We start from the raw sequence: 88,676 nt of genomic DNA on the forward strand, positions 1-88,676 counted from the left end.
CGCGGTAGGTGTAGGGAATGTCCAGCTCGGCGCAGGCGCGAATAACCTCAATGACCTGATTCTGGTTGTGCAGGCGAAGCACTATCTTAGGGATCAGGCGATAGAAGCTGGCATCGGTGCCGTAGGCGAGGCGCTTGGCTTCATCTGTGATGATCTGCTCGGCATTAAGTAGGGTGCCAAGCTGCTGGATCAGCTGCTGATAGTTGTCCGTCATAGTTGCCCTTGCTCGTAGACGAAAAGTGAAAAAGTCTGATGCTTTTATTTATGAATCATGAAGATACTTTGAGTGTAGCGCGTAACAGCAAACAGACTTTGCTCTTGATCTCAGCTTTCGGTGCTCAGCGGCATTTCTGTTAACAGGGTGTGAACCCTATCGCTTTCCTTATTATCAGAAGAGAAAAACCATAAATTTGTGATCTGAATCTATACTTGAGTGTAACTGACTCTGGTCACCTGCAGAAATTTACCTGACAGCCTCCAACCCAAGGGATTGAGCATGAACTGGTATTTGTACGCACTCAGAAAGTACGCGGTTTTCTCAGGTCGCGCGCAGCGACAGGAGTACTGGTATTTCTTTTTGATTAACCTGGTCGTTACTCTGGCGCTGGGCATAGCAGATAATCTTCTCAATACTCCGGGTGCGGGCGAGGGGACAGGCTTACTGGGCGGTGTGTATTCGCTGGCAGTACTGATTCCTTCTGTCGCGGTAGGGGTTCGGCGCTTGCATGACATCGGCAAATCAGGCTGGTGGATGTTACTGAGCCTGATCCCGGTCTTGGGCTTCGTCATTCTGCTCTTTTTCTTTGCCAGAGCGGGCCAGCCCGGCCCGAATGAATACGGCAATAACCCAAAAGAAGAGAACGGAATGGGCCATATGGCGATGTAAGCAGCAGCCGGACATGCCTGGTAACACTCTGTGGGTTACCCTGACGCAGTTTCGTGGTATTTTCCTGTGGCTGATCTGAAACCTAAGTCAGCGCATCAGATTATCACGGGTCAGGGTACGAGACAGACGGGCAATCATGCAGTATTTTTTCCGACGACAATTCTTAGCACACTGGGCGTTACTGTTAACGGTCTGGGTGGTGTTTGTGTGTCTGTCGAAAAACACGGCTCTGCTGGCGCTCTGTCCGAATCAACCTGTTGAGGTCGTGCAAATCTTCTCTGCCAGTGAACTGGCTGAGCCTGAAGCCTCGGCAGATTCCTCTGAGTGTGATTTGTCGGAACAACTACTACAGGTGAAATATCAGCAGCTTGATACTCTCTTCCTGATCCCCATTCTGCTACTGACACTGTTGCTTGCTGGCTTGTTAGGCGCTGGCTGTCTCTCTCCGCCTCCGTCTCGTGAGCCTAAAGTCCCTAAAAGGCGCATTCATCTGACACTTTGTATTTTCCGGGAATAACACACATAGCATCTGGCGTGATGCCAAAAAATCTGTGTGTTTATTACTTAGGAAAGACAATGCAAAAAAATTTACGATTGACCATCAAATGGCTGACAAGCAGCGGGTTATGGCTGTGCCTGTTATTTATGTCTGTGGCCCAGGCATCAGTCGTCAGCACGGGCTGGCTGAGTGACCCCAATCATCCGCCGGTTGAAACACGCTTTGTGTTAACCGGACAGACAGATGCTGTCAATGGCACAGTGGCCGGTTACCTGGAAGTGCGCTTGCAACAGGGCTGGAAAACCTACTGGCGATCGCCCGGCGAAGGGGGCGTGGCACCCAGTATGAACTGGCAGGATTCGGCGAATATTGCCGAACTGGACTGGCAGTGGCCTGTACCGCAAAGGTATGACGTACTCGGTGTGGAAACCATAGGCTATGCTGAGGATGTTATTTTTCCGATGACCATCAAGGTGGAGGATTTTTCTCAGCCTGTGATTCTGCTGGCCACTCTCAGCCTGTCTTCGTGCTCGACGGTTTGTGTGATCACCGATTATCCGATCGATTTGTCCTTTATTCCCTCAGAGCTGACGCCTTCAGAGACTGACATGCGCCGCTATGCACAAGCGTTAAGCACTGTGCCGCAAGCCTCTTCGCTGGCTGAGATCAAGTCAGCGATCTGGGATGCAGAGCAAAGCAAACTGCAGGTAGTTTTGAGCAACGAACAGGGCTGGGTCAAACCTGATCTGTTTATTGATGGTGATTCCGACGCCGTTAAAGACAGCCATTTCTCACGTCCGGACATCAGTATTGAGGGGGAAACCCTGACGGCGCAGATAAGCGTGTTGAGCTGGTTCGGTCAGCCGGATCTCGCCCAGCAAGCGCTCACGGTCACAGTGACAGACGATGCGGTGTTGTCTGAACACAGCCTACAGGTGCAAAGCGGTATCGTTACCGGTCAGGCAGGTCATAGCCTACTGGTCATGTTCGGTCTGGCGCTGCTGGGCGGACTGATCCTCAATATCATGCCGTGCGTGCTGCCGGTGCTGGGCATGAAACTCTCTACCGTGCTGACGGCCGAGAAGCAGGAAAAGCAACAGATCCGACTGCAGTTTCTGGCCTCAGCCGGCGGGATCATCAGCGCATTCTGGCTGATTGCACTGGCACTGGTGGCGCTGAAGCTGTCCGGACAGGCTATCGGCTGGGGGATACAGTTCCAGAGCGGGGCCTTTCTTGCCGTGATGGTACTGGTGACCTTCATGTTTGGTGCCAATATGCTGGGGCTGTTCACCATCAGCCTGCCATCGGGCATCAGTACCTGGCTGGGCACCAAAGGTGGCAAAGGCTATGCCGGGCATTATGCGCAAGGTATGTTTGCCACCTTTCTTGCCACGCCCTGTTCTGCGCCGTTTCTCGGTACGGCGGTCGCCTTCGCTCTGGCGGGCAGTATCGGCAATCTGGCCGTGATCTTTACCGGCCTGGGGCTGGGGATGGCACTGCCCTGGATAGCTATCGCATTGTTCCCGTTTATGGTGCGATGGTTACCTAAGCCGGGTGTCTGGATGGGCAAAATGAAAGTCCTGTTCGGGATAATGATGCTGGCGACAACGCTATGGCTGCTGACTCTGCTGGCCCCACACTGGCCGATCTGGTCGCTGTGGTTGGCAGGTATTGCGGGTGTGAGCCTGATTATGTGGCGCTCCGTTAAAGTGTTTGGCGGCAAGCCTGTGGGTGTGCTGGGCAGCGTGTTTCTGCTGTTCAGCGCTGTTGCCCTGCTTGCAGCCAGTCTGACGGCTGAAAAGTGGGCGACACCTTTGCCGCCGGAGCCAAGCTGGCAGCCGCTGATTGCTGCTGATATCAGTAAGCAGGTTGCGCAGGGAAAAACCGTGTTCGTGGATGTGACCGCAGACTGGTGTATCACCTGTAAAGCCAACAAGGTTCGCGTACTGCTGCAGCAGCCAGTTTACGACGCGATTCAGCAACCCGGTCTGGTGCGTATGCAGGGAGACTGGACAATTCCTAATGATGCAGTGACCGCCTATTTACAGGCCAATGGTCGGTTCGGCGTACCATTTAATATCGTCTACGGCCCGGGTGCTCCTCAGGGTATTGCGTTACCTGTAATTTACACCAGCGAGGATGTAATGCTTGCTATTCAACAGGCTCAGGGAGGATAAGCCAATGAGTGAAGAGCATAAAAGGCACGCGGGGAAGTGGAAAAAGTGGCTGAGAGAAATCCTCTTTTTTACTGTGCTGCTGACTGTGGTTTCAGTGGGGGTCGATCTCTGGCGAAGTCAGTCCGTACCGGATGACGCACCTTTTACCCTGAAAACGCTCGACATACAGGGTGAGCCGGTTGATATTGCCGCGCTCAGTAAAGAGCAGCCTGTGATAGTGTATTTCTGGGCAACCTGGTGCGGCGTGTGCCGTTTTGTCACCCCGAGTGTTAATTGGCTGAGTCAGTATTATCCAACGATCGGGATTTCTCTGTCGTCCGGTTCTGATCAAAAACTGCAGCAGTATTTTGCCAGTAAAGGGCTGGATTTTCAGAATGTTAATGACGAAAAAAATGTGCTGGGTCGTGAATGGGGTGTGGCGTTTACGCCGACTGTGTTTATCGTCCGTGATGGTAAGGTTGCCTTTATCACCAGTGGCATCACCACACCGCCGGGCTTGCTGGCAAGGCTCTGGCTGAGCTGAGGATCTGGTTAAGCTGAAGCTGATTGATCGTAAAGCCTGTCTGCCTCATCGGCGGGCAGGCTTTATGCTATCGGGACAGATCCTGCCGACGGCTGAGATCTCTGGCTAAAATCAGCGCCAGCCCGATGATCTGCAGAAATAGCGCGAGGTTTCTTAAACCGGAGATGTGCGCCATCAGGCGGGTGTGCTTATCGGCCAGTGAGAGATTATCGATAAAGAGCTGATTGATCTTTTCTCTGAGCAGTTCCTGTTCGGTATTGAAGGCAGCCATGAGTCCTGTCAGCTTGTCTGTTGCCAGACCGGCGAATGTCGCATTGTGTAATGGTGCCAGTTGATCTTGTATTTCCTGCTGAACCGGGGTGGGAAGTGGCGCGCCGCTTAGCTCACTGAGCGACACTAGGTTCAGCACTAACTCCCGCTTTCGTTCTATCCCTTCAATCTGCTGCCAGGTCAGGCTGATGAGCTTTTCATTATTGTATTGCTGCTGAATGAGCTGGTTGGCATCAACCGTGGCACCGTCGATATAAAAGTTGGTCATCAATGCCGAGACGATATTGAGCAGCAGCCCTGTAGCGACAAGTATCCAGGTAGGAACCGACCATCTGCGCATCAGTTGAATTCCGTAACAGCACTCTCTTTAGTATGACCAGGCTGGCGCGGTATTTGTTGCAACGGTAAGAATGCACGAGAAAAGGGCGTAGTAGCCGTGCTGCATGATTGACTTTTCTTGTCACAGGTATCATTTTTTTAATAGAGGAGTCCATCAGTATTGACCTTCCCCTAAGGGAAAGCTTTAGGGTGTAGGCGTTCAGATATTCATAGGCTGGTTATGCGTCGGAAATCACGTCGGACAATCTGGTTAACCTTATTGACTTCACTGGTACTGGTTGTATCGAGTGTGGTCAATAGCACGCCTTTAATGACCTTCAGTATGATAAGTGACAGCATGGTAATGGCTGAACATCACTGTGCTGGTATGTCTCACACGGCTGACAATGAGCACTCAGAACACAGCGCGCAGATGCCACCCGGTTGCGATCATGATATGACCATGGCTCACGCCTGTTGTACCGCCACTTGCAGTACAGCTTTTGTGCTGCCCGTCCAGCATCAGCCTTTTCCTCTTAAGAGCCAGTTAGCTTTGAGACCAGCAGAGAGCGTTGTTTCTGTGGTTTACACTTCCCAGTCCCTTTACCGTCCTCCCATCGCCTGAATCCATTCTTCGTAAGTTGTCTCACCGTAACTGACGGTGAGTATCGTTTTTCTGCCGCTTTCCGGCAGCAAACAGAATGGATGTTATGGTGAAAAAACATATGCATGCTTTGGCGCTGAGTCTCAGTGCCGCCTGGCTGTACCCGGCATGGCAGTTTCCTGTCTGGGCAGCAGAGACGCTGGCCGTCTCCGCCCACAAGGAAGCTCAGCCAGCATCGTTACAAACCTTGATCGCGCTGGCTGTACGCAATGACGCCAGTCAGGCGCAGCTCGCTGCGCAGTCCAGTGCGTTACGTGAAACGGCCGTCGCCAGTGCCACTCAAATGGATCCCAAACTGAAAGTCGGTGTCGGCGGCTTGCCTGTGGACAGCTTTCAGTTTGATGACGATCCCATGACCAATATTTCAGTCGGGCTGATGCAGCAGTTCGAGCGCGGAGACACGCTTGAGCTGCAGGCCAGAAAAGTGCGTCAGCAAGCGGAAGGCGTGGACTGGCAAATTCAGGCCCGGCAAAGGGAGGTCGCCAACAGTATTACCCAGCTGTGGCTTGAATTGGGCTATCAGCAATATGCTGAACGCGTGTTAAGGGAAAATCAGCGCCTGATGTCGGAAATGGCCGGTTTTATCCAGACCAATTACGCGATTGGCAAAAGTGAAAGCCAGGACCTGCTTCAGGCCCAGCTTCAGGTGAGTCGGCTGGACGATAAACTTCAGGCCAACCGGCAGAGCCAGCGTAAATTGATGTCGCAGATGTCTGAATGGCTGGGGGCAGACTGGTTGTCGGCGAATGCTTCACTGGCTGCCGGTTATCAACTTGACAGGGCAGCGCTGGACGCTGTGCTGAAGTCGCACAATGGCACGAGTCAGTTTTACACTTTGCTGGCTCAGCACCCCATGGTGGCAATGACTGAAGCGGCGATTTCAGCCAGTCAGACTCAGGCAGATATCGCTGGCGAAGCTTACAAGCCTCAGTTTGCCGTGGAAGTCATGTACGGCTACCGGCAGGCCAATAATATGCGAGGCGAACCGGCTTCAGATCTGCTCAGTGCTTATCTGACGGTGGATCTTCCGCTGTTTACGGACAACCGGCAGGACAGAAACCGCGCTGCTGCGCATTATCAGGTTGGCGCAGCCAAATCTCAGAAAGACCTGCTCCTGGCTCAGCTGAACGCCAGGGTGAATGCCTTGCTGGCCGACAGACAGAGCCAGGCAGAGCGGCTGGAACGTTATCAGAACAGCTTGTTGCCGCAGGCGAAAGAAAGGACCAAAGCCGTGGAACGCGGCTATCAGAATAACACCGCGCAGTTCAGTGATGTGATCAATGCGGCCAGCGATGAACTGGCACTTGAACTGGAGTTGGCACGTTTGACGGCCGATTTCAGCCAGACCAGCAGTACGCTGGCATTTTTGCTGGGTGGTCAAGCCTTGCAAACTCTCGCCCCATCACTGACAGACCAAGGAAAATAAGAATGAAAACAATAACAATTACTGTGCTGGCGCTGCTGATTGGAAGCGCAATCGGCTATGTGGGCAGTCAATACCTCAGCAGCCAGGCTCTGTCAGCCAATAACAGCGACTCATCAGCGGATACACCCAAAGCCCCGCTGTACTGGGTGGCACCTATGGACCCCAACTACCGGCGAGATCAGCCGGGAAAGTCGCCGATGGGGATGGATTTGATCCCGGTTTATGAAGAAGACCAAGGCGGTTCTAAGACTAAACCGGGCACGGTACGTATTGATCCGGCGGTGGAAAACAACCTTGGCGTGAAAACGGCTGCGGTGTCTGTCCAGCCACTGTCGCCCAGAATTGAAACCGTCGGGTATGTCGCTTTTGATGAAAGGCACTTGTGGCAAACCAACGTGCGTGTCAGCGGCTGGGTGGAGAACCTTTACATCAATGCGGTTGGTGAGCAGGTGAAGCAAGGAGATGTACTCTTCACCCTGTATTCACCGGAACTGGTCAAAGCCCAGGAAGAGCTATTGAATGCATACCGCACTAAACGTGATGGCCTGATTAAAGGCGCCTATGAGCGCTTGGTGTCGCTGGGAGTTGATAAGGCACAAATTCAGGCCATCGCCAGAAGTGGCAAAGCGGTACAAACAGTGAAAGTGAAGGCCCCGGCAGACGGGGTGATCGCCAGCCTGAATGTCCGTGAAGGGGCGTATCTGTCACCGGCGCAGTCGGTGATTAGCGCAGGGCCCTTGAATACTGTCTGGGTCGATGCCGAGGTGTTTGAACGCCAGGCGCATTGGATAAAAACAGGCAGTAAAGCCACCATGACGCTGGATGCCCTGCCGGGCAAAGCGTGGCAGGGGCGTGTGGATTATGTCTATCCCATTCTTGACCCAGCCACCCGTACTCTGCGGATGCGGCTGAATTTCAACAATGCAGCGGGCGAACTCAAACCCAATATGTTTGCCAACATCGTGCTGGAGCCCGAGACAGACAAAGCGGTGATGACGATTCCGGCCTCTGCGGTGATTCGCTCCGGCGGTATGACGCGCGTGGTGTTGTCAGAAGGTGAGGGGAAATATCGCTCTGCCCGGATAGAAGTGGGCCGCCAGGCGGCAGAACAGATTGAAGTTCTGCAAGGATTAAGCCTGCAAGACCGCGTCGTGACCTCTGCACATTTCTTGCTGGACTCAGAATCCAGTCAGTCGGCAGATCTGGCACGCATCAACGGTGTTGAACCTGAACAAGCCACAGTCTGGGCAACCGGTGAAATTACCGAGGTGATGGCCGATCACAAGATGCTGACGATAAACCATCAGCCTGTACCGGAATGGGACTGGCCGGGCATGGTGATGAATTTCACTCTGGCTGACAGCCTGGAAATGGCACCACTGAAGACGGGACAGACACTGGATTTCGAAATTACCAAACTAGAATCCGGCCAGTATCAGGTGGTGGATTATAAGGTGCAGGAGCAGCCTGCTGCCCGGGAAATCTGGGTAAAAGGTGATATTACAATGCTGATGGCGGATTTCGGGATGATCACTCTGTCACATTCAGCGGTGCCTGAATGGCAATGGCAGCCGGGCGAAATGAACTTTACCGTCGATGACAGTATCGATCTGTCTGCGTTTACAGAAGGACAAACCGTCCGCTTTCTGATTGTCCGCAACGGCAGTGAGTACAGCCTGAAACAACTGAATGCGGCCGGAGGTGAGCAATGATAGCTGCCATTATTCGCTGGTCACTCCACAACCGTTTTCTGGTGCTGATAGCGGCCCTGTTCCTGACATTGGCGGGCCTGTACAGCGTTAAAAATACCCCGGTCGATGCACTGCCGGATTTATCCGATGTACAGGTGATCATCAAAACCAGCTACCCGGGACAGGCACCGCAAGTGGTGGAAGATCAGGTGACGTATCCGCTGACCACCGCCATGCTGGCAGTGCCGGGTGCCGATACGGTCCGTGGCTATTCCTTCTTTGGCGACTCGTACGTGTATATCATTTTCAACGATGATACCGACATGTACTGGGCGCGTTCCCGGGTACTGGAATACCTCAGCCAGGTTGCGCCCAAGCTGCCGGCGAACGCGAAACCGACCCTGGGTCCGGATGCGACCGGCGTTGGCTGGGTATACAGTTATGTGCTGCAGGATAAAACCGGCCAGCATGATCTGGCTGAGCTGCGCAGTCTGCAGGACTGGTTTCTCAAGTATGAACTGCAAACCGTTAATGGGGTGTCGGAAGTGGCCACAGTCGGTGGCATGGTGAAGCAGTATCAGGTGCAGATAGATCCAGCCAAGCTGCGCGCTTATGATTTAACGCTCCAGCAGGTTAACAACGCCATTCAGCGTGGTAATCAGGAAGTTGGCGCATCGGTTATCGAAGTGGCCGAAGCCGAGCACATGGTCAGAACAACCGGCTACCTGACCGGCGTTGACGATCTGAAAGCGTTGCCACTGAAAACCACAGCCAAAGGCACCCCCTTGCTGCTGGGAGATATCGCCGATATCAACATTGGCCCGCAAATGCGACGCGGCATTTCCGAGCTGAACGGCGAAGGTGAAGCGGTAGGCGGTGTGATTGTGATGCGCTATGGCGAGAACGCCAGTCAGGTAATTGAGGCGGTGAAAGCCAAACTGGCAGCACTGCAGCGCAGCTTGCCGGACGGTGTCGAGATAGTGCCCACTTATGACCGTTCAACCCTGATTAACGCTGCGGTTGAGAATCTGTGGCAGAAACTGGCGGAAGAGTTCATCGTGGTGGCGATTGTTTGCGCCATCTTCCTATTCCACATCCGCTCCTCACTGGTGATAGCTATCAGTTTGCCGGTCGGTATTTTAGCGGCCTTTGTCGTCATGCACTGGCAGGGGATCAATGCCAATATCATGTCGCTCGGCGGGATTGCGATTGCCATCGGGGCGATGGTCGATGGCGCGATTGTGATGATTGAAAATGTGCACAAGCACATCGAACGCACACCGCTAACGGATCAGAACCGCTGGCAGGTGATCGGCAAAGCGGCAGAAGAAGTCGGTGCGCCTTTGTTTTTCTCGTTGCTGATCATCACCCTGAGCTTCGTGCCTGTGTTTGCGCTGGAAGGTCAGGAAGGCAAGATGTTCTCGCCGCTGGCTTACACCAAAACCTATGCCATGGCCGCAGCTGCCGGACTGGCGATCACGCTGGTTCCGGTGCTTATGGGCTACTTTATTCGCGGCAAGGTGTTGCCTGAGCACAAAAACCCGGCCAACCGCGGGCTGGTGGCCCTGTACCGGCCGTTGCTGAATCTCAGTCTGGCTTATCCTAAAGCCGTGATTGTAGTGGCACTGGCGCTGCTGGCATCGGCTTACTACCCGGCCGCCAGAATGGGCAGTGAGTTCATTCCGCCGCTGGACGAGGGCGATCTGATGTACATGCCAACCACCTATCCTGGCATTTCAGTTGGCAAGGCGCGTGAGCTGCTGCAGCAAACCAACAAGCTGATCAAAACCGTGCCGGAAGTGGAAACCGTGTGGGGCAAGATTGGCCGGGCAGAAACCGCAACCGATCCCGCGCCGCTGACCATGATAGAAACCGTGATTCAGCTCAAACCGCGCGATCAGTGGCGCGAGGGCGTGACGACAGAATCGCTGCGTAAAACTTTCGACGATCTGGTGCAGTTTCCCGGCCTGACCAATGCCTGGGTGATGCCGATAAAAACCCGCATCGATATGCTGGCAACGGGTATCAAAACCCCGATAGGGATCAAAATTGCGGGGCCGGATCTGAAAACAATAGAAACCATCGGCGCGCAGATTGAGCCTATCCTCAACGCGATAGCGGGCACGGCTTCTGTCTATGCCGAGCGGGTTGCCGGCGGGCGCTATGTCACCATTGATATCAAGCGCCGCCAGGCTGCGCGTTACGGATTGAACATCCAGGACGTTCAGCAGGTGATTGCCTCTGCAATTGGCGGTGTGAACGTTGGTGAAACCATTGAAGGGCTGGAGCGTTATCCGATCAATGTCCGCTACCCGCAGGACTATCGGGATTCCGTGGTGAAACTGCAGAACCTGCCACTGGTCACGCCTAACGGCGCCCGGATTGCCCTCGCCGATGTGGCCGATATTCGCTACGAAGACGGGCCGCCGATGATCAAAACAGAAAATGCCCGTCCCAACGGCTGGGTGTTTGTGGATATTGAAGATCGTGACCTGGGCTCTTACGTTGCCGAAGCCAGAGAGATTGTGGCCCGCGAACTGTCGCTGCCAGCCGGTTATTCACTGACCTGGTCCGGGCAGTATGAATATATGGAACGGGCTAAGGCAAAACTCAGTGTGGTTACGCCTGTTACGCTGATGATCATTATGCTGCTGCTGTATTTCAGCTTCCGGCGGGTAGGGGAAGTGCTGGTCATTATGGCCACCCTGCCGCTGGCAATGGTGGGTGGCGTCTGGCTGATGTATCTCCTGCAATACAACTTCTCGATTGCGGTAGGCGTCGGGTTTATCGCATTGGCAGGCGTGGCGGTCGAGATTGGCGTGATCATGCTGGTGTACCTCAATCAGGCCTGGCACTGGCGCAAATTACAGGCAGAAGAACAGCAGAATCACCTGCAGCCACAGGATCTGACCGATGCTATCCGGGAAGGGGCCGGGCTGCGTGTCCGCCCTGTGATGATGACAGTTTTAACAGTCATCATCGGCTTGATTCCCATTATGTACGGCTCAGGCACAGGATCGGAAGTCATGCAGCGTATTGCCGCACCTATGATTGGCGGCATGGCGTCAGCCTTGCTTCTCACCTTGCTGGTGCTGCCCGCCATTTTCAAGCTGTGGAAGCAGCGCGAAGTTGCATCAAACCGTTAACTATCTTTGCCTTTCTCCTGCCCGGCGGGAGAAGGGCACAAAGGTAAACACATCAGAATAATTTTGCTGAACACAAAGGAAATACAGATGAAAAAAACAGTACTCGCCCTTATCATGATACTGGCCACGACGCCTGTCCTTGCGGATGAGATGGGCCACGGTTCAATGGACCACGGCTCGATGGATCATTCGAAAATGGATCACAGTAAAATGGATCATTCAGGGATGAAAATGGATGGCATGAACATGGAAGACATGTCTGCTGTCGGTATGCCCGCAAAAGGCGCCAAACCCGACAAAGTGGTTCACGTTATTCTCTCCGATGACATGAAGATCCGCTTCAAGAAAGACGTGCAGATCGAAGCCAACGATGTCGTGCAGTTTGTCGTAATGAACACAGGCAAGATCGACCATGAGTTCTCCATCGGCTCAATGGAAGAACAACTCAAACACCGGGAAATGATGCGCAACATGACAACCGGCCATGATCACGACAGCGGCTCAACCGTGACGGTAAAACCGGGTAAAGCCAAAACCCTGCTCTGGCACTTCCACGGTGAACCAGAGGTTGAGCTCGCCTGCAACATCCCCGGCCACGCCGAAGCCGGTATGGTGAAGAGCATCATGGTGCAGTAATCCAGCCCCATCAACAGCTTACACTTCACCTACTCAAGGAGGCACCGCCTCCTTTTTTCTCGCCGTAGAACTTGCCCTAATGCACAGATATGCAACTCAAAACACATTAAAGCTGTGAAATAGCAGCCATATCTGAATATCATATAAAAGCGTCAAATTTCCATCATGCGATTCACTTCAATGTGAAGGGCGGTAGCGTGTCTGGTTAAGAACAGATCTGAGACGATAGAATATCGCTTTATTATTTCGAATCACTTGTCACTGATTAACGATACAACGAACATGAATGATGAAATCATATGTGAATCAGTTACATAGAAATTGATGCAAAAGCGAGATATACGACATCATATGGTAATCTCAGGTAATTTGTTTAATATCAGATACTTATATATAGATCTGTATGAAGAAATATACGACATGATGTCGTTGAATAAAATGTTATTTTTTAATTTACAAATAAATAAAAGGTTGTTTTATATGGAGCCAGCGGTTGGAAGAGATTGGGCAGGTAAGCTTGTTATTCATGGGGAGACTATCGAATCATTCAATATTGTACCAAACTCATTCTCTGATATGGTATCAATGATTGACACAGACTCTGTTACAGTCCAGTTATTTGATATAGTTAGTCGTATGTATCTAAAGAATACAAACGTTAAGTTGTCGGTTAAGAACTTACACAAAGACGACGCATTCTTATTGGTTTTTGGTGGTTGGATTCCTTGTTCTTTCATAAAGAACCAAACAATATTATTAGCAGATAGAAATGTTGTAAGTCAGATCGTTAGCCGTTATGTAAATGGCAAAAAGAAAAAAAATAAGCCCGATGATTCGTTCGATAGCATTTTTTTAAACAATAAGGTTATCGTGGATATAACGGCTTTTGTTATTGAGGGAAACGAAAACAAAACCCCTGATAATGCAATGATTGATGAACAAGTTGAACGTGTTACTAAATCATTGAAAGCAGCCCTACCTAAGTTAAATATTGCTCAGTATCCGAACGGTAATGAGTACTACTACCCGTTTCGGGATATGTTAGCTGACACAATCCAGAAAAGAATGAGTTTTCTTCAAAAAGTGGCGCCAAAGTTGAATAAGCAGTTCACCGAAAACTCTAGGGAAGCCGCGGTAAAGTTTGTGTTTAGCTCTGCGGAAGAAGTTAAACTAGTAAAAAGTGATCTAGCTGTAGTATTGGCTTTATTAAGAGTTACCATGAATGGTAAAAAAACCGCAGCACAACGAGTTCTTAAGGACTCTCAAGTATACACAGATGTAGACTCCTATAATGCAGTATGTGACTTGACTGCGATTGAACTTATGATAAGCCTGCATAAATTCCATACAGAGAATGGCAGTGCTTTTAATACAGCATTCATTACTATGGATAAAGGCTTGGCACTTTATTCTTCGCTTTTTTCAAACACGAAAATAGCTAGTGGTTCTGCTGATAATCTTGATGTGAGTGCGCGTATTACTACAGAAGTCTTTGGGGATGACCCAGAGATAGCGAAAATGTATAAAGAATGGTTTTCAGGAAAACTTTAGCATACAAATCAAAATCAAATCAAAATCAAACAAATAAGGATACGTGTCGCGCAGCCGACACTTCTATACGGGTGTTGAACAAGCCCGGACAGCTTTATTAAGTAAATTGTTCAATTGGCATTCGGTGGGGAGAATTACAAGGACAGACACATTAAAGGGGAACGTGATGACGTTGTTGTTTCTTCATGTGTCTGTCCAAATGTTTTTCTATGTGAGGCTCCACAGGCTTTCATGCCGATGATTGCAGGCAGGATATTGGAAAACGTCTCAAGGACTTTTGACCGCGTTATTGTTTTGTGGATCAACACCTTGCCTCGGTGATCTTCTCTGTAGATACTGAAGCTATGTTTGGTTAAATCGATGCCATAGACAGATTGTGACATGGTGACCTCCGGTAATTTCGTAGTCAGACTTACCTAGTGTGGCAGAGCCTGATGAGGGGGAGTCCATGTCATTCGTTATGTTCTTATTAAATAATGTGAAGCTCTAGACAACTTATTGTGTACCCTCTGAAATTGATTCTTATTTTTGATCTCAAGCGATATATCGCTCCAATAAATGTGTAATACTATAGTTGCATATAGCGTTATATGCGACTGACTATGAGGTATAAATGGAAATTTACAAAGACATTGATAATGATTCAGGTGTTCGAGGCTACGAAATTGGAGCTGATTATATAACGGTTTGGTTTGATGGTACTGCACGACCATATACTTATAGCTATGCCAGTGCAGGAAGTGGTCACGTTGATTCAATGAAAAAGTTAGCAGCTTCAGGTGATGGGCTAAATGCGTACATCAACCGCAATGTTAAGTTCAAATATGTACGCTAGATTTTGAAAGCACGAACATAGCAAAGTATTTAAGAGTGATTCCCAACGCTTGGAAATTCTTATTCCATCGTTGGGTTTCGTGTTTACGGTGGTATGGTTTAGGTTTGGCGGTAGCGTTGCTCACACCTTGATGCGGCGTTAACAGTATTGAGGGGTTTTCGTGGCTGATTACATAAATAAAAATATTCTTAGTCAGGCGTATATTCACGTTGAGCCAACGGGAATTGAGACTGAAGAACAGCTTGAAGCGTTCAAAGAAAGCCTAAGAGCTTTTACGTTAAGTCGTACAGAGTTCTTCTTATCTGAAGGACTTGATATAAATATTGAGTTTGAAGAAGGGTCGATTAAAGCGCGAGTAACGGTTATTGGTACATTAATGCTTCTACTACAAGGCATTAGCTCATACAAAGATTTTAGAGAAGGTCTTCAGTTGCTCTATTCGGATGCGAAGTGGTTGTCAGATGCAATCATATCGGAGTCTTTGTATCAAACCAAAGCAAAACACCATGATGTAATTCGGGTTGAAGCTAGGACTGGAATAATTGGCTCTGTTCATAAGGTATTGAATCAGCTAGAAAGAATTAAAAGTGGCGCAAAAGGCGTTATGCTTGCTTCCGATATTGTTGAAAAAATTGATGATGTTCAAGTTGAGCTATCAAAGTTAATGGACAATATCTGTGACTTAGATGATCGCAACTTAGTCGCTAAAGAGTGCAAATATTTGGTTCAAGAATTACCAGAGATACCAGTGCCTCCGAAAGATAAAACCAATAGCAATCATGCTATCAATGAATATCGACGCAAAAAGTCTACACTTAGCTCCTCTATAGATATTCATGTAATTGTTGAGGAGTAAGGTGAAAGCATACTGTTAACAAACATGATTTTTGCTGTCGGTTGTAGTGCGTTCCTCCGCTTGCGGTATGGCGGCCATTCTCCTTGTTCTGTTCGCCTTTCGGCGGTGATATGGACGTATTGAATTACAAGGACAGACAAGCTAAAGAGGAATTTTATGAAGTTTTTCTTCATTTGTCTGTCCAAATGTTTTTCTCTGTGAGGTCTCACGGGCTTCCATGTCGATGATTGCAGGTGGGATGTTGGCAAAAGTCGAGAGGACTTTCGATCGTGTTATTGTTTTGTGGGTCAACACCTTGCCTTGCTGAACCTCACCGTGGATACTGAAGCTATGTTTGGCTAAATCAATGCCATAGACAGATTGTGACATGGTGGCCTCCGGTGATTTCGTATTCAGACTTACCTCAGTGTGGCAAAGCCTGATGAGAAGAGGGAGTCCATGTCATTCGTTAGGTTTCAACAGGAAGTCATTATGAATCAAGATTTTTATACAATAGCAATTAGTGTGATAAGTTTATCAGTTGCTATTTTTGCTCTTTATCTGAACTACCGAAACCATAACATTAGTCGGAAATCTTATTTAGTAAACCGAGAACTAATTCGGAATGGAAGTTTACACCTAGATTTTGTTAAAGCAACCCAACTGGAAGATCGTTATGTGGTTCATTTGGTCATTTTTAATCCTTCCGAAATTGGGTTGCTTCTTCACAGTCTTACTGTCTTTGAAATCGTAGAAAATAGAAGCTGGATAAATGAGCTTTTAAATAAATGTGAATGGCGAGAGTTGTCTGACGCAAAATGGTGGCCAACAAAGAACTTAGATGACTTAAATATAAAGACGAGATCTGATGAATATAAAAACGTTTATGTGGAAAGTAATAGAGATATATATGTTTCAATTCCTGGTTTCATGCCAAGGTCTAAGCATAAGTTCGAAATCATGACAAACCTAGGTGAATACGCACATATTGGAAGCGTTGATTCAATTAGAAGCTATTTCTCGCATTGTTTTCAGCAGTTTTGGCATGAAAAATGAACCTTAATTACAGGGACAGTCACCTCAAAGAACTGCTTATGGAAATTGTCTGACACGCATAGAACAATGCTGAGAGAACGACCGGATTTGAAGCGCGACATTCACTCAGCCAAGAATGTCTGTCAACTAAAAATAGTCATCAAATCAGGGCTATAAAAATATTGTGACGTGGTGGCCTATAAGAATACCGTAATCAGGCTGATCAAGTTCGGAAAAGCATGATGAGGGGACATGTTATTTGTTATGTATTTTAGAGCCTTATCACGCACTTATATATTTTCTACCTCATAATGTATTAAGTTGGATTAACGTTGGTTTGTGATAATAAGGAGTATGTATGAGAAAAAAAAGATGGGTTCTGTTATCTGGTCTATTGGCTAGCTTTAGCTTACAAGCTGCAAGTTTAGATAGCCTGAAGAGTGTTCCAGCGAGTCAGTATGACTTTGGTAAGTTACAGCTCGAATTGTCTGCTTATTTATTTACCGACAAGCTGAAAGACGAAAGAATAAACGGAACAAGTTTTAAAGTCGAAAAATTTGAAGTTGAAGAATCTGATAATAAGCTTCTTTTGGTAAGTAATTTAGTAGGAAAAACAAAAGACATCAGTGAGTCGCAGTGTAATACACTTCTTGTTGGTTTAACTAAGAATTATTTTTTCTCTAATCTGCCGAAAAAAATATGGCCAGATTTACCTGAAAAGGAATACGTTGGGCTGTCCGAAGAGGTGAAGTTATCGATCAAACTTATCTCAAAGGAAAACTCAGAATTCTTTGTTCAGTGTTAGGATGTTTACAATAAACGATTATGGCGTTAAGAGCTAAATCATTCTGATTGTTAATGTCATGAGATGCCATCGCATAGCATCGAATTCAGGGTGATAAGCATCTTTCTGAGGCAAGTGATGAGATCGAGTGGCATATATGAAAAAGTTTCAAGGGCTTCGTCTGCATGGTTTTTTGTGAGTATCCGGTTATTTCGTTATCAAGGATACCAAATGTGGCAAAGCTTGATGTGGGGAGTCCATGTCATTCGTTAAGTACTTATTAAAATTGGTAGGCTTATCAGAATTACAAGGACAGTCACGTCAAAGAACGCCCCAAAGCCCAGGCGAAATAGTCTCGTTACCTTGTTGAGCCTCGGGCGGGCATTGTCTACAATGACGCACTTTGTACATACATCAGGTCATGAACATGAGCGACACTAACGATAAACCAGCTTTACCCGATCATCTTGCCGGTAACCCTCGCAGCCCACACTATGTGGCGGAGTGTTTTGAACACCATATCGGCATTCGTCTGAATGGCAAAGAGCGTACTGATGTTGAAGAATATTGCATCAGTGAGGGTTGGGTCAAAATCCCTTCACCGAAAGCAAAAGATCGTTTTGGTCAGCCAATGCTGATCAAACTGAAAGGCGAAGTAGAAGCTTTCTATAAATAAGTGGTTTTTTACTGCTTATAATCCAACACATAGAGTGAGAGAATTGCTGGCTCTATGTGTTGGTTCAACTGTCTATATAAACATATCGGCAGCTTTCATATCCCCATGCTCGTTATTTATACTTGTTACTAAATGTTTGGCGTTTATTGCAGTTTAAACGTTTACGTCATTGATGAGTTATAAAATGTGCTTATTCATCCCTGATTGTGGCGCTATATAAAAGGAGGTGATTTTGAACCAGGAAGGTCTTAAGCTCGAGCAATTACCACTTCAAAAAGAACTCATTCATTCGGCATGTACCGCTTTTTATCCTGATGAAAATATCATTGCAGCTGTATTGCTGGGCTCACTTGCAGCCGGTACAGGTGACCGTGTTTCGGATGCAGACATTATCGTTTTCACCCAAAAAGACTGTCATAACTCTGTTCGTTCATGTTTTTCAGATTTTGAATCAGAAAAAGACATCTTTTATTGTCTCGATGGATTTCATAACGAGAATGCTTATTTCAAGAAGCACATATTCAATGATCTGACAAGTGCTGAGATTCATTGTTTAGATTTAAGTGAACCCTTTTATATATCCAAACCGTTTAACGTGCTATTCGATAAGAAGGGTATCGTAGAAAGCCGGTTAACCGACGAAAAATCTCCTAAGCATGATGATTTTCCAGTGTATACCAACGGTGATAAAGGCTTAATCTGGGAGTTGTTTGATTGCATCAAGTGGCTCAGTCGTGACAATCATGAGTTGGCAAAATCGTACCTTAAGAAGTTATCAGAAAAACTGTGACTGTTTGTATGGCAAGGGATTGTGCCATGAAATGTCAAAGGCCGTTGTGTTTTCATCTTATATGACACCATATCCAGGTAGCATGATTCACATCCCTTCGGCAGGTGTTATTGTGTTCTTAAAATCATGGAGACTTGTGACTTGTGATATTCCCAAAAGCGTTAACTATTGGTGACAAAATAGGCTTCTTTTCACCGTCTTCACCCGCAACAGTATTCGCACCCAATCGATTTTCAAGAGCGAAAGCCTACCTGGAAGGTCAAGGGTTTGAGCTGGTTGAAGGAGCCTTGACAGGATGTTCAGACTCATATCGCTCTGGATCAATTCAGGCCAGGGCTGAAGAGTTCAATCAGCTTATCCGAGATCCAAGCATTCGATGCATTATGTCGACCATTGGCGGTAATAACAGTAATTCATTATTGCCATATATTGATTACAAGGCTCTGAGAAAAGATCCAAAAATCATTGTTGGTTATTCCGATGTGACTGCACTTTTACTTGGTATTTATGCACAAACGGGTCTTGTCACTTTTTATGGACCCGCTTTAGTGGCATCGTTTGGTGAGTTTCCGCCTTTAGTTGATGACACTTTTCAGTCATTTCTGGATATATTGAGTTCAGAGAAAAGTGAATATCAATATGTCATGCCTGAACGCTGGACAGACGTTAAACTGGATTGGGAAACACAAAATACGGCAAAGCCTGTTTTTAGCAACGAATGGACATTTCTTGGGGGCGGAAAAATCACCGGGCGTATTATTGGCGGTAATCTGAATACCATGGCAGGTATTTGGGGAAGCCATTATATGCCAGAAATACACTCAGGTGACATACTGCTGATTGAGGACTCATTAAAAGGAATAGAAACTGTTGAACGCTCGTTTGCTCACTTAAAGGCTTGTGGCGTCTTTGACAAGGTTGGAGCGATAGTGCTTGGTAAGCATGAGCTTTTTGATGACAAAGGAACAAATTGTTCGCCATTAGACGTCTTGCTTGAAGTTCTTAATGGTCAGAACATGCCAATATTATATGGCTTTGACAGTTGTCATACCCATCCCATGCTGGTGACACCTTTAGGTGTGCAAGCCAGCATTGACTTTGATAATCAGATTTTTCAGCTGGAAAGCCAGTGGTTAGCCGGGAAATAAGCAATGATTCAGAGAGCTCGTTACCAGGACAGACACACTATACGTAGTTAGGACAATTGATGATTAAGAGGAAATATGAAATTTCTTAGTCCGGATCAGTATCAAAAAGCCTGTCATGAGCGGTTTGATTATTATCTGAATCAAATACGGAGGCTGTTGCCAGCAGCAAGAGTCGAGCATGTGGGAGCGTCATCTGTTCCAGGTGTTATTTCAAAAGGTGATCTTGATATCTTGATCGGCGTTGATGCGCACGAGCTGGAAGCTTCTGCGCGTATTTTGCTCACCTTGGGGTTCCAAGAAAAGAAAAACACACTGAGAACAGCTGAACTATGCATGCTTGAGTCAACAAGCGAAGATGTGGCTTTTCAGGTGGTAGCGATAGGTTTAGAGCTCGAGTGCTTTGTGGATTTTCGTGACAGGTTACGCGCATCTCCAGATTTAGTGGTTCAGTACAATGAGTTAAAGAAATCGTGCGAGGGTTTGTCACACGACGAGTACCGTGAAAAGAAGTCGACGTTTATTGAGCACGTTTTAGCGCAGGTATAGCAAGAGATAATAAGGACAGTCATGATAGTTACAAGGACAGTCACGCATAAGTCAGAGCCAGACAGACCTGTACCAGATTCAAAAATTCGCTTTCATATTCTTTTTATAAAGACTGATTTACAGCATGCTGGAATACAAAGTCAGATTTTATGTCTTTTACATGATTTCCAGGCGAGCAGCAGCATACGAATGTATCGCTGTTGAGGATCTGTTTGCTGTGAATGGGTTAAGGGAGCTGTACACCGGTTCGGCGCTGCCGGTTCAATTTCGGCAAAACAGCTTGAATTGACGAGGTGGTGCCAATGAGGGGGCCTGTTGCTATCTTGGTGCAGATATTCAACCATGAAGCTGTATTAAAACCGAGCCGTTCAAGGATGGGATGCTGGGTTGAGCGGATATGGTGATGTTTTCCTTCTCTGATTTGCCGTCCGGTCCACTCAACCAGTTCAATATAATCGAACAGGTGAAAAGGCAGTCCTTCTGGCATATTGCTGCGCGGATTGCCCGCGAAGGGAAAAAGATTGGGCGCCGTTGCTTCGTTTTTTTGAAGCGATTTAATGCGCGCTTTAACGGAAGTGTAGGCGGAGGTTTCCGGTGTCTCCGCGATACCGGCCCGGATCGGGTTTAAATCGACGTACGCCATGGCGGCAGCTAAAGCATTGTCATCCAGCAATGCCTGGCTTTTGAAGCGGCCTTCCCAAAAATGGCCAGTGCAGTCGTCTTCCTGATTGGCTTTGCTGGCAATGTACTGATTGAGCAGGCGCATGAACCAGCTGATGGAACAAAGCCGCTCGCGCCAGGTTTTGATGAGGGTTAAGCAAGCAGACTGTTCGGCCTCGGATAAGGCCTCGTGCTTCAAAAACCGCTGAATCAGCGCAGGGGCGCGATGTAAGGTGAGCCAGCGCTCTATAACTTCATGGTTCGAGAGGCGGTGGGCCTGCTCCTTGTTGATATGCAGAACGACATGGTAGTGATTGCTCATAATGGCGTAGGCGCAAACATCCACACAAAAGACACTGGCAATCCGTTTCAATCGCTTCTCAACCCATCCCCGCCGGTGTTCATAGCTGGTCTGGGTCAGTTCATCGTAGCCGCAAAGAAAGGAGCGGCGAACACAGCGGGAAACACAATGGTAGTAGGGCGTAGCTTCTATACTGATAAGTTGGCTGCGTGCTGTCGTCATTGGGAGTCACAATAATTGAACTGGATAAACATACAGTATACGTCTGTGCTGGCCGGAAAAAGGAGCAAATCACGAAGTGGGGATCTGGGTCAGAATCTCATGAAATTGATGAAGTTGTTTTTTTCTTCAGCTGTCTGTCCTTGTAGAACTGATGTCTGTCCTGGTAGATCTGTGATCGGTTCTCACCGCCATTTAATGTCGCTCAGACGGGTGTTGATTGCCCTTTGTTGCCTTTTCTCCCCCAGCCAGAGCTACACGGAAGAGCTGAAATTACAGAGTCTTAGTATTCGCGCCCGTGTTTCAGAGCAGACATTACTTGGGGATGATGCGCCGGAGGATTTTGAGGTGTATGACGTGGCGGCGAACTTCAGCTTACCATGGCAAGATTATTCCACTTCAGGTTGGGGAATGGGCACGCGCTTGATGGTGAGTGCCGGAATGCTGCAGGCGACCGGGGGAAATGCTTTTGTTGTCTCTGCTATCCCCGAATTGACCCTGGGCAGTGAAAACGGCAGGTTTACGCTGGATTTAGGAGCCGGTGGGGCACTATTCAGTAAGTATCGCTTTGGAATGCAAGATTATGGCGGGCCTTTCCAGTTTGCCCTGACTTTTGGCGTTGGTGTGCCGCTGTTTAACAATCTGGGGTTAGGCTATCGTTTTCTTCATTATTCCGATGCTGGTGTGAATGGATCTGATACAACAGGGGCTGATTTCCACATGATTGAAATGAGCTATCGGTTTTGATTGCTTGGGATTACAGGGACAGACATGTTATACGGTGCTAACAAGGACAGGCACATTAAACAGGCTGAGTGATTCATTTGTTGTGTCTGTCCGCGTATTTGCATTATTCCGATGCTGGTGTGAATGGATCTGATACAACAGGGGCTGATTTCCACATGATTGAATTGAGCTATCGGTTTTGATTGCTTGCGGGATTACAGGGACAGACATGTTATACGGTGCTAACAAGGACAGGCACGTTAAACAGGCTGAGTGATTCATTTGTTGTGTCTGTCCGCGTATTTGTATATGCAGGACTATATTCAGGGAGCGGTGAGAGCGCATGAAGACAATTGGACTGATAGGCGGAATGAGTTGGGAAAGTACGATCGGGTACTATCGGAAAATTAACCAAGGTGTAAAAAATACGTTGGGTGGTCTCCACTCAGCTAAAATCCTTCTTCATAGTGTTGATTTTGCTCCTATTGAAAAATTACAGCACAGTGGCAACTGGACAGGTGCGGCTGAGATACTGGTTGATGCGGCAAAAAGTGTAGAATCTGCGGGGGCCGACTTCGTGTTGATCTGCACGAATACCATGCATAAAGTTGCCCCAGAGGTAGAGCAGAGCATCAGGATTCCCCTGCTTCATATTGCTGATGCCACTGGTGAAGAGCTCGTAAAAGACGGGATCAGCAAGGTGGGTCTATTAGGCACCGCTTTTACAATGGAGCAATCTTTCTATAAAGATCGTTTGTCGGAAAAGTACGGTCTTGAGGTTGTCATACCCAGCGAAAAAGATCGAAAGCTGGTTCATGACATCATTTATAACGAACTTTGCCTGGGTAATATTAATGCGACATCTCGTCATGAGTATATTCGTATAGTCAATGAATTAGAGCTGGCTGGTGTTGATGCTGTTATTTTGGGGTGCACTGAAATAGGCATGTTAATCTCTCAGGAGCATTCTGGTATCCCTCTGTACGACACGACGGCCATCCATGCCGCCAAAGCCGTGGAGTGGGCTATGTCGTGAAGTGCTGCAAACCGCCAGCTTCAGACGGCTCAGAGGAAACCGAACAGCGCGAGAGAGACGAATGAAATCACCTGTAACAAGCCAAGCGGTACAAAGCAATATAGAGAATCTGTATCGCAACGAGGCCCGTAAAGTGTATGCGAGCTTAATTCGTTTGCTGGGTGACTTTAATCTCGCAGAAGAGGCTTTGCACGATGCGTTCAGCACGGCGTTAACTCAGTGGCCGAAAGAGGGGATTCCTGATAACCCCAGCGCCTGGCTGGTGTCTGTCGGACGCTTCAAAGCCATCGATCATCTGCGCCGGCAAAAACGGCAAGTCGAGATTGTCTCAGAGCTGTTCGATGCTCCCAATGATGCATCCTTTATCCGTACTGACACTGAAAGTCCATTCGAATTCGATGATCAGGTGATTGAAGACGATCAGCTGCGGTTGATCTTTACCTGCTGTCATCCGGCCATTGACGCCAAAGTGCAGGTGGCGCTGACGCTGAGGGAAGTGTGTGGTTTGACTACTGAAGAAATTGCCAGCGCCTTTCTGACGTCGCCATCCACCATGGCCCAGCGCATTGTGCGGGGTAAGGCAAAAATCCGCGAAGCGAACATTCCCTTTCAACTGCCTTCAAAAACTGAGTTGCCGGACAGAATTGAATCTGTGTTGTCTGTCATCTATCTGGTCTATAACGAAGGCTACTCTGCGTCGGCGGGGGAGCGTGTCACACGTTCCGAGCTGACGGCGGAAGCCATTCGTTTGGCGCGTTTAGTGAGATCCTTGCTGCCCGATGCTGAAGTGTCTGGCCTGCTGGCGCTCATGCTGCTCAATGAATCCCGCCGAGGCGCCCGAACGGATCAGCAAGGCGATATTGTATTGCTGGAAGATCAGGATCGCAGGTTGTGGGATGCCGTTCTGATACAAGAGGGGATTGCCTTAGTACAGAGTGCTCTGGAAACCAGAAATATTGGCCATTACACATTACAGGCCGCGATTGCGGCGGTTCACGCCCAGGCGGCGGATATGGCCAGCACGGATTGGGTCCAGATAGTGTCACTTTATACCCTGCTCCTTCAAGTAGCACCCTCGCCAGTCATTGAGCTTAATCGGGCTGTCGCCGTGGCGATGCGAGATGGTCCGCAGGCAGGGATCGAGATCGTTGAAAATCTGCTTGAACAAAAAGTCCTCCAAACCTATCACCTCACCTATGCGACCTATGGCGAATTGCTCAGCCGTGCCGGTCGGGTGCAAGAAGCTATCTCTGCATTTGAGCACGCTCTGAGCCTGGTTCAGCAAGCCCCGGAACAGCGTATTCTCAGACGAAAGCTGGCACTGCTGACAACACCTTAAATAGTTACCTGTCAAAAGATCAAAAAATTTTCATCGGTTGTCGATTTGCTAAAGCTTCACTCGACTATTGTGTAGAGAGCAAAAAGAAGCCGCTCTTAAATCAACCTGAATACACAGACAGGAGAAGCACAATGAAAGTCATGGTAATTGTGAAAGCCAGTGAAAGTTCGGAAGCCGGCAAGATGCCAACCCAGGAATTGTTACTGGCCATGGGCGAGTTCAACGAAACTCTGGTGAAAGCCGGTGTCATGGCATCGGGCGACGGTTTAAAACCCAGCAGTGAAGGCATTCGCGTACGTTTTAAGGGCAGTGAGCGTACCGTGACCAAAGGGCCATTTGCCGAAACCAATGAGTTAGTGGCCGGTTATTGGGTCTGGAACGTCAGCTCAATGGACGAAGCCGTTGAATGGGTTAAAAAATGTCCCAACCCGATGGAAGAAGCGTCCGACATTGAAATTCGCCCTTTTTATGAAATGGACGATTTTGCTGAGATCGACAGCGACGGATCGGCTCGTGCACAAGAAACTCAGTTAAGGCAAACACTTGCGATGCAACAAGCGCAATCACACTGCTATCTGTTTTTCTCTGGCTGCTGTGATGAGGCGCTGCAATATTACCAGAAACACCTCGGCGCCAGTGTGGTCATGCTATTTCGGTTCAATGAAAGCCCGGATCCTGTGCCCGAGGGTATGTTACCTCCCGGCTTTGAAAACAAGGTGATGCACTGCGAATTTACGGTCGGAAACATGACACTTTTTGCCTCTGACGGCTGTGGTGACGAGGGGCCGTTTACCGGGTTCAATCTGGCATTAACGATTGACTCCGAAGCGGAAGCGCGTCGTGTATTTGATGCACTGGCAGACGGTGGTTCGGTTCGTATGCCGCTGGATAAAACCTTCTGGTCACCTTTATATGGCCAGGTAACGGATAAGTTTGGCATGGGCTGGATGGTGATGTTACCAGGCGACGACAGCCAGCAGTAGCAGGCTTCTGAAATCAGACAGGAGTATCAGGGTGATGAAATATGTAGCTTTGGTCTACTACGACGAATCAGTAATGAAAACGCTGACGCAAGATGAGTGGGATGCGCTCAACCGTGAGTGTATCGATTGCGGTGAATCCCTGCGGTCGCGTGACTATATGATCGGAGGCGAGGCGCTGCTGTCTGTCCAGACGGCAACCACGTTACGAGTTCGAAATGGCAAGGTGGACATTACGGACGGCCCGTTTGCTGAAACCAAAGAACAGCTGGCAGGTTTCTACCTGTTGGATGTCAGGGATCTGAATGAAGCGATTCAGATGGCCAGTAAGATCCCGCCTGCACGCTACGGCAGCGTAGAAATTCGTCCGGTACGCGAGTTGCAGGGCGAAAATAACGTGAGTTATCAAGACGCAGAGGTGCGTAACGCACCATAGGCAGAGGAGAAAGATCATGAGTTATGTTGATGGCTTTGTTTGCGCTGTGCCAACAGACAAACGAGAAGAATACCGACAACATGCCGCAGAGGCCGCACAGGTCTTTAAAAAATACGGCGCCGAGCGTGTGGTCGAAACCTGGGGCGATGATATACCAGATGGCGAAGTCACGTCTTTTCCTATGGCAGTTAAATGTAAAGACAGTGAGACAGTGGTGTTTTCATGGATCCAATGGCCTTCAAAAGCGGCACGAGACGAAGGCATGGCTCTGTTTATGAAAGATCCTATCTGTGATCAGAATCTGAACCACATGCCGTTTGATGGTAAGCGCCTTATTTATGGCGGGTTCGAAACTATTGTAGATTGCTAGAGACTGTAGAAACGCGGTGCTGACATGCACCGCTCAGTCTGGTTAACCACAAGGAAAAACGCATGATTGTTGTTGCCCGGTTTTCGTTTCCCCATGAAGCGCATATTGCGAAAGCCAGCCTTGAGGCTGCCGGTATCCATAGCCATCTGGCTGACGAGCATACAGTGAATGTGCAGTGGCTGTATTCCAATGCGATGGGTGGCGTACGTCTGATGGTCGCGAAACAACAGGCTGAACAAGCTCGTGATATTTTGAGCTGCGACTTCTCACAAGCTGTTGAGTCTCAAGCTGTCGAGGACAGTCATATCTTCACCGGGGAAGCGGATGCCTGTCCGCGTTGTGGTAGTCATGATTTACTGCCGTACACAAAGGGAAAGCGACCCGCTTTTGTCGTTTTCCTTTTACTGGGCTTTCCCTTGTTTTTTTACCGCCATGGCTATCGATGCAAAGCTTGTGACGAGTTCACTGAAAAGCTTTGAGCCAGCGGCAGAGTGCCTTGTTATAAAGAGTGTTTATTCTCCTACTCATTAATACTACGCCGGTGACAAGCTGCACATTGCGAACAGCAATTAATCGCTGCATCTGGTGTCTGTCCTGATAGTTTCACTCAGCCTGAACCAAACGACACTCAAAAGGCTTTGTCGATGGAGCCTGGTTAATCTTCAGTCCCGATAAAGTGATACAAAGTCCTCTGGGTGAGGCGTTAGTTATTTCTAGCTGCCCACCATGCATTTCAGCGACTTGCTTAACGATGGCTAAACCAAGACCAAAGCCTTGTTTAGAGCGATCAAGGCGCACCTTTCTTTCAAGCATAGACTCAAGATCCTGGTCGCAAACGCCGCTACCTTGGTCGGTAACAGACAGTGACAGGCTGTCATTGCCAGATGTCAGCTTTAATACAATTTCGCCTTCTCCCTGGTGTGATTTACCGTATTTAAGAGCGTTCTCTATAAGGTTAAGTAAAGCACTTTCTAATAGAGCCTCGTCTATTCGACAAACTGCTGACTCTATCTTTGTTTCAAAGGCAATTGCTTGACCTTGGCTGAATACCATTGGGGCATACTTCTCACAGAAATTTCGACAAAACTCGACGAGATCTAAGCATGACCAATATTTATTAGAAACAGTGCTATTCTGCGCTTTAACATAATGCAGCATCTGTTCGGTCAACCGGGTCATTAATGTGATATTACGGTCAACGTCATTCAATTTTTCGATTTGAAAATCGCGGCGATACATGGCGAGCTGCATTTTCATTTCTGCTAAAGGAGTGCGTAGCTGATGCGATAGGTCGGAATTAAAATTATGACTGATCTTAATGCTGCGCTGCAGTCGTGCCATTAAATTATTTAGTGATCGGACTAAAGCTTCGACCTCTGGTGGAACATCGGTTTCAATAGGATCGAGATTGGCCTCTGACCGCATCCTGATCTCTTTCTGTAACCTGCTCAGTGGATGAAGCCCTTTCTGAACAATAAAGGCCACGAGAATCAGTGTCCCGATACATATCAGTACAGCAGCAAAAGCTATCTGTTTCCGGAGCCCGGATATTGTGGTATGTCTGCCCTGATTGGATTCTGCCACAACGATGAGTGCGTCACCGAGAGGTGTTTTGGATGTATATTGAACCGCCCGAAGTTCTGTGCCAGCGTAAATGGTATGATAAAACACGGTAGGATAACCTTTCTTATCTGCCAGCGATAAGCCATCGAAACCTGCTAACAGATCTCCGTTTGGCGCTACGATCCGATAAAAAATTTTCTCACTATGTGTATCGCTTAAAGTATCTATGGAGAAATAATCCATATCGATTTTAAGCTTATCGTCTTTTACATAAAGTTTATCATCAAGATTTTTACTGACGGCGATCATCATGTTGTCGTACAGACGTTCCGTCTTATCTTTCAACACCCAGGTGCTTATAAAAAAAATAAGCCCTGTAAATATGATAAGCGCGCTGGTTATAGCGAGATACAATCGTTGTGACAGAGAATGAAAGTTAATCACGGGATGGCTTCTCCAACATATAGCCGAGTCCTCTAACGGTACGGATATTCAGGTCGGGAGAGAATTTTTTTCTAAGTCGTGATATGTATGTCTCAATAGCCGTTTCGCTCAACTCCTCATCAAAAGAGGATATGCGTTGTACGATTTTCGGCTTACTTACCACTCGCTCGACATTCGATAACAGACATTCGAGCACGGATACTTCACGGCGATGTAGTACAACTTCATTGCCGTAAAAAGTCACAGCCTTATTGATCACATCAAATGTCAACGCGCCATGTTCGATAGTGTTACTCACTCTTGATGAAGCGCGGCGCAGGAGTGCATGGACGCGCGCAACGACCTCCTCTGGTTCAAAGGGCTTACAAAGATAGTCATCCGCGCCTTCATTCAATCCTAGGATTCGCTCATCAAGAGCTGCACGAGCGGAGATTATCAGTACAGGAAGGTTGCTTTTTTTCTGACGTAAGCTGCGCAAAATTTGCAGCCCTTCACAGTCTGGAAGCCCTAAATCGAGCAAAAGCAGATCAAATTTTTGGGTTAGGATTACATGAGAAGCTTGTTCTCCCGAATGAAAAACATCAACCACAAAACCTTGTTCTACAAGTAAATTATGTAATCCTTCAGCGATAACGACGCTGTCTTCAACGATTAGTATCCGCATGAGCTACTTCAAATTTCTGATTTAAAAGCGCATATCTGCCACATGTGCAAGGTTGGTGACAGTATGTGAGGTTAGAGTTTCAGATGTAAACAAGAGGTTAACATCAATATAACTATTTCTAAGGAAGGGTAAAATGAATACTCTCAACAAGGTAATCCTAAAGCTTTCAGCTGTGACAGGGCTAACACTCTCTATTTTACTTCCGCAAATCGCACTTGCTGACAATTATCCAAAGAAACCCGTGAACTTTGTCGTGGGTTTTGGTGTTGGTGGGAGTGCCGATCGCATGGCACGTACCATGTCCAGCTTTCTCGCCGAAGAGTTAGGCCAACCGGTTAAAGTGATCAACAAGAAAGGTGCCGGCACTCAGCTTGCTGCAAACTATGTGTTGAATCGTCCAGATGATGGCTACACCGTTTTCGCGTCGACTTTTTCTCCCTATCTACCCAACACAATTCTGAAAGGTAACGCGAGCTACACAATTAATGACTTTTCATATATGAACTTTCAGTGGTTTGATTTCGAGCTTATTGCGGTAAACAAAGATACGCCGTATCAGGATCTATCCAGCTTACTTACAGCAATCAAAGAGAACCCCAAATCAGTGAAAGCTGCTGTAGTACAAGGCTCTGGAGGACACCTGATGGCCAAATTGTTACTGGAGAAAAACGGCATTCCTCAAGAAAACCTCAACCTTGTGACCTTCAACAGTGGTGGTCAAGCGCGCTCTGCTGTGGCTGGTGGCCAGGTAGACTTTATCGTTATTAGTGCTCAAGGCAGTGAAGGTATTCGCGAGTTCTTGCGCCCGGTTGCTGTTGTTCGTGATAAGCCAAGTGACCGTTGGGATGCGCCGACAGTAAATGAAGCTCTGAAACCGCTTGGAATTGAGGTGCCAGTATTGACCGGATCGATGCGTGGCTTTGCCGTCACAAATGAGTTCAAGAACAAATATCCAGAGCGCTACAAACAGTTAGCACAAGCATTCGAAAGCACGCTGGCACGAAAAGATGTTCAAACGTTATTGAAGTCAAACGACATCGGTGGAGTCTGGGTTGGTCCAGAACGTTCGACAAGTATGATGGTTGAGAACTACGAAACCTTTAAAACCTACAAGTATTTACTCGATTAATCTATTTAACATCATCTACTGGTTAGTGCCAAGCTAACCAGTCTTTTTCACTGGAGGCTATGTGAGATTGTTAAGTCAACGCTCTGCCGACTTCGTTGTAGTCATCGTATTGGCTCTGTTTGTATGCTGGTACTCATGGGATGCTTACCAAGCATCTTCAACGGCGGAAAATCTAATTCTAATTACGCCTATTACGTTAATTTCCTTGATACTTTGCATTCTGGAACTTACACGCCAACGGCTTGATAATAAAAAACAATGCAAGCCGGAACCCGGAAGTAATAGTCATGACGATTTGAAATCGGTACTGCCTATCATAGGTCTCTTTGCCGTTTATGTTCTGTCGCTGGAAACGATAGGGTTTGATATTGCAACGACGCTGTTTGTTGGCTGCTTTTTGTTGATTCAAAAAGAACGCCGCCTTGTATGGATTATTGGCTATAGCGTTGTTTTCGGGTTACTGATGTCAACATTTTTCGCTCAAATGTTGCCATATCCTATGCCAATGACCTTGCTACACACTGACTACTAGGAGAACGAGATGCTTGATTTTTCTGCTATTTCAGCGGGTAGTGAATTATTATTTACGTCCGTTGGCCCGTGGCTGTATGTTTTTCCGGGTATTATTATTGGCCTCATATTTGGTGCCATTCCGGGGCTACAGATTTCGATGGCGATGGCCATCTTTTTACCTGCAACACTGTATATGAGTTTCCTGGAAGCCATGCTTTTCCTCACGGCTATATTCACGGGTGGCTCATTTGGCAGTGGTATCCCCGCTATCCTCATGAACATTCCCGGTACCTCATCAGCCATTGCGACAGCATTTGATGGTTATCCGATGGCTAGAAAAGGAGAGCATAACAAGGCACTGGGAGTCGCTTTAGGTGCATCATGTTTTGGAGTGCTATTTGGTTACCTTATTCTATTTATGTTGATAGAACCCATCTCCGGGATGGTACTCAAACTTGGACCTTCAGAAATGTTTTTCGTCATCTTGTGGGGAATGACGCTGATTGCCAGCTTAAAAGGTGATTTTATTCTGAAGGGCTTGTTGTCCGGTATGGTTGGCCTGCTTATAGGTACCATTGGCTTTAGTGAAGTCGGGGTAGCACGCGGCACATTAGGTAATGAATATCTGCTTGATGGCGTCCCTGTAATACCTGCCATGATGGGAATGTTCGCAGCATCTGAACTCTTTAAGTTAGTCAATACCCAATACCTGATAGCGGATGAATCGGCGCGCAAGGTGAGTATTCGTCAAATCTTAAGTGGTTTCAAGCACGCATTCAGGCATCCTAAAGTCATGCTACGTGGTAGCTTGATTGGCGTATTTGTCGGAGCAGTGCCGGGGGTTGGCTCTTCGGTCTCAAATCTACTCTCTTATGTAGAAACCAAACGTCATGATAAGGATCCGGAAAGCTACGGGCAAGGTAATCCAAAAGGTGTGGTCGCAGCGGAATCTGCGAATTCAACTTCTGAAGCTGGCTCGATGGCAACACTCTTGGCATTAGGTATTCCTGGGGGAGGAGCAACAGCAGTTATGCTTGCGGCTTTCGCGATGCACAATATTACTGGTGGTCCTCAGTTTATCCGTGAAGAAACCGATATTGTATACGCCATTATTATTGCTAATTTCGGCCAAGTGTTGCTATTGGTCGCTTTGGGACTGATGTTCATTCCTCTACTTGCCAACATAGTTAAAGTGCCAATGAATATTCTTATTCCATCGGTGCTCTCAATGGCTGTATTTGGTTCCTTTGGTTTGACGGGAAATATCTCCGGCCCAATCACTGTGTTGGTATTTTCCATCGTTGGCTGGGTATTTAGCCGATTGAATTACTCTGTTCCGGCTGCAGTGATTGGGATCTTGCTGGGTGGAATGGCTGAAAGTAATTTACTGCACACTTATCAGATTAGCGGTGGTGAGCTAAGTTATGTGTTTGAGAGGCCTATAACACTGCTGATCATCAGCTTACTGATGTTGTCATTGTTTGGCTCCAAACTTACTGGACTACTGACCCGCAGAGCGAGTCAGCCATCAAACGAGCAAATTTCATAGGCTTGATTTGTCTAATTAAGCAAGACACCTTCATTTCGGGAAGGTGTCTTGCTTGGACAAGTCAGCACAATGTGCTGACGGTGGCTTCATTGTGTCTGTCCTGATTTCCCTTCTGATATTCCTCCTTCCTATGCCTGTCTGTCCTGTTTTTTTTCTCTGTGAAAAAGCACATGGTTAATGGCGCTTGTTTGCAAATGAATTTACTGATAACTCTATCTTTAATGGGCTGATCGAACAGTGTTATTGTTCTTGGTATAAAGTAGCCATATCTTTCTGGTGAGCAGATTATTGTCACTTCCATTGATGGTTTTTTGGAGGGTTTGTTGTTGAGGTAAATCAGTTAAAGAGTTATATTTTATTTATTGCTTTTTTCGTGTCTACTCTTGATCACGCTTTCAAATGTTGAGTGCTGCTTGTTTCTTTAAATAGTATTAAGTGACTCGAGAGAAGTTCTTTCGATGATATAAAAAACATATTCTTGTGTTTAATCTCCCGCCAACTGACTTATCGATTAATTGTCAGGATTTCAGAGTCACACCTTAATTGACCATGCTCTTATCAGAGCGTGCGACACAAAGGCTTTATATGTTCAATATTTTAAAATCGTTCGGTCGTTCGGATTCGCCTGTTTCTCTGTTTATGAATAAACAGGTATTTGCCATTTTATTGTTTGCCAGCGCAAATGCTGCTGTGAATCCGTATAAAAATATTTTCGGTGTCGATGTTATTGGCCTGCAGGAGATTTACTACAGTTTAGTGATTCTACTGTCTGGAGTAGTCATTACCTTCTTTAGTATTTACTTTGGTATGCGATCAGATAAAGAAGGTAGTTTTGTAAAGTATATTATTATTTGCAGTATTTGTGGTGTGTTTGGAAATGTTGCGCTTTATGTCTGGCCGAACGAGTATACGTACTTTTTAGCTAATTGCTTACTATTGCCAGTATTTTGTGTGCTTAACTCATTGATTTTTGGGTATGCCGCGGCGAAGCGCAATGTGGATGGTGCTGATAATGCGCACAATGAGAATGCGGCATTGCGCTCAACCTACTCAATGGGGTATGTGTTAACTCTTGGTATGATTGGCATGTTAGCGCTTCAAAAAGAACAGCTTATATTTATCTGGTTGTTCTCTGGCATTATGTGCTGCCTGATCTTCACCTTGTACTTTAAAGAAAGCTTTGTCAATGAAAGCCATAAATCCATGTTGTCTTCCGAACCTATCTCTAAAGTATTCCATGCTTCGAATATAATTAAACTGATAAGCGTATCGCTTGTTACCAACATGCTGTTTACCTTAGATGCGACTGTGCCTTTTATTATTGTCAATCAGGTGAAGGGGGAGTATTCCGATATCGGGATATTTGAAGCTGGTATTGCTGTGTTTGAGGTTTTCTTTATTTTTTATTGGTCTAAGACAGCTCAGAAAAAGAAAACATCCAGTGTGATAATCATGGGTGCGGTAATATTTTCATTATCTACCATGCTGTTGTCTGTGACGCAGAATGTCGTTCATGTTTATCTGTTAATTCCTTTGATAGCGTTGGGTGCGGCATGTCTGATCAGTATCCCTATCGGATTTTTGCAATCGCTGGCTGAAGGAAGGCCGGGTGTTGGCAGTTCGTTGCTGTCGATCTCATTCTTTGTATCGTCTTCGGTCTCATCTGTTGTCTACTTCTTGGGTAATTATTTCTTTGATATCGGCATGACAATATTTATTTCATCGGCTGTTGGTTTGTTAGGGTTGACCATTTTATACCTGGCTGACAGACGGTAATTTTTTGCCCGAAAGGGAATTTCATTAAGGAGAGAAAATGTCGACGTTTTGTGTAGTCGGAGGGGGACTGTCTGGCCTTGAGTTTGCGCTTTATTCCGCCATTCAGGGCAATAAGATTGTGATTTATGAAGCCGGACCGGATTTGCGTAAAGAACATGTGCATTTCGATACCCGTGCTTTGCAAGGCGATGAAAAGAAAGTGCACTGGACGGCGGATGAACATTGGGCCATTGGTGGAATCAGTGAGCGTTTGGGAGGGCGTTCGCTGTGTTATCACGGGGTCATGCTGCCGCTTGAACCGCAGGCTCTGGCAAGCTGGCCCGAGGTTTGGCAACAGCGCTTGAATGGCCCTGAAGGGTTGTATCGCCAGTTGCAGAAGGAATTTACCGGTAAATATCCTGAAATGACCAGGCAACAACAGGTTGGCATACCTCTAATTCATGCGCCTCAGGCTGCGATTGTCGGCGAGAATGCAGCATTTTCGTCATACAGCCCTTTATATCAGCTTGAACCCTTTATCAGGGATGGGGTGATTCGAATTGAAAGAGCGACTGTCGCCAAGGTAGAAAAGAAACCGGAAGGTTTTTTTCTTATCGATCAGGAAGGGCGGACTGTGAATCCGTTACCGTTCGACAAATGTATTTTGTCGGCATCGGCTTTGGTGAACAACAAGATTATTTCCACATCGCTGGAAAAATCCACCACAGCACAGGTTACCGATCATTACTGTATTGGTATTGCCGTTAAGATTGGTCAGGGTGAACGCATTGCTCAATACCGCCATGAAATGTTGTGGCATGGTTTCAGCGAGCATCATGACCTGAATGCCAACATCTTTGTGGTGGAGCGACCGAATCTCGCTAGCGGAGATCGCATTTTGTTATTGATGGCCGTGGTTGAGCAAAATCCGCATCAGTCTGAATTCAGCCAGCTCCATTGTCATTACAGTCAGGGCCAGACAAGGCTGGACATTAACTCGCACCATTCAGAGACAGGAATTGAAAATTACAACCGCGTCGCCAGGCGCATTGTTGAATTTGCCAGTGAGCAGTTAAGCGCAGAATTAGTGCCGTTGTTTGACACTCCGACAGAACAGTCGGGTGCTTTTTTCGGATCGACAGAAAGTACTGAGATAGAGCAGGCGCTGGCAGCGCTGAGTGAAACGGAACAATCCAACGTATATACGCGGTTTATCTTCCCTTACGGTTCGTATGAGCACGAAAGCTGTACGCACCCTATAGGCGGAACCGGTGATATTGCTTTAACTGACGATTTGGAATTAACCGCCATGCCGGGCGTGTATGCCATTGGGCCTGGTGCTTTTCCTCGTCTGGGCATTGCCAATCCGGCCTTAACCATATGCTCATTGTCCCGTTGGCTTGCATCACATCTTTAAGCAGGAATAATTATGAATAAACTCGCGATACTGGGCGGTAGCCCTGTCATTCCAGAGGCATTGCCAGCCTGGCCAAGTCTGGATTTATCTGTGATGGATGATATTGAAGCCATCTTAAAAACCGGTGAAATTAATTATTGGACCGGTAAGCGTGGAATGGCCTTTGAAAAGGACTTAGCGGCCTATCTGGGCGATGGTTATGTCGTCACCACTACCAATGGTACGTCAGCCCTACATACGGCTTTTTCCGCACTGGGTATTGGTTCGGGTGATGAAGTGATTTGTCAGTCCTATACCTTTATTGCTACCGCATTTTCTATTCTGCAAGCGGGTGCGCTACCTGTATTTGCCGATGTTGATCATACGCATACCCTTGACCCCAAGTCGGTAGAGAGCAAAATCAGCGATAAAACCAAAGCCATAGTGGTTGTGCACACATTCGGGGTACCAACCGATATGGACGCTATCATGGCCATCGCCAGAAAGTATGATTTAAAGGTCATTGAAGATTGTGCTCAGGCATTGGGAGCCAAATACAAAGGGGCTTACCTGGGTACCATTGGTGATGCCGGTTGCTTCAGTTTTTGTCAGAGCAAGCACATTACAACAGGCGGTGAAGGCGGTGCAGTGTACGTCAACTCAGAAGATTTGGTCTGGAAATGCCGCTCGTTCCGCGATCACGGTTACGACGTAGCTAAAAGGTTGGGTCTGTTTGAAATCTCGCAGAAATTGCCTTATATCCATACTCAGGTTGGCTTTAACTATCGGATGACAGAAATTCAGTCTGCCATTGGTATCAGGGAGTTATCCCGTTTCAAGGCAACTGCATTGGAACAGCGAATCCGTAATGGCCGCTTCCTGACAGTGTTATTGAAGGAACACCCATTAGTTAAGCATGCACCGGCTGATGATGAAATACGTGGTAACGCTTTCTGGTGGGCGCCGTTTGTTCTGGATATGAGCCAGCTCAGTTGTGACATCAAGACGTTTACCAAGGCTATTGATGCTGAAGGTGTGCCAGGTTATCCGGTACCCTGGCCAGAAGTTTATAATGAAGATGCATTCCAGAAACAAAATGGGTTTGGCACGAATAATTACCCGTTTAACGACCCGGCCCACCGGCAGATTGATTACACATTAACGGACTGCCAGGCGGCCAGACAACTGGGAGACAGCTCGATAGTGTTCCATACCCACCCTGTTTATTCAGAGCAGCACATGGAAAAATTCGCAACTGCGTTTAATAAAGTGTACGAGCATTATAAAAAGTAACCCGGCGCAAAATAATTTTTGATGAGATGGCTGTTCAAATGAGCACCGCCTCCGCATTAGCGGGGGCGTTTTTTTTGCCAATACTGTCTTAACTTTCAGATAGACCGACAAAAAAATTCTCTGTGTCTGTAACATAATGATCATGTTCGCCTGTCTTTAAGGAGCAAACTGTGAAAATCAAACCTGAGTTAGACATAACAAGCGATGAGCATGCCGCGATAACAGCGCTTCGAAATGATGCATTTCCCGATCATCAAGTTGCCCGTTCTTATTACAAACAGTTACCGCATATGCGCGCGCTGGAATACAAAGATAAAAGGTTAGTGGGCTACCTGGGACTGGACTATCGTGTTATTGGGGTTGGAGGATGCGTATTTAAGGTGCTTGGTGTTATCGATTTTTGCGTAGCCAAAACGCATCAGGGGCAGGGTATCGGGTCGGCTATGTTGTCTGAGCTCAGCGAATATTCGAAGAGTCGGGATGTCGACTTCATTATTTTAGTCTCTGATCTGACTGAATTTTATTCTAATAATGGCTTCAGGCAGATACATGCGCCAAGTGCCTGGCTAAGGTTGCATGAGCATAAAAATTTCGGTGTCGCCTTTGAGCATCTTGATGATATTTTTATTAAGCCCATTAGCGGTAAACACTGGGAGTCCGGGCAGTTAGATTGGCTGGGGTATATGTTTTAAGGGGTCATTGGCTTTGATCATAATGAGTGGCAGGATGGTCAAGGGAAGCGGCACCATCGATGATGAATGAAAAGGATTCTTCCTGTGACATATGATGAATACAATGCATTTTGCCGTTCTTTGCCTGCAACGACATACGTCGTACAGTGGGGAGGCGCCCATGTCTGGAAAGTGGGTGGCAAGGTCTTCGCGATAGGTGGCTGGGGGGAACCCGGCGAGCCTGCATACACTTTCAAAGCCTCAGAACTCAATTTTAATATTCTAAAAGATGAGCCTGGATTCAGACCCGCGCCATACCTGGCCTCGCGGGGTATGAAGTGGATTCAGCAGGTTGATACCGTCAAGACAAAAGATGAAGCGTTAAGATATTACCTCAAAGAGTCATACCGTATTGTGTCTTTAGGGTTAAGTAAGAAAAAACAAAAAGAGCTCGGTCTTAATCAGGATGATTGAAAAAGTGAGTCAGAACAAAGCACTTGAAGCCTTCGCCCGTTAACTAACGGCTTTAGTGTGAGCATTCTGAAAGCTGCGGTTGATACTGAGAAATGGTGTACCGAAAATGAATGAACGGTTGATAATTGATACCTATGAAACTGAGAAGGGATCAGAGCTATGAAATGTCAGACAATACCCGTTATTAGGATATTTGATGAGGATAAAGCGAAAGAGTTTTATTTGGGTTTTTTGGGCATGGAACTGGATTGGGAACACCGTTTTGAAGAAGGTTTTCCGATTTACATGCAAGTGTCTAAGGGAGATTTTGTTCTTCATCTTAGTGAGCATTCGGGCGACTGTACACCTGGAAGTAAAGTTTTTGTTAATGTCCGTGAACTGGACTCGTTATTTTCAGATATCACGTCAAAACCTTATAAATATAACAAGCCAAACATTGAAGATGCACCCTGGGGGGCGAGGTGCTTTACTGTGACAGATCCTTTTTCTAACCGGATTGTATTCAATGGTGCGGCTCATTTATAACGGGCACATGTTAGCCAGTTGTATTCAGTTTATTAAACATTTAGCTGCTTAAAATGGCTGGTGGATGGGGAGCCATTTCGTGCCCAATGCCTGTCCCGCTCTTTGGGCCAGCATACATATTCAAAGCATTTGAACTCAATGTTAGTATCTTAACTGGTAAAAATTACCAAAGAAGTAACATTTGATAAAATGTGTTAAAAGCACTGGTTTACGTTAATGCTCAAAGTGTGTGATCTCACGTTGACAATCGGGTAGACTAATTGACGGCAGGCTATGTCTCGTATCAAAACAATAACAGTGTCATTCTTAACCAGAGCGATTGTTCTGGTTTTTTTGTATTATCCCTAATTTTACTTCACTCACCCATGACAAGATTCGCAGGACAAGTGATATGTTTTTCAGAAAAATGAAGCAACAAAACCATGAGCTGAAAGCAGAGCTATATGCATTATCGCAAGTTAAAGAAAGTATAGAGTCTGATATGCTTCGACTGACTCTGGACGAGGGTGGGAATGTAATTTCAGCTAACGCATTGTTTAAAAATGATATTTTGTTGCCTCTGGAAGAAATTAAAGGTAAGCATATTACTGATTTAGTTCCTCTGCAGGCGCGGGACACTCGTCACTTTCATTTGATGTCTGATGCCATCAGGCAGCGGAAGCACTGGAATGGTGCCTTGCAAATTTTAAAAGGTAATGGTGAAGAGGTTTGGTTGAGAGCTATCCTTCAACCCATTTTTTCTGCAAGCGGCGGTATTAAGCATATTGTTATTTACGCCTCTGAGCTTACCAGAACCATTACAAGGTCCCGGGAGCAAGAGGATCTTATTAATGCTTTGAACCGTTCTACGGCAGTCATTGAGTTCACGTTAGACGGTATTATTATTGATGCTAATAGCAACTTTCTGGCGTCTATGGGTTATGACAAATCGAAAATTGTCGGGCAGCATCATCGCATTTTTTGTGAGAGTTCAGAAGCCAACTCTCCTGAATATCGTGCGTTTTGGCAAAGGCTGGGACAAGGGGAGTTTGTCTCTGACCGGTTTAAACGTATCGACAGTTATGGGAATGTCGCTTGGTTAGAAGCGTCCTACAATCCCATATATAACGCGCATGGTGAGTTATATAAAGTCGTCAAATTTGCCACCGTGATTACTGATCAAATTAATCGTGAGATTGCGATTGCGCAAGCCGCTGACATTGCTCATGAAGTCTCGACAGAGACTGGTCAGCAGACTACGCAAGGCAAACAAGTTATTGATTCAACCATAGAAAAAATGGAAGAGTTAACAAAAGTGATGGAAAAAGCGAATGCAGGCATTCAAGCACTGTATGAGCAATCTCAGAAAATTAACGAGTTGGTTAGCAGTATTAATGGGATAGCGGCGCAAACTAACCTTCTGGCGCTGAATGCTGCCATTGAAGCGGCCAGAGCTGGTGAACAGGGACGTGGTTTTGCCGTTGTTGCTGATGAAGTCCGTCAACTCGCTTCAAGGACAAGCCAGACCACTGAAGAAATTGTTACTGTGGTATCTGAGAATTTAACCTTAACAGGGAATGCTGTTCACTTGATTGAACAGGGCTTGTCTCAGGCATCTGAAACACTCTCTTTGTCAAACAAAGCTGGGCAAATGATGAGTGATATTCGCAAAGGGGCCGAGAAAGTGGATATGGCGGTTGGTAGCTTTACCAAACAGCTATAGCAATGAAGAAGATTAGGTTCAGTGCTATCTGACAGATATTGCTGGAAGTGTGTGTGAGTTCTGGCCTGAAGGTGCTATCTCTTCATTATGAACGTACTGAAGAAATGGCACCCAGGTTTCATTCTGGCTATTGAGCTTTCCTGATTTTTTGATGAACTTCTGACAAGTTATCGCGGGTTCTCGTTGCGAATATGTATCTGTTCAGACTCTCTTCTCTCAACCTGACACGAAACAAATCACAATTATAGGTTGCTACCAGGGAGTGAAAGCCTCAGAATGTCGGACTTTTCGCCGTCAGAGAGTTAGGCGAACATTCACATCATTAACAATTGAGAATCATATATGGGTTTTGCCTCGATAGGTCTTTCTGCGCCAATCCTGAAAGCTATTCAAGAAAAAGGATACGACACTCCCTCACCAATTCAAGCACAAGCAATTCCAGCTGTGTTAGATGGAAAAGACGTCATGGCTGCAGCTCAGACGGGAACAGGTAAAACCGCTGGCTTTACATTACCGATTCTTGAACGTCTTTATCAGGGCCCGCAGGTTCGCAGTAACCAAGTGCGTGCGCTTATCTTAACGCCGACGCGCGAGCTGGCAGCACAGGTGCAGGAGAGCGTGTCTGTCTACAGCCGTCATCTGCCGTTGAGCAGTGCTGTGGTGTTTGGTGGGGTAAAGATTAATCCGCAGATGATGCGTTTGCGCAAAGGCGCAGATATTCTGGTGGCAACACCAGGGCGTCTGATGGATTTGTTCAACCAAAACGCAGTGAAATTTGATCAGCTGGAAGTCCTGGTGCTGGATGAAGCCGACCGTATGCTCGATATGGGTTTCATCCGCGATATTCAAAAAATTCTCAAATTGCTTCCAGCGAAACGTCAGAACCTGCTGTTTTCAGCAACGTTCTCTGAAGAAATTCGCAGCCTGGCGAAAGGCCTGGTAAACAACCCTGTTGAAATTTCTGTCAATACCGCGAACTCGACTGCCAGAACGGTAGAGCAGTGTATCTATCCGGCCGATGTGAAGAAGAAAGCGCCTATGCTGGTCAAATTGATCAAGGATGGCGACTGGCAGCAAGTTTTGGTGTTTACCCGTACTAAACACGGTGCAAACCGCCTGGCAGCATTTTTGTCTGAAGAGAAGCTGGCTTCTGCGGCCATTCACGGTAACAAGAGTCAGGGCGCACGAACCAAAGCGCTGGCTGATTTTAAATCGGGCAAAATTCGCGTATTAGTGGCGACAGACATTGCTGCACGCGGTATCGACATTCCTCAGTTACCACAAGTGGTGAACTTTGAGCTGCCTAATGTGGCGGAAGATTATGTTCACCGTATTGGGCGTACAGGCCGCGCGGGCGAAACAGGTAAAGCGATTTCGCTGGTGTGTGCTCAGGAAGCAGACGAGTTATTTGGCATTGAGCGTTTAATTCAGCAACTGTTGCCGCGTATGGAATTGGACGGTTACAAGCCGAGCAATACGTTACCGGACTCTAAGCTGGATTCGCGTCCAATCAAACCGAAGAAACCTAAGAAGCCGAATAAATCTCGCTCAGGTCATGCTGAGGGTGAGAGACACAATGCAAGCGGTAATGCAGCGCAAAAGCCAAAGCGTCGGACAAATGGCCACTCGGGTAGTGCAAATAAAACCGGTGCGGGCAAAGCAGGCAATGGTGCGCAAAATACACGTGATACTCAGTCGCGCAGCCCTAAGAATGGTGCTGGACGCTCTGAGGCGGGTAACGCAGCTGGTGGCAGCAAGCGACCTGCTCAGCGTCAAAGAGCGCGCCCGCAATCGGCGTAATGCCGTTGTGATGATTCACCTCTGATAACAAGCCTGTCTGAGACAGGCTTGTTGCTTTTGAGCCGGTATTAATTTTCGTTACTGGTTTGCGTAATACAATGTTTGGCCAACTCATGATACCGGGCCTGCATGGTATCGACGAAATCGTTGGCATCGTCAAAATGACTAACCGGCTCACCAATTACCACATCACAGTTAAATGGCACAAACATAGCGGTGCCTCTGGGTAAAGAACGGCCCAGCCCGCGCATGACAACCGGGATAACCGGGCACCCATCATGATCTTTCACTAAATGGTAAATGCCTTTCTTAATACCGCTCATGGTTTCAGGTTCGCCCCGGCTGCCTTCCGGGAAGATGATCAGTATATCCCCTTGTGCCAATGCCTGATGGCATTCCTGTAATACCGCTTCGCGCTGGCTGGGTGAGGGCGAGCGCCTCAGCGGAATAATGCCAATGACGTTCAGCGACAGCCAGGCAACGACTTTATTGGCCAGAAAGTAATCCGCCGCGGCGACCGGACGAACTTTATGGACGATGGAAATGGGAAACAGCGCCAGCAACACCAGCGTATCTAAATGGCTGTTATGGTTGGCTGCCACCACAACCGGACCATTTACAGGCAGGTTTTGCCGCTGGATGATGTTCAGCCCAAGACCAATAAATACCAGCGGTTTAACAATGAAGAGGATAAATAACACCTTGAGCACGTGAGCCATGGAATCCTCAATAGTAGAGATAGTAAATGTAGTGGAAAAACAGCGGCGCAGTGAACATCAGGCTGTCGATGCGATCCAGGATGCCGCCGTGGCCCGGAATAAACTGGCTGGTGTCTTTAATCTGCAGGTCACGTTTTACTGAAGAAATCACTAAATCTCCGATAAACCCGCTGAACGCAATGATCATACCGGCTACCAGACCCTGCAGCGAGGTGAGGGGTGTGAGATAGGGCGCGACAAAATACGACACCAGAATCACGGTTGCGCTGCCGCCGATGAAACCTTCCCAGGTTTTGTTCGGGCTGACTTTTGGCACTATCTTGTGTTTGCCGAAAGACTTGCCCCATACGTACTGACACACATCGTTAAACTGGGTGAACACCAGAAGAAACAGCAGCATTCCCAACGATCCGGCATCCGGGTTCAGGCTTGGCAAGACCAGCAGATAGGCCATATGGCTGATACAAAATACGGTTAGCATCATGGCCCAGTGGATAATACCGGCCGAGCGGATGAAGCCTTTGGTATCGCCAATCAGTACCATCATCATCGGCAGATACAGGAAGACATACACAGGGATGAAAATGATGAACATGCCGTACCAGCCAATTGACAGCCAGTAATACTGAAAGGGAATCGACAGATAGGCCCAGAAGATCACACGGCGATCTGTCATTCGGGTCGGCACAATAGACAAAAACTCTTTCAGCGCCATAAAACTCAGAAAACCGACAAAAAACAGCGTATAAGTCAATGGCAGGTAGAGGACGACGAAAACAATCCCAATCATCCACCACCAGGAGCGGATACGCAGCTTCAGTTCAAGGTAATCCCTGTCTGGGTGGGCGAGCGATTTCCACAAATACACCAGCGTACCTGTTACCAGTACCGCAATGATGGCAAGCATCAGATGCAGTGAATGGGAAGGAATACTATTCATTGTCTGCGCTTTCCTTACCAGCCTGCTGTGCCGCTTTAAAGCGATAAATACCTGCCAGACGGCGCCAGGTGGTCATTACAGATCCAACCAGCATGATCGTTAGCGCGGCGTCCAGCGTGTAGGCCAATACCTCTGGCAGCAATGCGAACACCTGGCTGACGAACAAGACAAGGAAGCTGACTGTCAGCAGCGCCATTCTGTGCTGTTTGGCCATAGGCCCGCGGAAGTCGGCCGGACAGCCCATGCTGACCCCTAATACGCGAACGTAAGCCGTCAGCACGGCGACGAGGGCGCACAGCCATGCCAGTGTCATACCGATATCAGACTGTGTTGCAAAGCCTGTGGCCAGAATCAACAGCGAGTCAGCAATCCGGTCGGGCACGTCATTGAATAATTCACCTGCCGGGGTTTTCTTGCCGCCTTCTACAGCCACCATACCGTCGAACAGGTTGCACAGCAGCCGCAACTGAATACAGGCTGCAGCGACAAGCAACAGGGTAGTGAACGCAGAGGCCTTGTACCACAGCAGTGTGGCCAGGCCTATGATGGCAAATACTATGCTCATCAGAGAGATCTGGTTCGGTGTGATGTTTTTCTGGCTTAACCAGACCGCAATGTGCTTGGTTAAAGCCTTCTCCCTGACAGCAAGGGGACGCCGGTTGGATTCTGGTTCGTGCTGATTCTTCATGTTTATGGCTTATAGAAAAAGAAAGATGAGCTGGCAGACCACAGTATTAAAGAGCGTTAATCATCTGCGTAAATAAGACGGATGCGCGACGGCAGATAAAAAGGGCTGCAGAATGACTTCGGTCTTGTCAATCGAACTCGCCAGCAAGGAGACATAAACATAAATGGAATAGATTGAATATCAAGCGATTGATTATGACTTTTTGAACTGCTTTCAAACCTGAGCGACACAACCAGTAGCCCGGATACCCATACTGGGTTTGTTCGGTAATGCGGTGGCATGGCTGCGCAGAAAATCAGGCTCACACAGTTGCATTTAAATCGTATATGCGTAATATTGGATTTATTGATATTAGTATAAAAGATCTGGTTCGGCAGCATTCGCCAAACTGAAACTGTTAACTGCATTTGTGAGAGTAATGAAATGACAGAATTCACACCCTGGACGGCGCTGGCTGGTGGGGCAGTGTTGGGCGTTAGCGCCCTGATACTGCTGCTGTTGAATGGCCGCATAGCGGGTATTTCAGGTATTGTCAGCGGCGCGTTGGATGTCAGTGGGCCAAACGCTAAATGGCGTTGGATGTTTATAGCGGGACTGATTATCGGCCCCTTACTGGCTGCCCCTTTTGGTACATATTTGCCAGAGCGTATTGATGCTGGCTGGCCTCTTATCATTGCTGGTGGGCTGCTGGTGGGCGCAGGAACAAGATTAGGGTCTGGCTGTACCAGCGGGCACGGTATTTGCGGCATTGGGCGTCTGTCTCACCGTTCTATCGTCGCAACAGTAGCCTTCATGGTGGTTGCTGTTGTTGTGGTATTTGTTGTTCGCCATCTGTCAGGAGCGTAATGGTATGCAGATGATTATCGCCCTTGTCGCCGGTTTGTTGTTTGGTGCCGGGTTAACGATCTCTCAAATGGTCAATCCGGAAAAAGTGTTAAATTTCCTGGATGTAGCAGGACAGTGGGATCCCAGTTTAATTTTGGTTATGGGAGCGGCATTGGTCGTTTTTGGCCTGGGATATCACTTTTTGGTGAAACCCCGCTCAAAACCTCTGATAGCTGAACAGTTTTATATTCCTGTCAATAAAATTATCGATAAGCCTTTGATCATAGGCGCTATTTTATTTGGCCTGGGATGGGGTTTGGTGGGTATTTGCCCTGGGCCTGCTGTGAGTAATCTGCTGGGAGGCAATACTAAAATTTTCGGCTTTGTTATCGCGATGTTGGCGGGGATGCAGTTTTCTGGCACTATCGACCGTCTGCTTAAAAAGTCTTGAAAATTATGAGGGTAGAATGCGAGATTATTCCAACATGGAGGCAAATGTAGAGCAGGCTGTTGAACTGCTCAAGGCCATGGGCAACCAGCACAGGCTGATGATACTGTGTGTACTTCAGGAAGAAGAATTGTCTGTTTCTCAGCTGAATGAACGATTTCCTATCCCTCAGTCTTCTCTGTCACAGCATCTGGCCTGGCTGCGCCGGGCCGGTTTTGTGAAAACGAGGAGGGAAGCGCAAACTATCTACTATCGGCTCGATAATGCTGCTGTTATCGATATCATCGCGATGCTTCATAAGCATTATTGTGCGGGCTGAATCTGCTTGCTGTGAATTTCTCATCAATCTGGGTAAGATTTACTCAGATTGATCTGCTTCTTATTCTTATCCAGTCAGTCAATTTGACCTGTATTCCATTTTTTCCAAGATCAAAATCAAATATTTCAACAATACAGGTTGTAGTTTGTGCGGTACCTCATTATTTTGCTTCCTGACCGAACGCCTTGCCTTGACCTGGCAAGAGATGAAATATCAGCCAATTTGGCTGGTTTTTATCAGAAATGACCGAAGTTCTATCGTGTTAGGAGTACGATAAATGACATTACACTACTCGCTTCCAGGCCAGGCATTATTGCCGGGTAGGGGCGCTATTCTCAGCATTTCCCTTTTAAGTGCTTTGCTCAGCCGCTGTGCTTTGACTTTGCTGCCTTTTTCACGCCCGTTTTCTGCCTATCGCCTTCAATTCTTTCGTCGATTTAGATGTTTTGGCCATTGTTAGCCCATACAGAACACAACTGATTAGTGTCAGAATACTTTAAATATAATTAAATCAGATGGTTATAAAGAACATGCTTGAGTGCGCTTTTTACATAAGCTGCAGTTAGGACTTGAAGGAAAATTCCGTGAATATGAAATTGTTAGGCAGTTCCCTGATTATTGCAGGTACAGCACTGGGTGCAGGTATGCTTGCCATTCCTATGGTGTTGGCCCAGTTTGGCCTGCTGTGGGGCACCTTGTTAATGCTACTTATCTGGGTAGGTACAACCTACGCGGCGCTGCTGTTGCTTGAAGCCAGTATCAAGTCTGGTGGTGGCCTGGGCATGAATTCCATTGCCCGTAAAACATTGGGTAAAGGTGGCCAGCTGGTCACAAATGGCTTGCTGTACGCGCTGCTTGTGTGTTTGCTGATGGCCTATATTATCGGTGCTGGCGATCTGCTTAAAAAGCTGACAGACAGCCTTGGAGTGGTATTAAGTGCCACTCAGGCACAAATTGCGTTTACCGTGGTGGCGGGTGTTGTAGTTGCAGCAGGAACCGGCGTGATTGACCGGCTGAACCGGCTGCTGTTTGTGGCAATGGTGATTATGCTGGCTATGACTCTGGTGACTCTGGTACCAGGCATCAATCCTGACAACCTGGCATCGGTTGGCAGCGATAACAAAGTTGCGCTTATCAAAACCAGCTCTGTGCTGTTTACCAGCTTCGGTTTTATGGTGGTTATCCCGTCACTGGTGACTTATAACCCTGAAGCTACTCAAAAACAGCTGAGAAATATGGTGATTGCAGGCTCTGTCATCCCATTATTCTGCTACCTGTTCTGGCTTTATGCGGCTGTTGGTAATCTGTCACCTGAGCAACTGGTGGGCTTTGCGAATGTTTCTGAGCTGATTGCTGCACTGAGTGTGAATCACGGCAGTATGCAGCTGATCTTGTCTGTCTTTACCGGTCTGGCGCTGTTGACCTCTTTTCTGGGTGTGGCAATGGCTCTGTTTGATCAGAATGCGGATGCCTTTCGCCAGAATCGGGCAGTCACGTATGTACTGACCTTTATTTTGCCTATGCTGGGTGCGATTCTGGCGGCGAATCAATTCCTGTCAGTGTTGAGCTATGCTGGCATCATTCTGGTGTTCCTGGCTATTTTTGTCCCGATGGCAATGACAGTCAAAGTCAGAAAGGATGGCGATAAGGCGACAGTAAAAGAGGGTAATGAAGCTGTGTATCAGGCGGGCGGCGGAGTGATGGCGCTGGCGCTGAGCTTTCTGTTTGGTTGTTTTTTATTAATGGCTGAACTGATTTAATCAGTGAGTTACGACAAGATGCAAAAAGGCGCTTCCTATTGGAAGCGCCTTTTTTTGTGGAGCTCAATATCGTATTAGCGACATTGCTTTGAGGATGCTAACGATTTGTTTGACCGAACAAGACCGATATCGTCAGGTGTAGTTTCAGGTTTGACCGAACGCTGAAATAACCTATCTGCAGGAGTAGTGATCTGTTGACACAGAGTAAGCAGCTAGTGACGTATCCTCAAAAAGTTGAGCGAATCTTACCGACTTTCCTTTTCTGGTGCTAGGCTTGGGCCTGTTTTCTTAAAAAGACAAAATCCGCCAAAACGTAAACTTTTTTATACACGCTTTTCTCCTATGACACGCATGCCAAGTTAGAGTATCTTGGTTAAAAAAGATGGGACATGGATATGAACTGGAAACTTGCGGATCAGGTAGCTGCAAAGGCACTGGCAGAAGGTAGTCTTATGCCAATCGCCACAGAAGCGGAGCAGATTGAAGAACAGGGTGTACGTTATCTTGGCCATCTGGTGACAGAAAATGCGGGCAAGAAGTTACTGAATCTGACGGCTAAACATACCTCTAATCCCTTTCTGCCCTACGAAAAGTCAATGTATGTGTGTGAAGCAGGGGAGCATCATGTGTGCCTTCTCAATAAGTTTCCTGTTATCTCGCCACACTTACTGATTTGCTCAAAAGATTTTGTGCCTCAGGAGTCACCTCTAAGCTGGGAAGACTGGCATGCATGGCTGGGGGGATTTACACACTCAGATGTGCTCGGTTTTTATAACAGTGGGCCGTTAGCCGGAGCGAGCCAGTCGCACCGTCACATGCAGTTGGTACGAAGTGATATTCCACTGGAAAAAGTTATCTCGGGTGGAAAGCTGCCATTTGTCCATTGGTTGTATCTGGTTGAAGCTATGACCACTGACGAGCTGTACGACGCCTATCTGAAGGGGTTGAAAGCTTTGTCGCTCTATAATGAGACGGGCAATGCGTGTAAGCCACATAATATCCTTCTGACTGAGCGTTGGCTGCTGATACTGCCTCGTACCGTCAATAATGTTCAGGGGCTTTTTGCCAATGGCATTAACTACAGCGGACGTTTCCTGGTGAAACAACCGGAACAGCTGGTGTGGTTACAGGAATACGGTTTAATGCGTTTTTTGCGTGAATGCAGTGAGTAAATCACAGGCAGGGGATGGGGATGGCGTATTTGTTGTTACAGCACTAAAAAATAACCCCAGCCTGAGCTGGGGTTACTTGTCGTTACGTTAAGAAAATAAATTATTTCTTAGCGTTACGCTCTTTCACTTCTGCGATTACTGCTTCAGCAACGTTCGCTGGGCATGCAGAGTAGTGAGAGAATTCCATTGAGAACTGACCACGGCCAGAAGTCATGGTGCGCAGGTGACCGATGTAGCCGAACATCTCAGACAGAGGTACGTCAGCTTTAATACGAACACCAGTTGCAGCAGCAACCTGATCTTTGATCATGCCGCGACGACGGTTCAGGTCACCGATAACATCACCAACGTGATCTTCCGGAGTGAACACGTCAACGTGCATGATAGGCTCAAGCAGCTGAGCACCAGCTTTAGGCATAGACTGACGGAATGCGCCACGTGCAGCAATTTCAAACGCTACAGCAGAGGAGTCAACTGCGTGGAAACCACCGTCGAACAGCTCAACTTCAACGTCCAGCACTGGGAAGCCAGCCAGAACACCAGTACTCATCATACCAGCGAAGCCTTTTTCGATTGCAGGCCAGAATTCTTTAGGTACGTTACCACCAACAACGGTAGAAACGAACTTGAAGCCAGAGTTTGCTTCGCCTGGTTTGATACGGTAATCGATCTTACCGAACTGACCAGAACCACCAGACTGCTTCTTGTGCGTGTAGCTGTCTTCGATTGCTTTGGTGATAGTTTCACGGTAAGCAACCTGTGGAGCACCTACAGTCAGTTCAACACCGTGAGTACGCTTCAGGATGTCAACTTTGATGTCCAGGTGCAGCTCACCCATACCTTTCAGGATGGTTTCGCCAGAATCTTCATCAGTTTCAACCTGGAATGATGGATCTTCTGCGATCATCTTACCCAGTGCGATACCCAGTTTCTCAGAAGCTGTTTTGTCCTTAGGAGCAACAGCGATAGAGATTACTGGATCTGGGAAGATCATTGGTTCCAGAGTACATTCGTGCTTAGGATCACACAGAGTGTGACCAGTCTGAACGTTCTTCATACCAACGATAGCGATGATGTCACCTGCTTGCGCAGCATCCAGCTCGTTACGGTCGTTAGCGTGCATTTCCACCATACGGCCAACACGCTCAGTTTTACCTGTCGCAGAGTTCAGGATGGTGTCACCCTTCTTCAGCTTACCAGAGTAAACACGAACGAAGGTCAGGGCGCCGAAACGGTCATCCATGATCTTAAACGCAAGCGCACGGAATGGTTCGTCAACAGAAACGGTAGCAACTTTACCAGTTGCTTCACCAGTTTCTGGATCAGTCAGATCCTGAGGCTCAACTTCTGTTGGGTTTGGCAGGTAGTCAACAACGGCGTCAAGCAGAAGCTGCATACCTTTGTTCTTGAACGCAGAACCACAGTAAGTTGGGAAGAAGGCCAGCTCACGGGTACCTTTACGGATACAACGTTTCAGGTCTTCGATAGAAGGCTCTTCACCTTCCATGTAAGCTTCCATCAGGTCGTCGTCTTGCTCAACGGCAGTCTCGATCAGCTCTTCGCGGTAAGCTTCTACGTCATCAACCATATCCGCTGGGATATCTTGAACTTCGTAGTTTTCTGGCTGACCTGAATCGTCCCACACGTATGCCTGGCGAGTCAGAACGTCAACAACACCAACGAAATCGTCTTCGCGGCCGATAGGCAGGGTCATAACCAGAGGGTTAGCGCCCAGAACTTTCTTCACTTGCTCAACAACGCTGAAGAAGTCTGCGCCCATACGGTCCAGTTTGTTAACGAAGATCAGACGAGATACTTCTGATTCGTTCGCGTAACGCCAGTTAGTTTCAGACTGAGGCTCAACACCACCTGAACCACAGAATACACCTACACCACCGTCAAGTACTTTCAGAGAACGGTAAACTTCAACGGTGAAGTCAACGTGTCCCGGAGTATCGATAACGTTAAAACGGTGGTCTTTCCAGAAACAGGTAGTCGCAGCTGACTGGATGGTGATACCACGCTCTGCTTCCTGATCCATGAAGTCCATGGTAGAAGCACCGTCGTGTACTTCACCCGTACGGTGGATTTTACCGGTCAGCTTCAGGATACGCTCAGTGGTAGTGGTTTTACCCGCATCTACGTGCGCGAAAATACCAATGTTTCTGTATTTAGATAGATCTGCCATTGTTTTTCTCTATATGAACAATTGTTGTCACATGTCAGGGTGGGGAGTATAGCACTACTTACAACTATCAGAACATAGATCTGAGTAATTTAATGAGTATTCGTTGGCTTTTAACCCATTGATTCAGGCAGGAACTGGATGATTGCTCAATAAAAATACAGAAAATGTCTGTTAACTGATTGTGACAAGGTGTTGCATCCCGCCGGGCGGTTCAACAAATTTCTTGATGATATGCCCAGCGATTCAGGCGGCGTATTTTCTTATGGTATATATTTGTGTTACATGTCAGTGTTCGTCATTGACAACTCTTACAATAATGAAAAAGAACGATTTTCTGGCGTCGACTGAGTTGTTAGGTGAAGTTGCCTTGGAGGGGATATGAAGAATGGATTGACTGTAAGCCTGTCAATAATGGCAGGATTATTGCTCGGAACTACCGGTGCGCTGGCGCAAGAGGTGATAGAAACCACCAGTTTAGTGGGGTTTGGTACGGCAAAGTACGTACCTGAATTCAAACACTTTGACTACGTTAATCCGGATGCGCCGAAAGGCGGAGCCATCACCTATGCGGAAGTAGGAACATACGACAGTTTTAACCGCTATGCATCAAGAGGGGTTTCGGTCGCCGGCGCGGACGAAATGTATGACACACTTTTTGCACCTGCGAGTGACGAAATTGACAGCTATTATCCGTTGATCGCAGAAAAAGTGCGTTATGCCGACGATTTTTCCTGGATGGAAATTGATATCAACCCTAAAGCACGATTTCATGACGGCCAACCTATTACAGCAAAAGATGTCGCCTTTACTTTTGATAAGTTCATGGCAGAGGGGGTACCTCAGTTTCGTGTGTTTTATAAAGAGGTGAAGTCAGTGAAGGCGGTTTCACCGCTGACAGCACGAATTGAAATGTCTGTTGCGAATAGGGAAAAACTGTTTTCCCTGGTTGAAGGCATGAACGTCTTACCGGAACATTACTGGCAAGACAAGAAACTCAGTGAGCCACTCAATGCGCCCCCGGTTGGCAGCAGTGCGTATAAGGTAACCAGTTATCAGTCGGGTCAGAGTGTGACTTACTCTCGAGTGAAAGATTACTGGGCGGCCAATATTCCGGTTAATGTCGGGCGGCATAATTTCGATACTATCCGGTACGACTATTACCGTGACGATACTGTGACCCTGGAAGCGTTCAAAGCCGGTGAGTACGACTTCCGTCAGGAGAATGTCGCCAAGTTCTGGGCCACCCTCTATGAGGGAAATAATTTTGATAACGGTTATATAAAGAAGGAAGAAATCCCGCACCAAATCCCTCAGGCTATGCAGGCATTTGTCTTTAACACTCAGCGCCCTGTTTTCAGTGATGTCCGGGTCAGAGAAGCCCTGAATTACGCCATGGATTTTGAGTGGATGAATAAAACGCTTTTCTATAACCAGTATTCACGTAGCCGCAGTTTTTTCCAGAATACCCCTTATGAAGCAAAAGGCCTGCCGACGCCTGCTGAGTTGAAATATCTGGAACCGTTAAAAGACAAGATCCCCGCGCGTGTCTTTACTGAATCTTACCAACCACCGGTCACTGACGGCTCCGGCCGTGTTCGTGCACAATCGCGTAAAGCGTTTGCATTGTTAAAGGCTGCAGGCTGGGAACTGAAGAATCAGGTCATGACCAATGTGAAGACCGGGGAGCCCCTGGCCTTTGAGTTGCTGATCTACAGTCCGACCTCTGAGCGAATTGCTATTCCGCTGCAGAAAAACCTGAAGCAACTGGGTGTCGATATGAAAATCCGTACGGTTGATACTACGCAGTACATCAAGCGCCTGCGTGACCGGGATTTTGACATGGTATCTTCCGGTTACAGTGCCAATGCTTACCCAACACAGAACCTGCTGATTGCATGGAACAGTAACTACCTGGATTCCACCTACAATACTGCCGGGGTTCAGGACCCGGCTATCGATACGTTGACAGAGCAAATTGCAGCGCATCAGCAAGATCCTGTCGCGCTGGCGGCATTAGGGCCGGCGCTGGACAGGGTGCTGCAGTGGAACTTTTTTGTCATTCCTCAGTGGCATTTAAGCAAATTCCGTGTGGCGACCTGGGATAAATTTGATCGTCCCGCGGTCCGACCTAAGTATGCACTGGGTGTTGATACTTGGTGGGTGGATACGGCCAAGGCGGCCAAGTTGCCGGAAAAACGCCGTTAATCGAAAAGTGGAAACAGGTAAAGCAGTATGACGGCATATATTATCCGGCGCCTTTTGCTGGTGATCCCAACGCTCTGGGCGATTATTACGATTAACTTTTTCGTGATTCAGATTGCACCGGGCGGGCCTGTTGAACAGGCAGTGGCACAGCTTGAAGGGCATACTTCCGGCATTATGGAGCGCTTTACCGGCGGCGGGCAGGAAGTGCAGCAGTCGGAAGGCTCGCAGCAAAACGGCAATGGTGGAAGCGGCTACCGTGGCTCCCGCGGGCTGGACCCGGAAGTGGTGGCAGAAATACGTAAGCAGTTTGGTTTTGATAAACCGATCTGGGAACGCTATGTCGACATGCTAAAAAACTATGTCACTTTCAATTTTGGCGAAAGCCTTTTTCGTGGCGGCAATGTGATTGATCTGATTATTGAACGGCTGCCGGTGTCGATTTCGCTTGGACTGTGGAGCACCTTGATCATTTATTTCGTCTCTATTCCTCTGGGGATTGCGAAAGCGGTGAATCATGGTAGTCGTTTTGATATCTGGAGCAGCGCGTTAGTAATAGCCGGATATGCGATTCCCGGTTTCCTGTTCGCCATTGTGTTGATTATTTTCTTTGCCAGCGGTAATTATTTCAGCTGGTTTCCGTTACGTGGATTGTTCTCGACTGATTTTGATCAGATGACCTGGTATCAGCAAGTCGGTGATTACTTCTGGCACCTTGCACTGCCCATCTTTGCCATGGTCATTGGTGGTTTCGCGACGCTGACTATGCTGACCAAAAACTCGTTTCTGGATGAGATCAACAAGCAGTACGTTGTCACCGCCCGTGCGAAAGGCCTCGATGATCAGAGCATCTTATATAAACATGTATTTCGTAATGCGATGCTGATTATTATTGCCGGCTTTCCCAGCGCTTTTATCAGTATTTTCTTTACCGGTTCAATGCTCATTGAAGTGATGTTTTCGCTGGAGGGAATTGGTTTGCTGGGTTTTGAATCTACGATTCAGCGTGATTACCCTGTGGTATTCAGTTCGCTTTACATCATGACATTGCTGGGACTTATTCTGAATATCATCTCTGACCTGACTTATACCCTGGTCGATCCACGTATTGATTTTGAGGCCAGGTAATATAATGAGAAAGACATTCACAACCATGTTTACCTTCAATCCACTGACAAAAGAGCGCTGGGCTCGGTTTAAAGCGCACAGACGCGGCTACTGGTCAATGTGGTTGTTCGCCGTTCTTTTTATTGTCAGCCTGTTTGCAGAAGTGATAGCCAACGATAAACCTTTGTTCGTCAGCTTCAAAGGTGACTGGTATTTTCCGATAACCGAGCAGTATGCCGAAACGCAATTTGGCGGTGAGTTCGCCACAGAAGCCGACTATACCGATCCGTATGTGCAGGATCTGATCAACGAAGACGGCTATATGATCTGGCCACTGATCCATTTCAGCTATGACACGATTAACTACAACTTATCGGGTCCTGCTCCTTCTGCACCGGACAATATGAACTGGCTGGGGACAGATGATAAAGGCCGCGATGTGCTTGCTCGCATCATTTACGGTTTTCGGATATCCGTACTATTTGGTTTTGCGCTGACGGTGATCTCAACCATTGTCGGTGTCATGGTCGGAGCCGGGCAGGGTTACTATGGTGGCTGGCTGGATCTGTTTGGCCAACGTTTCATTGAAGTCTGGTCAGGCATGCCGACTTTGTTTTTGCTGATAATCCTGTCCAGTTTCGTTGAACCTAACTTCTGGTGGTTGCTGGGCATTATGGTGCTGTTTAGCTGGATGGGGCTGGTGGGAGTTGTGCGGGCGGAATTTCTCCGCTGCCGGAACCTGGATTATGTGCGTGCAGCGCAGGCGTTGGGCGTGAATGACAGGCGAATTATGCTCCGCCATATGCTGCCAAATGCAATGGTGGCCTCACTGACAATGATGCCCTTTATCCTCAGTGGATCAGTGACCACACTGACATCACTGGACTTTTTGGGATTCGGCCTGCCTGTGGGTTCACCGTCACTCGGTGAATTGCTTGCTCAGGGTAAAACCAACCTGCAGGCACCCTGGCTGGGGTTGTCTGCGTTTGTTGTGCTTTCTATCATGCTGAGCCTGCTGGTTTTTATCGGCGAGGCGGTGCGTGATGCTTTCGATCCACACCATCAATCGTAATGACCGGGATACTGCAATGAGTGATGCTTTACTGACTATTGAAAATCTCTCTGTGGGCTTTGCGAACGGTAAGCCTGTCCGCCCGGTAACGGAGAAAGTCTGCCTGACAATCAAGCGGGGAGAAACGCTGGCGCTGGTGGGGGAAAGTGGTTCAGGCAAGTCAGTGACGGCGAATGCCATTCTGCGTTTGTTGCCTAAAGCTTCGGCACGTTATCTGGACGGTCATATTTATTACGATGGCGTGGATATGCTGCGGTGCAGTGAACGCCAGATGCGTGGGTTACGCGGAAACAAAATCGGTATGATATTCCAAGAACCTATGATGTCGCTGAACCCGCTGCATAAAATTGGCCGCCAGCTGTGTGAAACGCTGTCTATACACAAGGGAGTGCGTCAGAGACCGGCAGAGAAACGTGCGCTGAGCTGGTTAAAAAAAGTGGGTATCCGTAACCCCGAGCAACGCATGTATGCCTATCCTCATGAGTTATCAGGCGGTGAGCGCCAGCGTGTAATGATTGCCATGGCGCTGATCAATGAGCCCGATCTCCTGATTGCGGATGAGCCAACAACCGCCCTCGATGTTTCTGTTCAGGCCCAGATTCTTGATTTGCTGAAAAATCTGCAGCAGGAGCTGGGCATGGCTATGCTTTTTATTACGCATGATTTGAGTATTGTGCGAAAAATTGCCGATCGGGTAGCGGTCATGCAACTCGGGCAGTTAGTGGAAACCAACGAGAGAGATATCCTTTTTACGTCGCCTTCCCATCCTTATACCCAGAAACTCATTAACTCTGATCCCACCGGCGAGCCTGTTCCGGTAAACGGGGATCCTTCTGCGCTGTTTGAAATAGACAAATTACGAGTCTGGTTCCCCGTCAAAGGGGGGATTATGAAACGTGTTATCAGCCATATTAAAGCCGTGACCGATGTGAGTTTCCAGCTGAAGCAGGGACAGAGTGTCGGGCTGGTCGGAGAAAGTGGCTCAGGGAAGTCGACGACCGGGATGGCGATACTCCGATTGCTCAATAGCGAAGGGAGTATTCGTTTTGATGGCCAGGAGATCAGTCAGCTTAACCGTAAAGGCATGTTACCTTTTCGCAGTCGTCTGCAAGTCGTATTTCAGGACCCGTTTTCTGCACTGAATCCAAGAATGTCTGTAGCTCAGATTATTGGCGAAGGTCTGAAAGTCCATCAGACTTTATCCGATGAAGAGGAAGACGCGGCGATTTGTCAGGCAATGAAAGATGTGGAGCTGGATCCATCCACCCGCTTTCGTTATCCCAATGAATTTTCAGGTGGGCAACGTCAGCGAATAGCCATAGCAAGGGCGCTGGTATTGAAACCGGAGTTTATTCTGTTGGATGAACCCACATCCTCATTGGATCGCACAGTGCAGCATCAGGTACTGAATTTACTGAAAGAATTGCAGTTGAAGTACGGCCTGAGTTACCTGTTTATCAGCCATGATCTGAATGTCGTGAAGTCATTGTGCCACTATACACTGGTATTGAAAGATGGCTGTGTGGTAGAGCAGGGGCCAACCCGTCAGCTGTTCAGCCACCCCGAAGCCGAATATACCCGCCACTTAGTGAATTTGTCTGCGGTTAACTGAACCCCGCTCACTGTTCGTCTTCTAAGCTGAACTGCTTTTTTGGGAGGCAGTTCATGCGTCATATTTCACATAAATGCTTTTGATGGCATATGCTTGCAATACAGTATTTTGTGTCTGTTGATGCCTGCTCCGTATCTGTCACGACCTCTTTATGCTGACATGCTGCACATTATTGACATCTTTTGTGAATCACCTGGCTAATACTTATACAAATTATCACAGGCCTAACTGGTAATGATTGGTGGGGTGTGCCGCATTTGCCGTCAATCACAGTTTCAATGACTGGATGTTGTGGATTTGTTGCTATTTGATGCCTGCATCAAGCAAATCAATGCTGATGAAATAAAATTCTTAACAATAAGGTTACAATTTGCGTATTATACTGCTCGAGTTGTAACCAAACAGACTATAACAGGGAGACTCATATGCAGTCATTGGTCGATTTTATCAACGGGATAATATGGAGTCCGGCATTGATTTATCTTTGCCTGGGTGCCGGTTTATTTTATTCCATCACAACACGTTTTATGCAGGTTCGCCATTTCAGCGAAATGCTTCGCCTGCTTTTCGCTGGTCAGAGTTCGGCAAAGGGGATTTCCTCGTTCCAGGCACTGGCGGTTTCACTGTCAGGTCGTGTCGGTACAGGTAACATTGCAGGTGTTGCTGCCGCCATCGGTTTTGGTGGTCCGGGTGCCGTATTCTGGATGTGGGTTGTAGCCTTCCTGGGTGCTTCTACAGCTTATTATGAATCAACACTTGCTCAGATCTACAAAGTGGAAGACGAAGGTCAGTTCCGTGGTGGCCCTGCGTATTACATTGAAAAAGCAATGGGTCAGAAGTGGTATGCATGGATCTTTGCGATTTCGACAATTGTCGCTTGTGGTCTTCTGTTACCTGGTGTGCAGTCAAACAGTATCGGTAACGCGGTTGAAGCAGCGTTTGGTTCTGGTGATGTGATCGAAACCACTTTAGGTACATTCAGTTCTGCGAAGATCATCACTGGCGCGATTGTATGTGTGGTACTGGCTTTCATCATCTTTGGTGGTGTTAAGCGTATTGCTCACTTTACTCAAATCGTTGTTCCTTTCATGGCGCTGGGTTATATCGTTATTGCCTTCGTTGTTATCCTGCTGAACATTGACATGGTGCCGAGTGTGTTTGCCACCATAGTGGGTGATGCCTTCTCGCCAATGGCGGGTGTCGGTGCAGCTATCGGCTGGGGCGTGAAGCGTGGCGTTTACTCCAACGAAGCCGGTCAGGGCACTGGTCCGCATGCAGCAGCAGCGGCTCAGGTTGATCACCCTGCTCAGCAAGGTATGGTGCAAGCGTTTTCTATCTACATTGATACGCTGTTGGTGTGTAGTGCAACGGCATTCATGATTATCATCACAGGTGCCTACAACGTACACGGTGGCGCTGAAGGTGCATTCCTGATTCAAAACCTGCCAGCTGAAATTGCTGCTAACAGCCCGGTATTTACTCAGATGGCGATTGAAACAGCAATGCCTGGCCTGGGTAAACCCTTCGTGGCAATCGCACTGTTCTTCTTCTCATTCACAACAATTCTGGCGTACTACTACATTGCAGAAACCAATGTTGCGTACATCCACCGTACCATTCATGTACCTGGCCTGATGTTTGTACTTAAGCTGTTCTTGCTGGCATCTGTATTCTACGGTGCAGTGAAGACAGCCGATCTGGCATGGGCGCTGGGTGATGTTGGTGTTGGCCTGATGGCGTGGTTGAACATCATCGGTATTCTGATCATCTTCTTCATGGCGAAACCAGCGCTGAAAGCGTTGAAAGACTATGAAATGCAGAAGAAAGCCGGCGTGAAAGAGTACGTATTTGATCCAGTGAAACTCGGCATCAAAGGTGCTGATTACTGGGAAGAGCGTATGAAGCGTAAGGGCCAGAAAGCGCCAGACCTGGGTGAAGATTCATCCGCGACAGGTACAGCGAAATCAACCTTATAATGTGAATTGACAGACATTCATTAACTATCCAGGGCCAGCATTTGCTGGCCTTTCTTGTTTAAGGCGTTCACTCAAGTGACAGTGCAAGACACACTTACTTATACACGTTGATGCTTATGTGTTAAATTTTCCGTCGGAAAGTACAAGCAGATTGGTGGGTATGAGTAGATGTATCAAATAGCTATCGTCATTTTTGATAATTTCACGGATATCGATTTTTTCTTATTACGGGATATTTTGGGAAGAAGCCAGATGGACTGGTCTGTCAAAATATTAGGCACTAAGCCGTCCCATATATCTTCTTTAGGAATGGAAGTAAAAACAGACGGGCATGTTGCAGAGACATCGGAGGCCGATGTTGTGTTATTCAGCAGCGGTTACAAAGGGGTTCCGGCGGCGTTAAATGATAATGAATTTATGGCATCGCTTAAGCTGGATCCTCAAAGCCAACTTATTGGGTCAATTTGTGCTGGTGCGTTTATTCTGGCCAAGCTGGGGCTGCTGGATGGCATTAAGGCAACGACTCATCCGGATGCAAAATCAGCGCTTGAGGCTGAAGGTATTCATGTCCTGGATAAGGCGCTGGTAGTACATGGAAACCTTGCTACAGCAGGTGGGTGCTTGTCGCAATTGTACCTTACAGGCTGGTTGGCAGAGCGTTTGTATGGTGTGGATAAGCGTCGGGAAATTCATCGGCAGCTTATTCCTGCAGGCCAGTCAGAAATGTTTGAAGCATTAATCAGCCGTACACTTTCAGAAGCATGACTACCTGAGGGCTGGATGCGCTGTCATTCAACATTGTGAAAATGGATGATTATTGAATCTTAAGGCAGTCTTTAAGAGGTGATTCAGGATGAATTTAGAAACACAACAATTAACATTAGAGCCCATCGCTGAAACGGACTGGCCGCTTTTTAAGGCACTTCATACGATACCGGCCGTAATCGAAAAGTGTTTTGATGCGCCATCTGACGACGAATTAGAGAAAAAATTTCATGCGCGTCTTCAGGCGTGGACACCTGAAAGCGGAGCATGGTTAACCCTGGTTATCAAAGAAAAATCGTCAGGTGGCAAAGTCGGCATCACTGGTTTTTTTGTTGATCAAGGTATTGCGGAAATGGGTTATCTGCTGATGCCTGAATTTTACGGCAAAGGCTATGGCACAGAATCCCTGCATGCAGTGATTCACTGGGCGGAAGAAAAATTAGGACTTAACTTGTTCAGAGCTGTGGTAACAGAAGGTAATGTCGCTTCAGAACGAGTGCTGGAAAAGTGTGGTTTCAGGTTACAGAAGAAAATTCCCGAAGCGTATGAAATTGGCGGTGAGCTGTACGCGGATCATGTTTATCAGCGAGCGTCATAGGTTTTGTCTCAGAAAACCTGGTTAATGAAAGGAAAGCCGCCAGACAATGAGCCTGGCGGCAATGAAGGGATTACACAGTAAACTGTTTCATCAGTTCATTTTGTTCGCGTACGTTCTTTATCTGGGTTTCCATCGCCACACTGGTTTCATTGGCGGTTTCAGCAACCAGAACCGACAAGTCCTTTATATTGATGGTATTGCCATTGATATCCTCAGCAACCAGGCTCTGTTCCTCTGCTGCTGAAGCTATCTGTATGTTCATATCGTTGATCTGCTGAATGGCTTCACGGATACGAGACAGTGCTTCGTCGGCTTCCTGTGCCGTTGCTACGGTTTCGCTGGCCGTGTTTTTACTCAGCGCCATGGTGCTGGTGGCTGAGCTGGCGCCTGCCTGAAGTTGCTCAATCATCTGACGTATTTCTGTCGTCGATTGCTGAGTACGTTGTGCCAGCGTCCGGACTTCATCGGCGACGACCGCAAAACCCCGGCCGGAATCGCCAGCTCTTGCAGCTTCAATGGCAGCATTCAGTGCCAGCAGGTTCGTCTGGTCGGCAATGTCATTGATCACCTGAAGAATGCGCTCAATGTTGCCTGTGGCAGACTCCAGTTCTTTGACGACATCGACTGCCTGATCAATTTGATCAGACAAATCATGAATCGACACAGATGTCCGGGAAACGATATTACCGCCTTCCTGTGCAGCCAGCTCTGCCGCTGATGCTGCAGACGCAGCACTGTGTGCATTGTCTGCCACGTTAGCCGATGTTGAAGCCATTTCATTCATGGCTGTTGCCAGCAGTTCAAGCTGTTGCAGCTGGCTGTTCATGGCCTCGGATGAACGATTCGCTCCCTGAGCCGTCAGCTCAGTGCCTTGCATAATGTCGTTGCTCAGCGCTTGCGAGCGTATGATCTGTTGCTGCATACGTTCAGTGAATTGATTAAAACTTTGCGCCAGAGACGCAAATTCTGGCTCGGTATTGGTGCTCAGACGCTGGGTCAGATCGGCTTGTCCGGTGGCTATGTTTTTCATGGCCTGATTGATGACATCCAAAGGACGCATCAGGCGTTTGACCATTAAAAAGACGGCGATGAAGCCGACAATGATGAACAGCAGAGAATAAATAATGGCGTTGTTTTTAATTTGATCAACAGCGGCAAACGCCACATCATTTTTCAGGACCGCACCAATATACAGTGTCTGTCCTTGTACTTTATGGAAGCTGATATTGACGGATTCATTATCGAGCATCGTATCTAACGGCTGCTCTGAGATTTGTATACCGGGATAAGCTTTCGACAGCAGCTTACCGTTAACGTCTTTGTCAGGGTGCGCGATGATGACATCATTCTCTGAGACCAAAAAGAGATAACCGGCATTGAACAAAGAAGCCTGGTTAATCAGATTAGCAATTTTACTCATGCTGACGTCAAAGAAGATCGCACCTGTAAACTGGCCGTTGTCTTTAACCGGCGCTGCGAAAGAGACCAGAATTTCGTTTGTGACCGAATCCCGGTATGGCGATGTAATAATCATATGCCCGGCTTCTTTTGCCTGGGTATACCAGGGACGAGCACGGGGATCCCAGCCTGGTGCAGGCTTCCAGGACGGATCGCTGATGATGAAAGAGCCGTCTTTTTCGAACCCGATGCCGGTTAGCTCAAAGGTGTTTTTGAGCACAGGCTGGCTGATAATCTGGCGAATGCTATCAGGAGATAAATTTTGCTCGACGATCCCAGCGGTGATATTGGCTAATTTCGTCCGGCTGGCTATCTCTGTGACTAAGGTTTGATTCACGCCGGAAACGATTTCATCAATGCTGTTGTTTACCAGCTTATGCACATCATCCCTGGTGTGAACGTACTGGATGCCGGAAAGCAGAACTAAAGCGGCGAACAGTATTGCCGACGAAGTGGCAACGATTTTGTGGCTAAACTTCATGGAGTCCCTCAACTACTGTAATTGCTATTATTGTTCCTCCATTGTCGGTGCAGGCTTAAAAAGTCTTAACAGCAAAAATATGTAATTGTGATGAGTGATAAATATTAGGAATGATTTTGTGAGGAATAATACATTCCTGTTCCGAATATTAAACCAGGACTCAATGAAAAAGGGCAGCAATACGCTGCCCTGATATTCCATTAAGGGAATATTAGTCGATCAAACCATACTCATTGCGTAGCACAGTAATGATTTCTTCTTTCGGATTACCGCTGAGCTCAATTTTCTTACCTGTGACTTTCTCTGCAATGCCGGTGTAAATGCGGGAAACCTGCATCAGTACATCTTTAGGCAGTGCATTGTCACGGGCCAGTGCTTCACGCTCATCCATGCGTTCTTTGTTCAGGAGAATGTCCGGGTCAGGGAAGTGGTTCAGCAGTAACTGACGGAAATCTTCTTTAGAGTTTTCGACAATTTTGCCTTCGCGGTATGACGGGCCATCCCAGATGCGGGATGAATCCGGTGTGCCGACTTCATCCATGTAGATCATCTTTTCCTGACCTTGTGCATCGGTGACATAACCGAACTCAAATTTCGTATCGACAAACATCTGGTCAAGTTGCGCCAGCGCGTCGCTGATAACGCCAAACCCTTCTTTCAGCAGCACTTCGTAGTGATCAACATCTTCAGGCTGGCTGAAATTGAACGCCTGATAATTGTTGAGCAAGTCGTTGCGCGTCACATTCACGTCATCGACAGCAGGCACGCCCGGAATGTCGTGCAGAATTCCTTTGGTGGAAGGGGTAATCAGAACTTCTGGCAGTTTCTGATCTTTGGTCAGGCCATCAGGAACCTGGATGCCGCAAAATTCGCGGTCGCCATTTGCATAGGCACGCCACATGGATCCAGTGATGTACTGGCGGCAGATGGCTTCTACTTTGATGGGGCGGGCTTTCTGAACTATCCAGATAAATGGGTGAGGGATATCCAGAATATGGCTGTCTGCCAGGCCTTTCTCGCGGAACAGGTGGAACCAGTGGTTGGAAATCGCATTCAGTGCCGCGCCTTTTCCCGGTACACCTTTCAGGCCACCTTCACCATGCCAGATGCAGTCGAACGCAGAAATACGATCGCTGATAACCATGATTGCCAAAGGCGCATCCGGGCGAACATTGTAGCCTTTCTCTTTAATCAGCCGGCGGCTGTCAGCCTCAGTCAGCCAGTATACGGAGCGGACTTTACCGCTGTGAACCGGCTGGTCGGTACGGATTGGGAGATCATCATTTACAGCAAGAACTTGATCAGCAAGGCTCATGGTGAAGTTCCTATTTCAAGAGTCAATTCGATGAGAATCGCTGTTTGGGGTGTCGCCCAATCAGCGCATATCCTGTTGGCGAGGCAGATGATAGCAGAAGTGTTTTCGCCTTTCAGCAAAAAAGCAAACGTTTGCCTTGATGTTTCTCTGAGTGGCGCTAAATGCAACAGTACCGCCATTTCGCCTGAATTTTCAGCGGTAATCGCAAAAGGCTGACAGGTGTTAGTGCGACGGGCGGAACTGTGGCAAAATCACTGTCCTTTCAGACCAACAGGTAAAAACGGTACATGATGCATTTTACATCCGAGCAGCAGGGTTTTATTCAGCATCGCGAGGGAAATGCCTTATGTATTGCCGGTGCGGGGACGGGTAAAACGACGACCCTTGTCGGCCTGATTCAGGCTCAGCTCGACATGCGACCGGCCAGCGAGATGCTGGTATTGATGTTTAACAGCGATATACGCCGCGATTTTCAGCAGAAACTCAACCAATCAGGCATCACCCAGTCTGTACCTGTTCATACCTTCCACAGCTTCTGTCTGCGGGTGTTGAATCAGTCGGGTTACCTGGCTGAAAGCGGATACCGTGTTGATTTCAACCCTGGCGAAAACGACAAAAGTCTGGCTAAACAAGTGCTGCGACAAATGGCGGGGAAAGAGACGACTTACAGTAAACAGCAGCATTTGAAAGAGCCGAAAACCCTTGAACTGTTGCTCAGTTTTGTCGGTCTGGTGAAAGCGCATATGTTGCCGCCTCATGAAGTGTTTGCCATGGCGGGCATCAACAATGACTATCGCTTTATTCTGGATGCCTACACAGCCTTTGAACACTTGCGGCAGGCGCAGAAGTTACTGTTTTTTGATGACTGGCTGGTGACTGTCGTGTCACTGTTTGAACAAAATGCCTTACTGCGTGCGCACTGTCAGCAACAGTGTCGATTACTGGTGGTTGATGAATTTCAGGATATCAACAATGCGCAATACCGTTTATTGAAGCAGTTGCTTGGGCCTGACTGTCAGCTAATTGCCGTGGGCGATGTGGATCAGTGCATTTACACCTGGCGGGGCAGTGCGCCGCAGTTCATGCTGAATTTTGAACGTGACTTTGCCCCCGCGCAGGTCTATTCGCTGTCACAGACTTTTCGTTTCGGCCATAGTCTGGCGCTGGCCGCCAGCCATCTGATTGCGCATAACCAGGCTCGCTTTTCAGATTTCCTGACCGTGCCTGCAGACAATATCCCTGATACTCAGGTTAACCTGATAGGCTCTCCCCGACAGGTGGGGGAAATTGTCAGTGCGGTACAGGCGTATATTGAACAGGGTGGTCAGCCGGACGATATCGCCATTCTGGTAAGGCGCTGGTCTCAGACCCTGCTGTTTGAATTGGCGTTTCTCAGCAAACAGATTCCGTACCACATGCCCGTACCTTCAGTGCTGGCAAACAGCCGTGAAGTGCGTTTACTGATGGAGGTCATGACCCTGGCCATTGGGCGATTTGCCCAGTTAAATGATCAGGACAGATCCGCACTGCTGTTCAGCCTGCTGTCATTCCCCCATTGTTACGTACCCAATAAAGCGCTCAGACCTTTATGTGATCAGCTGGTGAAAATACCGGATAGCCGCTGGGTTGGTTTTGCTGAGCGACATGCCCAGGTGAACCCCAATCTGAAACTGGATAACCTGATTGAACGCCTTGAGCTTTTTACCCGGTTACAGCGCAAGGGCGGGCAGAAAGCATTTGATGTGTTTGAGCAGTATCGGCGGGAAAGCGGTCTGGACAGCTGGATATGGAAAACCGAAGCCACAGCCAGTGAGATAGAAGAAGCGATAGACAGGCTGGATGCGGTATCGACCGTGCTGGAGTCTATGGATCAACGCTGCGAAAAAGCCTTACAGTATTTTGAGTTCTACACGGCGCAATCCCGCGATACCGGTCAGGGACAGGCAGATCAGAAGCCGCGTTCGGCCAGCGTGCAAGTCACCACTATATTCCGGGCAAAAGGGTGCGAATATCAGCGTGTATTCCTGCCGTTCTGGGATAAAGATGCCTTTCCCTATCGCAATCCGGCAGCTACAGACATGAAAACCGATAAGGAAGAAGAGCGGCGGTTGGCTTATGTCGCTTTAACGCGGGCGAAAGCGTTTTCGGCTGTGTATTACACCGATTCGGAAAAGAAAGGCAAACGTAATGCCAGTACCTTCGTTCGGGAAGCTGCCATTGAGCAGGCCAAAACCATTGGGCCAGCCCTGTATCAGAACGGGCCACTCCCCGCTGCACCATCCCCGGTGACGGAAAGGTATTACGAACGTGTCGGCCGGGCCGCGGATGCAGCGCAAAGCGCGGGCAGTCGCACGCCACACAAAACGCTATCCAGGGCAAATAACCCTAGCCTTAACCATGCCAAGCTCAGTCAGGCCAATCATGTCAGCTCTGCTGCTTACAGCTACCTGTGGGCTATTGAGCAGCCTTTGCCTGATAACGCTGAGAAGGTGATTCGTTCCTTGCTCCGAACCAAAAATGCCCGTTACCTTGATGCAGAAATTACCCGGTTATTACGTGATCTGGAAATGGCAGAGGACAGTAAAAAACCTGTGCTGGTTAAACGTTTGATTGCGGTGTCCCACGCGCGTCGGCAGGTGCTCAGATGAAGGCGTATTTACTGCAATACATCTAATTTCTTTTCTAATTGGTTCAGCATTAATGTCGCATCCGGCTTATCAGCATTCAATCCGGTGATCAGTGTCATAAAGTAGCAATCCATCATTACGGCAGCTCGGTGTTGATCGTAACTCGCTTCATGTGAAAACAAGCGCTGGCGGAAGGCTTCCAGCTGCTTTTCAAACTCTTCCTGTTGCCAAATCAACACCCGAAATAACTCTTTGCTGAAATCCGCTTCCAGACAATAAAACGCGTAAAGGTAACCGGCAAAGTGCATGAGTTTCTCTTTGGGGCAGCTCTCGGGGCAATCAGAATTTGCTTCCGTTAAGACATGATCAATTTGCTGACTAAAACCGGCTTTCAGTAAATCCAGTTTTGTCGGAAAGTGGCTAAATACCGTTCCGGCCGCTACCTCAGCGTGTTCAGCAATATGTCGTGTCGTTGTGTCTTGATAACCGTTCTCGCGAAATAATTGCCAGGCGGCTTCCTGAATTCGTCGTTTTGTTTGTTCTCTTTTCATCATTTCTTGCTGCTTTGCTGATAGCTCGTTGCGGATGAGCAGCCATCATACCGTAATTGGTAAGCGGACTTCATCTTGAATGTTGAAAATTGAGCGCGCTCAACTTAATATAAATGAGCGCGCTCAATTTTATGAAATGGAAAGATGGAGAAGTCGAATCATGAATAATTTACTTTTAATGAAAAGAGTAGTACTTCAGGTGTTGCGCTATGGGGTGTATTTGCCGTATCTGGTGTTTTACAGTTTTGTTCTCGGGCCGATTGTGGGCGGTATATTGATGATTGGGGGAGTGGCTGTGCTGTCATTGATCCTTGGCCCGAAGACGAGCTGGCTGGCATTGAAAAAGGCGTACCGAGAAGAGGAAGTAAGGGGATTGAGCACGCATTAAAACGGGAAAGCGATGTAGTGAGCAGTCTTAAGAGTGGGCGTTTAGGTTACACACACTATTTTGCGTTTATGAATCTTTCCTGAACGGTCGCCATTTTATAGCGTCCAATGCAAAAGGAAGGGCTGACAATGCGATTTCAGTGGTTGCTGATCATACCGTTTTTCTGTTTGCTCACGGCCTGTTCTTCATCTCAGGTACATTGGCGGGATATTTCGCCAAATGCCGTGCAAGCAAACGCCGCCGAGGAGCCTCTGTCATTGTGCAGAGAGCTTTACAAGGATGAGGCCCAGATTTATCAGTGCGAAATAGAAATGTCGGCACTGTTACGGGCAAGGCAGCAGTGCGAAAAAGATACCGATCCCCGTTACTGTGTGCTGATGGCGGAATACACCTGGCGTCATTACAAAGATCATGTGCTGGAGGATTCCCCGGATATCAAGCAGGCGGGAACTTATCCTGTGATGTGCGGGTACAAAGAAAATCGGATAGCGCCGTGCTCTCTGACAAAATAATGTTTAATACTCAGCATCATACAGTCGTCTCTTTATACTGATACATCAATCTGCCAGTAACAGAAAGATGTTGAACGGTATAAGAATGGGTTACCAAACCCTATAAGTTGTGATGCTTGGCTGCCTTTGGCAGCCTTTTTTTATGTCTGCTATACGCGGTTATAGTTGATGAAATGTGATGCCATTGATATGTTTTCATGTTCATATGATTGTTAGGCGGATGTTTGAGCCGCACGAAATGATGAACGGGGAGCAATGGATGTCGTTAGCATTATTACTGGCTGAATTAGAGGCGTTAGGTGAACAAAATGACGCAACTGAATCAGACCGATCGAAAAAACTGCTGAATATTACCCGGGACACAGGTGAGTTCCTCTCTGTCATGGTGAAGGCGACACGTGCTGAAAATGTACTGGAAATTGGCACGTCCAATGGTTACTCAACCCTGTGGCTGGCTTCGTCACTGCCCGCAGCAGGCAAAGTGGTAACTGTTGAAAAACAGACAGATAAAATCACAATGGCGACTGAAAACTTCGTACGGGCCGGATTACAGGATCGTATCGAACAGGTTCAGGAAGATGCCCGCGAATACATACAAAGCACAGATCTGAGCTTTGATTTTATTTTTCTCGACGCCGATCGTTCAGCTTACATGGATTATATTGACTTGCTCCTAAGTAAACTTTCAACGGGTGGGGTATTAGTGTGTGACAATGCAATTTCACATCGTCATGAACTCGAAGCCTTTACCGACTATCTGTGCCGCCAGGAAGGGTTAACGACCTGTCTGCTGCCCGTCGGCAAAGGTGAGCTTGTCGTGTATAAAGCATGAACGCGAAGCTCGAAGAAGGAACGGGGAAATGAAATCAAGGGACATGGTTCTTGCGCTGCTGGTTGTCGTTATTTGGGGTGTCAACTTTTCTGTCATTAAGATAGGGCTGGAAACACTGCCGCCGATATTATTTTCTGCATTGCGATTTGCTGTGGTGGCTGTCCCGGCTGTGTTTTTTATCCCCTTCCCGAAAACGTCCGTATGGAACGTGCTGGGTGTCGGCGTATTTCTGGGTGTGCTGAAATTTGGCTTACTGTTTATCGCCATGAAAGCGGATGCTTCAGCCGGCTTATCATCCCTGATATTGCAAGCTCAGGTGTTTTTCACTATTGGTTTGAGTGTCTTACTGTATAAAGAAATGGTCAGTCGGTATCAGGCACTCGGCATCCTGGTTGCCGTGGCAGGTTTTGGGCTGTTTTTTCTCGAAGCCGACGGCAACATTACTGCCATGGGCCTGGTGATGATTCTGGCGGCCGCTTTTTGCTGGGCAATTGCCAACACCATTATGAAGCGGATGCAAGGGGTTAATTTGCTTCACTTTATGGTATGGGTCAGTCTGGTTCCTCCGCTGCCTTTGCTGCTAATCTCGTACTTCACAGAAACGGCACAGCCACTGGATGTGCTGCTCGCTGCCACTTCGGACACATGGCTGGCACTGCTTTACGTGAGCTATATTTCAACGTTGCTGGCTTTTGCATTATGGGGGCATTTACTGAAAAGCTATCCCGCAGCCACAGTGACGCCTTTTGCTTTGCTTATTCCCGTCGTCGGGATGTTCACATCCACACTGGTACTGAACGAGCGCATGACTGAAACAGAAATGGCAGGCGCAGGACTGATTTTTCTCGGTTTGACATGCTGTATTTTAGGGGGACGACTGATGCAGGCAAAAAGTCGTGCTGCCCGGCAGCAGCTCTAAAGCCTGATTGAAAAAATAACGTGTTATGTCTATCAACCCAATCGTGGAAAATGTTTTCCGTATGTAAGGATGTTATTATCTTTTACACACAAATAGCGTGTAAATAGGGAAACACTTAATACAAAAAGGAGAACAGATTGAATATTCTAATAGTACACTGTCACCCAGAACCTATGTCATTTAACGCGTCATTGAAAAATACTGCAGTAGCATATTTTGAAAGTTCTGGTCATCAAGTTGAAGTGTCTGATTTATATTTGGAGAATTTTGACCCGGTAGAAAAAGCTGAACATTATTTGAATCGTGTTGAAACTGATAGATTTGACATACTTTCAGAGCAACGTAATGCTTATAAAACCAAGACCTTACCATCCGATGTTCAGCGAGAGATACAACGTCTCGAAAACTGTGACTTAGTCATTTTTCAATTCCCACTGTGGTGGCATCAACAGCCAGCTATGTTAAAAGGCTGGTTTGACAGGGTTTTCGTTGGAGGTGGGTTGTACACAAGTAAGATGCGTTATGACAAAGGTTATTTCAAAGGTAAACGTGCAATTTGCTCTGTGACTTCAGGTGCGCCTCTGTCAACGTTTACTGAAAATGGACGTGGTGGAGGTGATATTCAGATGTTGCTACATTCACTGAGTTATTCATTGCATTACATGGGCTTCACTGTATTGCCACCATACCTATCAACGGAAATACAAAACAAAGGGTTTACTTACAAATCTCCGTCACAATTTAATCAGGATTTGCAGGACAACCTCGCAGACTGGGAGAACCAATTAAGCCGGTTAGACGATAGGGTACCTATGTCTTTTCCAGGATGGGATGACTGGGATGAATTAGGAAATGAGAAAGATAAAAACTCATGAATAGCCTGATTTCAATGCTCACTGATATATGTACTGGTTTAATTCTTTTCTGTGTTTTATAGGTCATCAATGCTACCCATTGGCTGAGAGCATGATAAGTTCACTGTCTTACCCATAGCCAGCTGAGTTGAGTGAAATGGAACCCATCATTGATCAAGCCGTTGTGCTTAGAAAACAAGGTGAGCACACTGCTTCACGTGAACTGTTATTCTCGCTGTTACAGGAGCCTGAACAAGCAGCGAAAGCTCACTTGAATATTGCTTGGTCATACGACAATGAAGGCATGGAGCGCGAGGCAATTTCTCATTATGCCTCTGCTTTGAATGGGCCTCTTTCTTCTACTGAGCGGTTCGACGCATTGTTCGGTCTGGCTTGTACTCACCGAGGTCTTGGCAGTTATGAAGACGCGCTGGGCTATTTTGAAAGTACATTGTCTGAGTATCCTGAGGCGAATGAAGTGAAGCCATTCTACGCCATGTGTTTGCATAATCTGGGGCGTCACCAGGAAGCGATTGAGATATTGCTCAGGTTGCTGGTCACGACGACTGAATGCGAAGCAATCAAAGAGTATCAGCGAGCCATTTTGCTTTATGCTGCCGATGTCGATAAGAAGTGGTAATTCACGTTGTTATCCCAAACTGGATCACTCATCAGAAAATTTGGATATGAACTTAGTTGCTTTTATTGATTGGCGGGTCAGGCTAAAGCGGATCGAAAATCGATGAAATCACTTCGACAGCATTTCAGTATTGTGTTTCAGAACTCGTATTCTTCGCTCAACTCAAGACTGAGAATCTTTCAATTGACAGAAGAATTCTTTAAAACACACTTCCGATTGAATAAGCCAGAATGCCGGGAGCGAGAGCCAGCACGCGATCTGGGTATTTGGCACGTATCCGGTCCGATGCATCGGCAGGCTGGTGTTCAATACTGTTCAGGCAATAAATCCACAAGGAGAAATTGTCAGCCGATATAGGAAGATGTATTCTTTCCAGCCCTGTAAGCAGATATCAGTGCCGGTTAGCCGGGTAAGGTCCGTTGTTTGGTGTCGCCGGGATGGAGATACACTACATCAGGCTGACAGTACAACATAATTGATTAAACTGGAGCTGGATTTGGATCGAGTACGCCGTTCCAGAGCGCGCTGTGCTTGGGTTGGGATAAATTTTGAAGAGTTACCGTGATCATGACGTGATTTTTTCGCAATATCAGGGTGATAACTCGCCATATTGAGTTCGATTGGATACTCTTAAGGTATAAGGCCTTGCGGCATCATGCCGTAAGCCAACGGAATTATAATAAGAAACTGAACAATGGTTCCTTGAGTGCGGGGCTTCACAGCCCCGATTTTTTTCGCTTCAGATTGCTTCATCTTTACCTTCTCTAACGTCAAACACATCAGCCTGATTCCTCAAATCATTTAAATATTTCACCCTGCATCACAGAGGCAAAGCCGCGCTTTTCCGTAAACGGCCATCGACGCGATTGTCTTTACCATCTATTGTTTTTGCGTGTCTGTTTACGTTATACCATTGCATGACAGCCAGAGGTTTTCATCGTAAATTCAGTCAATAACAGGAAAGGGAACACAGACATGCTGATACGTGAAATGGATGCCGCCGATTTCGAACAGTTCTGGCCAGCGTTCAGATGCATTATTCAGGCGCAGGAAACCTACGCCTTTGAGCCGGAGATGAGCCGAGAACAAGCTTTTACCTTGTGGGGCGAGTTGCCGCTGAAGACATTTGTATGCGTGCAAGACGGCACAGTGCTGGGCTCTTATTATCTCAAAGCCAATGCAATGGGGCCGGGAAACCATGTTTGTAATTGCGGCTATATGGTAACGCCGGCAGCGCGGGGCAAAGGCGTAGCACGTGCCATGTGCGAGCATTCACAACAAGTGGCGCTTGAGCAAGGGTTCAGTGCGATGCAGTTTAACTCAGTGGTATCGACCAATGACGTTGCCGTGAAACTCTGGCAGAAGCTGGGTTTTGAGATAATCGGCACCTTACCGGACGCCTACCGGCACAAAAATAAAGGCTTGGTCGATTGCTACGTGATGTACAAACAGCTTACTTAACTATTGATCACAGAGCATGATGACAGGGCAGGGAGGGAATATGTCAGGAATTATGGATTTAAAACGGCTTCTGCAAACCATGTCGCCGTTAACGCGGGAAGAAGATTATGTATTTTGTACGGTCAACGGGGATATTACCGAGTATCTGCAGTATGCCCCCCTGGCCACATTTCAGGAGCAGGAAGGCTTAACGTTGGTGGTCACGGCGCAGGCGGCTGAAAAGGCAGCCATGAAGTATGAATCGACCTTTCGCTGTATCACACTGACGGTACATTCCAGCCTCGAAGCCGTGGGGCTGACGGCAGCGGTGTCAACCGCGTTGGCAAAGCATGGCATCAGTGCCAATGTGATTGCCGCGTTTTATCACGATCATGTCTTTGTACCGGCGGACAAAGCGGACCTGGCTTTGCAGGTGCTGACTGATCTGACAAATCAATAAGAAGGATGACCATGGAAACGCTTTCCGGAGGCAGAAGTACAGGGATTTACCGCCAGGGTGAAACGGTTGTCAGGCCAATACAGGAGTGGTCTGCGACGGTTCACTGCTTGTTACGTTATCTGCACCAACAGGGGTTTCATGCCTGTCCTGAAGTGATTGGGATGGATACGGGATCTGAGGTGCTGAGTTTTGTCGAAGGCGATACGTACAATTATCCGCTTGAAGGGGCGATAGCCTCAGAAGAGGCATTGATCAGCGCAGCCAGATTGCTGCGGCAATTACATGATGTCTCGCAGGGTTTCCTGAATAATGTGAATCTGGCGGAGACGGTTTGGATGTTGCCAGCCAGAGAGCCGGCCGAAGTCATCTGTCATGGTGATTTCACCCCTTACAACGTGGCCCTGAACGGAAATGAAGTCGTGGGCGTGTTTGATTTCGATACTGCCCATCCGGCCCCCCGATTATGGGATATTGCGTATTCTGTCTATTGCTGGTCGCCTTTTAAAACCGATCCCATTGATAAGATGGGTACACTCAACACACAAATAGCCCGCGCCAGATTATTCTGTGACAGTTACTGCGTCTCCAATTCAGACAGACAGAAATTGGTGACTGAGATTATCACACGCTTGCAAAGCTTAGTGACTTTCATGCTGGCACAGGCTGACACTGGCGACGAGCAGTTCGCACAGCACATTGCAGAGGGTCATCATGCGGGGTATCTGGCGGATATTGACTATTTATCTTTAAATGAGAATAAAATCATAGAAGGTATTTGTTGACGAATTATCTGAGTATCGCAATGAAAGCCTCGGCGCATTATACGATGGCGAGGCTTTGCAGGTTATTTATTATTGTGCAACTAAGGTAAAGTCGAATTTTGTACTGTCAACGCGTGTTATTTTTAAATTGGGAGGGAAAGTTTCTCCTGGTGTAACCACATCTATAATGCCGTGAGTAGTGTTGTAATGGAAATACATGGAGCCATTGGCTATATATTCACCTGTAGCTATATTTCTAATGTAAATAGCACAGGTAATTAACTCGCTATTCTCTGTTACCGGTAAATATGTATATGTTTCCTCACCAGACCAAAACTCCGCATCACCAATATTGTGCGCGTTGAATGTCATTAAAAATTGGCGAGGCTCACCACCGGTTTCATCAATCAAACGCATACTGACGGCAAAGTGTGTGTCAATGTTAACAATCTGAAACTTAGAAAGACCATGCATTTCTTCAATACTGGCGTAGTCCCCATGGGTATAGCTTTTAAAGATGCCTGAACCATCAGTGTGTTGATAACAATGAACTTTTACGGGGTTAATCACTTTCAACGATAAGTATTTGTCGTTATAGTCATCACCAAAGTGAAAAGTGATATCATCGCCCAGTTGGTAGTAGTCTGGTGATCCGCCGAAGTTTTTTTCACGATAAAACGCCACGTCTGTTGTTTTTACCATTTTTCTCCCCTTTTCTGTTAGAAGTAAAGACTGCTGATTCACTAGCAAATTAACCATAGACGCTCAGTGTTATTGTGAAAACCATAAATAAAGCAGTTTGTTTTTTGATAATGTCTAAATTGTGATTTTGAATCCGTTTTAAAGCGGTCAGTTTGAAGAATATGGTTTGTTGTCAATAATAAAGAAAAGTGAAAGGTATGGACAATGAATGACTCTCATATTCAGCAAGGCTGGCATGCGTCCCATGCTTTAGCCGTTGCCTCACTGTATGAAAATGCGTTTGGACATAAGTTTAAAGCCGCGATTCCCAGCAAAGCGCAGCGGATTCATTTGCTGGCTGAATCCTTTAATCCGGATTTTTCTTTTGTGGTGATCTCGAATGGAAAAATCGTGGGTATTGCCGGGTATCAGACCGCGCAGGGATCACTGACGGGCGGGATAACCTTAAGACGGTTATGGAGAGTACTGGGCTTCTGGCGCGGAACCTGGGCAGCGGTTGTCCTGAGTTTGTTTGAACGCAAGCCTGATCCCAAAGAGCTGATCATGGACGGCATCGTGGTGGATCCTGCTTGTCGTGGCCTGGGGCTTGGTTCGAAACTGCTATCGCACATTATTGCGTATGCCAGTGAAAATCAGTATCAGAAAGTGCGGCTCGACGTTATCGACAGTAACCCAAGAGCCAGAAAACTGTATGACGAAAAAGGTTTCCTCCCAGTCAGAACCGATCGTTTTCCTTATCTGAAATGGCTCGTTGGCTTTTCTGGCTCAACCACCATGATCTATCACCTGCGCGGCGACTGACATTTTCTAAAGTTTTGATCTGCGATCTGAATGACAGGATTGAATCATTCACTGAATGCATCTATGATTTTGTTAATCACTTGATTAATGAAATGAGAAATGATGTCCCGAGGCAGACCACAAGATCCTGAAAAACAGGCACAGATGATGTCGGCACTCCTTGATGCTGCCGAAAGATTACTGGATCAAAAATCTTATCAATCCATCACCATTCGTGAGCTGGCAGCGGAAGCCGGCACACAATCCGCCATGATCAGTTACTACTTTGGGAACAAAGAAGGGCTGTTTATCGCGCTTCTGGACCGGAGCGGGCGTCAGCGCCAGCAGCGGATACAGGAAGTCGTGTTTTTACTTGAAACCCAGCCAGAATCCGTTTTACCGGTATTGGTTGACCGGATCGCAGACATGATGTCTGAAGAACCATGGCTGGTTCATTTGATCAAAGACGAAGTGCTGACTCGCGAGGCAAAACTGAGAGCGCATTTCGTGAAAACCTTTCCTGCCCGGATGGGGGAATCCTTGCTGAATCTGTTCACGACTTTGCAGCAGAAAGGCATTCTCCGTGAAGATATTAATCCGAAATTTGCCACCGCATCGCTGATCAGTCTGATGGCTTTTCCAATGATTGCCGAGCCATTGATTCAGGATGTACTGGGCGTTGATCGCCAGGTGCTTCGCTCCAGTGCCTGGAAACAGCATCTGACGTTATTACTCACACAAGGTTTGGGCAGTCCGCCCAGGTAAGGGGCTCCACATGAAATGCAATTGTCTGAAAGTCATTTTAACATCCAAACTCGCGTTGCCCATGCTCGCTGTGGTGGGATTGCTGATGTTGGTTGTGCTGTTCAAAACACGTCCACCAGTCAACCACCAGTCAACTGAAATGACGCCCATTGCTGTAACTTTTATCGAAACGGCGCCAAGGGTGATTCGTCCCGAACTGGTGGGGCATGGTTTCATTGAACCGACCCAAAAAGTGGTGGCACTGGCTGAGGTGTCTGCAAAGGTGGTCCGGGTCTCGCCTTATTTGAAACAAGGCAGTCTTGTGAATCAGGGGGAGGTGCTGGTTGAGCTGGATCCTGCGGACTATCATCTGGCACTCACTCAGGCGAAAGCGGAGCGGGCGATTGCAGCAGCGAATTTACGGGAAATCGATACCACTGCGGAGAACCTGACACAGCGTGACGCGCTGATTCAGGAGAACATCGCAGTGGCTCAGCGTGAACTGAAGCGGAAAAGGACGCTGAGCGAGCGGGGCGCACAATCCGATTCTCAGGTCGACAGTGAACGGCAAAAACTGATTCAGCTCCGCCAGCAGCAAGCGATACTGGAAAATGAAATCGCCACGCTGCCAGCAAGACGCCATGTACTGGAAGCAAAACATGCACTGGCAGAAACGAAAGTGACACAGGCCCAGCGAGATTTAGACCGGACCCGGATTGTGATGCCTTTTACCGGTCGGCTTACCGCCGTTCATACGGATCGCTTCCAGTATGTGCCTGCGGGACAACGCTTATTTGAAGCCAGCGGTATCGATCAGATGGAAGTGAAAGCGCAGTTCCCTATCGCGAAACTCAAACCCTTTTTGAAGCTGTTGTTTGAAGATCACGTAACTGGGGTTGATCTGACGGATGCGGGACAATTCGGCCCTTTGCTGAGTCAACTGGGGCTTGAATCCACGATACAGGTGCCGGGTTTTTCGGAATCGGTCTGGCGCGGGCAGATTGTGAATCTGGGGGAGTCGTTGGATCCGCAATCGCACACACTGAGTATTACCCTGACGGTCGATCAGCCTTACCGTTTTTTGTCGCCGGGCAAAAAGCCGCCTTTGCTGGCAGGGATGCCAGTCATTGCGACGCTGGTGGGTTCCCCGGTTGAGGCGGTGGTTCTGCCGCGCCATGCGCTGCATGCTGGCGCTCTTCTGACTGCTGACAAGCAGGGCCGTTTGAGCCGTGTGCCTGCGACGGCCAGCCTGACGATGCAGGATTGGGCGTTGTTTACACCGGGTCATATTCCGGACGGCACCCGAGTGATCACCAGTGATGTACAGCCCGCACTGGATGGATTGCCGTTATCGCTGACGCCGGATCGCCTGGAAGCCACACCGACTATGCTGGCGCAGTCGGCAGGAGTGGGCCAGTGATGATCCGATATTTTGCCAGCCACCCGACGGCGGCTCATTTACTGATGATCCTGCTGATACTGGTAGGGTTATTGACACTGCCATCCTTACAGCGGGAGACCTTCCCCAGGCTTGCTTCAGACACGGTGCGTGTGCTGGTGCCTTATCCTGGAGCAAGTCCGAGAGATGTTGAAAACGGGATTTGTCGCCCCCTGGAAGATGCGATGGAAGCGATCCCCAATCTGCTTGAAGTCTTGTGTGAGGCCAGGAATAACCTCGCACAGATGACACTGACCATGGTGGAGGGCCGGGACTTTTCGGTATTTCAGGAAGACATCCGCTCTGCCGTTGACAGTATTGACAGCTTTCCGGATGAAGCGGAAACCCCAGTCGTTGAAGAGATGGGGAGAACCAGCCCCGTGGTGACGATTGCTGTGACGGCGTCCGGTCTGTCCCAGACGGAATTAAAAACACTGGCAGAGCAGTTGAAAACCAAAATGTTGCGGCAACCTGAGATACCGATCGTCCGGATTGAAGGCTTTTCAACGCGGCAACTTCGGGTGTCAGTCAGCCCGGAGCAACTCCGTTTTTACGGATTAACACTGGAAGAGGTCAGTCAGCGGATTGCTTCCCAGAATTTGAACCTGCCTCTGGGATCCTTAGAGACAGTGTCCAGATCGTATGATCTGAGTCTGGATGATCAACGCGTCACTGCGGCTGAACTGGCCAATCTGACCATTTTAAGCGGGCACACGGGCAGCCAGATCCAATTGAGCGATCTGGCGACGATTGAAGAGCGATTCAGTGAGCCGGAAAATCAGGCCCGATTAAACGGACAGCCAGCGGCCTTGCTGAATGTCCGGAAAAATATCACGGATGACAGCTTGTCTGTACTTGCAGCAGTTGAGTCCTTTGTGTCGGCTGAGCATGACCATCTCCCCGAGAGTGTTCAGCTTACCCTGATTCAGAACAATACCTCGATCGTGGTGGATCGTTTAAACATGCTCATAGAAAACGCCTGGCAGGGATTGATTCTGGTGTTTCTGAGTCTGCTGCTGTTTTTTCGCCTGCGTTATACCTTCTGGGTGGTTGCCGGATTACCCGTGAGTTTTCTGGCGAGTTTCTTTGTCCTGTCATCCCTTGGCATCACGCTCAATATGATGAGTATTGTGGCGCTGTTACTGGCATTGGGCATTTTAATGGACGATGCCATTGTTATTTCAGAAAGCATTGCCGAGCAGTCCAGACTGGGAAAAAAGCCGCTGGCAGCAGTGACAGACGGGGTCGCTCGTGTGGCCAGCGGAGTGCTGTCTTCCTTTGCAACCACGGTGCTGATTTTTGGGGCCTTATTATTCATTGAAGGAGAGATTGGACAGGTCCTTCGCGTGATTCCTGCGGTATTACTCGTGGTGATCTCGGTCAGTCTGATTGAGGCGTTTTTAATATTGCCCAGCCATTTGCATCATACCCTGATACATGACAAGCCATCGCCGGACAACCGATTCAGGACCCGAATCAATCAGGCATTTCTGCAATTGCAGCAGCGCACGGGTCAGGCGGTTGAAAGTGCCATGCATTACCGTTATGCCGTCCTTGGGGGCAGTCTCGCATTACTGATGCTTTCGGTTGGGATGCTGGTGAGCGGTCATCTGAAGTTTCAGGCCCTGCCCGACATGGATGGGGATGTGCTGGAAGCAAGGCTGATCCTTCCGTCCGGGACTCCGTTCCATGTCACAGCGCAGTCGGTTGATCACGTGCTGAGTGCGCTGAACCAAGCCACTGATTCACTGGCGTCGCAAGCATCTGAATCGCTGGTGAAAGCGATCACCGTCACCTACAGCCACAATTCGGATGCCTTTGAGACCGGCGCGCATCTGGCAACGATCAGTGTGGACTTGCTCACGGCTGAGCAGCGGGTGACAGAAATGGATACCCTGACTCAGGCGTGGTCAGACGCGTTACCGGCGCTGCCTCAGGTTGCTCAGGTGATTTTCACCGAGCCGTCTCTCGGTCCTGCAGGCAGAGCCATTGAATTACGCTTGCAGGGCAGGGATCTTGCGCAGTTGTCAGAGGCGTCCTACGAACTCCAGCAATGGCTGAAAGGGTATGCGGGCGTCTATAACGTGTTCGATGATTTACGGCCGGGTAAGCCCGAGCTCAGGTTTACACTCAAACCGGAAGCTTTGGCGTCGGGCCTCACATCTGCTCAGGCCGCAGCGCAGCTCCGGCAGGCATTTCATGGTGTGACCGTCGATGAGATTTACCGGGGAATTGATGATCTGGAAATCACAGTACAGCTTGCCGCCGAGAGTCAGCTGAATCTTGAATCTCTGGAATATTATCCTTTGCTTCATCCACGGACCGGAGACCGTATCCCCTTGCTGAGTGTGGCTGATATCTATTTTGAGCGGGATTACTCGCGGATTCATCGCATCGACAGTCAGCAGACCGTCACTGTATTTGGCGCAGTTCACAGCCAGAAAGCCAATGCCCAAGCGGTGGTGACGGATACACTTGCGCGTTTTCTGCCTGAATTGCAAACCCGCTTTCCCGGCATCACCCTTCAGGTGGAGGGCGAGATAAAAAACAGCCGCATCACCCAGACCTCGGTCCGCAATGGGTTTCTGATCGGATTGATCGGTATTTTTGTGCTGCTGAGTATTCAGTTCCGGACTTATGCTGAACCCCTGATTGTGATGCTGGCGATTCCGTTGTCACTGATCGGTGTGATTGCAGGCCATATGTTGATGGGGTATCCGCTGACCATGCCCAGCATGGTGGGATTTGTCTCATTGGCTGGCATTGTGGTGAATAATGCTATTTTGCTGGTGACTTATGTGAAAGCCAATGTTCTGGAGGGGATGTCCTTGCAGGATGCAGCCCGAAAAGCCAGTGAAGCGCGTCTCCGGGCCATGTTACTGACAACCGTGACCACCATTGCTGGCATGCTGCCTTTGTTATTCGAAACCAGCCTGCAGGCGCAGGTCATGATCCCGTTAGTGATCAGCATTACGTTCGGTTTACTGGCCGCAAGCCTATTGGTGTTGTTCGTGGTGCCTTGCATTTACGGCATTCTGGCTGATTATCGTGCACTGAAGGCGCATAAAAGCTGGACACCTGTGACGGAAAGCTGAGATCTTAAGCCCAAAGAGACTGTGTGACCATGGGATTTGGATCTGTGCTTCAGTACGCTGAAATCAACCATCGTCTTCACTTTGATGGACTCAGTCACCGCACATTTTGAATGCAAGACACCCCGTGATGTTCAAAAATTTGACGACATTGATCCGCTTCACAGATATGAACAAGTGTCGTAATGACAGCTAAAAAAGTGATTTTGACAGGCTGTTTCTTCTTTTCTATCAATAGGATGAGTCGCTAAGCATCTGATAGAATATCGCCGTATTCTTGTTCAGTTCATGAGGAAAGCGTCATGGGAGTCACTATCAGTGCTGATGGTCTGAGTATTGTTCATAAAGGGTCTGGCGGTGAAGCGAATGCTGCCGTCCCTGATGTATGTATGACAACGGTCGGGCCACCCGTTGTTCCTATCCCTTACGGAAACAATGCCAAGTCGGCCGATCTGGCCGATGGAAGCACAACAGTCACCGCCGATGGTGGTAACAGCATTGCACTGAAAAGCAGCCAGTTTTCGTGCAGCACCGGCGATGCAGGCGGCGATAAAAAAGGCATTGTTTCCGGTACGACTGAAGCGGAAGCCAAATTCACCACGGCATCTTCCACAGTGAAAATTGAAGGTGTCGGGGTGGCCCGTAAAACCGATATGATGACCATGAACGCAGGCAATACCATGTGTTTTGGTTGTGAAAATCCGTCGGTGACCGTTCAGCCAGATGAAGATAAAACCCATGCGCTGCGTGTTCAATGTCGTTATACGTCCGGTAAACCGCTCGCCAATGCCCCTTTCAAACTGAAAGATGAATCCGGTGCCGTTCTGGCAGAAGGCACACTGAATAACGCAGGTGAAGCCATCGTTGACGGCTTGCCCACCAAAGGCTGCACCGTTGAATATGGTGAAGCGCCAGCGCCTTATAAAATCAATTATCCTCGCCCTGCCAATCCTGAAAAAGCCACGCTTGATGACGAGGTGTTTTTTGACCGCGCATCGCACATGTGCGTGCCATTCTGGGTACCAAGAGGCGATCTGCAAGAGCGTCACTGGGGTTATTTGGGCGAAACGCTGGCAGACAGCCTTGAATTTCGCCACATGCTGGAAGTGGAAATTCGCGCTCATCTGCCATTGAACCCCAAACCGGGTCAGGCAGAAGAGATCGCAGCGCGACTGATCAACTTCTTTGACCAGCAGCCTGTGTCGGAGCAGGACATCCTCGGCCTGATCAGCACCATGCTGCCGATAATGGAAGCAGACGGCGTCTTGTTTGATCTGTTCGTCAATTATCACAAAGAGGAATCCGGCAATAACCTGCTGGCTTCTATGCGTCATCTGGGAACCGGCAATCCGAATGAGTGGCTGGACAACCTGGACTGGGACGCTAAGGCAACCCTGCTCAGTCGCGAATGCGGCAGCATTCTGGAAAAAACGGATGCCCGGCTGGAAACGATCCTTTTTCACTCAGATACCCGTGGTTATACCTATATCTCAAACAACATCAAAGCCCATCGGGAATCGGTGAAAACGGTCCGTAAAAACCTGCCTGATGACATTTCAGCGGCGATGAACGGCCTGAAACAGAAAATCAACACCATCCGCAGCAAGGGCGAAAACATCATGGTGGTGCCGACCAATAACCAGCGTACCACGCAGGGCGGCAGTATTACCGATGTGGTGCACTCGCTGAACGCATTGCCAGCGCCGCTGGCGATTCGACTGACGTACGATGACATGGAGCAAACGCCAGCAGGTTATGTGCCTTACTCTGTCATGTTCGCCAATGGCGAAAAACAGGAAGGAAAACTGGATGCGAACGGCAGTGTGATGCTGTACGGCGTGCCTCAAGTCGGCGCAGAAGTGACGTTTGGTGATAAAGAAGCAGCCAAAAAGGCAGAAAAGGAGCTCGAAAAACACAGGGAAGCGATCCCTGAAGCACTGAATGGCCTGGTTGGCGAGATGGTGCAAACTGCCCGCCAACAGGCTGCAACCGCGCCGATGATCGCAGCAGAGCAGTTTGCTGAACTGAAGGCCAGCGTTGAAGAAGAACTGGCAGAAATGCGCAGCCGTAAAGACGCCTTTGATGACTTGTCATTTCTGGAGCAAAGCTGGTCTTATGCGAAAAGCACCGGCATGGGGATCAGCTCAGGTGTCACCGACTATCTGCCTGATTTTGGCGAATTCGGCGAGTTGATGGACGCAGCGGATATCGGCATTGATGTACTGGTAGAAGCGATTGCGACCGGTGACATAGACGTGATGCAGCGCAAACTGAAGGGCGTTGACCGGGTGAAACTGGGTCTGCAAGAAGCCAGTCAGGCAATGGAAATACTCTTGCTGTTACTATCGGACCCGGAAACCAGAGCCTATCTTGCCAGCCTGCCACGCCTTTTTCTGGAAGCCATGCCAGCGGATGAACTGACGCGCCTGGCGGTGTCGCAGGGTACGCAAAAAGGTATCGATTTTGCCGCTGTTACAGGCGGTACTGCCTTGGCCGGTGCTGTCAGTGGTGGCGTCGGTGCCCCCGTTGCTGCAGTCGCCATTACCGGTGGCGTCACTGCCCGAAACGGTGGTAAAGCACTTGAAGGTTTGATTGATGTGCTGATGAAGATCGCCGACAGCAAAAAGACCACGCTCAACCGCCACGATAAAAAACAGCATGAAAAGGATAATGAGACGAACCTGCCGAAACATTGCCCGATCTGCGATGACCCTAAATGTAAGAACCGGAAGCGGTTGAAGCCGGGGAAAGGGAATAATGGTGATGGTCCACATAAGAAAAACATGGCAGATGCTTATAAGAAAAGAAATAAATCTTTTCCAAGCGAGCATGAATGGTTTATTGGGAATAGTTCGTTAGAAGTTCATCATGTTATACCTAAAGAAGCAGTGAAAGGTGATATTTTCTCAGAGCTTTTTGACAATTTTAGTTATGATATTAATGGGATTCATAACTTAGTGACATTACCTGCTGATATGAGTTTGGCTTGTGAGTTAGCAGTTCAGCGACATAAAGGTAATCATGCAAAAGGAATTGCATATAATAGAAAGCGAGGTGCAATTACTGAACTTGAGGTTTTAGAGAGGGATATTTTAAATGAAGATGTAAAAAAAGAAGTAACAATTGAGATGAATGATTATAACTCAGTATTAATTGAAGAAGATAGAAACCTATCTTATCCTAAGTCAGCAAAAGCTCTTGTTCTAGATGTTAAAAGAAAAATAGAAAAAGGTAAGCTCTGTGAGCATGCAGAAAATCGAGAGATATTAAATGGAAAGTTTGAGTTTAATATGAAAAAAATAAGTAATAAAGTTTTGCGTTATATTGAAGATTTTACATGGACAATTGCTTGGGATAATCGAGATTATAAAAAAGGCAGTCGGTTGGGGTGCTGTAATGTTAAAAGTATTGAAGCTAAGAAACTTGGTTTACAAAGAAGCAAAGTCTGTAAGAGAAATAGAAATCATAACTACGGGCTAGGTCATTTTAACGGTACATTACGATTGGGTAAATAAAATGAAATATGATAGCGATTATTACTTTTTAAGAGAAAGTGGTAACTCATCCAGCTACATGCTAGAACAAAAAAGAACTTCTGATCAGGGGTTAAGGCATTTGATGTCGATTCGTTCAATTAAACATCGTGTTCTTGGTCCTGGTGTGGTTGAAATTATTGAGGGAAATCCAGATTTTTTTACACCATCAGATTATCATGAGACTGCAGAGCAATTAGTTTCAGAAAAATTCATGCAGGTGTTGCAAGGGTTCAATTTGCCGGGTGTGGATTTTTACCAAACAAATATTGTTAGCGGAAATAAAACTTGGTCAGAACATTACTATATGCATATATGGAATAACTATCAGGCAATTCATAAAGGTAGATCAAAAATTGATGGAACTTATGTGGATGATGATTTTATTCTAGAAGTATTATCATTAGATGAAAATGTACTAGATAAAATACCTCTAGAAAAACGTTTAGTATTCACATTGGAAGAGAAGCCAAAATTCCTGTTTCATGAAACAGTTGTGCAGGCACTTCGTGAGGCGAATCTCACAGGTTTGAGTTTTCAGCGGGTAGATGAATGGTCAATTGGTTCGGCCTTTGAATAACAGACTATTACTACAATGGCTGCCTAAGTGCTTCTGGTGGCCATATGTTTTTCAATATTCTGGATTGTCAACTGTTTGAGAGATGGTCAATGAGAAGACGAATCGTGTGATGGCAAGAAAATGAAATATGATAGTCAGTACTACATGTTAAAAGAAAGTGGTCGTGCAACGGATTACATGTTAGATAAAATAGAAGGATCAGATGAAGGGTTAGGGCATTTGATGTCTCTATGGTCCTTGAAAAGGCACGTTATTGGACCGGGAAGAGTTGGTATTTCAGAGGGTAATCGCGCAAAATTTCAGCCGTGTGATTATCATGAAACGGCAGAGCAATTGGTCTCTGAAAAGTTCAGGAAAGTTCTGGATCCATTTCACTTACCTGGCGTAGATTTTTATCAAACCAATATCGTCAATGGCGATAAAATTTGGTCAGAACACTATTACATGCATATCTGGAATCATCATCAGGCGATTCATAAAAAACGAAGTGAAATAAAAGGAACTTATATTGGTAACAGATTTACTTTATTAAATCTTTCCTTAGATGAGAAAGTCCTGGATCAAGTGCCTTTAGAAAAAAGATTGGTTTTTCGATTGAGAGAAGACCCAACTTTTCTGTTTCATGAGTCTGTCGTTGCAGCCCTCAGTGCCGCTGACCTCAGTGGTTTAGGCTTTCGCCGTGTCGATAGCTGGTCGATCGGATCTGCCTTTGAAGAAGACGATGATGATTTTTATGATGATTTGTAATTGATATTGCCCCCTTCAGTGGGGCTTTAATGATAGATACGGCTGGATTTGATAAACATTGACTCAGAGGCCTGTGGCTGAGTCTGTTCATTGGGAAATTCCTTGCACGAAAATAATATGAAATACGACTGTCAGTACTATATATTGAGAGAAAATCATGAGTCAGGTGCATATATGCTTGAACAAGCTGATGGTTCTGATGAAGGATTAGAGCACCTAATGTCACTTCGATCGATTAAACCGCGTGTATTTGGACCCGGTGTTGTAGAAGTGTTGGAGGGTGATTCTAGCAGATTTACTCCATGTGATTACCACGAAACAGCCGAGCAATTAGTCTCTGAAAAATTTAGACAGGTTTTACAGGTGTTTAATTTACCTGGTGTGGATTTTTACCAAACAAATATTGTTAGCGGAAGTAAAACGTGGACTGAACATTATTATATGCATGTCTGGCATCACCATAGAGCAATTAATAAAGGAAGATCAAAGATAGATGGTGCTTATATTGATGATGATTTTATATTAGAATATTTATCACTTGATGAAAATTTTTTAGATAAGATTCCACTTGAAGAACGTCTCGTCTTCAGATTAGAAGAAGACCCAACATTTTTATTCCATGAAACAGTTGTGCAGGCACTCCGTGAGGCTAATCTCACTGGTCTAAGTTTTGAACGGGTAGATGAATGGTCAATTGGTTCGGCCTTTGAATAACAGACTATTACTACGATGGCTGCCATAAAATGTTTATGGTGGCCATATGTTTTTTCAATATTCTGGATTATCAACAGTTTGAGAGATAGTCGATTTGAAGACAAATCGTATAATGGCAAGAAAATGAAATATGATAGTCAATACTATATGTTGAAAGAAAGTGGTCGTGCAACGGATTATATGTTAGATAAAATAGAAGGATCAGATGAAGGGTTAGGGCATTTGATGTCTCTATGGCCCTTGAAAAGGCACGTTATTGGACTGGGAAGAGTTGGTATTTCAGAGGGTAATCGTGCTAAGTTCCAACCGTGTGATTACCATGAAACCGCAGAGCAATTGGTCTCTGAAAAATTCAGGCAAGTTCTGGCACTGTTTAACTTACCTGGCGTGGACTTTTATCAAACCAATATCGTCAATGGCGATAAAATTTGGTCAGAACACTATTACATGCATATCTGGAATCATCATCAAGCGATTAATAAAAAACGGAGTGAAATATTAGGGACCTATGTCGGTGACAGATTTACTCTATTGAAACTGTCGTTAGATGAAAAAGTCCTGGATCAAGTCCCTTTAGATAAAAGGCTTGTTTTTACCTTGGAAGAAAAACCTGTTTTTCTGTTTCATGAGTCTGTCGTTGCAGCCCTCAGTGCCGCTGACCTCAGTGGTTTAGGCTTTCGCCGTGTTGATGACTGGTTTATCGGATCTGCCTTTGAAGTAGACGATGTTATTGATGATGATTTGTAATTGAGAAAACGATATCCGTTGTCAGCAATGATGTTCAAGGGGGGGCAATTACGCTTTTAACCCTAATTGATGATACATCGCCTGAATCTCTTCTTCTGTGGGTAATTGACCATGTTCGATGCGTCTGAGAACCTTGCATGGGTTACCGGCAGCGATCACATTTGAAGGGATGTCTTTCACCACGATACTGCCTGCGCCAATCACTGTGTTATCGCCAATCGAAACCCCTCCCAACACAATGGATCCAGCGCCAATCCACACATGATTGCCAATCGTGATGGGATCGCCACAGGCATAGGGTTGTACCCGTTCTGATAACAGCACCGGATGGCCGGCCGCACTAAGTTGAACGTTTGGGCCAATCAACACATGGTCGCCAATAGTGACGGGTGCAATATCCAGCACAATTAGACCGTAATTAATAAACCCGCCTTTACCAATAGAAAGATTGCTGCCCATATCGCAGCGAAAGGGGGGTTCGATATGTGTGCCCTGGCATTGTTTGAGGATCTTGTTCAGGATGTCTTGCCGTTTTTGCTGCTCACTGGGGCGCGAGTGATTAAAGTCGTACAGCGATTCTCTGCAGGCTATTTGATGATCAATTAACGCCTGATTGATTAACAGTTTGGTACTGAAATCGTTGAGCTTATCCGGCATTGACGTGTCTCTTTCACTGACAGGTTGTAACGCTATAACTGAGCTCAGCCAAAATGTGTCTGACCGGGATAACGTTGAAATCGTCGAGTTGAGGAAATGTGCATCGTCGCACATTAACCTTAATACAATGCGATGTTATGCATCATGGTTGTTATAGTGAGCTCTTCTTGGTGGCGAGAAACTGATGTGTTATCTATCCTGTTGTATTTAATTGTTTTAACGCTTGCTTTTGATGGTGCTGCTTCATCTAATCAGTTGCAGTTGCCTGAATGCGAAATAACGGACGTCGTAGATACCCCGATTACCTTTTTTGTGTCAAAAGAGGCGATGGAGGATTATTCACCGTTTGTCAGGAGCAGTATCATCGACAGTTGGATACAAACATCTAACCAGATTCTGAAAAACTCTTGCGTGCCTATGCGTCGTACATTTCATCAGGTTGTGGTTGCTGATGAATTGAATCTTGTGGAGTTTGATGAGATTACACTTGTACACGACTTGCTTGAGTACCATCACTTTGAGCAGATTGAGGCGTCCGCGTCCAGACCCAATCATTATTATGGCGTGCTGTTCAGTACTAAGCGATCTACAAACACATTACCGGAACAGTGCGGCATGACATATGTGGATGTTTACCCTCAGTTCTTTATTGCTGATTTAGCCTGCAGCAGTGACATACTTGAGCATGAACTAGGACACCTGGCCGGTGCCGAACATGATATAGATACTCTCTCAGATCAGATAGATGTGCGAATAGATGAATTGAAAGAGATCACGGCTTTACATCAGCAACACGCATTCCGGCCTTATGCATTTGGTTATAGATGTGGTGGGAAAGGTACTGTGATGGCCTATGCAGATGAGTGGCTGCCTGTTTATTCAAGCCCGGATATTACCTACAAAGGGATAGCATGTGGCGGTGCAAAGTTTGCGAATAATGCAAAGCGTCTGAGAGAGTATGCCTTACAGTTGCAAGAGCGGATGGTGTTGGATTTGAATGCTAGTATGGCCGACGTCAAAGCAAACCCGTCAGCGACAACACAGTAAATCTCATTGAGCAGGGAGAGAGTGCATGGCGACAATTCAGCTAAAGTGTGAATGCGGTGAGTTACATGGGGCAGCAGAGGTGCCCGCGCCGTCGTCCGGCAACCGCGTGGTGTGCTATTGCAAAGATTGTCAGGCATTTGCCGAGCAGTTGTCGCGAGGGTGTTCATAGTTCTGTGTCAGCATAAGTCACAGATCCACATATTGATCAACCCTGTTCGGGAAGTGGAGACTCAACTGGGATAGCGTCAGATTCCAGTTCTGTACCGGGTGCGTCCACTTCTCGGA

82 protein-coding genes (1 of these 82 cut by a window edge) are annotated in these 88,676 nt (G+C 47.4%); 67 read left to right on the forward strand and 15 right to left on the reverse strand.

Features of this window, described 5'->3' with window-relative positions; genetic code table 11:
• Nucleotides 1–214, reverse strand: the beginning of a protein-coding gene (locus Q4491_RS02335) for an FAD-binding and (Fe-S)-binding domain-containing protein (RefSeq protein WP_303454057.1). It extends 2,606 nt beyond the left edge of the window; only the first 214 of its 2,820 coding nucleotides appear in the window; it begins with the start codon at nucleotides 212–214; the stop codon falls past the left edge of the window.
• Nucleotides 215–496: 282 nt separating this feature from the next.
• On the opposite strand from Q4491_RS02335, the gene Q4491_RS02340 reads away from it, so the two are divergent.
• The 4 genes from Q4491_RS02340 to Q4491_RS02355 all read left to right on the forward strand — a co-directional run bounded on the left by Q4491_RS02340 (nucleotide 497) and on the right by Q4491_RS02355 (nucleotide 4,085).
• Nucleotides 497–886, forward strand: coding sequence for a DUF805 domain-containing protein (locus tag Q4491_RS02340; protein ID WP_237795978.1), 390 nt, complete (start codon nucleotides 497–499; stop codon nucleotides 884–886).
• Nucleotides 887–1,022: 136 nt separating this feature from the next.
• Nucleotides 1,023–1,403 carry a hypothetical protein gene (locus Q4491_RS02345; protein WP_218383216.1) on the forward strand — a complete coding sequence of 127 codons (381 nt, stop codon included), beginning with the start codon at nucleotides 1,023–1,025 and terminating at the stop codon, nucleotides 1,401–1,403.
• 59 nt (nucleotides 1,404–1,462) lie between these two features.
• Nucleotides 1,463–3,562 (forward strand): protein-disulfide reductase DsbD, encoded by a 2,100-nt coding sequence (locus tag Q4491_RS02350; protein WP_303454067.1) that lies wholly within the window; start codon nucleotides 1,463–1,465, stop codon nucleotides 3,560–3,562.
• A 4-nt stretch (nucleotides 3,563–3,566) separates the two neighbouring features.
• Nucleotides 3,567–4,085, forward strand: a complete 519-nt coding sequence (locus tag Q4491_RS02355; RefSeq protein ID WP_303454069.1) for a protein disulfide oxidoreductase — start codon at nucleotides 3,567–3,569, stop codon at nucleotides 4,083–4,085.
• Between the two features lie 67 nt (nucleotides 4,086–4,152).
• On the opposite strand, the gene Q4491_RS02360 is transcribed toward Q4491_RS02355, so the two are convergent.
• Nucleotides 4,153–4,695 (reverse strand): hypothetical protein, encoded by a 543-nt coding sequence (locus tag Q4491_RS02360; RefSeq protein WP_303454072.1) that lies wholly within the window; start codon nucleotides 4,693–4,695, stop codon nucleotides 4,153–4,155.
• 691 nt (nucleotides 4,696–5,386) lie between these two features.
• Here Q4491_RS02360 and Q4491_RS02365 point away from each other — a divergent pair.
• From Q4491_RS02365 to Q4491_RS02395, 7 genes are all read left to right on the forward strand, one after another.
• Entirely contained in the window at nucleotides 5,387–6,763 is a 1,377-nt protein-coding gene (locus Q4491_RS02365; RefSeq protein ID WP_303454281.1) for a TolC family protein, read from the forward strand.
• A 2-nt stretch (nucleotides 6,764–6,765) separates the two neighbouring features.
• A complete protein-coding gene (locus Q4491_RS02370) occupies nucleotides 6,766–8,475 on the forward strand; it encodes an efflux RND transporter periplasmic adaptor subunit (protein ID WP_303454075.1) in 1,710 nt (569 codons plus the stop codon).
• Nucleotides 8,472–11,600: an efflux RND transporter permease subunit gene (locus Q4491_RS02375; RefSeq protein WP_303454078.1), complete on the forward strand. Its 3,129-nt coding sequence runs from the start codon at nucleotides 8,472–8,474 to the stop codon at nucleotides 11,598–11,600. Before Q4491_RS02370 ends, Q4491_RS02375 begins: the two co-directional genes overlap by 4 nt.
• A gap of 87 nt (nucleotides 11,601–11,687) precedes the next feature.
• Entirely contained in the window at nucleotides 11,688–12,236 is a 549-nt protein-coding gene (locus tag Q4491_RS02380) for a copper-binding protein (protein WP_303454081.1), read from the forward strand.
• Nucleotides 12,237–12,656: 420 nt separating this feature from the next.
• Nucleotides 12,657–13,787 (forward strand): hypothetical protein, encoded by a 1,131-nt coding sequence (locus Q4491_RS02385; protein WP_303454084.1) that lies wholly within the window; start codon nucleotides 12,657–12,659, stop codon nucleotides 13,785–13,787.
• Between the two features lie 613 nt (nucleotides 13,788–14,400).
• Nucleotides 14,401–14,622, forward strand: a complete 222-nt coding sequence (locus Q4491_RS02390) for a hypothetical protein (protein ID WP_303454086.1) — start codon at nucleotides 14,401–14,403, stop codon at nucleotides 14,620–14,622.
• A gap of 160 nt (nucleotides 14,623–14,782) precedes the next feature.
• Entirely contained in the window at nucleotides 14,783–15,478 is a 696-nt protein-coding gene (locus Q4491_RS02395; RefSeq protein ID WP_303454089.1) for a hypothetical protein, read from the forward strand.
• A gap of 141 nt (nucleotides 15,479–15,619) precedes the next feature.
• Here the strand turns inward: Q4491_RS02395 and Q4491_RS02400 are convergent, their stop codons facing one another.
• Nucleotides 15,620–15,847, reverse strand: a complete 228-nt coding sequence (locus tag Q4491_RS02400) for a hypothetical protein (RefSeq protein ID WP_303454092.1) — start codon at nucleotides 15,845–15,847, stop codon at nucleotides 15,620–15,622.
• A gap of 102 nt (nucleotides 15,848–15,949) precedes the next feature.
• Between Q4491_RS02400 and Q4491_RS02405 the strand changes: the two genes are divergently transcribed.
• From Q4491_RS02405 to Q4491_RS02430, 6 genes are all read left to right on the forward strand, one after another.
• Nucleotides 15,950–16,513: a hypothetical protein gene (locus Q4491_RS02405; RefSeq protein WP_303454094.1), complete on the forward strand. Its 564-nt coding sequence runs from the start codon at nucleotides 15,950–15,952 to the stop codon at nucleotides 16,511–16,513.
• 337 nt (nucleotides 16,514–16,850) lie between these two features.
• Nucleotides 16,851–17,297: a hypothetical protein gene (locus tag Q4491_RS02410; RefSeq protein WP_303454101.1), complete on the forward strand. Its 447-nt coding sequence runs from the start codon at nucleotides 16,851–16,853 to the stop codon at nucleotides 17,295–17,297.
• A gap of 406 nt (nucleotides 17,298–17,703) precedes the next feature.
• Nucleotides 17,704–17,952, forward strand: a complete 249-nt coding sequence (locus tag Q4491_RS02415) for a DUF3297 family protein (protein WP_120511066.1) — start codon at nucleotides 17,704–17,706, stop codon at nucleotides 17,950–17,952.
• Nucleotides 17,953–18,184: 232 nt separating this feature from the next.
• Complete coding sequence (locus Q4491_RS02420) at nucleotides 18,185–18,742, forward strand: hypothetical protein (RefSeq protein WP_303454105.1); 558 nt, start codon at nucleotides 18,185–18,187, stop codon at nucleotides 18,740–18,742.
• A gap of 143 nt (nucleotides 18,743–18,885) precedes the next feature.
• On the forward strand, nucleotides 18,886–19,890 hold the full coding sequence (locus Q4491_RS02425; protein ID WP_303454108.1) for a S66 peptidase family protein: 1,005 nt from the start codon (nucleotides 18,886–18,888) through the stop codon (nucleotides 19,888–19,890).
• A 75-nt stretch (nucleotides 19,891–19,965) separates the two neighbouring features.
• Nucleotides 19,966–20,436, forward strand: coding sequence for a GrpB family protein (locus tag Q4491_RS02430; RefSeq protein WP_303454110.1), 471 nt, complete (start codon nucleotides 19,966–19,968; stop codon nucleotides 20,434–20,436).
• Nucleotides 20,437–20,662: 226 nt separating this feature from the next.
• Here the strand turns inward: Q4491_RS02430 and Q4491_RS02435 are convergent, their stop codons facing one another.
• Entirely contained in the window at nucleotides 20,663–21,619 is a 957-nt protein-coding gene (locus Q4491_RS02435; RefSeq protein WP_303454112.1) for a transposase, read from the reverse strand.
• Nucleotides 21,620–21,718: 99 nt separating this feature from the next.
• On the opposite strand from Q4491_RS02435, the gene Q4491_RS02440 reads away from it, so the two are divergent.
• From Q4491_RS02440 to Q4491_RS02470, 7 genes are all read left to right on the forward strand, one after another.
• A complete protein-coding gene (locus Q4491_RS02440) occupies nucleotides 21,719–22,363 on the forward strand; it encodes an acyloxyacyl hydrolase (RefSeq protein WP_303454113.1) in 645 nt (214 codons plus the stop codon).
• Between the two features lie 322 nt (nucleotides 22,364–22,685).
• Nucleotides 22,686–23,378 (forward strand): aspartate/glutamate racemase family protein, encoded by a 693-nt coding sequence (locus Q4491_RS02445; protein WP_303454114.1) that lies wholly within the window; start codon nucleotides 22,686–22,688, stop codon nucleotides 23,376–23,378.
• 61 nt (nucleotides 23,379–23,439) lie between these two features.
• The gene (locus Q4491_RS02450) at nucleotides 23,440–24,717 is read left to right on the forward strand and encodes an RNA polymerase sigma factor (protein WP_303454115.1); all 1,278 of its coding nucleotides are present in this window, start codon (nucleotides 23,440–23,442) and stop codon (nucleotides 24,715–24,717) included.
• A 131-nt stretch (nucleotides 24,718–24,848) separates the two neighbouring features.
• Nucleotides 24,849–25,700, forward strand: coding sequence for a YciI family protein (locus tag Q4491_RS02455; protein WP_192016791.1), 852 nt, complete (start codon nucleotides 24,849–24,851; stop codon nucleotides 25,698–25,700).
• 34 nt (nucleotides 25,701–25,734) lie between these two features.
• A complete protein-coding gene (locus Q4491_RS02460) occupies nucleotides 25,735–26,133 on the forward strand; it encodes a YciI family protein (RefSeq protein ID WP_303454284.1) in 399 nt (132 codons plus the stop codon).
• 16 nt (nucleotides 26,134–26,149) lie between these two features.
• Nucleotides 26,150–26,503: a DUF1428 domain-containing protein gene (locus Q4491_RS02465; RefSeq protein WP_303454117.1), complete on the forward strand. Its 354-nt coding sequence runs from the start codon at nucleotides 26,150–26,152 to the stop codon at nucleotides 26,501–26,503.
• 62 nt (nucleotides 26,504–26,565) lie between these two features.
• Nucleotides 26,566–26,982: a DUF2007 domain-containing protein gene (locus Q4491_RS02470; protein WP_192016789.1), complete on the forward strand. Its 417-nt coding sequence runs from the start codon at nucleotides 26,566–26,568 to the stop codon at nucleotides 26,980–26,982.
• Nucleotides 26,983–27,106: 124 nt separating this feature from the next.
• Here the strand turns inward: Q4491_RS02470 and Q4491_RS02475 are convergent, their stop codons facing one another.
• Both Q4491_RS02475 and Q4491_RS02480 read right to left on the reverse strand, forming a co-directional pair.
• Nucleotides 27,107–28,510 (reverse strand): sensor histidine kinase, encoded by a 1,404-nt coding sequence (locus Q4491_RS02475; protein WP_303454122.1) that lies wholly within the window; start codon nucleotides 28,508–28,510, stop codon nucleotides 27,107–27,109.
• Entirely contained in the window at nucleotides 28,503–29,174 is a 672-nt protein-coding gene (locus Q4491_RS02480; RefSeq protein WP_303454123.1) for a response regulator transcription factor, read from the reverse strand. Before Q4491_RS02480 ends, Q4491_RS02475 begins: the two co-directional genes overlap by 8 nt.
• 133 nt (nucleotides 29,175–29,307) lie before the next feature.
• Between Q4491_RS02480 and Q4491_RS02485 the strand changes: the two genes are divergently transcribed.
• The 11 genes from Q4491_RS02485 to Q4491_RS02535 all read left to right on the forward strand — a co-directional run bounded on the left by Q4491_RS02485 (nucleotide 29,308) and on the right by Q4491_RS02535 (nucleotide 41,981).
• The gene (locus tag Q4491_RS02485; protein WP_192016786.1) at nucleotides 29,308–30,303 is read left to right on the forward strand and encodes a tripartite tricarboxylate transporter substrate binding protein; all 996 of its coding nucleotides are present in this window, start codon (nucleotides 29,308–29,310) and stop codon (nucleotides 30,301–30,303) included.
• 61 nt (nucleotides 30,304–30,364) lie between these two features.
• Nucleotides 30,365–30,835 (forward strand): tripartite tricarboxylate transporter TctB family protein, encoded by a 471-nt coding sequence (locus tag Q4491_RS02490; RefSeq protein ID WP_192016785.1) that lies wholly within the window; start codon nucleotides 30,365–30,367, stop codon nucleotides 30,833–30,835.
• A gap of 9 nt (nucleotides 30,836–30,844) precedes the next feature.
• Nucleotides 30,845–32,365: a tripartite tricarboxylate transporter permease gene (locus Q4491_RS02495; RefSeq protein WP_192016784.1), complete on the forward strand. Its 1,521-nt coding sequence runs from the start codon at nucleotides 30,845–30,847 to the stop codon at nucleotides 32,363–32,365.
• Nucleotides 32,366–32,950: 585 nt separating this feature from the next.
• Nucleotides 32,951–34,141 (forward strand): hypothetical protein, encoded by a 1,191-nt coding sequence (locus tag Q4491_RS02500; RefSeq protein WP_192016783.1) that lies wholly within the window; start codon nucleotides 32,951–32,953, stop codon nucleotides 34,139–34,141.
• A gap of 37 nt (nucleotides 34,142–34,178) precedes the next feature.
• The gene (locus Q4491_RS02505; RefSeq protein WP_303454133.1) at nucleotides 34,179–35,537 is read left to right on the forward strand and encodes a hypothetical protein; all 1,359 of its coding nucleotides are present in this window, start codon (nucleotides 34,179–34,181) and stop codon (nucleotides 35,535–35,537) included.
• 12 nt (nucleotides 35,538–35,549) lie between these two features.
• Entirely contained in the window at nucleotides 35,550–36,809 is a 1,260-nt protein-coding gene (locus Q4491_RS02510) for a DegT/DnrJ/EryC1/StrS aminotransferase family protein (protein ID WP_192016781.1), read from the forward strand.
• A gap of 170 nt (nucleotides 36,810–36,979) precedes the next feature.
• Complete coding sequence (locus Q4491_RS02515) at nucleotides 36,980–37,501, forward strand: GNAT family N-acetyltransferase (RefSeq protein WP_303454139.1); 522 nt, start codon at nucleotides 36,980–36,982, stop codon at nucleotides 37,499–37,501.
• An 84-nt stretch (nucleotides 37,502–37,585) separates the two neighbouring features.
• Nucleotides 37,586–37,954, forward strand: a complete 369-nt coding sequence (locus tag Q4491_RS02520) for an MmcQ/YjbR family DNA-binding protein (protein ID WP_192016779.1) — start codon at nucleotides 37,586–37,588, stop codon at nucleotides 37,952–37,954.
• 159 nt (nucleotides 37,955–38,113) lie between these two features.
• A complete protein-coding gene (locus tag Q4491_RS02525; RefSeq protein ID WP_192016778.1) occupies nucleotides 38,114–38,479 on the forward strand; it encodes a glyoxalase superfamily protein in 366 nt (121 codons plus the stop codon).
• Between the two features lie 391 nt (nucleotides 38,480–38,870).
• Complete coding sequence (locus Q4491_RS02530; RefSeq protein WP_303454143.1) at nucleotides 38,871–40,181, forward strand: methyl-accepting chemotaxis protein; 1,311 nt, start codon at nucleotides 38,871–38,873, stop codon at nucleotides 40,179–40,181.
• Nucleotides 40,182–40,523: 342 nt separating this feature from the next.
• On the forward strand, nucleotides 40,524–41,981 hold the full coding sequence (locus tag Q4491_RS02535) for a DEAD/DEAH box helicase (protein WP_303454146.1): 1,458 nt from the start codon (nucleotides 40,524–40,526) through the stop codon (nucleotides 41,979–41,981).
• A gap of 68 nt (nucleotides 41,982–42,049) precedes the next feature.
• Here the strand turns inward: Q4491_RS02535 and Q4491_RS02540 are convergent, their stop codons facing one another.
• The 3 genes from Q4491_RS02540 to Q4491_RS02550 are packed head-to-tail and all read right to left on the reverse strand — an operon-like array spanning nucleotide 42,050 to nucleotide 44,328.
• On the reverse strand, nucleotides 42,050–42,700 hold the full coding sequence (locus tag Q4491_RS02540) for a lysophospholipid acyltransferase family protein (RefSeq protein ID WP_237796272.1): 651 nt from the start codon (nucleotides 42,698–42,700) through the stop codon (nucleotides 42,050–42,052).
• A gap of 7 nt (nucleotides 42,701–42,707) precedes the next feature.
• Nucleotides 42,708–43,640, reverse strand: a complete 933-nt coding sequence (locus tag Q4491_RS02545) for a phosphatidate cytidylyltransferase (protein WP_303454154.1) — start codon at nucleotides 43,638–43,640, stop codon at nucleotides 42,708–42,710.
• Entirely contained in the window at nucleotides 43,633–44,328 is a 696-nt protein-coding gene (locus Q4491_RS02550) for a CDP-alcohol phosphatidyltransferase family protein (RefSeq protein WP_303454157.1), read from the reverse strand. Before Q4491_RS02550 ends, Q4491_RS02545 begins: the two co-directional genes overlap by 8 nt.
• Before the next feature lie 423 nt (nucleotides 44,329–44,751).
• Between Q4491_RS02550 and Q4491_RS02555 the strand changes: the two genes are divergently transcribed.
• From Q4491_RS02555 to Q4491_RS02575, 5 genes are all read left to right on the forward strand, one after another.
• Nucleotides 44,752–45,174 (forward strand): YeeE/YedE family protein, encoded by a 423-nt coding sequence (locus Q4491_RS02555; protein WP_303454160.1) that lies wholly within the window; start codon nucleotides 44,752–44,754, stop codon nucleotides 45,172–45,174.
• 4 nt (nucleotides 45,175–45,178) lie between these two features.
• Nucleotides 45,179–45,604, forward strand: a complete 426-nt coding sequence (locus Q4491_RS02560) for a YeeE/YedE family protein (protein WP_218387285.1) — start codon at nucleotides 45,179–45,181, stop codon at nucleotides 45,602–45,604.
• Between the two features lie 34 nt (nucleotides 45,605–45,638).
• Nucleotides 45,639–45,920, forward strand: coding sequence for a metalloregulator ArsR/SmtB family transcription factor (locus Q4491_RS02565; RefSeq protein ID WP_303454287.1), 282 nt, complete (start codon nucleotides 45,639–45,641; stop codon nucleotides 45,918–45,920).
• Between the two features lie 584 nt (nucleotides 45,921–46,504).
• Nucleotides 46,505–47,680: an amino acid permease gene (locus Q4491_RS02570; RefSeq protein ID WP_303454166.1), complete on the forward strand. Its 1,176-nt coding sequence runs from the start codon at nucleotides 46,505–46,507 to the stop codon at nucleotides 47,678–47,680.
• A 395-nt stretch (nucleotides 47,681–48,075) separates the two neighbouring features.
• Nucleotides 48,076–48,852 carry a phosphorylase gene (locus Q4491_RS02575; protein WP_192016769.1) on the forward strand — a complete coding sequence of 259 codons (777 nt, stop codon included), beginning with the start codon at nucleotides 48,076–48,078 and terminating at the stop codon, nucleotides 48,850–48,852.
• A 100-nt stretch (nucleotides 48,853–48,952) separates the two neighbouring features.
• Here Q4491_RS02575 and fusA read toward each other — a convergent pair whose 3' ends face one another.
• Nucleotides 48,953–51,040 (reverse strand): elongation factor G, encoded by a 2,088-nt coding sequence (gene fusA, locus Q4491_RS02580; RefSeq protein WP_192016768.1) that lies wholly within the window; start codon nucleotides 51,038–51,040, stop codon nucleotides 48,953–48,955.
• Nucleotides 51,041–51,451: 411 nt separating this feature from the next.
• On the opposite strand from fusA, the gene Q4491_RS02585 reads away from it, so the two are divergent.
• From Q4491_RS02585 to Q4491_RS02615, 7 genes are all read left to right on the forward strand, one after another.
• Nucleotides 51,452–53,245: an extracellular solute-binding protein gene (locus tag Q4491_RS02585; RefSeq protein WP_303454290.1), complete on the forward strand. Its 1,794-nt coding sequence runs from the start codon at nucleotides 51,452–51,454 to the stop codon at nucleotides 53,243–53,245.
• A 27-nt stretch (nucleotides 53,246–53,272) separates the two neighbouring features.
• Nucleotides 53,273–54,370, forward strand: coding sequence for a microcin C ABC transporter permease YejB (locus Q4491_RS02590; protein WP_192016766.1), 1,098 nt, complete (start codon nucleotides 53,273–53,275; stop codon nucleotides 54,368–54,370).
• 4 nt (nucleotides 54,371–54,374) lie between these two features.
• A complete protein-coding gene (locus Q4491_RS02595; protein WP_225445268.1) occupies nucleotides 54,375–55,421 on the forward strand; it encodes an ABC transporter permease in 1,047 nt (348 codons plus the stop codon).
• A gap of 16 nt (nucleotides 55,422–55,437) precedes the next feature.
• Complete coding sequence (locus tag Q4491_RS02600) at nucleotides 55,438–57,033, forward strand: ABC transporter ATP-binding protein (RefSeq protein WP_218387287.1); 1,596 nt, start codon at nucleotides 55,438–55,440, stop codon at nucleotides 57,031–57,033.
• Between the two features lie 425 nt (nucleotides 57,034–57,458).
• Nucleotides 57,459–59,009 (forward strand): sodium:alanine symporter family protein, encoded by a 1,551-nt coding sequence (locus Q4491_RS02605; RefSeq protein ID WP_192016764.1) that lies wholly within the window; start codon nucleotides 57,459–57,461, stop codon nucleotides 59,007–59,009.
• Nucleotides 59,010–59,177: 168 nt separating this feature from the next.
• A complete protein-coding gene (locus Q4491_RS02610) occupies nucleotides 59,178–59,774 on the forward strand; it encodes a DJ-1/PfpI family protein (RefSeq protein WP_303454183.1) in 597 nt (198 codons plus the stop codon).
• Nucleotides 59,775–59,862: 88 nt separating this feature from the next.
• Nucleotides 59,863–60,372, forward strand: a complete 510-nt coding sequence (locus tag Q4491_RS02615) for a GNAT family N-acetyltransferase (RefSeq protein WP_303454186.1) — start codon at nucleotides 59,863–59,865, stop codon at nucleotides 60,370–60,372.
• 70 nt (nucleotides 60,373–60,442) lie between these two features.
• Here the strand turns inward: Q4491_RS02615 and Q4491_RS02620 are convergent, their stop codons facing one another.
• Both Q4491_RS02620 and Q4491_RS02625 read right to left on the reverse strand, forming a co-directional pair.
• Nucleotides 60,443–62,311 carry a methyl-accepting chemotaxis protein gene (locus Q4491_RS02620; RefSeq protein WP_303454189.1) on the reverse strand — a complete coding sequence of 623 codons (1,869 nt, stop codon included), beginning with the start codon at nucleotides 62,309–62,311 and terminating at the stop codon, nucleotides 60,443–60,445.
• Between the two features lie 211 nt (nucleotides 62,312–62,522).
• Entirely contained in the window at nucleotides 62,523–63,626 is a 1,104-nt protein-coding gene (locus Q4491_RS02625) for a phosphoribosylaminoimidazolesuccinocarboxamide synthase (RefSeq protein WP_303454191.1), read from the reverse strand.
• A 287-nt stretch (nucleotides 63,627–63,913) separates the two neighbouring features.
• Between Q4491_RS02625 and Q4491_RS02630 the strand changes: the two genes are divergently transcribed.
• A complete protein-coding gene (locus Q4491_RS02630) occupies nucleotides 63,914–66,274 on the forward strand; it encodes an ATP-dependent helicase (RefSeq protein ID WP_303454194.1) in 2,361 nt (786 codons plus the stop codon).
• Nucleotides 66,275–66,282: 8 nt separating this feature from the next.
• Here Q4491_RS02630 and Q4491_RS02635 read toward each other — a convergent pair whose 3' ends face one another.
• Nucleotides 66,283–66,807, reverse strand: a complete 525-nt coding sequence (locus tag Q4491_RS02635; RefSeq protein WP_218387366.1) for a TetR/AcrR family transcriptional regulator — start codon at nucleotides 66,805–66,807, stop codon at nucleotides 66,283–66,285.
• 157 nt (nucleotides 66,808–66,964) lie between these two features.
• Here Q4491_RS02635 and Q4491_RS02640 point away from each other — a divergent pair, with 157 nt between their 5' ends.
• The 9 genes from Q4491_RS02640 (at nucleotide 66,965) to Q4491_RS02680 (ending at nucleotide 73,631) form a co-directional block, all read left to right on the forward strand.
• Complete coding sequence (locus Q4491_RS02640; RefSeq protein WP_192016758.1) at nucleotides 66,965–67,192, forward strand: hypothetical protein; 228 nt, start codon at nucleotides 66,965–66,967, stop codon at nucleotides 67,190–67,192.
• Between the two features lie 128 nt (nucleotides 67,193–67,320).
• The gene (locus Q4491_RS02645; RefSeq protein WP_192016757.1) at nucleotides 67,321–67,704 is read left to right on the forward strand and encodes a hypothetical protein; all 384 of its coding nucleotides are present in this window, start codon (nucleotides 67,321–67,323) and stop codon (nucleotides 67,702–67,704) included.
• A 259-nt stretch (nucleotides 67,705–67,963) separates the two neighbouring features.
• Nucleotides 67,964–68,536 carry an O-methyltransferase gene (locus tag Q4491_RS02650; RefSeq protein ID WP_303454203.1) on the forward strand — a complete coding sequence of 191 codons (573 nt, stop codon included), beginning with the start codon at nucleotides 67,964–67,966 and terminating at the stop codon, nucleotides 68,534–68,536.
• Nucleotides 68,537–68,564: 28 nt separating this feature from the next.
• Nucleotides 68,565–69,455, forward strand: a complete 891-nt coding sequence (locus Q4491_RS02655; protein WP_303454205.1) for an EamA family transporter — start codon at nucleotides 68,565–68,567, stop codon at nucleotides 69,453–69,455.
• 137 nt (nucleotides 69,456–69,592) lie between these two features.
• Nucleotides 69,593–70,330 (forward strand): NAD(P)H-dependent oxidoreductase, encoded by a 738-nt coding sequence (locus tag Q4491_RS02660; RefSeq protein WP_303454207.1) that lies wholly within the window; start codon nucleotides 69,593–69,595, stop codon nucleotides 70,328–70,330.
• Nucleotides 70,331–70,466: 136 nt separating this feature from the next.
• Nucleotides 70,467–70,949 (forward strand): tol-pal system YbgF family protein, encoded by a 483-nt coding sequence (locus Q4491_RS02665; RefSeq protein ID WP_303454210.1) that lies wholly within the window; start codon nucleotides 70,467–70,469, stop codon nucleotides 70,947–70,949.
• A 978-nt stretch (nucleotides 70,950–71,927) separates the two neighbouring features.
• Nucleotides 71,928–72,410: a GNAT family N-acetyltransferase gene (locus Q4491_RS02670; protein WP_218387377.1), complete on the forward strand. Its 483-nt coding sequence runs from the start codon at nucleotides 71,928–71,930 to the stop codon at nucleotides 72,408–72,410.
• Nucleotides 72,411–72,450: 40 nt separating this feature from the next.
• Nucleotides 72,451–72,849, forward strand: coding sequence for an ACT domain-containing protein (locus Q4491_RS02675; protein ID WP_218387346.1), 399 nt, complete (start codon nucleotides 72,451–72,453; stop codon nucleotides 72,847–72,849).
• Nucleotides 72,850–72,860: 11 nt separating this feature from the next.
• The gene (locus tag Q4491_RS02680; protein ID WP_303454213.1) at nucleotides 72,861–73,631 is read left to right on the forward strand and encodes an aminoglycoside phosphotransferase family protein; all 771 of its coding nucleotides are present in this window, start codon (nucleotides 72,861–72,863) and stop codon (nucleotides 73,629–73,631) included.
• Between the two features lie 69 nt (nucleotides 73,632–73,700).
• Here Q4491_RS02680 and Q4491_RS02685 read toward each other — a convergent pair whose 3' ends face one another.
• Entirely contained in the window at nucleotides 73,701–74,312 is a 612-nt protein-coding gene (locus Q4491_RS02685) for a beta/gamma crystallin domain-containing protein (RefSeq protein WP_237796284.1), read from the reverse strand.
• 204 nt (nucleotides 74,313–74,516) lie between these two features.
• Between Q4491_RS02685 and Q4491_RS02690 the strand changes: the two genes are divergently transcribed.
• The 9 genes from Q4491_RS02690 (at nucleotide 74,517) to Q4491_RS02730 (ending at nucleotide 86,687) form a co-directional block, all read left to right on the forward strand.
• On the forward strand, nucleotides 74,517–75,113 hold the full coding sequence (locus tag Q4491_RS02690) for a GNAT family N-acetyltransferase (protein WP_218387380.1): 597 nt from the start codon (nucleotides 74,517–74,519) through the stop codon (nucleotides 75,111–75,113).
• Between the two features lie 99 nt (nucleotides 75,114–75,212).
• Entirely contained in the window at nucleotides 75,213–75,857 is a 645-nt protein-coding gene (locus tag Q4491_RS02695) for a TetR/AcrR family transcriptional regulator (RefSeq protein ID WP_192016748.1), read from the forward strand.
• Between the two features lie 10 nt (nucleotides 75,858–75,867).
• On the forward strand, nucleotides 75,868–77,256 hold the full coding sequence (locus tag Q4491_RS02700; protein ID WP_303454220.1) for an efflux RND transporter periplasmic adaptor subunit: 1,389 nt from the start codon (nucleotides 75,868–75,870) through the stop codon (nucleotides 77,254–77,256).
• A complete protein-coding gene (locus Q4491_RS02705) occupies nucleotides 77,256–80,369 on the forward strand; it encodes an efflux RND transporter permease subunit (RefSeq protein ID WP_303454293.1) in 3,114 nt (1,037 codons plus the stop codon). The genes Q4491_RS02700 and Q4491_RS02705 overlap by 1 nt, the downstream gene beginning before the upstream one ends.
• Nucleotides 80,370–80,668: 299 nt before the next feature.
• Nucleotides 80,669–83,881: a PAAR-like domain-containing protein gene (locus tag Q4491_RS02710; RefSeq protein WP_303454223.1), complete on the forward strand. Its 3,213-nt coding sequence runs from the start codon at nucleotides 80,669–80,671 to the stop codon at nucleotides 83,879–83,881.
• 1 nt (nucleotide 83,882) lies between these two features.
• On the forward strand, nucleotides 83,883–84,479 hold the full coding sequence (locus tag Q4491_RS02715; RefSeq protein ID WP_027253188.1) for a DUF1629 domain-containing protein: 597 nt from the start codon (nucleotides 83,883–83,885) through the stop codon (nucleotides 84,477–84,479).
• 120 nt (nucleotides 84,480–84,599) lie between these two features.
• Nucleotides 84,600–85,226 (forward strand): hypothetical protein, encoded by a 627-nt coding sequence (locus tag Q4491_RS02720; RefSeq protein WP_303454233.1) that lies wholly within the window; start codon nucleotides 84,600–84,602, stop codon nucleotides 85,224–85,226.
• Between the two features lie 174 nt (nucleotides 85,227–85,400).
• Nucleotides 85,401–85,940: a DUF1629 domain-containing protein gene (locus Q4491_RS02725; protein WP_303454236.1), complete on the forward strand. Its 540-nt coding sequence runs from the start codon at nucleotides 85,401–85,403 to the stop codon at nucleotides 85,938–85,940.
• A gap of 123 nt (nucleotides 85,941–86,063) precedes the next feature.
• Nucleotides 86,064–86,687, forward strand: coding sequence for a hypothetical protein (locus Q4491_RS02730; protein WP_303454238.1), 624 nt, complete (start codon nucleotides 86,064–86,066; stop codon nucleotides 86,685–86,687).
• Between the two features lie 48 nt (nucleotides 86,688–86,735).
• Here Q4491_RS02730 and Q4491_RS02735 read toward each other — a convergent pair whose 3' ends face one another.
• Nucleotides 86,736–87,344, reverse strand: a complete 609-nt coding sequence (locus Q4491_RS02735; protein WP_303454240.1) for a sugar O-acetyltransferase — start codon at nucleotides 87,342–87,344, stop codon at nucleotides 86,736–86,738.
• Nucleotides 87,345–87,500: 156 nt separating this feature from the next.
• Between Q4491_RS02735 and Q4491_RS02740 the strand changes: the two genes are divergently transcribed.
• Nucleotides 87,501–88,391: a hypothetical protein gene (locus Q4491_RS02740; RefSeq protein WP_303454243.1), complete on the forward strand. Its 891-nt coding sequence runs from the start codon at nucleotides 87,501–87,503 to the stop codon at nucleotides 88,389–88,391.
• Nucleotides 88,392–88,676: the final 285 nt, after the last annotated feature.

The organism is Photobacterium sp. 2_MG-2023 (assembly GCF_030547675.1).
GTDB lineage: Bacteria > Pseudomonadota > Gammaproteobacteria > Enterobacterales > Vibrionaceae > Photobacterium > Photobacterium arenosum.

Coding starts and splice junctions, on each gene's coding strand:
- Q4491_RS02530 (WP_303454143.1), top strand. CDS start 38,871: ATGTTTTTCAGAAAAATGAAGCAACAAAACCATGAGCTGAAAGCAGAG.
- Q4491_RS02355 (WP_303454069.1), top strand. CDS start 3,567: ATGAGTGAAGAGCATAAAAGGCACGCGGGGAAGTGGAAAAAGTGGCTG.
- Q4491_RS02645 (WP_192016757.1), top strand. CDS start 67,321: ATGCGATTTCAGTGGTTGCTGATCATACCGTTTTTCTGTTTGCTCACG.
- Q4491_RS02695 (WP_192016748.1), top strand. CDS start 75,213: ATGATGTCCCGAGGCAGACCACAAGATCCTGAAAAACAGGCACAGATG.
- Q4491_RS02345 (WP_218383216.1), top strand. CDS start 1,023: ATGCAGTATTTTTTCCGACGACAATTCTTAGCACACTGGGCGTTACTG.
- Q4491_RS02575 (WP_192016769.1), top strand. CDS start 48,076: ATGAACTGGAAACTTGCGGATCAGGTAGCTGCAAAGGCACTGGCAGAA.
- Q4491_RS02725 (WP_303454236.1), top strand. CDS start 85,401: ATGCTTGAACAAGCTGATGGTTCTGATGAAGGATTAGAGCACCTAATG.
- Q4491_RS02605 (WP_192016764.1), top strand. CDS start 57,459: ATGCAGTCATTGGTCGATTTTATCAACGGGATAATATGGAGTCCGGCA.
- Q4491_RS02385 (WP_303454084.1), top strand. CDS start 12,657: ATGATGTCGTTGAATAAAATGTTATTTTTTAATTTACAAATAAATAAA.
- Q4491_RS02710 (WP_303454223.1), top strand. CDS start 80,669: ATGGGAGTCACTATCAGTGCTGATGGTCTGAGTATTGTTCATAAAGGG.
- Q4491_RS02380 (WP_303454081.1), top strand. CDS start 11,688: ATGAAAAAAACAGTACTCGCCCTTATCATGATACTGGCCACGACGCCT.
- Q4491_RS02510 (WP_192016781.1), top strand. CDS start 35,550: ATGAATAAACTCGCGATACTGGGCGGTAGCCCTGTCATTCCAGAGGCA.
- Q4491_RS02625 (WP_303454191.1), bottom strand. CDS start 63,626: ATGAGCCTTGCTGATCAAGTTCTTGCTGTAAATGATGATCTCCCAATC.
- Q4491_RS02545 (WP_303454154.1), bottom strand. CDS start 43,640: ATGAATAGTATTCCTTCCCATTCACTGCATCTGATGCTTGCCATCATT.
- Q4491_RS02685 (WP_237796284.1), bottom strand. CDS start 74,312: ATGGTAAAAACAACAGACGTGGCGTTTTATCGTGAAAAAAACTTCGGC.
- Q4491_RS02590 (WP_192016766.1), top strand. CDS start 53,273: ATGACGGCATATATTATCCGGCGCCTTTTGCTGGTGATCCCAACGCTC.
- fusA (WP_192016768.1), bottom strand. CDS start 51,040: ATGGCAGATCTATCTAAATACAGAAACATTGGTATTTTCGCGCACGTA.
- Q4491_RS02470 (WP_192016789.1), top strand. CDS start 26,566: ATGATTGTTGTTGCCCGGTTTTCGTTTCCCCATGAAGCGCATATTGCG.
- Q4491_RS02375 (WP_303454078.1), top strand. CDS start 8,472: ATGATAGCTGCCATTATTCGCTGGTCACTCCACAACCGTTTTCTGGTG.
- Q4491_RS02495 (WP_192016784.1), top strand. CDS start 30,845: ATGCTTGATTTTTCTGCTATTTCAGCGGGTAGTGAATTATTATTTACG.
- Q4491_RS02535 (WP_303454146.1), top strand. CDS start 40,524: ATGGGTTTTGCCTCGATAGGTCTTTCTGCGCCAATCCTGAAAGCTATT.
- Q4491_RS02595 (WP_225445268.1), top strand. CDS start 54,375: ATGAGAAAGACATTCACAACCATGTTTACCTTCAATCCACTGACAAAA.
- Q4491_RS02665 (WP_303454210.1), top strand. CDS start 70,467: ATGGAACCCATCATTGATCAAGCCGTTGTGCTTAGAAAACAAGGTGAG.
- Q4491_RS02555 (WP_303454160.1), top strand. CDS start 44,752: ATGACAGAATTCACACCCTGGACGGCGCTGGCTGGTGGGGCAGTGTTG.
- Q4491_RS02525 (WP_192016778.1), top strand. CDS start 38,114: ATGAAATGTCAGACAATACCCGTTATTAGGATATTTGATGAGGATAAA.
- Q4491_RS02505 (WP_303454133.1), top strand. CDS start 34,179: ATGTCGACGTTTTGTGTAGTCGGAGGGGGACTGTCTGGCCTTGAGTTT.
- Q4491_RS02340 (WP_237795978.1), top strand. CDS start 497: ATGAACTGGTATTTGTACGCACTCAGAAAGTACGCGGTTTTCTCAGGT.
- Q4491_RS02465 (WP_303454117.1), top strand. CDS start 26,150: ATGAGTTATGTTGATGGCTTTGTTTGCGCTGTGCCAACAGACAAACGA.
- Q4491_RS02405 (WP_303454094.1), top strand. CDS start 15,950: ATGAATCAAGATTTTTATACAATAGCAATTAGTGTGATAAGTTTATCA.
- Q4491_RS02690 (WP_218387380.1), top strand. CDS start 74,517: ATGAATGACTCTCATATTCAGCAAGGCTGGCATGCGTCCCATGCTTTA.
- Q4491_RS02455 (WP_192016791.1), top strand. CDS start 24,849: ATGAAAGTCATGGTAATTGTGAAAGCCAGTGAAAGTTCGGAAGCCGGC.
- Q4491_RS02715 (WP_027253188.1), top strand. CDS start 83,883: ATGAAATATGATAGCGATTATTACTTTTTAAGAGAAAGTGGTAACTCA.
- Q4491_RS02640 (WP_192016758.1), top strand. CDS start 66,965: ATGAATAATTTACTTTTAATGAAAAGAGTAGTACTTCAGGTGTTGCGC.
- Q4491_RS02415 (WP_120511066.1), top strand. CDS start 17,704: ATGAGCGACACTAACGATAAACCAGCTTTACCCGATCATCTTGCCGGT.
- Q4491_RS02585 (WP_303454290.1), top strand. CDS start 51,452: ATGGCAGGATTATTGCTCGGAACTACCGGTGCGCTGGCGCAAGAGGTG.
- Q4491_RS02430 (WP_303454110.1), top strand. CDS start 19,966: ATGAAATTTCTTAGTCCGGATCAGTATCAAAAAGCCTGTCATGAGCGG.
- Q4491_RS02390 (WP_303454086.1), top strand. CDS start 14,401: ATGGAAATTTACAAAGACATTGATAATGATTCAGGTGTTCGAGGCTAC.
- Q4491_RS02720 (WP_303454233.1), top strand. CDS start 84,600: ATGAAATATGATAGTCAGTACTACATGTTAAAAGAAAGTGGTCGTGCA.
- Q4491_RS02630 (WP_303454194.1), top strand. CDS start 63,914: ATGATGCATTTTACATCCGAGCAGCAGGGTTTTATTCAGCATCGCGAG.
- Q4491_RS02480 (WP_303454123.1), bottom strand. CDS start 29,174: ATGCGGATACTAATCGTTGAAGACAGCGTCGTTATCGCTGAAGGATTA.
- Q4491_RS02600 (WP_218387287.1), top strand. CDS start 55,438: ATGAGTGATGCTTTACTGACTATTGAAAATCTCTCTGTGGGCTTTGCG.
- Q4491_RS02460 (WP_303454284.1), top strand. CDS start 25,735: ATGAAATATGTAGCTTTGGTCTACTACGACGAATCAGTAATGAAAACG.
- Q4491_RS02615 (WP_303454186.1), top strand. CDS start 59,863: ATGAATTTAGAAACACAACAATTAACATTAGAGCCCATCGCTGAAACG.
- Q4491_RS02550 (WP_303454157.1), bottom strand. CDS start 44,328: ATGAAGAATCAGCACGAACCAGAATCCAACCGGCGTCCCCTTGCTGTC.
- Q4491_RS02435 (WP_303454112.1), bottom strand. CDS start 21,619: ATGACGACAGCACGCAGCCAACTTATCAGTATAGAAGCTACGCCCTAC.
- Q4491_RS02730 (WP_303454238.1), top strand. CDS start 86,064: ATGAAATATGATAGTCAATACTATATGTTGAAAGAAAGTGGTCGTGCA.
- Q4491_RS02485 (WP_192016786.1), top strand. CDS start 29,308: ATGAATACTCTCAACAAGGTAATCCTAAAGCTTTCAGCTGTGACAGGG.
- Q4491_RS02360 (WP_303454072.1), bottom strand. CDS start 4,695: ATGCGCAGATGGTCGGTTCCTACCTGGATACTTGTCGCTACAGGGCTG.
- Q4491_RS02445 (WP_303454114.1), top strand. CDS start 22,686: ATGAAGACAATTGGACTGATAGGCGGAATGAGTTGGGAAAGTACGATC.
- Q4491_RS02500 (WP_192016783.1), top strand. CDS start 32,951: ATGTTCAATATTTTAAAATCGTTCGGTCGTTCGGATTCGCCTGTTTCT.
- Q4491_RS02400 (WP_303454092.1), bottom strand. CDS start 15,847: ATGTCACAATCTGTCTATGGCATTGATTTAGCCAAACATAGCTTCAGT.
- Q4491_RS02700 (WP_303454220.1), top strand. CDS start 75,868: ATGAAATGCAATTGTCTGAAAGTCATTTTAACATCCAAACTCGCGTTG.
- Q4491_RS02350 (WP_303454067.1), top strand. CDS start 1,463: ATGCAAAAAAATTTACGATTGACCATCAAATGGCTGACAAGCAGCGGG.
- Q4491_RS02440 (WP_303454113.1), top strand. CDS start 21,719: ATGAAATTGATGAAGTTGTTTTTTTCTTCAGCTGTCTGTCCTTGTAGA.
- Q4491_RS02705 (WP_303454293.1), top strand. CDS start 77,256: ATGATCCGATATTTTGCCAGCCACCCGACGGCGGCTCATTTACTGATG.
- Q4491_RS02675 (WP_218387346.1), top strand. CDS start 72,451: ATGTCAGGAATTATGGATTTAAAACGGCTTCTGCAAACCATGTCGCCG.
- Q4491_RS02735 (WP_303454240.1), bottom strand. CDS start 87,344: ATGCCGGATAAGCTCAACGATTTCAGTACCAAACTGTTAATCAATCAG.
- Q4491_RS02610 (WP_303454183.1), top strand. CDS start 59,178: ATGTATCAAATAGCTATCGTCATTTTTGATAATTTCACGGATATCGAT.
- Q4491_RS02560 (WP_218387285.1), top strand. CDS start 45,179: ATGCAGATGATTATCGCCCTTGTCGCCGGTTTGTTGTTTGGTGCCGGG.
- Q4491_RS02620 (WP_303454189.1), bottom strand. CDS start 62,311: ATGAAGTTTAGCCACAAAATCGTTGCCACTTCGTCGGCAATACTGTTC.
- Q4491_RS02655 (WP_303454205.1), top strand. CDS start 68,565: ATGAAATCAAGGGACATGGTTCTTGCGCTGCTGGTTGTCGTTATTTGG.
- Q4491_RS02410 (WP_303454101.1), top strand. CDS start 16,851: ATGAGAAAAAAAAGATGGGTTCTGTTATCTGGTCTATTGGCTAGCTTT.
- Q4491_RS02450 (WP_303454115.1), top strand. CDS start 23,440: ATGAAATCACCTGTAACAAGCCAAGCGGTACAAAGCAATATAGAGAAT.
- Q4491_RS02680 (WP_303454213.1), top strand. CDS start 72,861: ATGGAAACGCTTTCCGGAGGCAGAAGTACAGGGATTTACCGCCAGGGT.
- Q4491_RS02635 (WP_218387366.1), bottom strand. CDS start 66,807: ATGATGAAAAGAGAACAAACAAAACGACGAATTCAGGAAGCCGCCTGG.
- Q4491_RS02565 (WP_303454287.1), top strand. CDS start 45,639: ATGGAGGCAAATGTAGAGCAGGCTGTTGAACTGCTCAAGGCCATGGGC.
- Q4491_RS02540 (WP_237796272.1), bottom strand. CDS start 42,700: ATGGCTCACGTGCTCAAGGTGTTATTTATCCTCTTCATTGTTAAACCG.
- Q4491_RS02650 (WP_303454203.1), top strand. CDS start 67,964: ATGTCGTTAGCATTATTACTGGCTGAATTAGAGGCGTTAGGTGAACAA.
- Q4491_RS02370 (WP_303454075.1), top strand. CDS start 6,766: ATGAAAACAATAACAATTACTGTGCTGGCGCTGCTGATTGGAAGCGCA.